The sequence below is a fragment of the Psychrobacter urativorans genome (genome assembly GCF_904846695.1).
GTDB classification, from domain to species: Bacteria; Pseudomonadota; Gammaproteobacteria; order Pseudomonadales; family Moraxellaceae; genus Psychrobacter; species Psychrobacter urativorans.
This window is the reverse complement of sequence record NZ_CAJHBR010000004.1, coordinates 1-115343: the sequence shown is the minus strand read 5'-3', so window position 1 is coordinate 115343 and position 115343 is coordinate 1. Positions and strand designations below refer to the sequence as shown.

General features: G+C 41.8%; 94 protein-coding genes, 4 tRNA genes and 2 pseudogenes (1 of these 100 running past the window's edge). 41 read left to right on the top strand and 59 right to left on the bottom strand.

Annotation, left to right across the window (positions count from 1 at the left end):
* A protein-coding gene (locus JMY09_RS04865) for a sensor histidine kinase (protein WP_201622467.1) crosses the window boundary here: on the bottom strand, positions 1-1488 show its 5' portion. 726 nt of this gene lie to the left of the window's left edge; only the first 1488 of its 2214 coding nucleotides appear in the window; it begins with the start codon at positions 1486-1488; the stop codon falls past the left edge of the window.
* A gap of 515 nt (positions 1489-2003) precedes the next feature.
* On the opposite strand from JMY09_RS04865, the gene JMY09_RS04860 reads away from it, so the two are divergent.
* The 3 genes from JMY09_RS04860 to JMY09_RS04850 all read left to right on the top strand — a co-directional run bounded on the left by JMY09_RS04860 (position 2004) and on the right by JMY09_RS04850 (position 5938).
* Complete coding sequence (locus JMY09_RS04860) at positions 2004-3395, top strand: cytochrome c (protein ID WP_201622466.1); 1392 nt, start codon at positions 2004-2006, stop codon at positions 3393-3395.
* Complete coding sequence (locus JMY09_RS04855) at positions 3395-4357, top strand: c-type cytochrome (protein ID WP_201622465.1); 963 nt, start codon at positions 3395-3397, stop codon at positions 4355-4357. Before JMY09_RS04860 ends, JMY09_RS04855 begins: the two co-directional genes overlap by 1 nt.
* 273 nt (positions 4358-4630) lie before the next feature.
* Positions 4631-5938, top strand: coding sequence for a lytic murein transglycosylase (locus JMY09_RS04850; RefSeq protein ID WP_201622464.1), 1308 nt, complete (start codon positions 4631-4633; stop codon positions 5936-5938).
* A 264-nt stretch (positions 5939-6202) separates the two neighbouring features.
* On the opposite strand, the gene JMY09_RS04845 is transcribed toward JMY09_RS04850, so the two are convergent.
* Positions 6203-7021, bottom strand: a complete 819-nt coding sequence (locus tag JMY09_RS04845) for a YidX family protein (protein WP_227677172.1) — start codon at positions 7019-7021, stop codon at positions 6203-6205.
* Between the two features lie 252 nt (positions 7022-7273).
* Here JMY09_RS04845 and JMY09_RS04840 point away from each other — a divergent pair, with 252 nt between their 5' ends.
* The 3 genes from JMY09_RS04840 (at position 7274) to mtnP (ending at position 9187) form a co-directional block, all read left to right on the top strand.
* On the top strand, positions 7274-7714 hold the full coding sequence (locus tag JMY09_RS04840; RefSeq protein WP_201622463.1) for a CopD family protein: 441 nt from the start codon (positions 7274-7276) through the stop codon (positions 7712-7714).
* A 237-nt stretch (positions 7715-7951) separates the two neighbouring features.
* Positions 7952-8221, top strand: a complete 270-nt coding sequence (locus JMY09_RS04835; RefSeq protein ID WP_201622462.1) for a DUF4031 domain-containing protein — start codon at positions 7952-7954, stop codon at positions 8219-8221.
* Positions 8222-8290: 69 nt separating this feature from the next.
* Positions 8291-9187, top strand: coding sequence for an S-methyl-5'-thioadenosine phosphorylase (gene mtnP / locus JMY09_RS04830; protein WP_201622461.1), 897 nt, complete (start codon positions 8291-8293; stop codon positions 9185-9187).
* Positions 9188-9333: 146 nt separating this feature from the next.
* Here the strand turns inward: mtnP and JMY09_RS04825 are convergent, their stop codons facing one another.
* From JMY09_RS04825 to JMY09_RS04790, 8 genes are all read right to left on the bottom strand, one after another.
* Positions 9334-10419: a methyltransferase domain-containing protein gene (locus tag JMY09_RS04825; protein ID WP_201622460.1), complete on the bottom strand. Its 1086-nt coding sequence runs from the start codon at positions 10417-10419 to the stop codon at positions 9334-9336.
* Positions 10420-10506: 87 nt separating this feature from the next.
* Entirely contained in the window at positions 10507-11214 is a 708-nt protein-coding gene (locus JMY09_RS04820; protein ID WP_201622459.1) for a TIGR04282 family arsenosugar biosynthesis glycosyltransferase, read from the bottom strand.
* Positions 11215-11339: 125 nt separating this feature from the next.
* Positions 11340-12158, bottom strand: a complete 819-nt coding sequence (locus tag JMY09_RS04815) for a TIGR04283 family arsenosugar biosynthesis glycosyltransferase (protein WP_265087999.1) — start codon at positions 12156-12158, stop codon at positions 11340-11342.
* Positions 12159-12299: 141 nt separating this feature from the next.
* The gene (locus tag JMY09_RS04810) at positions 12300-12884 is read right to left on the bottom strand and encodes an HAD family hydrolase (RefSeq protein WP_201622458.1); all 585 of its coding nucleotides are present in this window, start codon (positions 12882-12884) and stop codon (positions 12300-12302) included.
* A gap of 20 nt (positions 12885-12904) precedes the next feature.
* Positions 12905-13750, bottom strand: a complete 846-nt coding sequence (locus tag JMY09_RS04805) for a DUF547 domain-containing protein (protein WP_201622457.1) — start codon at positions 13748-13750, stop codon at positions 12905-12907.
* A gap of 4 nt (positions 13751-13754) precedes the next feature.
* Positions 13755-15944 (bottom strand): FAD-dependent oxidoreductase, encoded by a 2190-nt coding sequence (locus JMY09_RS04800; RefSeq protein ID WP_201622456.1) that lies wholly within the window; start codon positions 15942-15944, stop codon positions 13755-13757.
* 59 nt (positions 15945-16003) lie between these two features.
* Positions 16004-16984 carry an arsenosugar biosynthesis radical SAM (seleno)protein ArsS gene (gene arsS / locus JMY09_RS04795; RefSeq protein ID WP_201622455.1) on the bottom strand — a complete coding sequence of 327 codons (981 nt, stop codon included), beginning with the start codon at positions 16982-16984 and terminating at the stop codon, positions 16004-16006.
* Between the two features lie 261 nt (positions 16985-17245).
* Complete coding sequence (locus tag JMY09_RS04790; protein ID WP_201622454.1) at positions 17246-18427, bottom strand: FAD-dependent oxidoreductase; 1182 nt, start codon at positions 18425-18427, stop codon at positions 17246-17248.
* Positions 18428-18616: 189 nt separating this feature from the next.
* On the opposite strand from JMY09_RS04790, the gene JMY09_RS04785 reads away from it, so the two are divergent.
* The 7 genes from JMY09_RS04785 to JMY09_RS04755 all read left to right on the top strand — a co-directional run bounded on the left by JMY09_RS04785 (position 18617) and on the right by JMY09_RS04755 (position 26488).
* A complete protein-coding gene (locus JMY09_RS04785) occupies positions 18617-20404 on the top strand; it encodes an amidohydrolase (RefSeq protein ID WP_227677171.1) in 1788 nt (595 codons plus the stop codon).
* A gap of 197 nt (positions 20405-20601) precedes the next feature.
* Positions 20602-21552 (top strand): alpha/beta fold hydrolase, encoded by a 951-nt coding sequence (locus JMY09_RS04780; protein ID WP_201622453.1) that lies wholly within the window; start codon positions 20602-20604, stop codon positions 21550-21552.
* A 198-nt stretch (positions 21553-21750) separates the two neighbouring features.
* The gene (dapD, locus tag JMY09_RS04775) at positions 21751-22572 is read left to right on the top strand and encodes a 2,3,4,5-tetrahydropyridine-2,6-dicarboxylate N-succinyltransferase (RefSeq protein ID WP_201622452.1); all 822 of its coding nucleotides are present in this window, start codon (positions 21751-21753) and stop codon (positions 22570-22572) included.
* Between the two features lie 452 nt (positions 22573-23024).
* Complete coding sequence (queE, locus tag JMY09_RS04770; RefSeq protein WP_201622451.1) at positions 23025-23747, top strand: 7-carboxy-7-deazaguanine synthase QueE; 723 nt, start codon at positions 23025-23027, stop codon at positions 23745-23747.
* A 95-nt stretch (positions 23748-23842) separates the two neighbouring features.
* Positions 23843-24952 (top strand): multidrug resistance efflux transporter family protein, encoded by a 1110-nt coding sequence (locus tag JMY09_RS04765; RefSeq protein WP_201622450.1) that lies wholly within the window; start codon positions 23843-23845, stop codon positions 24950-24952.
* Between the two features lie 101 nt (positions 24953-25053).
* Positions 25054-25641 (top strand): trimeric intracellular cation channel family protein, encoded by a 588-nt coding sequence (locus JMY09_RS04760; RefSeq protein ID WP_201622522.1) that lies wholly within the window; start codon positions 25054-25056, stop codon positions 25639-25641.
* A gap of 43 nt (positions 25642-25684) precedes the next feature.
* Complete coding sequence (locus JMY09_RS04755) at positions 25685-26488, top strand: trimeric intracellular cation channel family protein (protein ID WP_227677169.1); 804 nt, start codon at positions 25685-25687, stop codon at positions 26486-26488.
* 152 nt (positions 26489-26640) lie between these two features.
* On the opposite strand, the gene recJ is transcribed toward JMY09_RS04755, so the two are convergent.
* Complete coding sequence (gene recJ / locus JMY09_RS04750) at positions 26641-28491, bottom strand: single-stranded-DNA-specific exonuclease RecJ (protein ID WP_201622449.1); 1851 nt, start codon at positions 28489-28491, stop codon at positions 26641-26643.
* A 409-nt stretch (positions 28492-28900) separates the two neighbouring features.
* Between recJ and JMY09_RS04745 the strand changes: the two genes are divergently transcribed.
* Positions 28901-29416, top strand: a complete 516-nt coding sequence (locus JMY09_RS04745; protein ID WP_201622448.1) for a hypothetical protein — start codon at positions 28901-28903, stop codon at positions 29414-29416.
* Positions 29417-29579: 163 nt separating this feature from the next.
* Here the strand turns inward: JMY09_RS04745 and JMY09_RS04740 are convergent, their stop codons facing one another.
* The gene (locus tag JMY09_RS04740; RefSeq protein WP_201622447.1) at positions 29580-30563 is read right to left on the bottom strand and encodes a hypothetical protein; all 984 of its coding nucleotides are present in this window, start codon (positions 30561-30563) and stop codon (positions 29580-29582) included.
* A gap of 314 nt (positions 30564-30877) precedes the next feature.
* Here JMY09_RS04740 and JMY09_RS04735 point away from each other — a divergent pair, with 314 nt between their 5' ends.
* Positions 30878-31264 (top strand): hypothetical protein, encoded by a 387-nt coding sequence (locus tag JMY09_RS04735; protein WP_201622446.1) that lies wholly within the window; start codon positions 30878-30880, stop codon positions 31262-31264.
* A 140-nt stretch (positions 31265-31404) separates the two neighbouring features.
* Here the strand turns inward: JMY09_RS04735 and JMY09_RS04730 are convergent, their stop codons facing one another.
* The 5 genes from JMY09_RS04730 to uvrB form a co-directional block, all read right to left on the bottom strand.
* Positions 31405-31785: a hypothetical protein gene (locus JMY09_RS04730; protein ID WP_256932764.1), complete on the bottom strand. Its 381-nt coding sequence runs from the start codon at positions 31783-31785 to the stop codon at positions 31405-31407.
* 235 nt (positions 31786-32020) lie between these two features.
* Complete coding sequence (locus JMY09_RS04725; protein ID WP_227677168.1) at positions 32021-33073, bottom strand: pyridoxal phosphate-dependent aminotransferase; 1053 nt, start codon at positions 33071-33073, stop codon at positions 32021-32023.
* Between the two features lie 263 nt (positions 33074-33336).
* Positions 33337-34389 carry a pyridoxal phosphate-dependent aminotransferase gene (locus JMY09_RS04720; protein WP_227677167.1) on the bottom strand — a complete coding sequence of 351 codons (1053 nt, stop codon included), beginning with the start codon at positions 34387-34389 and terminating at the stop codon, positions 33337-33339.
* Between the two features lie 153 nt (positions 34390-34542).
* Positions 34543-35028, bottom strand: coding sequence for a hypothetical protein (locus JMY09_RS04715; RefSeq protein WP_201622445.1), 486 nt, complete (start codon positions 35026-35028; stop codon positions 34543-34545).
* Between the two features lie 106 nt (positions 35029-35134).
* Positions 35135-37249: an excinuclease ABC subunit UvrB gene (gene uvrB, locus JMY09_RS04710; protein ID WP_201622444.1), complete on the bottom strand. Its 2115-nt coding sequence runs from the start codon at positions 37247-37249 to the stop codon at positions 35135-35137.
* A gap of 310 nt (positions 37250-37559) precedes the next feature.
* Between uvrB and JMY09_RS04705 the strand changes: the two genes are divergently transcribed.
* Positions 37560-37979, top strand: coding sequence for a GFA family protein (locus JMY09_RS04705; protein ID WP_201622443.1), 420 nt, complete (start codon positions 37560-37562; stop codon positions 37977-37979).
* A gap of 396 nt (positions 37980-38375) precedes the next feature.
* Positions 38376-38858, top strand: a complete 483-nt coding sequence (dps, locus tag JMY09_RS04700) for a DNA starvation/stationary phase protection protein Dps (protein ID WP_201622442.1) — start codon at positions 38376-38378, stop codon at positions 38856-38858.
* A 133-nt stretch (positions 38859-38991) separates the two neighbouring features.
* Here dps and JMY09_RS04695 read toward each other — a convergent pair whose 3' ends face one another.
* From JMY09_RS04695 to JMY09_RS04650, 10 genes are all read right to left on the bottom strand, one after another.
* Positions 38992-39564: a DUF2059 domain-containing protein gene (locus JMY09_RS04695; RefSeq protein ID WP_201622441.1), complete on the bottom strand. Its 573-nt coding sequence runs from the start codon at positions 39562-39564 to the stop codon at positions 38992-38994.
* A gap of 90 nt (positions 39565-39654) precedes the next feature.
* On the bottom strand, positions 39655-40407 hold the full coding sequence (locus JMY09_RS04690; protein WP_227677166.1) for a DUF2059 domain-containing protein: 753 nt from the start codon (positions 40405-40407) through the stop codon (positions 39655-39657).
* An 85-nt stretch (positions 40408-40492) separates the two neighbouring features.
* Positions 40493-41605, bottom strand: coding sequence for a cation diffusion facilitator family transporter (locus JMY09_RS04685; protein WP_201622440.1), 1113 nt, complete (start codon positions 41603-41605; stop codon positions 40493-40495).
* A gap of 329 nt (positions 41606-41934) precedes the next feature.
* Positions 41935-42486, bottom strand: a complete 552-nt coding sequence (locus JMY09_RS04680) for an acyl-CoA thioesterase (protein WP_201622439.1) — start codon at positions 42484-42486, stop codon at positions 41935-41937.
* Between the two features lie 381 nt (positions 42487-42867).
* The gene (locus JMY09_RS04675) at positions 42868-43278 is read right to left on the bottom strand and encodes a DUF2177 family protein (RefSeq protein ID WP_201622438.1); all 411 of its coding nucleotides are present in this window, start codon (positions 43276-43278) and stop codon (positions 42868-42870) included.
* Positions 43279-43309: 31 nt separating this feature from the next.
* Positions 43310-44728, bottom strand: coding sequence for an SAM-dependent methyltransferase (locus JMY09_RS04670; protein WP_201622437.1), 1419 nt, complete (start codon positions 44726-44728; stop codon positions 43310-43312).
* 236 nt (positions 44729-44964) lie between these two features.
* Positions 44965-45507 carry a GlcG/HbpS family heme-binding protein gene (locus tag JMY09_RS04665; RefSeq protein WP_201622436.1) on the bottom strand — a complete coding sequence of 181 codons (543 nt, stop codon included), beginning with the start codon at positions 45505-45507 and terminating at the stop codon, positions 44965-44967.
* A 167-nt stretch (positions 45508-45674) separates the two neighbouring features.
* Complete coding sequence (locus tag JMY09_RS04660) at positions 45675-46802, bottom strand: DUF1365 domain-containing protein (RefSeq protein ID WP_201622435.1); 1128 nt, start codon at positions 46800-46802, stop codon at positions 45675-45677.
* Between the two features lie 70 nt (positions 46803-46872).
* The gene (locus JMY09_RS04655) at positions 46873-48705 is read right to left on the bottom strand and encodes an NAD(P)/FAD-dependent oxidoreductase (protein WP_265087998.1); all 1833 of its coding nucleotides are present in this window, start codon (positions 48703-48705) and stop codon (positions 46873-46875) included.
* 222 nt (positions 48706-48927) lie between these two features.
* A complete protein-coding gene (locus JMY09_RS04650) occupies positions 48928-49665 on the bottom strand; it encodes an SDR family NAD(P)-dependent oxidoreductase (RefSeq protein ID WP_201622434.1) in 738 nt (245 codons plus the stop codon).
* A gap of 517 nt (positions 49666-50182) precedes the next feature.
* On the opposite strand from JMY09_RS04650, the gene JMY09_RS04645 reads away from it, so the two are divergent.
* The 5 genes from JMY09_RS04645 to JMY09_RS04625 all read left to right on the top strand — a co-directional run bounded on the left by JMY09_RS04645 (position 50183) and on the right by JMY09_RS04625 (position 53936).
* On the top strand, positions 50183-51400 hold the full coding sequence (locus JMY09_RS04645; protein WP_201622433.1) for a pyridoxal phosphate-dependent aminotransferase: 1218 nt from the start codon (positions 50183-50185) through the stop codon (positions 51398-51400).
* A gap of 247 nt (positions 51401-51647) precedes the next feature.
* Positions 51648-51723: transfer RNA gene (locus tag JMY09_RS04640), tRNA-Asn, on the top strand.
* A gap of 402 nt (positions 51724-52125) precedes the next feature.
* Positions 52126-52201, top strand: a tRNA-Asn gene (locus tag JMY09_RS04635).
* A 261-nt stretch (positions 52202-52462) separates the two neighbouring features.
* Positions 52463-52795 carry a CopG family transcriptional regulator gene (locus JMY09_RS04630; protein WP_201622432.1) on the top strand — a complete coding sequence of 111 codons (333 nt, stop codon included), beginning with the start codon at positions 52463-52465 and terminating at the stop codon, positions 52793-52795.
* Positions 52796-53201: 406 nt separating this feature from the next.
* Positions 53202-53936: a hypothetical protein gene (locus JMY09_RS04625; RefSeq protein WP_201622431.1), complete on the top strand. Its 735-nt coding sequence runs from the start codon at positions 53202-53204 to the stop codon at positions 53934-53936.
* 110 nt (positions 53937-54046) lie between these two features.
* Here JMY09_RS04625 and JMY09_RS04620 read toward each other — a convergent pair.
* The 3 genes from JMY09_RS04620 to JMY09_RS04610 form a co-directional block, all read right to left on the bottom strand.
* Positions 54047-54137: transfer RNA gene (locus JMY09_RS04620), tRNA-Ser, on the bottom strand.
* A 155-nt stretch (positions 54138-54292) separates the two neighbouring features.
* Entirely contained in the window at positions 54293-55483 is a 1191-nt protein-coding gene (locus tag JMY09_RS04615) for a type I glyceraldehyde-3-phosphate dehydrogenase (RefSeq protein WP_201622430.1), read from the bottom strand.
* Positions 55484-55668: 185 nt separating this feature from the next.
* The gene (locus tag JMY09_RS04610) at positions 55669-57618 is read right to left on the bottom strand and encodes an AAA family ATPase (RefSeq protein WP_201622429.1); all 1950 of its coding nucleotides are present in this window, start codon (positions 57616-57618) and stop codon (positions 55669-55671) included.
* A 342-nt stretch (positions 57619-57960) separates the two neighbouring features.
* On the opposite strand from JMY09_RS04610, the gene exaC reads away from it, so the two are divergent.
* The 6 genes from exaC (at position 57961) to JMY09_RS04580 (ending at position 64270) form a co-directional block, all read left to right on the top strand.
* Complete coding sequence (gene exaC, locus JMY09_RS04605) at positions 57961-59487, top strand: acetaldehyde dehydrogenase ExaC (RefSeq protein ID WP_201622428.1); 1527 nt, start codon at positions 57961-57963, stop codon at positions 59485-59487.
* Between the two features lie 52 nt (positions 59488-59539).
* The gene (locus tag JMY09_RS04600; protein ID WP_256932762.1) at positions 59540-59782 is read left to right on the top strand and encodes a hypothetical protein; all 243 of its coding nucleotides are present in this window, start codon (positions 59540-59542) and stop codon (positions 59780-59782) included.
* Between the two features lie 165 nt (positions 59783-59947).
* Positions 59948-60274: a DUF779 domain-containing protein gene (locus JMY09_RS04595; protein ID WP_201622427.1), complete on the top strand. Its 327-nt coding sequence runs from the start codon at positions 59948-59950 to the stop codon at positions 60272-60274.
* An 85-nt stretch (positions 60275-60359) separates the two neighbouring features.
* Positions 60360-62006, top strand: coding sequence for a GMC family oxidoreductase (locus tag JMY09_RS04590; RefSeq protein WP_201622426.1), 1647 nt, complete (start codon positions 60360-60362; stop codon positions 62004-62006).
* Positions 62007-62527: 521 nt separating this feature from the next.
* The gene (locus JMY09_RS04585) at positions 62528-63127 is read left to right on the top strand and encodes a YceI family protein (protein WP_201622425.1); all 600 of its coding nucleotides are present in this window, start codon (positions 62528-62530) and stop codon (positions 63125-63127) included.
* A gap of 144 nt (positions 63128-63271) precedes the next feature.
* Complete coding sequence (locus tag JMY09_RS04580; protein ID WP_201622424.1) at positions 63272-64270, top strand: DUF4424 family protein; 999 nt, start codon at positions 63272-63274, stop codon at positions 64268-64270.
* A gap of 426 nt (positions 64271-64696) precedes the next feature.
* Here JMY09_RS04580 and JMY09_RS04575 read toward each other — a convergent pair whose 3' ends face one another.
* From JMY09_RS04575 to serS, 4 genes and pseudogenes are all read right to left on the bottom strand, one after another.
* Positions 64697-65956 (bottom strand): hypothetical protein, encoded by a 1260-nt coding sequence (locus tag JMY09_RS04575; RefSeq protein ID WP_201622423.1) that lies wholly within the window; start codon positions 65954-65956, stop codon positions 64697-64699.
* 254 nt (positions 65957-66210) lie between these two features.
* Positions 66211-66348 (bottom strand): annotated as a pseudogene (locus JMY09_RS14795) (hypothetical protein); the annotation flags it as partial.
* Positions 66349-66539: 191 nt separating this feature from the next.
* Positions 66540-68537 carry a transketolase gene (tkt, locus tag JMY09_RS04570; RefSeq protein WP_201622422.1) on the bottom strand — a complete coding sequence of 666 codons (1998 nt, stop codon included), beginning with the start codon at positions 68535-68537 and terminating at the stop codon, positions 66540-66542.
* Positions 68538-68832: 295 nt separating this feature from the next.
* Positions 68833-70125 (bottom strand): serine--tRNA ligase, encoded by a 1293-nt coding sequence (gene serS, locus JMY09_RS04565; protein WP_201622421.1) that lies wholly within the window; start codon positions 70123-70125, stop codon positions 68833-68835.
* A 301-nt stretch (positions 70126-70426) separates the two neighbouring features.
* Between serS and JMY09_RS04560 the strand changes: the two genes are divergently transcribed.
* Together JMY09_RS04560 and JMY09_RS04555 are read left to right on the top strand one after the other, a co-directional pair.
* Positions 70427-71092, top strand: a complete 666-nt coding sequence (locus JMY09_RS04560) for a YcxB family protein (RefSeq protein WP_201622420.1) — start codon at positions 70427-70429, stop codon at positions 71090-71092.
* A gap of 228 nt (positions 71093-71320) precedes the next feature.
* The gene (locus JMY09_RS04555; protein WP_201622419.1) at positions 71321-71791 is read left to right on the top strand and encodes a Dps family protein; all 471 of its coding nucleotides are present in this window, start codon (positions 71321-71323) and stop codon (positions 71789-71791) included.
* Positions 71792-71915: 124 nt separating this feature from the next.
* Here JMY09_RS04555 and JMY09_RS04550 read toward each other — a convergent pair whose 3' ends face one another.
* From JMY09_RS04550 to JMY09_RS04540, 3 genes are all read right to left on the bottom strand, one after another.
* Positions 71916-72647, bottom strand: a complete 732-nt coding sequence (locus JMY09_RS04550) for a DUF2057 family protein (protein WP_201622418.1) — start codon at positions 72645-72647, stop codon at positions 71916-71918.
* 105 nt (positions 72648-72752) lie between these two features.
* Positions 72753-73556, bottom strand: a complete 804-nt coding sequence (gene hda, locus JMY09_RS04545) for a DnaA regulatory inactivator Hda (protein WP_201622417.1) — start codon at positions 73554-73556, stop codon at positions 72753-72755.
* Between the two features lie 357 nt (positions 73557-73913).
* Positions 73914-75020, bottom strand: a complete 1107-nt coding sequence (locus JMY09_RS04540) for an AI-2E family transporter (RefSeq protein WP_201622416.1) — start codon at positions 75018-75020, stop codon at positions 73914-73916.
* A 281-nt stretch (positions 75021-75301) separates the two neighbouring features.
* On the opposite strand from JMY09_RS04540, the gene purM reads away from it, so the two are divergent.
* Positions 75302-76351: a phosphoribosylformylglycinamidine cyclo-ligase gene (gene purM / locus JMY09_RS04535; RefSeq protein ID WP_201622415.1), complete on the top strand. Its 1050-nt coding sequence runs from the start codon at positions 75302-75304 to the stop codon at positions 76349-76351.
* Positions 76351-77034, top strand: coding sequence for a phosphoribosylglycinamide formyltransferase (gene purN, locus JMY09_RS04530; protein ID WP_201622414.1), 684 nt, complete (start codon positions 76351-76353; stop codon positions 77032-77034). Before purM ends, purN begins: the two co-directional genes overlap by 1 nt.
* Positions 77035-77361: 327 nt before the next feature.
* Here the strand turns inward: purN and JMY09_RS04525 are convergent, their stop codons facing one another.
* Complete coding sequence (locus tag JMY09_RS04525; protein WP_201622413.1) at positions 77362-78360, bottom strand: LysR family transcriptional regulator; 999 nt, start codon at positions 78358-78360, stop codon at positions 77362-77364.
* Between the two features lie 961 nt (positions 78361-79321).
* Here JMY09_RS04525 and JMY09_RS04520 point away from each other — a divergent pair.
* The gene (locus JMY09_RS04520) at positions 79322-80908 is read left to right on the top strand and encodes an isocitrate lyase (RefSeq protein WP_201622412.1); all 1587 of its coding nucleotides are present in this window, start codon (positions 79322-79324) and stop codon (positions 80906-80908) included.
* A 234-nt stretch (positions 80909-81142) separates the two neighbouring features.
* The gene (locus JMY09_RS04515) at positions 81143-82831 is read left to right on the top strand and encodes a CYTH and CHAD domain-containing protein (RefSeq protein ID WP_201622411.1); all 1689 of its coding nucleotides are present in this window, start codon (positions 81143-81145) and stop codon (positions 82829-82831) included.
* A gap of 377 nt (positions 82832-83208) precedes the next feature.
* On the opposite strand, the gene JMY09_RS04510 is transcribed toward JMY09_RS04515, so the two are convergent.
* Positions 83209-83829: a nitroreductase family protein gene (locus tag JMY09_RS04510; protein ID WP_201622410.1), complete on the bottom strand. Its 621-nt coding sequence runs from the start codon at positions 83827-83829 to the stop codon at positions 83209-83211.
* Positions 83830-84074: 245 nt separating this feature from the next.
* Positions 84075-84617: a L,D-transpeptidase gene (locus JMY09_RS04505; RefSeq protein WP_227677165.1), complete on the bottom strand. Its 543-nt coding sequence runs from the start codon at positions 84615-84617 to the stop codon at positions 84075-84077.
* Between the two features lie 173 nt (positions 84618-84790).
* Between JMY09_RS04505 and JMY09_RS04500 the strand changes: the two genes are divergently transcribed.
* Positions 84791-85858, top strand: a complete 1068-nt coding sequence (locus tag JMY09_RS04500) for a hypothetical protein (protein ID WP_201622409.1) — start codon at positions 84791-84793, stop codon at positions 85856-85858.
* A gap of 155 nt (positions 85859-86013) precedes the next feature.
* On the opposite strand, the gene JMY09_RS04495 is transcribed toward JMY09_RS04500, so the two are convergent.
* On the bottom strand, positions 86014-87252 hold the full coding sequence (locus tag JMY09_RS04495) for an argininosuccinate synthase (protein ID WP_201622408.1): 1239 nt from the start codon (positions 87250-87252) through the stop codon (positions 86014-86016).
* A gap of 495 nt (positions 87253-87747) precedes the next feature.
* On the opposite strand from JMY09_RS04495, the gene pyrC reads away from it, so the two are divergent.
* From pyrC to JMY09_RS04480, 3 genes are all read left to right on the top strand, one after another.
* On the top strand, positions 87748-88818 hold the full coding sequence (gene pyrC / locus JMY09_RS04490) for a dihydroorotase (RefSeq protein ID WP_201622407.1): 1071 nt from the start codon (positions 87748-87750) through the stop codon (positions 88816-88818).
* A gap of 244 nt (positions 88819-89062) precedes the next feature.
* The gene (rnt, locus tag JMY09_RS04485; protein ID WP_201622514.1) at positions 89063-89719 is read left to right on the top strand and encodes a ribonuclease T; all 657 of its coding nucleotides are present in this window, start codon (positions 89063-89065) and stop codon (positions 89717-89719) included.
* A 624-nt stretch (positions 89720-90343) separates the two neighbouring features.
* Positions 90344-90419: transfer RNA gene (locus tag JMY09_RS04480), tRNA-Glu, on the top strand.
* Positions 90420-90713: 294 nt separating this feature from the next.
* On the opposite strand, the gene JMY09_RS04475 is transcribed toward JMY09_RS04480, so the two are convergent.
* From JMY09_RS04475 to JMY09_RS04420, 12 genes are all read right to left on the bottom strand, one after another.
* Positions 90714-91334, bottom strand: a complete 621-nt coding sequence (locus JMY09_RS04475; RefSeq protein ID WP_227677164.1) for a BLUF domain-containing protein — start codon at positions 91332-91334, stop codon at positions 90714-90716.
* Positions 91335-91871: 537 nt separating this feature from the next.
* Positions 91872-92627, bottom strand: a complete 756-nt coding sequence (locus JMY09_RS04470; RefSeq protein ID WP_227677173.1) for an IspD/TarI family cytidylyltransferase — start codon at positions 92625-92627, stop codon at positions 91872-91874.
* Between the two features lie 210 nt (positions 92628-92837).
* Complete coding sequence (locus JMY09_RS04465; RefSeq protein ID WP_201622404.1) at positions 92838-93146, bottom strand: FtsB family cell division protein; 309 nt, start codon at positions 93144-93146, stop codon at positions 92838-92840.
* Between the two features lie 201 nt (positions 93147-93347).
* Positions 93348-94640 (bottom strand): phosphopyruvate hydratase, encoded by a 1293-nt coding sequence (eno, locus tag JMY09_RS04460; protein WP_201622513.1) that lies wholly within the window; start codon positions 94638-94640, stop codon positions 93348-93350.
* 456 nt (positions 94641-95096) lie between these two features.
* Positions 95097-97418, bottom strand: a complete 2322-nt coding sequence (locus JMY09_RS04455; RefSeq protein ID WP_201622403.1) for a heavy metal translocating P-type ATPase — start codon at positions 97416-97418, stop codon at positions 95097-95099.
* 375 nt (positions 97419-97793) lie between these two features.
* Complete coding sequence (locus tag JMY09_RS04450) at positions 97794-98018, bottom strand: heavy-metal-associated domain-containing protein (RefSeq protein ID WP_201622402.1); 225 nt, start codon at positions 98016-98018, stop codon at positions 97794-97796.
* Positions 98019-98168: 150 nt separating this feature from the next.
* Positions 98169-98426 carry a heavy-metal-associated domain-containing protein gene (locus JMY09_RS04445; protein WP_201622401.1) on the bottom strand — a complete coding sequence of 86 codons (258 nt, stop codon included), beginning with the start codon at positions 98424-98426 and terminating at the stop codon, positions 98169-98171.
* Positions 98427-98457: 31 nt separating this feature from the next.
* Entirely contained in the window at positions 98458-99357 is a 900-nt protein-coding gene (gene kdsA / locus JMY09_RS04440; RefSeq protein WP_201622400.1) for a 3-deoxy-8-phosphooctulonate synthase, read from the bottom strand.
* Positions 99358-99644: 287 nt separating this feature from the next.
* Complete coding sequence (locus JMY09_RS04435; protein WP_201622399.1) at positions 99645-101279, bottom strand: CTP synthase; 1635 nt, start codon at positions 101277-101279, stop codon at positions 99645-99647.
* 259 nt (positions 101280-101538) lie between these two features.
* Positions 101539-102714, bottom strand: a complete 1176-nt coding sequence (locus tag JMY09_RS04430; RefSeq protein WP_201622398.1) for a porin — start codon at positions 102712-102714, stop codon at positions 101539-101541.
* Between the two features lie 351 nt (positions 102715-103065).
* Positions 103066-104112: a porin gene (locus tag JMY09_RS04425; protein ID WP_201622397.1), complete on the bottom strand. Its 1047-nt coding sequence runs from the start codon at positions 104110-104112 to the stop codon at positions 103066-103068.
* Between the two features lie 564 nt (positions 104113-104676).
* On the bottom strand, positions 104677-106875 hold the full coding sequence (locus JMY09_RS04420; protein WP_201622396.1) for a malate synthase G: 2199 nt from the start codon (positions 106873-106875) through the stop codon (positions 104677-104679).
* 704 nt (positions 106876-107579) lie between these two features.
* Between JMY09_RS04420 and miaE the strand changes: the two genes are divergently transcribed.
* Positions 107580-108335, top strand: a complete 756-nt coding sequence (gene miaE, locus JMY09_RS04415) for a tRNA-(ms[2]io[6]A)-hydroxylase (protein ID WP_201622395.1) — start codon at positions 107580-107582, stop codon at positions 108333-108335.
* 188 nt (positions 108336-108523) lie between these two features.
* On the opposite strand, the gene JMY09_RS04410 is transcribed toward miaE, so the two are convergent.
* The 6 genes from JMY09_RS04410 to mtgA all read right to left on the bottom strand — a co-directional run bounded on the left by JMY09_RS04410 (position 108524) and on the right by mtgA (position 113778).
* Positions 108524-108733 carry a hypothetical protein gene (locus JMY09_RS04410; RefSeq protein ID WP_201622394.1) on the bottom strand — a complete coding sequence of 70 codons (210 nt, stop codon included), beginning with the start codon at positions 108731-108733 and terminating at the stop codon, positions 108524-108526.
* 68 nt (positions 108734-108801) lie between these two features.
* Positions 108802-109425: a hypothetical protein gene (locus tag JMY09_RS04405; protein ID WP_201622393.1), complete on the bottom strand. Its 624-nt coding sequence runs from the start codon at positions 109423-109425 to the stop codon at positions 108802-108804.
* Positions 109426-109569: 144 nt separating this feature from the next.
* The gene (locus JMY09_RS04400; RefSeq protein ID WP_201622392.1) at positions 109570-109890 is read right to left on the bottom strand and encodes a hypothetical protein; all 321 of its coding nucleotides are present in this window, start codon (positions 109888-109890) and stop codon (positions 109570-109572) included.
* A gap of 45 nt (positions 109891-109935) precedes the next feature.
* Positions 109936-110115, bottom strand: a complete 180-nt coding sequence (locus JMY09_RS04395; protein ID WP_201622391.1) for a hypothetical protein — start codon at positions 110113-110115, stop codon at positions 109936-109938.
* Between the two features lie 504 nt (positions 110116-110619).
* Positions 110620-112836: a polyphosphate kinase 1 gene (gene ppk1 / locus JMY09_RS04390; RefSeq protein WP_201622390.1), complete on the bottom strand. Its 2217-nt coding sequence runs from the start codon at positions 112834-112836 to the stop codon at positions 110620-110622.
* A 255-nt stretch (positions 112837-113091) separates the two neighbouring features.
* Positions 113092-113778: a monofunctional biosynthetic peptidoglycan transglycosylase gene (gene mtgA / locus JMY09_RS04385; RefSeq protein ID WP_201622389.1), complete on the bottom strand. Its 687-nt coding sequence runs from the start codon at positions 113776-113778 to the stop codon at positions 113092-113094.
* 253 nt (positions 113779-114031) lie between these two features.
* On the opposite strand from mtgA, the gene JMY09_RS04380 reads away from it, so the two are divergent.
* Together JMY09_RS04380 and JMY09_RS04375 are read left to right on the top strand one after the other, a co-directional pair.
* On the top strand, positions 114032-114349 hold the full coding sequence (locus tag JMY09_RS04380) for a glutaredoxin family protein (protein WP_201622388.1): 318 nt from the start codon (positions 114032-114034) through the stop codon (positions 114347-114349).
* Between the two features lie 556 nt (positions 114350-114905).
* Positions 114906-115217: pseudogene (locus tag JMY09_RS04375) on the top strand (L-lactate permease); the annotation flags it as partial.
* Positions 115218-115343 lie beyond the last annotated feature (126 nt).

Here is a 115343-nt window from a genome sequence, read left to right as displayed (position 1 = left end):
AGCTACCCGCTCTGCTAGTATTTGTTCTGCTGATATTTCTTGATAAGAGTTTGAGTTTTGACTACGGATTAGTAAGCCTTGTGCATAGTTTTGAATAGTGGCTAACGGCTGGTTAATTTCATGAGCGATAGCCCCGCTCATCTCTCCAATAACTGCAAAACGCTCTGAGCGCCGCAGCTGCTGATCATAATCACTAATTAGACGATTCTGCTTGATTAACTGTTGCCGACGACGCCATGCCAGCCAGCTCATCCAAGCGTAATTGATCATCGATATCAAAACGATAAAAACTATAACGCTCATCCACCAGCGATGCGATTGTATCCAATCCAGCACTTGTGCGCCTAGCGTCTGCTGTGAGGGGTGACGACCTAACTCATATAAGATACGCTCAGCCTCGATACTAGACTCTGGTGGTAACCAACGTAATGCACTGCTCTCAGTATTACTTTGGGTATTGCCACCGGCATTAGTATTGCCACCAGCATTAGTATTGTCATTAGCCTTACTGGACAGCTGTACAGCAAATAACTGCTGATTGATCTGTTCTACTAAGGACGCTGGGGCTTGCGCTGTCGCGGCTAAAGTCCAGTTGGGATAAATTTTGGTAGAAGACTGACAGTTAGAACTTGTTGCTACCGGATTAAGGAGTCGGTATTGGGCCAAATTGATTTTGCCCTGACGGTTCATCTGCTCCATCAAACATAAGGGTGCTATGGCCGCATCTACTGCGCCACTAGCAAGCCTATATAAAGTCAGCTCAATAGGATAACCAACGAACTGCACCTGATAATCATTTGCTGATAGTCCATTGTCTTGTAATAAATGGGCTATGAGTAAATAACCACCAAAAGCATCAGCGGTGACCGCCGCTATTTTACGCTGTTGAAGATCTTTTATTTGCTCAATATTACTGTCTCTAGCCACCCATAATGCGCTAGCAATTTGCTCAGTAGCACTAGTCTCATTAGCTAATGGTTGCCCTTCGACTCCTTCGCTTAGTGCCAACTCAGCTTGCAGCTGCTTATATAACTTATATTGTTCATAAGTCTGAAAATCAGACTGTTTGACATCAGCCATCCTAAATATTGTGGGCTTAGCGGTTGCACTATAGTTTTGTAAAGTAGCTAGCCAACGCCATCCTAAGGTATCCATTTTTATCAGCTGTACTTGTGGGCCTAATACCATGGCGAATTGCTGCGCTTCTATTTGCTGCTGCCAATTCTCAAGCGCTAATGGTACTAACACTAAGGTGTCATCTGCTAAGTTAGCATTAACACTGTCCAACCAAGGCTGCCAACGCTGTTGAGCGGCCGCTTCTCCTTGCGGTGCTAACACTCCTAAGTAATAAGTCTGGGCATTGGCCTTATGCGTAGGCATTAGCGCTAAAACAGCAAGCGTTGACATAATGGACATAGCAGTCACATAAAAAGCAATTACTGAAAAACCAATCGCCAACAACGACGCCATAGCGCTCACGGCATTCATATCAATAGCCGGGGCAGATGTTGCCCTAAAGATCTTCACTCTGCTTGATAAGTTGGGCCGTTGCCCGTAGTCCTCAATATGCATCATTACTCACTATTTCAAAACATCACTTGTTCAATGGACTGCAAATATTAGGGTTATAAACAAGCGCTAAGTCATTTTTATTCACCATTTTTTGCCGCTGTTTTTCACCCTTTTTCGCTATTCGTCATTCTTTAGCGCTGGTTTTTATAGACCATTTTGGGGCAAACCTAAAGAAAATTCCTTATAAAAATATAGCCCTACAAATAATGTGGTTTTCCACAATATCACTCTTCTGTTAGCTAATCTATACTAAATAGCAACAGTACAGTTTTATTTAGCAAAGCTTAATTATAAAAAGTATTGATTAGATGTTGACTAGAAAATATTTGCAGTAAACCGCTCTAACAACCCGTATCACACCCAGTATGGTAATCGTTAACTAGTAAGCGATTATCATGCTAGAAAAACATATTATTACAGAGGATTGGCTTATGAGACAGGGGCTGGCGAAGAAATGGCCATTCATTATCCTGATGATCGCAATTATCGGCTTAGCAGTAGCGTTTATTATTGGACAGCTTTTACCAAATATGCGTACGACAAGCAATACTATTGCTGTCGATGTAAAGGATCCGGCGTTGATTAAGCAGGGTGAATACGTGGCACGTACGGCTGACTGTGTCGCTTGTCATACTACGCTAGGTGGTAAAGACTACGCTGGTGGCTTACCGATGCTAACGCCACTTGGGGCAATTTATTCGACTAATATTACTCCAGATAAAGACACTGGTATCGGTAATTATAGCCTTGTTGACTTCACTAATGCCGTCAAACACGGTGTAGCCCCTGGTAATAAAGCTTTATATCCTGCTATGCCTTACCCTTCTTATCAAATTATGCCTGATGAAGATATGGCAGCGATGTACGCCTACTTTATGTCCGAAGTAAAAGCCGTAAATGAGCCAAATATCAAAAGTGAACTACCACCCGTTGCCAATTGGCGCTGGCCTTTGGCTTATTGGCAACTCTTATTTGACCCTAAGCGTGACTTCGTTGCTGAAACTGATGATGTGGTCTTAGCTCGTGGTCAATACTTAGTTGAAGGTCCTGGTCACTGCGGCTCTTGCCATACAGAACGCGGTATTGGCTTCCAAGAGATTGCCTTGACCAACGCTGACTCTGCAGAGTACTTAAGCGGTGCCGTTATCGATGGCTGGCGGGCAAAAAGTATTCGCGGTGAGCATCGCGGTCTAGGTACTTGGAATGTCGCTGATTTAAATCTATTTTTCAAAACCGGTCGTACCGATACTACAGCCGCCTTTGGTGCTATGGCTGAAGTGGTTGAGCACAGTACTCAATACATGACTGATAATGATTTGAATGCTATGTCATCGTATCTAAAAACCTTGTCTCCTGCTCCTAATAAGGAGGTAACGCTACCTATCAAAAAGGACGTTACTACCGAAAAGCTATTGGCGGGTAACTATGACTCACGTGGCGCTCTACTCTATGTTGAGTATTGCACTGTCTGTCACCGTGCTGACGGTAAAGGCGTACCACGCATCTTCCCAGCGCTCGATGGCAATAGTGCGGTATTCGCTAGAAATGCTGACTCTGTGCTGCAAATAACTCTAGGTGGTGGCCGCATGCCCGATACACCGCATGACCGTATGGCATTTACTATGCCAGAGTTCACTAATTTAGCCGATGCTGACATTGCAGAAGTGGTTAACTATGTGCGTAATAGTTGGAGCAACCAAGCACCAGACATCAGCGTTACTGATGTAGTAAAAATGCGAGCTTTCCTTGCCAAGAAGCCAAAAACAGGTACAGACATTGCCCCAGATCTAAGCCTTGATGCTGCTGCAAAAGGAGCAAAATAATGAAAAAGCACTCACGTAACTTGCCTAATATTGCTGCTACTGACTGTAGTAAAGCCACTCTTCATCATTTGAACGCTGGCCTATTAGCTGCTGCTCTTATAGCCCTGACTGCCAGCGGTTGCTCGCAGCCCGAACCTGCCGAGCGTAACCCAGTTGAGTACCAGCTAGTAACCGCTGACGATGCTAACCAAGATATTGGTACTTATGTGCTACCACAAGATACTTCTATTGCCGATGAGCCTAATGCTCAGCAGATTATCTATGGTAAACGCTTGTTAAACGAAACTAAGCGTCTGTTGCCTGATCACGTTGGCGCTGAAATGAACTGTAATAGCTGCCACATTGCGCAAGGTAAAATTCCTCTTGGCGACCCTTATATTAATAGTGCCAACTTCTACCCGCGCGTGATGCCTCGAGCTGGTAAAGAGATTGATTTAACCCAACGCATCAATGGTTGTTTCCAGCGTTCAATGAATGGGAAGCCTCTGCAACCTGAATCAGAGGAGATGCTCGCCATCTTGGCTTATATGGAATGGTTAGCGCAGAAAACGCCTAAGACGCAAAAGGTTGCTATTAATAATGCTGGTAAGGTAGATGAGTCATTGATTCCAGACCCTATACATGGTGAGCAGATCTATTATGCTCAGTGTGCTACTTGTCATGGTGACAACGGTGAAGGGATAAAAGACAGCCGTGGTGACATTGTCTTCCCGCCACTATGGGGCGACGAATCCTTTAATATAGGTGCTGGTATAGCGCGCACTTATAAGGCTGCTGCCTTCGTTAAGTACAACATGCCAATGGGTATCCAAACTAAAGGATTGTGGGGTCATGGTAATGTGTTAACTGATCAAGATGCAGTCGACGTAGCTGAGTTTTTTACTCATAAGCCACGTCCTGACTTCGCCAAAAAAGACGGCGACTGGCCTACTGCCAAAAAACCAAAAGATGCTCGTTACTGATAGCGAGATATCAGTTAGTGCTCTTATCTACTAAAACCTCACGCGCTTAAAAGCCTTGAGGTTTTTTGGGTTTAGAGGATTACTCTAGCAACTATGTCTACCACAACTTTACTTAGTTATCGACTTTAAGGATATTTATTGCTAAAGTAATTTCGATCTTAGTGAATATATACCTTTACTATAAGCTCTCTTTAGTTTTTATCTTGTATTAAATTTGACCTATTTGTATAGCGCTTGGCCTATAGCCTCCTATCAATACACGAGACTCCTGTTATGTTAAACAAGCATTATATTGCTATTCTTCCTATCCTTTTAGCAGCTGGTTGTACTGGCCAGCAAGCAATGCAGCAGCAAAGCAAACCTGTACGTCAGGGTACGGTTGAAGTGACTCAAACGCAGACCATCAAGCCTAGACCGGTCATTGTGAAGCCTGCCGTAGTAAAGCCAATACCAGCTCCGCAGCCTAGTTATCGTAACTTTGCAGATTGGAAGTCAGACTTTTCAATGCGGGCTATCGCTGCCGGTCAAAGCCCTTCAGATGTGCAACGCTTGCTCGACTCCACTTATCTGAATCAACAAGTTATTTCTCTGGATTCAAGCCAGCCAGAATTTTCTAAGATGCCTTGGGACTATGCGGACTCTGCGGTGTCTAGTGGTAGAGTCAGCAGTGGCAAGAGTAAGTTTTCACAGCAGCGCTCATACCTCTCAAACTTAGAGTCACAGTATGGGGTCAGTAGCGAAATAATAGCAGCGATTTGGGGTATGGAGTCTTCATTTGGGGCAGTAACTGGCAACAGTCATATCCCAAGTTCGCTGGCGAGCCTAGCTTATGATGGGCGTCGTCAAGAGTTCGCTGAGTCTCAACTACTAGCGTTGATGACTCTATTACAACGTGGTGATGTGTCTTGGTCGCAGCTCGATGGCTCTTGGGCCGGTGGCATGGGACAGACGCAATTTATCCCAGATACGTGGCTCAAGCACGGGGTAGATGGCGATAGAGACGGACATCGTAATCCATGGTCTACTGCTGACGCCCTAGCCTCTACTGCCAACTATCTAAGTAATTCTGGTTGGGTACGTGGCCTTGCTCCATTTTATGAGGCATCTTTGCCCGCCTCGTTTGACTATAATACTGTCGGTAGTAAGCAATCTGCCGCTAGATGGGCAGCGCTAGGTGTCGACACTATAGATAATATATCTTTAGATGCCAATACTCAGATGGAGCTATGGCTACCCGCTGGTAAAGACGGTCCTGTGCTACTACTAAGCCCTAACTTTGACGTGATCAAAGTCTATAATAACTCTTCAAATTATGCGCTCGGCGTCAGCTTACTGGGCAAAGCTATTGCTGGTCAAAGCGGTCTGCGCAAATCATGGCCGCGCTATGAGCGTCCACTATCAACCTCGCAAGTTATGCGCTTGCAGCAGCGTTTGACTAGTTCAGGTTTCGATACCAAAGGTTCAGATGGGGTTATCGGCACTAACACCCGCAAAGCTTTTCAACGCTGGCAAGCCGTTAATGGGCAAACGCCAGATGGATTCATCACTCAAAACAGCGCCTCATCTTTAACTTCATGGTGAAGCCAGTGGTTAGTATGGTTGTTTAAAAGTGATTATTGGTAGAACTTAGCTTTCAGGTTTAACTGCCCTTTAAGATGATAGATGTGGGGTAATAAAAGCTAATCAATTAAGGTTAAGTCATGCATGCTAAGTAGTAAAACTTCCGTACTAAAACCTAAGTAATAGCAATCAACTACTTAGCCTTAAACAACATGGTAAAAATTCCCGCTAAAAAAGCACTCAAGATTGAGTGCTTTTTTTATGCTAACTGCGCTAGAGATGGAGTTAATTGGCAACAGCACCTAAAATCTGGAACGGTAGAGTTATGACGTCAAAGGCCAATGCAAACGGTAGTAGGACTAACTTTTGCCCGGTATTAGCCCCGCTACTAGTAGCTTGAGTCTGCTGAGTTTGACCATAAAAAGTCACGGTATAAGGTTTGCTTAATGGCTGATACTTTGACTGAATCATACTCAAGTTACTAACTTGCGGATAGATAGCCCCTTGCACTGGAACCGTAAAACAAAAACGCTGAGCATTAATGCGCAAGTCACTAGCTGAAGTACACTCTTTGCCGCCATTCTGTAAGAAGAACTGATAATCGGAGCGGGCAAACTCATCCTTGAGCTTAGCATAGGACATTTTCATTTGACCTTGAAAATAACCATCATTCTTTGGCACATTAAAAGTCATGTCATTTTCGACTTGAATATTTTTCGCTGACAAATTAGTCAACAGATTGACCATTTCTGTACCGCCTTGGGTCAGCACATAACTGTTCTTAGCGCCGACGATCACCATACTCGCCATTGGCACATTAGGTAAGGCCGTTGCAGGACGGCCAAAAGCGATAATCTGATCTTGAGATATGATGCTGTTAACGGTTTTGCTACTGACTCTAGTACCACTTTCTAATAATTCGTTAGTGGCACAGCCTGAACTGGCTAGGAGCGCGCTAAGGGCTGCGCCGCCTACCATTAGCTTAATAGTAGAAAAAGCAGGTCGTTGTTGGCTAGTCTTGATATTTTTGCCATTATTAGCACTATTAGCATTATTAGTACGGTTAGCATTATTAGTATGGTTAGCAGAGCTGTAGTTAGTCATAATAGTCATCCTTGTTAGTATTATGTTTGCACTGTTATATAGAAATACAGTAGATCAGTATTTTTTATAGTGTCCTACAAAGTCGCTATTTAGTCTATCTATTTGTCAGATTGGCTTAGCAGTGCAATGAATACATCTTATCAGCCAAAATAATGCGGCGGTGACAAAGGCGGTAATTGCTTAGTAAATTTTATAGTACGCTTTATAACTTGCTGTTTTATTGACAACATCCAATTTTAGGAATTTGCAGCTATGCTCAACTATATATTAATTGCGCATTTATTAGGAGCTACGATTTGGACTGGTGGTCATCTGATTTTATCACTAGCCATTTTACCTAAAGTCCTAGCTAACCGTGATCTGGCAATGCTGCTACAATTCGAGCAGCAGTTCGAAAAAGTAGGTCTACCGGCTTTAGCGGTACAAATAGTTACTGGTCTGTGGATGGCACAGCGGATAATGCCTACTTTTAGCGCTTGGTTCACTTTAGATAATGACTTGAGCATTCTAATTAGTCTTAAATTATCATTGTTATTAGCGACTATTCTAGTAGCGCTACATGCCCGCTTTTGGGTGATTCCAACCCTATCTGCTAATACGCTAAAGGCTTTTTCTGTTAATATTATTTTGATTACTCTTCTATCAGTAAGCTTGCTGATTGTTGGTAGCTTATTTCGTACAGGATTGAGTTAGTTTGGTAGTAAGTTAAATAACATCTAATAAAAACCCGCTCAGACTGATCGTTTTCGCCACTAGATTAGCGCTTTGCTATGACGACAGTTCGGCCCTTTTATTGAATTGTTTTACTTAGTATTTGTTAAGAGTTATCAACAGTCAAATCTTAGGTAAACAGGCTGGCACTTTGATCACTTTGATCACTTTGATCACTTTGATCATTAGCAAGCTGGTAAGCATATAGGAAATAAGCAAATGGCCATCTATGTAGATTTTGTCAGTATAGAATTTAAAGGGCATAAGTGGTGCCATATGCTAGCGGACAGCCTGCAAGAATTGCATGATTTTGCTGAGCTTATCGAAGTAGATAAGCGCCTATTTCATCGTAACGCTAGCTATCCTCATTATGATATCACGCTACAAATGCGACTGACCGCTATCGAAAATGGTGCCCTTGCTGCCGATAGAAAAAAGATAATTGAATGCGCTAAAAAGCTAAAAGTGGAATTAAAGGCTCTGTGTTAAATAACATCTGTTTTTTGTCTGTTCTGTGCGAGAATGAGTAGTCACTTATTCATCCTTAGGAAAACCTTAATGACCATTCCATTAATCGACGACCCAGCGCCACATACTGCTACGATTGCCATCATTGGTGGTAGCGGCTTGTATCAAATGCAGGATCTAACCAATAAACGTAGCGTTAGTATAGCGACACCTTATGGTAAGCCGTCAGACGATATCGTCCTTGGTGAACTAAATGGGGTTACCGTGGCTTTTTTGACTCGCCACGGTCAAGGGCATAGATTCACTCCTTCTAAGGTTCCTTATCGTGCCAATATCTACGCCCTTAAAACCTTGGGGGTGCGCTATATAATCTCAGTGTCAGCGGTTGGCTCATTGAGAGAATCGCTAAAGCCTCTAGACATGGTAGTACCTGATCAGATGATCGACTTAACCAAACACCGTGCTAGCACTTTTTTCGGTACTGGTGCAGTGGCTCATGTGTCGATGGCTGATCCTCTGTGCCCTGCGGTAGCCGACATTTTGCAACGGGCTTATGCGCAAGCCAAAGTCAACGACGGTCAATGCCATGCAAAAGCCACTTATGTCTGTATCGAAGGCCCGCAGTTTTCTACCCGTGCTGAGTCGCACTGGTATCGACAGATGCAAGCAGATATTATCGGTATGACTAATATGCCCGAGGCCAAATTAGCACGCGAAGCTAGCATCGCTTATGCTACCTTAGCTTTAGTCACCGACTTCGACTGTTGGCATCCTACTGAGCAAGCAGTCAGTGCTGATTACGCTATTCAAAACCTTATAAAAAATGCTGACAATGCTCAGCATGTGATCAAACAAGCAGTAGCATTACTAGCTGCTGAACAGCCTGAATCCATTGCTCATAATGCTCTAGCACAAGCTTTAGTCACTCCTGTTCAAGATATGGATGAAGCCATTAGAGCTAAGCTCATTGCCCTATTACCTGAGTAATTTAACTTCTACTATGTAGCATAAAAGGCCATCAAATTAATCGATGGCCTTTTTTATTGTGCACTATGCAATTTTTAGCTAACCATCAATGCGCAAAAACAGCATAAGTAATAAGCTTGTCAAAATAGACAGTTACCCATAAACAATTAACAACAGCTGCTTGACGTATTCGACTTACTAGAGAGGCTAAGTGCTGGTGCTATGTTTGATTGCTCAATGGCTGCTTGCTGAACAAAAGGTAGGGCCTCACCGCAACCGGCAAAAATTCCATAATGCTGGCTAGTATCACCGATAAACTCAAAATGCGGCGCAAAACGTGACTCTTTGAGCATATTATAAGTATTGGCACAAACAGGAAACACCCGACCAGTTTCAATACGATGATGCTTGTCGAGATCAAAGCGCTGAGCTAACTGATCGATACTACCTTTATAGATAACCGCTTGTCCATAATCCTCACAGGCATCCTCTATCGCCGTACTCTTAAATAAACGATAAGTTGCTGAAAAGAACTGAATATTGCCTATTTTAGCCGCTAGGGCAGGATCAGTAATTTCTAAGGGGCGATCTTCAACCAGCCTAGGGTCTAAGAATTGCGCATTAGCGGCTAAACGTTCGAAGTCCTTCCAGTATAATGCACCACTGAGACATTCGCCATAAAGCACAGGATCGTCTATTAGTTGCTGCGGAATGCGTCGATCGGCATAGACATCAGAGAAATAGAACTCGCCGCCAGGCTTAAGTAAACGCTGGACACTAGCCATCACCGCAGCTTTATTAGGCGATAGGTTAATCACACAGTTAGAGACGATAATATCGAAGCTATTAGCTTCTAAACCTAGCTCATCTAACTTTTCAATATAACCTTCTAAGAAGGTCACATTATCATAGCCAAATTTGTCACTGTGATAGTCCTGATACTGCTTAGCGATTGCTAACTGCTCAGCGGTCATATCGACACCCACTACTTGCCCAGTCGCACCCACTAATTGGGCTAGAGCATAAACGTCACGTCCTGAGCCACAGCCTAAATCTAAGATTCGACAACCTTGTAGCAGCGCCGGGCATACTAAACCACAGCCATAATAGCGACTTAGTACTTCAGGGTGAATATTAGCTAGTAGCGGCTTGAGCCAACTGGGCATATTGCTGATATCACAGCAAGCCGAGGTTTTTAAATCATCAGTGCTCTGTAGCTGTTTGCCATAATAATCTTGCACAACATCATACATATTGCATTGCCTTTTAAGGGGTATTGATTTCAGTTAGTGAAATACTTTATTCATCCAGACGATAGGGTCAAATTACTTCCTTCATTATCAATGAACAGGGGCATTAACTTCACTATGGTTATTAACCTTAATCTCGCTATCGAGCCAGCCTAGTGGTAAATATTGTAGATCGGTAGGCTCATCGATATCAGCCAAAGGCTCTAATAGTGCTAATGTCCAATGCAGCGCCGCAATACGCTGCTGAGTTATCTTAGCGACGCTACTGGTACTCCAAATGATATCCGAGAATAAGCTAGCAGCGACTTGCTTAAAGCCAAGTAACACATAACCGCCATCGAACGCTGGAATCATTACCGTATCATGCTGCTGTAGTTGTTGCACTGATTTTTGCAATCGTTCGGCTGTCAAATCAGGACAATCGCTACCTATTAGCAACACCTTATCAAAGCTCTTTAAGGCATTCTCACTAGCAGTTAGCATACGTAATCCTAAGTCACCTGATGCTTGTGCTGACCAGCATAAGCTTGCCGGCAACTCAAGGTCTTGCCAGCAGCGATCTGTTGGCGCTGGACTGACACATAACTCTACGCTAAATCCGCTAGCTACTGCTTGCTCAATACTATGTAATAATAACTGCCGTGCCATCTTTGCTGCACCGTCAACACCTAATGCTGGTTGTAGACGGGTCTTAGCCTTATCTTTAGCTGGATATTTAGCAAAGATGATGATGCAAGTTCGGTTATTTATTTGCTGCACCTTAGTTTGCGCTATTGATGTTGCGACTGGTTTTGCCATAGCTATCCTGTTGCCTGTTTTTCTCTGCTCACCACTGTTCCTGCACTCGATATAAGTACTATGCTGTTTATAAGCTGAGCATTAAAATTTCTAATTTCTAATCATTAGTTTCTAGTTATTGTTTTCTAATTATTGGTTTTATAGTAGCGCTGTTTTATCGCTTCAGCTGACACGCCACGCCAGTAGTCGAAGCGCAGATGCCACATGAGCAGTATCGTTCGCCAAGTGCCGTGTTGCTGCCAACGCCTAGCTGAGGTAGTCACTCTAAGGGTTAAGCAAGCAGGCTTAGCTATGCCTTTTAAATTTTTGCATAGCTGTATGTCTTCCATTAAAGGCTGCTGAGGATAGCCACCGATTTGCTCAAATAGCGATTTTGTTATAAAAATAGCCTGATCGCCGGTAGCAATTGCAGTCAAGCGTGAACGAGCATTCATCATAGTACTGACTAGCCATAGCAACGGCTGGCGACTGTTTAGACGCACATCAAAACGCCCCCACTTATAATTACTATTAGCTTGATTCAGTACTTGCTTGATATGACTAATAGCGTCTTCTGGCAGCTGCGTATCGGCATGTAGGAACAATAATATATTGCCTGTAGCTTGTGCGGCCCCAGTATTCATTTGCATAGCCCGACCAGCAGCAGAATCGATAATTTGCCACTCAATAGTAGAGTCTTTATTAGCTAGTTGCTGGTTGTACTGCTTAATGAGACGCTCAGCAACGCTAAGCGATTGGTCTGTAGAGCCGCCATCGACTAGTAGCACTTGCTGCGCTAATGGCTTGAGGCTAGTGATATTATTAAACAATCGAGGCAGATTATCCGCTTCATTAAGGAGGGGGATAATAATGGACACGCCGCTTGCTTCTGCTGCCCTGCTATTAAAGGCGCTGCTGTTAATTTGACTACTGCTACCTTGGGCAGTTACCGAATTGTTATTCACCCTCGCTATCCATTTAGCCATTGAGGGCGGTAATACTGTAAAACAGCGCCAGCTTTTTTTTATCAGCATAATACCCATTCTATATTTAACACCAGCATAGCCTGCAATCCTCGATAAAAGTGCTGCTCTAAAAGTAATGCTCTAAAAATGACGATAAAAAGCATAATCCGCTAGTTCTAGCAACGCTCTATCCTCAGAAGTATCGCCATAAGCATAAACCTTTGCGTAAGCGTCTAGCTCATAAGCGCTTTCAACCCGGCGTCTTTTTTCCTCAGCACTGCAATCATTGCCGATAAAATTACCGGTCAGCTTGCCGTTGATTACTTCAACTTGATTGCAGGATAAGGCGATATTATGTTGCGCGCACCAAGGCGTTAGATACAAATCTAGCGAGGCGGAAACTACTCTAACCTCATCGCCCCTATCTTGATGCCAATAGATTCTATCCAATGCCTCTGGGCGTACTAAATTTGGCAAAATTTCTGCGGCAAAATTCTCAGCTTGCGCTGCTATATCCACAGCAAAGGTATCTTTAAAGCCATGGCTAAATATCTTGCGCCGAATACGTTTACCAGTCGTTAATCGAGCTTTATAAGCTATGATTTCTGGTAATAGCAACAGCTTACCGGTAGCTATGCGCTGTTTAGCAGCAGCAAAAAATACAAATTTTGTGAAAGCATCGCTATCAGTAATAGTGCCATCAAAGTCGAATAACGCTAAATCCATAGTAATTTTACTTTTGTAAATTATTTTTTATTTAAATTCCAGTTATAACTACTATAGCCAATTTTGATTTTGCCGTTTTTTAGCTGGGCTGCTTGGCCGCTATTAAGCCCTAAAGAAGGACTATAACGAGACAAAAATCCTGCTAAATCATTAGTACCACGCCAGCTAGTAGCAAAATCTTCTTTATACCATTTAAAAATTGGCGAGACCTGTAATGTATTGCCTTGGAGACGGTTACGGCTAGTATCTGCTAAGAAACTACTAGTCACTTGCTCTAACTGCTTGTCCAATTTACTGGCAGTAAAAGCATCGTTTAATAGCGCCGGACAGCCGATACTAGCACAGTTTACTGCAAAGTGAATGCGTGGTTCGTTATAGCGTTTAGAGCCGCGAATGAGATTGTGTTCTATATCATCGAGTGAACGCGTTTTCCCTAATAGGGAGATAAAGTTCTGCTTCCATGGGGAGCCAAACACCCCACCGATGTCTTTGATAGACTTAATATTGGGATATTTAGTCAACACTAGCTCTACGGTGCCCGCATTATAAACGTTGATCAAAAATGCCAACTGCTCATCTTTGCTCCAAGCATTGAATTGTGACTGGCTGACTTTGCTAGTGGCATCCATATAGCTATCAAGCTTGCTTTTATCAGCTTTCATGCCCGCGTAATTAACTACTGAGGCTTTGCTACTGTTGGTCATAGTAACGTTTTTATTTAACAAGCTATCCCAACTGCTATGATTAAAGTCAGCATAAGCGGCGGCACTCGCTAGCAGTATAGAAGTGGCCATAGCCGTTTTTGCTATTATGCTACTGACTACAAGTGGGGTTGAACGACTAACTAGATGAGTAACTGATAACATATCTTTAACTCCGTTTAAATCGATGATATTTCTCTACCCAGGCTAATAGCTTCTGCGGTGCATGATTGCGTTTCCACTCACCTGCTGCGTATTTGTTCGCTTCACTCATAGTAGGATAAGTATGGATAGTCCCTAAGATTTTGTTCAGTCCAAGACCATGTTTCATAGCCAGCACATACTCAGCGAGCAACTCACCAGCATGAGTACCAACGATGGTCACGCCTAAGATTTTGTCTTTATTGGGTACTGTCAACACTTTGACCCAACCAGTAGCTTGTGTGTCAGTGATAGCTCTATCTAGATCGCTAATATCGTAACGAGTCACTTCAAACTTTATATTCTTTTCATTAGCTTGGTATTCATTAAGACCCACCCGAGCAATTTCAGGATCGATAAAGGTCACCCAAGGAATAACTCGATAATCAACTTTAAACTTTTTAAAACTACCAAACAAAGCATTAACCGCCGCATACCAAGCTTGATGCGAGGCGACATGAGTGAACTGATAAGGGCCCGCCACATCACCTGCCGCTAAAATATTAGGGAACTTAGTCTCGAGATAGTCATTAGTGACGACGGTGTTTTTAGTATCAATGCCTAAGCTTTCAAGCCCATAACCACTCATACGGGCACTACGGCCAACAGCAATAATCATCGCATCGAATTCAAGTGCGATCTCAGTGTCGTTATCAGTGTCGTTATCAGCAATACTGTCAGCGGCGCTAGTATCTTTGACTATCAGATACTGCCTACCATCGACACGCTCGCAGCGCAGCGTATCATGCTGTAATAATACTTGTACGCCATCCGCTTCTAGACAACTCTTGGCATAATCCGCAACTTCACTGTCTTCTTTATTCAGTAGCTGCGTACCCCGTTGTACTTGGGACACTTTAGAGCCTAAACGGGCAAAAGCTTGCGCCAGCTCACAGCCAATCGGACCGCCACCAACGATGATTAAGCGCTTAGGAGGCGCTGATTGATGACTAAGCGCCTCCCATAGCGTATCGCTGGTCAGATAATCAACATTCTCAAGCCCTACAATCGGTGGTATAAAGGGTTGGCTACCAGCAGCGATAACAATACTACGAGCGCTCAGTCGCTGCTTAGTACCATCTTCCTTGGCAATCTCTACTGTCCAAGGATCAATAATAGTTGCATAGCCTTTGACCACATCGACACCAAGGTTGGTATAACGCTCGACACTATCATGCGGCTCAATAGTCGCAATAATGCGCTGTATCCGTGCCATCACTGACTTAAAGTCGTATTCAACGGCTACATTTTGTAGACCATAATCAGTAGCGTGACGCATGTCATGAGCCACTTTGGCACTCTTAATCAGCGACTTGCTAGGTACACAACCGTAATTTAGACAATCGCCGCCCATTTTATGCGCTTCGACTAAAGTAACTTTGGCTTTTACAGTAGCGGCAATATACGACGATACTAATCCGGCCGCACCGGCACCGATAACCACCATATTACGATCAAAAGATTTTGGCTTATGCCAGCCTTTATAAACCTGCCGAGCTTTGTACCAATCTAGACCTTTTTTGGCAAGTAATGGAAACACTGCTAATAAGGCAAAGGAGACCAGTAACATTGGCGATATGATGTCTTTAAGACTATCAATTTGTGCCAACTGCACTCCAGCATTGACGTAGACAAAAGTACCTGCGATCATGCCTAATTGACTGACCCAATAGTAAGTCCAAGTCTTAATATTGGTTAGACCCAGCAAAATATTAACTAAGAAAAATGGGAATAAAGGTAGCAGTCGTAAGGTAAATAAATAAAAGCCACCGTCTTTTTCTATACCTTGGTTGATACTATCTAGTTTGCTGGCGAACTTCGTTTGAAAGCTGTCACGTAACAGATAACGTGAGGCTAAAAATGCAAACAGCGCCCCAATACTAGAAGCGAATGAGGCTAACAATAAACCCCACCACAAGCCAAATAACGCCCCAGCCAGCAACGTCATCAGCGCAGCGCCCGGTAACGAAAAGGCGGCGATGAGTACATAAGCTAAGAAGAATAGACCACCAACAAGCAGTGGCGTGTCATCGCGCCATTGATAGAATTGGCTTAAACGCGCTTGGATACCCTCTAAGGTTAACAAATCATTGAAGCCAGATAAAAAGAATCCAGCGATAACCAAAATAACCACTAGGACAATCAATAGCTTTTTCATAGGTTGTCCTTTATATATAAAATATTAGTAGGCCTAGATTATTGCTATAGAGCATAAAACTAGGCTTGAGCTTTTTCTGCTTCCTCGTCTAGAGCGCCGCCACAGCTACTGCCTTGCCCAGCAGTACAGCCATAGCAATGATCAGCAATAGCGATATCATCACCGCTAGGGTTCTTAATCAGTAAATCAGCTAAATGTCGGCGCGATTTATTAGCCACTGGGATCTCTAATTGCTGATTAAAATCACAATCGAATAGCTCCCCCAGCCAGTTAACGCTAATAGTCTCACGGCACATCACATCTTTTAGATTGTCAGCCATATAATTGTCTTTGAGCAAGTTCATATAAGGATGAAACTCATTCTTAGCCAATAATACGGCGCCAAAACGCTGAATAGGCATATTGGTTAGCGCAAATAATTGATTAAACTCAATATCGAAATGCTGTTTTAGCTCATGCTTATAATCATCTTCTAACTGTTGCTGATTAGGTGGCAATGTAGCCCCTTGCGGGTTATAGACTAAGTTTAAGACAAGCTCAGAGTCCGCTTTTCCATAACCCAAAGCATTAAGCTTATGTAAGCCCAAAATACTGCCATCAAAGGCCCCTTTGCCACGCTGTTTATCGACGTTTTCTAGCGAATAACAAGGTAGCGAAGCCACTACTTCCACTTGATTATCAGCTAAAAAACCTGCCATATCCTCATAACCTTCTTCCATCAGAATAGTCAGGTTACAACGGTCAATTACTTTCACCCCCAAGGCTCGGGCAGCTTTGACGAGATATTTAAAGTCTTGGTGCATCTCAGGTGCACCGCCGGTTAAGTCTAACGTATCGATATTCTGCGCTTGTAGCACTTGGGGTATCAGCTCCACTAATGCCCGTGACATCATTTCAGTACGATAAGGACTAGCTGCGACATGACAATGCACGCAGGACATATTGCACAAATACCCCATATTAACTTGCAGAATCTTTAACTCTCGTCGTTTAATAGCAGGGAAATCAGTATGCTCTAGTAACTTTATGGTAGATTTCATAATGGTATAAAACCTTATTAATAATATATTTAATGATAACAGGATAGCCTTTTAGCCGCGGCTATTAGTAATTAGTTATAACCAGTAGCGTACAAACTTTATTAGCACAAAGCTAAAATGTATAAAAAAGCACACAAAAAAATATGAAAAAAAGGCACTAAGGATCTTAACTAATGTATAGTTTATCTAATCAATAATAGCTTATTGTTAATGACAATTTATGTCTAATAACGTTATTTTTTCTATCTAACTAGCCACCTTTTAGTTAAATCCTACCTTTACGAAGCGTTTATCAATACGTTTTTTTAGCTGCCAAACCCAACGGCCTTGTAAGCTATAATCGCCCCAACTGGCGATGGCATATTTATCCCCACAAGATAATAAGTACAAAGTACGGAGCCTTGGATCATAGCTATGTAAAGGCTGATCTGCTAAATAAGCGAGCAAGTTGTCCGCTTCTACTGCCCCGCCACGTACCGCATGCACCCCTGAGTGCGCCATCTTTTGGTCCACTCGAGTAGCCACATCGCCCACTGCAAATACATTCGGGTGCGAGATACTTTGCTGCACCTCATTGACGGCGATAAAGCCATGATCGACAGTACTAAGATCAGTATGTTTTGTCCAAGCAGAACCAGTGACTCCCGTAGCAGCTATCAGCGCATCAATAGCTAATGGTTGACGGCTAGTATGCAACTGACCTTCGCTATAGCCCAAAGCACGCTCGTAAACTATCTGTACTTTATATCTATGTAGCTGCTTGATAACTTGTTTTTTAAAGCGTTGATTAAAGCCCGATAATAGCTCCTCCCCACAGACCAAATAAGCTTGGTGATTAGGATTGATACGCCGCAAAGCATACTGTGCTGCCAGCACCAACTCTGTAGCAGCAGCCCCAGCACCGACTACAGCCAGCCGGTAGCATGCAGACTGTTTAGCCTCTTCGATAATCTGCTGCCAACGCTCGATAAACAACGATATCGGACGCACAGCAACCACTTGTGTAGGAAGTTGTGTAGGAGATTGTGTAGGAACTACGGCTGTTTCAGTATTAGCTGGCAGCTGATCTTGCGCTTTGTTGAGCCACCGCAAATCTGTATTGGCACCGGTGTTTAAAGACAAAACGTCATAATCCAATTGCTTATCGTCAGCAGTCGTTACTATGCCAGAGGCAGCATCTACTTTGGCTAGTGACTGTTGGATGAGAGTCACCCCTGCCTGCTCACAGAGTGCTTGGGCATCAATACTGATATCAGCAAGGTTATAGTGCCCCGCCATCCAACCCGGCAACATCCCTGAATAGATAGTCTGTGGCTGCTCAGTAACTAAAGTGATTTGCAAATGTTTCGGTGGCTCACTACTATTAATAATACTGCGCAGTAGATCAATGTGAGCATGACCGGCTCCAGCTAATAGCAGTTTTTTGGTCGATACACAGTTCATAAGCAGCCCTATTACTAATAGCTAAGATGAGCCAAATTAGAACATGAATTATAAAATTTTGAGTCATACTCTTGTAAGGATAAGGCAAATAACCACTAAGCATATTTATGATTGAAAATACGTTATGCTAATAAGGGCTAATAAACAATAATAGCGAAATATACTAACTAAACCCTTAAGGATAAGGTCATGACTAAATCGATAAATTGTGAGCAAACAATGCATAAGACAATCACCTTGAACCCTTTGATCAAACCGACGTTACTTAGTGTAGCGTTACTGAGCATTATGGGTTGTACCGCTATGCAGAATACTAGCGCCGATCTTGTCAGCACTGAGCTTAATGCCGCCACTGTATATTACAACGGCAATATCATCACTATGGAAGGCGATCAGCCACAAATGGTACAAGCCTTAGTGACACAAGCAGGTAAAATCGCTTACGTTGGTAACTTGTCTACGGCCCAATCAAAATACACTAATGCGGCACAAGTCGATCTAAAAAACCAAACTCTATTACCAGGATTCATCGATCCGCATAGCCATTTCGATATGGTGTCGAACACTATGGGGCAAGTTAATCTTAACCCGTCACCTGTCGGCAAAGTGGCTAACATCGATGACATACTGCAAGCACTCAAAGCTTATAAAAAAGACAATAATATTGCCGATGGTGAGTGGATCTACGGCTGGGGTTATGATGAAACTCAATTGAGTGAGGATCGCCATCCTACTAAAGATGAGATCGATACGGTACTGCCTAATAACCCAGTCTATCTACAACATACTAGTGGTCATATGGGCGTAGCAAATAGTAAAGCTCTAGCAGCACTGAAGATAACGGCTAATAGTAAAGCTCCTGAAGGTGGTAATATTGCACGAGTTAAAGGCTCAAACGAGCCTAATGGCCTAGTACAAGAAACCGCGATGTACCCCTTCGTGCGCAAGATGCTAGAAGTGTTGGAGCCCAATCAAGCTAAGTTCTTTGAGTCTACGCAAGATTATTATGCTGAAAATGGTCTGACTACCGCCCAAAACGGTTCGACGACTCGTGATACTATTGCTTTCTTCCAAAAGCAGGCAGATGCTGGCAAGCTCAAAATCGATTTAGTAGCACTAGCAGGCGTTAGTGACTTAGATGAAAACTTGGCCGATAAAAACTTTAGCTGGAAGACTTATAACCATGGCTTTAAAGTTCAAGGCACTAAGATCGTCGCTGATGGCTCGCCACAAGGCAAAACGGCTTATTTCAGTCAGCCTTACCTAACGCCAGTACCAGATTGCCAAAAGGACTGCCGTGGTTTGCCTAGTGTCAGCCAAGACCAGCTCAACGAGATGTTTGCCAAAGCTTATGCGCGTGACAATCAGCTATTTATTCATAATAATGGCGATGGTGCCACTGATATGGTGATCAAAGCGCATGAGTATGCGGTAAAAAAGACTGGGCAAGCGGCCGATAAAGATCGTCGTACTATTCCTATCCATGCGCAATTTGCTCGTCCTGATCAACTACAAGCCTTTAAAAAGTATAATATGCTGCCATCATTCTTTACTAATCACGCTTATTTTTGGGGTGATGTCCATGTCAAAAACTTAGGCGAAAAACGAGCTAATTTTTCTAGTCCGATAGCTACTGCTGATAAGATGGGTCTAAGATACACTAACCACTCTGATGATACGGTGACCCCAGTTAGTCCTTTATTTACGGTTTGGTCAGCAGTAAATCGCACTTCACGCTCCGGTCAGATCATCGGTAAGGATGAGCGTGCCAGCCCTTATCAAGCCCTAAAAGCCATTACTATTAACCCAGCTTATGAGTATTATGAAGAAGACAGCAAAGGGTCTCTAACCCCAGGTAAACTGGCTGACTTAGTGATCTTAGATAGCAACCCTTTGACTATTAATGCTAGTAAGATAAAGGACATTAAGGTGATGACTACTATTAAAGCAGGCAAAACTATTTATCAGCGCCGCTAGCTTTATTAGTAGATGAGTAATGCTTGCCTGATGCTAGATAACTTTTTAAAATTGCTGGCTAGTATTAACAGTCGGATCTTTTAGTTATTCGACTGTTTTTCTTTTTTCTGTCTTGATAATGACTAACTTTTTTACCTTTTTAATTTTGAACCCTTTAAACTGTCAATTGCTTAACCTATCCCTTTAAAGAGAGGCCTATGAGTACTTACGAGCAAATCACTTCCTCTGACAACAGCCATTATCTGCATCATACCTTTTTTGAACCCACTGTCTCTGATAGTGAGCCTGATAGCGTCAAAACCGTTAGAGCCACATTATTAATTGTTCATGGTATGGCGGAGCATAGTGGTCGTTATGCCAGCTTTGCGCAGTTCTTGGCGGATAACGGTGTTGCCGTAGTAACTTATGATCAGCTCGGTCATGGGCAGACTATTAAATCGTCTGACGAATTAGGGTTTTTTGGTAGCGAACATCCTATGCAGTCGTTATTAAAAGATGTCATTATTATGGCGGACAGCATAAAGTCTCGCTATCCTGATGTGCCCCACTTCATCATGGGTCATTCGATGGGATCTTTTATCGTGCGTACCGTGCTCAAGCATCACGCTCATAACTTTGCAGGGGCTATTCTAATGGGTACTGCCGATGCCAATCCATTGATAAAGGTTTTGCTCCCTATCAATAAGATCTTGGCAAAAGCGGCGGCTAAAAAGCCCAATAGCGTATTTTCTGATTTGATGAATAAGCTGCTTAATAGTAAGCTTGCTACTGATTCTTCTTCTGAATTTGCTTGGCTGAGCGAAAGTAAGGCTAATATCGCCGCCTACGAAGCCGATCCACTAGCCGGTTTTGTGTTTACCAATAATGGCTTTTATACCCTATTTGCGCTTATGCAGGCAGGACTGGATAAAGGCTGGGCTAGAACCATTACTAAAGATTTTCCTATGCTGTTTATCAGCGGTAAAGATGATCCTATCGGCAATATGGGTCGTGGTATTCGCGCTATCGACAATAGATTACAGAAGCAAGGTTTCGCTAATATAAGCACTAAACTCTATCCCAACATGCGTCACGAGCCTTTACATGAGCAAGACCGTAACTTGGTATATGATGATATTCTGCACTGGATAGATAATTTATCTATTTAGCTTAGCCAGGCATTTGCTAAAGGGCAATAAATTAGCGACAATAAAAGCCGTTGTCTTTAGCATCTGTATTTAAGCTAACTTAGTGTTCATTGATGCTAGTTAGTCAGGCTGGTTATAATTGAAAGGCTAGCTGGAGGCTAATGACTACTATGAGCAAAATCCTCTATTATTTTATCTTTACTCTTTTTAGGAATTTTTATGTCATTACAGCAAACGATTGAACAAGCTTTTGAAAACCGCAACGAATACAATCCAACCAATATGCCGCAGGATATCCGAGAGGCTATCGAACAAGTACTTGAGCAACTTGATAACGGTACTTTACGTGTCGCTGAAAAGAAAGATGGCGAATGGGTAGTTAATCAGTGGGCAAAAAAAGCCGTGCTTTTATCATTCCGCCTCAATGACAACTATGTGATGGCTGCTGGTGAGCACGTACAGTTTTATGACAAAGTACCGACTAAATTTGCTGATTGGACTGAAGCTCAATTCAAAGAAGCTGGCGTACGTGTAGTACCACCAGCTGTCGCTCGTAAAGGATCATATATCGCACCGGGTGCTATCTTGATGCCTTCTTACGTCAATATCGGCGCTTATGTCGATCAAGGTGCAATGGTCGATACTTGGGCTACTGTTGGTTCATGTGCTCAAATCGGTAAAAACGTTCATCTCTCTGGCGGCGTAGGTATCGGTGGTGTGTTAGAGCCATTGCAAGCTAACCCTACTATCATTGAAGACAACTGCTTTATCGGTGCCCGCTCTGAGATCGTTGAAGGGGTTATCGTTGAAGAAGGTGCAGTAATCTCTATGGGCGTCTACATTGGTCAATCAACGCGTATCTATGATCGTGAAACTGGCGAGATCCATCGTGGTCGTGTACCAGCCGGTTCAGTAGTAGTGCCTGGCTCTTTACCTTCTGAAGATGGCACTCATAGCTTATATGCCGCTATTATCGTAAAAAAAGTTGATGCACAAACTCGCGCTAAGACTGCCGTTAATGAATTATTGCGCTTAGATTAATCACCAGCAAAGCTTAATCGCTGACCGCTTACTCAAAGGTGCTTAGAATGTCTAAGCACCTTTTTTTGTAGCTAAATCAAACGCTCAAAGGCATAAAAGATAGCTGTTAGAATAAACCCTATGCTGTGCGCTATTGAAACATAGCAACCAGATACGCCCATCAAAATACAGCAACCAAAATACTGAGCCAAAACCACTAGCCTATACCGGCTTCTATTAAGTCGCAGCTGTCATAAATATCCTACTATTGCTAGTTAGAGCGCTAATGCAATTGCGCCGAGATTTTTACAGCTTAATATGCTGGCTTACGCTATAATTTAGCGCAATGAAAGAAACTTATCCAATACCGCCCTTATCGCGGTATTTTTATTGTTTTCTGTTATAAAAAAACCTTAATTTTTAATCTTTTTGTCGAGATAGATGATCGACACCTTACCTTATTTGAAATTGTTATGACTGAGCTATCACTACGCACATCCGCTATTGCTGTCACTGACCCTGAAGCTGGGTTACGAATTACTGAGATTTTTTATTCTTTACAAGGAGAAGCGCTAACCTCAGGCTTGCCGACGATATTCGTGCGCTTGACTGGTTGTCCCCTACGCTGCGTCTATTGCGATACTGAATACGCCTTTAGTGGTGGCGAGCGTCAGTCGCTAGAGACTATCGTAGCGACTATCAAAAGCTTCCCTTGTAAGCGTATTTGTATTACTGGTGGCGAACCTTTAGCCCAGCCTAATGCCATTGAGCTAATTAAACGTTTGCTTGCCGATGACTGTGAGATATCGCTTGAGACTGCAGGGGCGTTATCGGTACAAAAGGTACCGCCAGCAGTAAGCAAAGTTATGGATTTGAAAACCCCAAGCTCAGGGGAAGTCGATAAAAACTTATGGTCAAATTTGGCTTATCTAACCCAACATGATCAGTTAAAGTTCGTAATCATGAATCGCACTGATTACGACTGGGCAAAAGCCAAACTAGTTGAGCACCAGCTAGACAAACTCGTCTGTACAGTATGGTTCTCGCCAATGTTCAATGTCGAAGAAAATGACAGTAGTCCTGAGGTGCCAGTATTGGCTCGCCAATTGGCTGAATGGATATTGGCTGATGCGCTGCCGGTTCGCTTCCAATTGCAATTGCACAAGATCATCTGGGCTGATGCCAAAGGTAAATAAAACATACCGTCAATGCTAATAGAAACCTATAAATAGCTGATTATTTATAAGTTGCTATCATGATTGTCAAAGCTAAAAAGTGCAAGGATGCAGGGATGGTTAAGTTAATATTATTCGGCTTATTAGCAGGAGCGCTATTTAGCTCAACCTTTATCTTAAACGAATTTATGAGCAGCGCTGGCGGTCATTGGTTTTGGTCAGCTAGCCTACGTTACTTGTTTATGTGGTTATTGCTCACGGTTATTATCACCATGCAGCATGGCTTTGGCCGCATCAAAGAGCTGACGGCTATTTTTTCTGCCCATTGGCGCTTTTGGTGCATTACTGGCAGTATCGGCTTTGGCCTATTCTATACGGGTATTTGCTACGCTGGGGATCACGTTGCCGGCTGGGTAGTAGCGGCGACTTTTATGTTTACGGTGGTCACAAGCTTACTAGTACTGATAGCTTTTGGTCAGCGCTTCGATAAGAAGTTTATTTTTTATGCCCTGCTAGTCTTTATAGGGGTATTGTTAGTTAACGTTAGCGAAGGCTTAACTGCCTCTGAGGTTGCCTCTACGCCGATGCTAGAAATGCTCCTTTATGGCGCATTGCCTGCATTAGTAGCCGCTTTTTGTTATCCCATCGGCAATCAGTTAGTTTGGCAAGTGTCTTATAATACTCGCATGCAAAATGCTGAGCGACGTAAGTGGCAAGAAAGTAATAGCGATCATAACGATAATGCCCGCTCAGTCACCCAAAGCTATGCGTCTAGCAATAGCGCTAATAGCGATCCATTACTTGTGGCTGAAACCGCAGCACAATCTACGCTACAAAAGCTAATTAGCCGCATTCCAGCCATCGAAACTGAGCTGCTACAAAATGCTTTTAATAAAGTGTGGCTCATGACCCTTGGTAGTTTGCCATTTTGGTTAATTTTAGGCATCATAGTCCATCCTGAAGCACCCAGCTCATCACAGGTTTTTAACACCTTGCTAGTAGCTTTACTCGCAGGCGTCGGGGCTACCAGTATCTTCTTATATGCTCGTGAGCGTGCTGAGACTTCCAGCGAAGTTGCTGGCGTTGACTCCACTCAAGCCAGTGAAGTAATCTTTGCCTTAATCGGCGGTATATTATTGTTAAATAATGCCTTACCGTCAGCAATGGGTCTAATTGGTATCGGATTAATTATGTTAGGATTGGTACTGTTTGCTAAGGATGGCTAATAGCGCTGTTTATAAAAACTATTATTTATAAGACAGCTACAGGAAGAAGCATTGTGATCAATAATTTAATTTTTCCTGATGTTCTGCTGTATTTATTAGATATGATTGGTATAGTCGCTTGTGCTATCGCTGGGACTTTACTAGCGCAGCACAAAGGCTTTGATATTGCTGGCTGCATTTTAGTAGCTATGGTTAATGCTATTGGTGGTGGCACCTTACGTGACATGGCATTAGATCGACACCCGTTATTTTGGATGACCGATCTTAATTACGTCCTAGTAATCACTGCTACTTCACTCATATTGCAAATATTCTTTCATCTTTATCCCAAAATTGATAATGCCCTCAAACTGTTCGATGCAATTGGGCTGGCCGCTTTTAGCGTCATTGGTTTTAAGGTTGCTTTGGATCAAGACTTATCACCAATGATTGCGGTAATGATGGGCGTTTGGACAGCTATTATTGGTGGCTTACTACGCGATATTATCTGCAATGAAATACCCCTGCTTCTTCAGCGTGAAATCTATATCTCTGCTAGTATCGCCGGTTCAGTGACTTACTTGCTACTGGAATACTGGGGCTTTAATTCAAGCTTCAATGAATTTATTATGCTTGGCGTCATCTTTGCGGTGCGAATGTTAGCACTGCGCTTCGATTGGCATCTTCCCTCCATTCGCTTGGTCAACTGACCTTCATTCTGTTGGCTTGCGTGAATTCTTTATGTGAATCCTTATGATCAGTATTATTAGTGTCAACCTTTATGCTGTGCTCAACACTTACTGTATGGCAATATTTGGCAAATCTTTCGATATGCTATTGGCCCCTGCTCTTGCTGTAACCGCACCTACAGCCCTTTTAACCGATAATCGTGCTGCTCTTACTCCAGAATTTGTAACTAGATTCGAGCCAACCTCGTTTATGTTCTGGTTAGAGATGTTTGGTATTTTTGCTTGTAGTGTCTCAGGAACTATCCTAGCTAAATATAAAAAATTCGATGTTTTTGGCTGTATCTTGGTGGCGATGATTGCTGCTATTAGCGGTCCTACTGCACGTGATATTATCTTAGATCGCTATCCACTGTTTTGGATGGTCAACATGAACTATCTATTAATTATCACTATTACCTCTATTGGCTTTCAGATGTTCTGTAATCCAAAAGCTCGCCATGTCGACGGTTTACTAAAACTATTTGATGGTATGGCTCTGGCGATTTTCACTTTGATTGGTATTCAAGTAGCGCAAGAAATGGGCGCCAATATCCCCATCTGTATCTTGCTTGGGGTATTGAATATTTTGTTTGGTACCGTCATCCGCGATATGCTGTGTAATGAGATTCCGTTAGTATTACAGCGCGAGATTTACGTTACCGCAGCGATCATAGGTGGTATTTTGTATTTTGCGATGGATGGCATGGGCGTGACTCCTTGGATTACCGAATCTTGTACTATGATTACTATCTTTGTGATTCGTATGCTGGCTGTGCATTATGATTGGCACTTTCCAGATATTGGACTGATAAAAAAGCCTAATATGTAATTCTATATTGGTATAGAATAAATTTTGATAAAAAATAAGGGCGCTTGGATAATCAAGTGCCCTTATTTTATGCCTAACTATAACTGCTGCTCTACAAACGCTTGATCTATCAGCAGTGTTTATTGATGCATGTTGCACCCATCATAATAAAGCTAAGCGCTAATAACGGCTAAATCCTTGACCATTAACTGTAAGCTCTGTTTACCATTCCACTCGTTGATACCTAGCTCAAATAAGATATGCACTTGCTCAGCTCGGTAGTCCCAAGCGGCACTATCATAATTAAAATAAATAGCATCGATAGGATACTGTACATCAGGATAACGTAGCGACAACTTTAAGTGCTTATCCTTGAGTATCTTAAAGCTCAATACTTCAAATACCCCATCAAATATTGGCGGTGCAAAACCATGACCCCAAATGCTAGCATCAGCTAAGTTATCAGCGAAATATAAGCTAAAGTCACAGGCTTGTAGAGCGCCATCAGTGAATTTTTGCTCAGCGAACACTTCAGCATCTAATTGCGCCATTACTTCATTAAAGGCCGTAACGAAACTCTCAAAATTGCTACGTTTCAAGGTCAAGCCTGCTGCCATAGCATGGCCACCGAAATGGCTGATCAACGCAGGATTTTGCTCAGCAACTTGCTCAATAGCATCGCGAATATGCACGCCAGCGATCGAACGTGCCGAGCCTTTGATAGCGTCATCATCACTAGTGTTTTGAGTGTCAGCAGGGGCAAATACTATACTGGGCCGATAATGGCTTTCTTTTAAGCGTCCAGCGACAATACCGATAACTCCTTGATGCCAGTTATCCTGATAAAGCACAATACTGCGCTGACTATTAAGCTGATCATTAGCAGCCACTGGCTGACTGGTAGTTTTATCCACTAAGATTGAGTCATTACTGTCATCGACTTTATTACTGCCATCAACAGCATTATTGTCAGACTCATTGCTGCCAGCTAGCTGCTCGACAATGCTATCGGCTTGATTACGCATCTCGCCTTCAACTTGCCGGCGATTACGATTAAGCTGCTCTAACTCATGGGCTAAACGTTGGGCGCTGCCCCAATCATCAGTCAATAAGCACTCAATACCGATACGCATATTATCCATACGCCCAGCGGCGTTAATACGTGGGCCTAGTACAAAACCAAAGTCTTGCGCATGCAACTGCTTAGGATCACGACCAGCCTGCTCGAGTAATGCTAAGATACCTATACAGCACCGCCCCTGACGGATAGCATTCAGTCCATGATGCACTAAGATGCGGTTGTTTTTATCCAAAACCCCCACATCGGCAATAGTTCCTAAGGCCACTAAGTCTAAATATTGACTCACTTGTACGGTTGACTTACCTGCCTCACGGCGCAGTTTTGCCAGACGACCAAGCACATAAAAAGCTACCCCGACTCCGACTAATGCTTTACTACTAAAGTCACAGTCTATCTGATTAGGATTAACTACCGCTTCTGCTGGTGGCACTTGCTTAGTAGTCAAATGATGGTCAGTGATAATAACAATAATACCCTCAGCTTGGGCCCGTGCTACCCCCTCATGGCTAGAGATGCCATTATCGACAGTGACGATCACTTGTGGCTGATAAGTCTCAATACCTAATTCGACGATTTCAGGGGTCAGGCCATAACCGTACTTAAAGCGATCGGGCACTAAGAAATTAACGTCTGCGCCCATTTTAGTCAGCGCTCGCATCATCAGCGCGGTACTAGTCGCCCCATCACAGTCAAAGTCGCCAACGATCAAAATACGTTGCCCTTTATCAATTGCCACATCTAGCAGGCGTACCGCTTCAGTGACGCCATGGAGCATTTCGGCTGGCAACAAACCTGCTAACCCCGTTTCGAGCTCATCAGGCTGCACGATACCACGACCGGCATAGAGGCGAGCTAGAGTGAAGGATTGGGCGGCTAGTGGTTGTAGCGCAGTGGGCAGCTCGTCGATGCGAGTGCCAGTATATCGGGGAGTTAAATTTAGCATAGGGCCATTCTACTGGCTTTGACGTCAGGTCACAATGTGAATTTATAGGCAATTCGTTTAGCGATGATTGCTAGACTGTTGACGATAGTAATTGTGATTGGAGTTTATTATTTTTGACAATGACAGCCCTATACAGCTTAGTGGCTCTAGCCAGTATTATTTACAAAAACCGTATAAAGATAAGCGGTTTCTTATTATTTTGATACAAAGCTATGATTGTATAGCGCGCATAAATCCCTAAAATGATAACTAACTTTGATAGTGTTGATATCAGCCTTAATCTTCTTTTAGCGTTTGTTTCAACCCTACTCATTAAGCTAAAAAGTATTAAGCTAAAAGCCATTAAGCTAAATTTACTAAACTAAAAGCTACTAAACCAAAATTATTGAACGATCTTAAGGAAAACTATATGAAAACCACCCCAGCTGTTGAAAAGCTACCCAACACTATTGATCCCAATTTAGATCTTGAACAAGTTAGAAAGCAATGTATCGCCTTAGTGAAAAAACGTGCTAGATATTCTGCTGGTGTAGCGGTTGTTCCTGTACCTTTCTTTGATGTCGCCGTCGATGCTGGGATGTTAACCCAACTGCTACCTGATATTAGTGAACGTTTTGGCTTGCTCGAAAACCGTCAGGGCGCTGTCGACTTAGAGTCACGTGAAATACATTGGAATGAGCTTAAAAATCGTACGGTTGATTTTGCAGGCTTAATGGCTACTCGTGGCATTGTCAAAAAGACAGTGCAAGGCTTTGGTGGTCGTATCGCCGCTAAGCAAGTCACTAAATTTATCCCACTTGGTGGTCAATTGGTCGCCGCTACTATGGGCTATATGATTTTCAAAAAAATCGCTGTTGATCATATCAATCAGTGCTATGAATTGGCAAAAGACATTCAAACTAAGCAACATAGTAAAAACGTTTAACTTTTAGCAGCTTATTTAAAAGCTCTTGACAGTTTACAAGCATAAAGCCAGCTAAGACTATTTATCTTAGCTGGCTTTTTACTTGCTTTAACAGTTACAAGTAGGACAAAAGCAGTAATGGCTAGAGCAACTCATTTTAGCCCTAGCTTTTTAAATCGTTACGCTACTTAATTTGTTCAATAATAATACGTATATTTGCTATCTTATCCTTTCTATCAACGAACACATAACCTTGCCAGCCTTTGTATAAAGGCACTTTTTCAGCGAATTTAAGTTCTGATCTTTGCTCTAGCTTTTGTAGGGTTATTAGCGGCTTACTATTATGCGCTACAGGTACTAATATTTTTAAAACTTCTGATAATACTGGCAATGAGTGTCCCTGTTGCGCAGTGATGACGTATGTCACGCTAGATAAATCACAGCCAGATAAAGTGGCTTCAATATCCAAGCCTTTTACTTGAACCGTTTCCGTAACCACTTGGGTATACTCATGCATATCGATATCAACATGACTGGCGCCACCTAAGCTGAGGTCTAATAAGCCCTTATCTTTACTATTAGCTAGTCGGCAATGATCTCGATAATAACTACTTATAGGGTTATCGCCCTGCCAATTGACAGTGAACTTAAGAGCCGGATCTATCAGCTCACCATCCTCATAAGCTTCAGGATGCGAGCGAAAATTGGGCACAGCGCTATAATTAATCTGCTTGCCTAGCACTTTGTAAGTTACGATGTGCTCACTAAAGGGCGCATAAAGCAATATCTCGTGGCTGCCAACGATTTGTTTTTTACTATCCAAAAGTAGATATTCTACCGTACTGTTACTAAATACACTGCCGCCTAGTGGTCCCATAGACTCAACCTCAATGGCTAAGTCTTCTATACTATCTTGATTAAAATCCATAGCTAGTAAAGGATGTAAGCGTAAACTATAATTCATGCTCTGCTGCTCGCCATCATCATCTTCATACTTCTCTGAGCAGTCGTATTCTAATGCGGCTGTCTTGCGAGGATTAGGATCAGGGTTATCACAGCGACTCTCAATCAAATCAATGATAATAGATTTTGGGATTTTTACCTCAGCAGTAGCACTCAAGCTAGTCGCCATTAATACAGCTAATAACAGAAGATTATGTCGTTGCATACTTGCCTCCAATACTAATAGCGGATTATGATTAGTATAGTATGGCTTTAGTTTTCGCTAAAAGCGATGTAAATAAAATAACCGGCTTTAGCCTAAAGAACTCTAGCGAAGCTTATCACTGTCGAAACAGGCGCTTTGCTGTGACTATATCGATTGATTGCTTATTAACGGTTTGTGATTAGGCTGATATAAGTGAACCCCTATAAGCTATAAAAAGGTATTATAATCGCACATTATTGTCAGTGAATTAGATGGGACAATATGCAAAATCTTTAAAAGCTCCTACTTACTTAACCCCCTTAAAGGACAAACCAATGAAAAAATTCTTAGCCTCAACTGTAGTGCTAGCTACTCTTGCTTTAGCTGGGTGCGCGACTACTGGAGCCAACAATAATGCAGGCACAGCTATCGGTACTGCAAACGAAATCGGCATGAATGTCTTCAAAGCAGCTATCGATAATCAATGCCGTAGCCAAATTCAACAGCAGCCAGCTTGGCGCATCGCTAGTGTGGCTATGACCGAAAGTCAACAAGAAGCAGTACAGAGCAAAGTTTGTGGCTGTGTAAGCGAACAAGCACCGCAGCAAGTAACTCTCATTGAATTAGGTAATGCTGCTATAGATGCCAATTACCGAGGTCAATTAGTGACTAAAGTTGTCGCCAAATCCCTACAAAGTTGTTATGCCAATTTCACTAAGTAAACTACTGGTTGCTAACTGCTAATTGCCAGTTGTTGAAAAACAGTCAATAAAAAAGGCTGCGTTAATGACCACGCAGCCTTTTTTATGCAGAACATCATAGCTTTACTAACTATAAAACAAAGCCATCTTAAACCGACAATCTAATACTTGTCTGCTTCTGTGATAATGGCTTGGCTACCTAAAGCAGCGGCCATTGGCAATATCTTACTCATACGAAAATACTTAGAATGACTTTTGAGAATATCATTAACACCATCGACCAAATCTTCGATAACATCATCATAAATACCATGATGCAATTCAGTATCAAAATTAGTAAAAGGATGCTTACGAGCGGCTGCTCTTACATCGGTAATGCCATCTTTAGTGTAAAAGATATTAACACTACCATCACTATTGAGCACACAGCTTAGATCACCTTTATCAATAACCATATCTATGCGTTCAGGCTTAAAAATATAGTCATCGACATCAAGTAATTGTTTCTCTATACCTTTTTTAAATAACGAGGCAACGTCCATTATAGTTATATCCTTATAGTTCAAAATTTAACAGGTTAAGTAAGGTTCTGACACTCTAAATCAGTTTTAATTGGCACTCATTTATAGTATGAGAGAGTCTATTATATAGTATTTGAAAGTCTATTATTTTTTAACAGCTAATATGTAAAACTGCGTTTATGCTTAGTAAAATATAGCCTGTAGGCAAAAGCTGATATAAGTTATTTGTCCTTTGCTAATAGCAGAAAGCATCCAATCAAACCCAGCCTTTTTTACGAAATGACTTTAGCACTTCGATAAATACTTCCATCTCCTCAGGTATGCCAAGCGTCAAGCGATTAAAACCTTTAACAGGAGGAAACTCGCGACCAACCTTGATACCATTTTCTCGCATTCTATCGATATAGGTTTTCAAATCGCCTTTTATTTCATGAAAAATAAAATTGGCCTGTGAGGGTAAGTAGCGAAGACCAAGCTCGTCCAATGCGCTTTCAATCATCTGACGCGATTGATTGGTAGTGCGCAAACTTAGCGCTAAAAACTCTGCATCATTTAACGTTGCAATAGCGGCAATTGCACCTGACAAGTTGGTGTTATCCATCGACATAAAGGCTTCAACATCTTCAATAGCTTGCGGGTTAGAAATGGCATAGCCGACTCGCATACCCGCTAACGCATATAGCTTTGAGAAAGTATGAATGACAATAAGATTATCAGATAACTGCTGTTTTACCCACTCAATCCCACTTTCAAAGCTTGGGTCTGTGACGTATTCTAAGTAAGCTTGGTCCAATAAAAAGTAGTGATTATCGGGTGCATTACCTACCCAATCTTTTAGCTTTGCCGTTGATGTAATCGTCCCTGTCGGATTATTAGGGTTGCAAAGATAAAGTAAGCTAATCCCGTCAAAATCATTGGCAGCTTCTTGCAATCTTTGCAGGTCTAAATCATAATTTTCGGCTGTTAATGGTATTTTTACTACAAGTGCGCCAATAGAGTCTGCATACATTTCGGCGCAATCAAACGTTGGCACAGGAATCACCATTTGAAACTTTCTGCCCTCCTCTAATGCTCTGTGTTGCAGCATCTGTAAGATAGCTCGAATATTTTCAGTTGAGCCATTACCTAGTGAGATCTGATTCTCTGCCACGCCATGAAGAGTGGCAATTTTGCTAATCAGAGCAGCGCTTGGATTATCCGGATATCGAAAACCCGAACCTAAAGAATCTGTAACCGCTCGTTTAGCAGAATCTGCCATGCCTAGTGAGTTTTCATTAGCATTTAGCTCTATGGGATTATTCGTATGCACAATATATGATCCGCCTAATTTGTTATTGGTTTATGAGCTTAACAATATTATTTAATATCATATTAAGGAGCATTTGGTATGAATACAAGTGTTGTATTACCTAAAAATTAGTTATTAATCCTGATAAGCAAAAATCAATATTTTTCAACCACTTAGCAGAGCACAAAAAAGGTGAGCTACAAATATGCAACTCACCTTTTTAAGTTCTCTTACCCTGTTTTAACCTATCAGTCTTTTAAGAGTGCTACTTTATAGAGTAACCATTAGACCCAGCCCTTTTGCCGAAAAGATTGTAATACTTTGACGAATACTTGCATCTCATCAGCAGTGCCAAGTGTCAGGCGGCTATAGCCAGTAATAGGCAAAAACTCTCGCCCCACTAAGATGCCGTTTTCTCTCATTCTATCGATATAGATTTTTACATCGCCTTTGATTTCATGGAAGATAAAATTGGCTTGTGAAGGCAAATAACGCAGACCTAGCTTCTGTAGCTCAGTCTCAATCATTTGACGCGATTGATTGGTAACCTGCAAACTGAGCTGTAAGAAAGCTTGGTCCTCTAACGTTGCTAACACTGCAACCGCACCGGCTAAATTAGTATTGTCCAACGACACAAATGAGCTGATAGCAGCCGTAGTTGGTGCATTGGCAATAGCGTAACCTATACGCATACCCGCTAGCGCACATAGTTTTGAGAAAGTACGGACTACGATAATATTGTCAGATAGCCCTTGCTTGACCCACTCAATAGCGCTCTCAAAACTTGGGTCAGTAATATATTCTGAGTAAGCTTCATCTAATAAAAAATAGTGATTATCAGGGGCATTCTCCACCCAAGCTTTTAACTCTGCTGTTGCAGTGATAGTGGCGGTTGGATTATTAGGATTGCAAAGATAAAATAGACTAATACCTTCAAATTCTTCAGCAGCTTGTTGCAGGTTGTGAAAATCTAGTTGGTAATCATCAGCAGTCAGCGGCACTTTTACTACGGCTACTCCTATAGATTCTGCATTGCGCTGTGCACAGTCAAAAGTTGGATCAGGCACTACAACTTGTAACTGCTGAGCTGTATTTAAGGCTTTATCTTGCAGCATATGTACTACGGTGCCGACGTTTTCGATTGAGCCATTACCTAAAGACACTTGGTCTTCTGCTACGCCATTTATCTCAGCGATTTTGCTAATTAATTTAGCACGCTGATCGTCTGGATAACGAAAGCCGATATCTAAAGAGTCGATGATAGCTTGTCTGGCAGAAGCTGACATGCCTAGTGAGTTCTCATTAGAGTTTAACTCTAGTAAATGATTAGTATGCACGATGAATAATCCGTCTTAGTTTTTGGTAGGTTATGGGATTTAATTTGATTAGGAGCATTGCTGATATAAGGCTAACTTTATCGTAGGCTGACGCTTTAGGCTAGTCGTAGGGTGTACCGCGCGCACCGAAACAAGCTGTTATAACTTACCACATCAATTCATATATTCTAAAGCAATAGTCTCAAATTCCAAAAAATGTTTGAAAGGAAACTCATGTTTCCTATTGAGTGCAAAATATTTATCTTTCATAAGCTCAGATATTTTTTTGAACTCATAGTAAAACATTCGGACTAATTGAATTTTAGCGATTTGAAACTCCATAACAGCTTCTTTGTTTTGTGTAATTAGCTCTTTAGTATGAAACAGATAATCCTCGTTGAACTCTACTACCTTTAGCCAAACGTAATTTTGCTGTGTCGATATTTCATCTATTATTATTCTTACCCCTCCAGGCTCGCCATGCCAATTAAAACTACTTGTTTTATCACCTCTCATCAGCTCAATTAAAGCATCAATACATTCTATAATAGGATCGTTAAAAGAGTGAGTTATCACAATCTTATACCAATCACGATTGGCATATAGCCAACAATAACTCCAACCCTGTTCTTCTAAGAAATAACTGATATTTATATTCACTGTTTTTACTCTTTTAAAATAACGAAATACAGCTGCCAAATAAATAAAGATAGCACAAAAAAGCGGGTCACTTTCGCAACCCGCCCTACTTTTCTAAACTCTAATGCTACTGTATTAAATGCGCTTTAAGCTCAAGCACTTTATCACGAGTCTTCGCTGCATCCTCAAACTTAAGATCACGTGAGAATTGCTTCATTAGCTTCTCTAAACGATTGATCTCTTTTGCGAGCAAATCAGGACTGCGTAAGATACTAATATCGACGTCAGGCAGATTACTCTTAACCGGTATCGCTTGGTTATCATTAGCATCGAGGTCTTCACCAGTATCAATCTTATCAGTGACATTACGACGTGCGCCCCTCGGCGTAATATTATGCTCAAGGTTAAACTCGATCTGCTTTTCACGGCGACGATCAGTCTCCTCAATGGCCCGTTCCATACTCGGGGTAATACGATCGGCATAGAGAATGGCTTTACCATTTAGATGACGCGCCGCACGACCAATAGTCTGAATCAAGGCGCGCTCAGAGCGCAAAAAGCCCTCTTTATCCGCATCAAAGATCGCTACTAGCGACACTTCAGGCATATCAAGACCTTCACGCAGCAAGTTAATGCCAACTAACACATCGTGAACACCAGTACGCAGCTCATGGATAATCTGCGTACGCTCGACGGTATCGATATCAGAATGTAGATAAGCGACTTTGATATCGTATTCTTTTAGGTAGCTCGTCAAATCCTCTGACATACGCTTAGTCAAAGTAGTAATCAATACCCGCTCATCTTTGGCGCTGCGCTTAGTGATTTCTGATAACACATCATCGACTTGGGTCAGTACTGGACGAATCTCAATCTCAGGATCAATCAGACCCGTCGGGCGCACTAACTGCTCCACCACTTGCTCGCTATGCTCAAGCTCATAAGCGGCAGGTGTGGCACTGACAAAGATAGTCGTCGGCTTGATACGCTCCCATTCTTCAAACTTCATCGGCCGATTGTCCATCGCACTTGGCAGACGGAAGCCATAATTGACCAAGTTTTCTTTACGTGATCTATCGCCTTTATACATCGCCCCTACTTGCGATACAGTCACATGCGACTCATCGAGGAACAATAAAGCATCGTCTGGAATATAATCGAACAACGTCGGCGGTGCCTCTCCGGGTGGACGACCCGATAGATGCTGTGAGTAGTTTTCGATACCGTTACAGTAGCCAAGCTGCTGAATCATCTCTAAATCGTATTGGGTACGCTCTTTGAGACGTTGCGCTTCGATTAGCTTATTGTTCTGACGGAAATACTCCAAACGTGGCTCAAGCTCAGCACGAATAGTATGACTGGCAGCCTCCAGCTTATTGCGTGGCGTCACATAATGCGATTTAGGATAGATGGTAATGCGGGGCACGCTACGCACCGTCTTACCAGTGAGCGGATCGAACCAAGATATTTTTTCCACTTCATTATCGAATAAATGCACTCGCACGGCCAATTGTTCAGACTCTGCTGGATAGATATCTAAGATCTCGCCGCGCAAACGATAAGTACCGCGGCCAAAGTCCAGCTCGTTACGAGTGTACTGCATCTCAACCAGACGCTTAATCATCGCTGTACGATCAATCATATCGCCAACTACGATATGCAGTAGCATTTTTAGATAACTTTCTGGATCACCAAGACCATAAATACAAGATACCGAAGCTACAATGATCGCATCACGGCGCTCTAGCAAGGCGCGCGTCGCCGATAGACGCATCTGATCGATATGATCGTTGATGGCACTGTCTTTTTCGATAAAAGTATCACTAGCCGCCACATAAGCTTCCGGCTGATAGTAGTCATAATAGCTGACGAAATACTCGACAGCATTATTAGGAAAGAACGCCTTAAATTCACCATATAGCTGCGCCGCTAACGTCTTGTTATGCGCCATAATGATAGTGGGACGCTGGCATTCAGAGATGACCTTTGCCATCGTAAAAGTTTTACCAGAGCCGGTTACTCCTAATAATAGCTGCTCTTTCATGCCACTATTAATACCTTTTACCAGCTTTTCAATCGCTTGTGGCTGATCTCCTGCTGGCTCAAAGTCGGTAACCATCTCAAAGGCACGACTCGATATCTGCGTTCCTGACGCATTAACACCAACAATTTCAGCTTCGCCTTGCAACTGAGTGGCTAATTGATTTAACTGACGCGATGAACGCGGTTCGGGCATACGCATAAGGTCTTTCTTCGTCAATAGGTTTATAACAATGTGGGGGCTAAGGCATTATTTTTAAAGGTAGTTTATAGCGTTTATCAGGATTATAAGTATATAAATAGCGTACTGTTTAAAGCTTGTTAATAGTGACTAGTAAGGGCGGTTAATACTAACTTTTAAACGCTATTAATATTAAAACTAGCGTCACTAATAGTAAACAATAACTAGAGCGTACTAGCGTTGTATAGGTGCTATATTACAAAAGGAGCGCTTAAAAGGTAAGTTATATTTTAGAGGCCATTATTATTTAATAACCAGCAAGGAATACATTATGAAAGGCCATTGTTTGTGCGGTAGCATCACTGTAGAGTTAGAAGACATCAATACTTTTGAAGCTTGTCATTGTAGTATGTGCCGACGTTGGGGTAGCGGTCCTCTAATGGCCGTACATAGTAATTCAGAAGTCACTTTTACCGGTCAAGAGTCGATGACCGTTTATCAATCCTCAGCTTGGGCAGAGCGCGCCTTTTGTAATAAATGTGGTACTAACTTGTATTACCATCAGCTCGGTGCTGAAGGCTATGTACTATCTTTAGGCTTATTCCAAGATCATCCGAACTTCGATTTTGCCAGTCAAATATTTGTCGATCAAAAACCAGCCTACTACGAGTTCGCTAACGACACCGAAAACCTGACTCAACAGCAACTATTTGATAAGTTCGCTGATAAAGGCATTAGACCACAGGATTAAGAGACTGATTGACAGCTAAAATTATTCATAAGTTTAGTGATTATATATTAAGCCTTATGTATTTTAATTAACCAGCTGTTCTTAGCTGATTTTATTACCTTGATCGGCTTACTTTGATTACATAGTATCTATAAGTTGGTCGTCAAATTTACAAAGCTTTTCACGGTTAACAAAGTCATTACACGACCACTAACTAACTCCTAACGCTTAGGGGTTTAATCATCGATACAAGCTGCTATTATCAGTACTGAATTAATCAATGACAACAAAGCATTCTATTACTAGCTGCTTACTGCAATTATCAAAAGTGAGCATTATCTTAGCGTCTTTGTTGAGTTAAAATGACAACCTATAATAATTTAAATTCTAATAATCTAATAAATAGTGGAGCTTAAAATGAGAGAACGTTACGCAAGTGGAATAGACGACGCAACTGCAGAAAAAATGATTAACTTATTGAATGCTAACTTAGCCAACTTAATTGACTTAAGTATGGATAGCAAACAATGTCACTGGAATCTACAAGGTAATGGTTTTATTGGTGTGCATCAGTTACTAGATGATACTTATAGCCGTTTGACTGAAGCCTTTGATACTGTTGCTGAGCGTATTGTTATTCTAGGCGGTAAGGCCAATGGTATCTCTAAACGTGTGGTTGAAGATTCTATTTTAGAGACTTACCCTACTGATATTACTGACGTTGATCAGCATGTACGTGAACTGACTAATCGTTATAAGCAAGTTGCTAAAACTTTACGTGAAGGTATTGATGCAGCGGGTGATGCTGGTGATGAAGATACTGCTGACTTATTGACTGAAGTTAGTCGTATAGTAGATAAAGATGCTTGGTTCATCGGTGCTAATGCTCCAAAAAAATAACTTTATTTTAATGGGCGCTTATTTCATCAATAACTGACCTAGAATGAAGCGTAGACAATAAAAAAGGTTATCTTAATTGATAACCTTTTTTTGTATTTTATATAATGACTGGCCATAAAACCTACTGGCTTTACTATTTAGCAGTTAGTGCTTTAATATCTGCAGCCATACGCGGCATGATATCCTGAGTTTTTTGTATACTAGTCTTCATAATAGTAGGCATAACTTGGCTAGTTACTTTTGCTAAGTAGTCTTCCATAATAGCTGGCTGTTTGTTAATGATGCTCTGACCTATAGCGCTACTATAAAAAGTAATTTGAGCATCGACTTCTTGTTGATTAAAATGCTGCTTAGCAGAGTCAATATAAAAACCCATAATTTGTTGATTAAAGCTCTGCATGTCAAAGCTACTAGCTATCTCTTTGCTATACTTATTCACAATATTATCGAACTGCTGGCGCTGATTTTCATTCAAATCATCCTTGGGCATCGCTGCTAACAATCCCTGCATAACTTGCTCAGTCACTCTGCTTTCGCTAGTCATATCATCCATCATTTCGACCACTTTAGTGACTTTTATTAGCTTTAATAAAGAGGCTTCGGTTGGGACAGCAGCTTGTGCAGACAGCGTTGGTACTGCCATCACCGTCATCGCACTTACTGTCAATGACAGAGCGACTGCGCTATTTCTTAGTAAGGACTTCATAGTATTTCCTTGCTTTTATATCTGACTATTATTGGCTGTTAATTCTTAGCTTGTGCTGTTTTTAGTTAAGCACAAACTAGTTAGCACTTGCTACAGTATATCTTTAATTATCTGCTTCATTTGCGGTATTAATTGACTAAGCTGCTCTTTAGTAGCACTCATATATCTCTCATTGGGCAGTGACTGTTGCAAAAAGGCAGCCGTTACTTGTGGCCGCTTGGCCAAAATACTTTGACCGACTGGGGTATCATAAAACTTAATCTGCGCATCAACTTCGGCTTGGCTATAGTAAGCTTTTGCAGCAGTGATATAAGCTTGGGTCATAGTTTCAGCATCAGTGGCCTGATCAATACCCTCGCCCATAATCTTAGTATACTGACCTAAAATCCCCTGAATCTTAGCCTGTAGTTCACGCTGACGCTTATTTAATTTATCACCCGCTGTTGGTTGCTTGGCATTAGTGGCTTGGCTGTTGATAATATCAATAGCTGCTTGCTGACCATTGATGATGGCGGTTATTTGCTCATCAATATGCATCACTTGCATCAGCTTAATAATAGAAGTGTCTGAGGGCGGTTGATTATTGCTAACTTGGGGAGTATAAACTTGAGAGCCCATGTTTTGCTCTACGCTATTGATCTTTTGACTGGGCTGATCATGAACAATCAATTCAGCATAGGCTGGGGTCATAACTGCTGTACTGGCAAAAGCTACCCCTATTGACACTAGCAATGCTGATCTGAATGCTGATTTTGCTGATGGCAATGAAGTAGTCACAGGACTAGCAACTACTGGCGAATAATCAAGGCTAAGGTCTTGTGCCTGCTCAGCTCTAGGGCTCATATCACTCTCTCGTTTGGATGGTTTAACTGAAATTATTTGCCTGCTTTGCAGCTAATAAACTGACTATTAGTATAAATAATTGGTTTTATCGGTGATGCAGCAGCTCAACCTCTTTTGTACATAAAGGCTTAGCGTTGGGTACCGATAAGGTCAAGATCGCCTCTTGAAATAAAGGATTGGCTCGGAATTGGTTTTCTATAGTTTCAAACTTATGAGCGATGCTATCTTCATGTTGATCACCAACGAAGTTTACCGCGGCGACCATAAATATCTTCTTCGGCCCGACCCACTCTAAATGCAAATAAGAGACACTTTCAACGTCATCTGACACTAATAATTTGTCTAATACATACTGATGAATACTGTCTGATACTCTATAACCGACCAAAAAATCCCGATTACGGCTGATCAAAAATATCGCCACTGCCCCTAATAATATACCCACGATAATAGAACCTAAAGCATCCCAAATCGGACTACCAGTATAAGCGTGCATCCCCATCGCTGCTGCAGCAATCAGCAGACCGATGACTGCCGCTGAATCTTCGAAGAATACCCCACGTAAAGTAGGATTAGAAGTATCGATAACATAATCAATAGCGCTAACGTTTATCGCTGCCCCATGCTCTTTGCTTTGTCGATAAGCTTGCAGCAATGAAAACCCTTCGAGTACAAAGGCGACTGCCAAAATCACGAAGGCGACAGTATAATTGGTCTCGGTCTCGGCCGCATTCCATTCGCTAATACCCGTATAAATAGAGACAATAGAGCCGGCCATAAATACGCCAAAGGCCGCTATCATTGACCAGACATACGACTCTTTTCCATAGCCTAGCGGATGGCTAGTATCGGCAGGTTTTACCGCCTTTTTTTCTGCAATAAGTAAGAATACCCCGTTACCGGTATCCGCCCATGAGTGCGCCGCTTCGGCAATCATAGAAGCGGAGCCCGTTATAAAAGCGGCAAATGATTTGGCAATAGCGATCAATAAGTTGGCACCAATAGCGATCAATACGGTGATTACTGAGCCTGAATGCCGTTGCTTGTTATTGGGAGCATCGTTAGAGGTATTATCAGTAATGCTGGCGTTATCCGACTCTTTATTAGAGTAGATGCCGCCTACGCCGCGAGCGTTATGGGTTACAGCGGTATTATTAGTATGCAAATGCGGTTTGGCGACTGATGGTTTTAGACTCATGCTAGACTCAATAAAGTATGGTGATAAGACAAACTAAGCTTTATAGTTGCTTTAGCCTAAAATAAGTGGCAAATTTTATCAGTAACTTTTTAGTGACTCGTAGTTGATGCTGGTGATTTGAGAGGGCGAACTAGCCCTGTCTATCAGCAAGCATTTATTGCTAAATGCTTATTAGTATAAGTAGCTAACGGTGAATGCTTAGCTAAATAAGCCAAGCTTACACCGCTTGGCTGTTAGTAGGCTATTACTAGTAGTAGGCTACTAATCCTCTTAGGATATCAGTCACTATCGATTTTAGTCTTGGACTCATTACTGAGCTCAGTATGGGACTAATTACCATTTTCATGATTGACCGCTAGTTCACCAACCATGCTAGAGATATCACAGCTAGGGCGACTTGAATTTTGCATGTGCAGCTGTTTACGATCTAAGGCGGCATCAAAACGACATTGCTGCATCGGATTCTTAATATCTAGCGGCGGTATAGGGGTAGGTTTACCGTTGTCATCGATAGCAACCATAGTGAAATAACAGCTATTAGTATGGCGAATAGTACGTGCTCGTACATCCTCCGACTCTACCCGAATCCCTACCTCCATCGATGTTCTACCGACATAATTGACACTAGCGGCAAAAGTCACTAACTCACCTACATAGATAGGCTCACGGAACATAACTTGATCGACTGATAAGGTGACCACATAACTACCGCTATAGCGGCTGGCACAAGCATAAGCCACCTGATCAAGCATCTTTAGCAAGTCGCCCCCGTGGACATTACCAATGAAGTTAGCCATATCGGGGGTCATTAATACTGACATGTAAAGTTCGTGATTGAGGGGCGCTTTTTTGGCAGTAGATGAGGTGTTGTATTGTGGCATAGCAGTCCTTAGGGAGGTTTAGGTAGGCTCAGATGGGCGCAGTTTAGCTTGGCTTTATTACTAGCTTGTAGCTGATTGAAAACTTAGCAATGTGAATAGATATTGATTTGACAGCTCTGCAACTTTGGCAATATTGAATAAGGCTAACCATAAACTACTTGCCAGCAGTGCTGCTATTATCACTAAGCTTTAATTTTACTATTCGCTATAAAACCAGACTAACGTTAGCGCACACTGCATAGAAAAAGCGTAACTCAGTTCCTTGAGCTACGCTTATTTTATTTAAGAGTGTAGTAAAGAATTTCCCATCATACAACTATTTAACCGCTGCTACCACTGCTTAGCCTGCGCTAAGCACTATATAATTATTAAAAACACTATTTAGTTTAACCAATTGAAGTGATAGGCCAACCATGCCACAACCGCACTGACCGTGCCCGTTAGGATACCACCCCAAGCAAAGTCGACTAATGCTGTATCGAGAGTGAAGCCTTTATATAGAGCTAAGTTAGTAAAGTCGTATGTACCATAAGCCATCAGTCCAATCAAGCCGCCTAATAAGAAAATATGGCCAATAGAAGCTTGAGCCTTAATCTGCGGATATAAGATGAGGATGCACAGCGCTAGGACATAGAACAGATAGAACACACCAGCAGCCATCATATTAGGCTCATCAGCTAACAAATGACCAATACGCTGTTCATAGAACGCGCTTTTCATCGTCGTTAGCCAAACGAAATCAATGCCCAAAAAGATGGCGACCGCAGCAAGATAAATAAATAAGTAACCCATAATAATATCCTTATATGATGACAGCCTAGTGTCAATTATCAGTAGCGGTTAGAGCAGACAGATGCATAGTGTCAATATTATTAGGTTTAACCGCCGTCACTTGTACTACCCCAATCGTGCGCTCCAAGAAGCCTCCTTCGCAGTAACAGAAATAAAACTCCCATAAGCGGATAAAGGCTTCATCATAGCCAAGCGCTTTGATCTCTTGACGCTGATCCATAAAGGCTGCTCGCCAATCGCGCAAAGTGTAAGCATAGTCAAAGCCATAGTCATGTAATTGCTTGATGACCATATCAGTCTGTTCAGTAAACTGAGTATTCAGCTCTTGATTCGATAATAAGCAACCGCCAGGGAAGATATGAGTCTGAATAAAATCTACTGAACCTAAGTAGTCTTGGTAGTTTTGATCATTAAAGGTAATGGCTTGCAGCACCATCAAGCCAGTAGGCTTAAGCAACTCATTACATTTGGCAAAAAACGTAGGTAAATACTCATGCCCTACTGCCTCTATCATCTCAATACTCACTAGCTTGTCATAGTGCCCAGTCAGCTCACGATAGTCTTGCTTGAGCAGAGTGACTTTGTCCTCTAGTCCTGCTTGCTGCACCCGTCGTTGCGCTTCTTGATATTGCGCATCAGAAATAGTCGTCGTCGTTACTTTACAGCCGTAGTGCTGCGCAGCATAAATCGCAAAACCGCCCCAGCCCGTACCGATCTCAATCACATGATCGTCCGCACTGAGTTGCAGCCGTTGGCATATCAACGCCAGCTTATGCTGCTGTGCTCGAGCTAACGAGGTCTCAGGCGTTGGATATACAGCGGATGAGTACATCATCGTATCATCTAAGAAACGCTCGTACATAGCATTGCCCAAATCATAATGGGCTAAAATATTTGACTTTGAACCTGACTCATCATTATTACGCAGTTGATGCTTCGCCCTCTCAAAAGTCCTGCTAACCCCAGCAAAGCGGCTTTCAAGCTTATTGAGTACTGCCAAGTTACGAGCCGCTAATCTTATAAGGCCAGTCAGATCTTCAGTATCCCATTCGCCATTGATATAGCTGTCAGCTAAAGCAATAGAGCCACCGAATAACAGTTGACGATAGACACTGCTATCATGGATCGTTAAGGTCACCTGCAATGGATGACGGCCAACCGTCGAGCTGTTCAAGGTAGCGACAGTATCAGTCACCGCTTGCGCCTCAGCACTACCGAAAGTTTGGCTATTAGGCACCCCTTGCTCAAAATCTTCGATGAGAGTCAAACTACCAAACTGCAGGTGTTTTAATGCCTGAAATATCGCCTTTCTAGCCAAGTAATTAACACTAAGACTTACCGGCTTCAGCATAGGCTTAAGGACAGCGCTATCATTAACGGTCTGGCTTAAACGGGCATTGAGCTTACCTAGTCTTGAAGTGGGCGTACGATTTGTAGGGCTTGCTGGCATATGACTAGTATCCTGTCTAAGTTTGGCTAGGCATTAATACAGCTTAGTACAAAGCTATAGTATGCTAAAGGAAGTATAAAAAAATGCTTATAAAACAAAGGTAATCAATAATTATAAAGGGAGTAAAAATAAGTGGTAACTACCCTAAGAGTAATTACCACTCGTCTACCCTAATCTTTTATAGTGATTCAATTGTGTCTCACCATTGAGCCTATGGGTAATCAGTGCTCGCTTTACTATTTTTGGTTTGGCAAAACTTTTTCGATACCTTGTAAGGCACAGCTTTCATCTTGTACAGCACCACCTGCGCCCCCACCAGCGATAGCGCCGATTACTTCACCAGCAAATTTGATCGGTACACCGCCGCCAATAAGTAGCAAGTCATGGACCGTATTTAAGTTACTTGAATCTGGATTAGCTCGAGCATTGTTAGCCAGAGTACGTGAAGCGGTTTTAGTTGATAGAGCAGTATAGGCTTTACGAATAGCTGCATCAGTATTGTGCGGACCAACATTATCATCACGTTGCAAGGCAATTAGATTACCAGCACGGTCAACGACTGCTACTACCGCAGACTTACCTTCTGCATGACAAGCTTCCATAGTCGCTTCAACCAGCTGATTGGCTAAGGCTAATGAAATATTTGACTGTTGTAATACTAATTTAGATTTGGCACTTGTAGTTGTAGTTGCTGCTACCACATTCGTTGCACTAGCTAATACAGCTGCAGCGAATAAAGCTTTAGATAAATGCTTAGGTAGTTTTGATAAAAGGGTCATAAAAATCCTAGGATTATTGCTTATTGATATAAAAGCACAAGTAAATGAGAACGCAATAAAAGGATACCTTATAACTGTTTAGTTTTAATTATCAAAAACGTAACTAAAGTAAGTGCTGCTAACAAATAGCCTGTGCTGGTTACACATAATAGTCGTAGATTTATGGTTTAGCGCTGTTTACTATCAGCCAACTTTTCATCATAGCCGACATAAGGTACTTTTTTGATAGCATAGAGTTTAAGGGCGTGCCAATATATTCGAGTTAGCGAGGTGATATTCATTAGAGGGTTTTTAGCCAAACTGGCCCGAACAGCAGGCGCACTCATCGGTACTCCGCTCATCTTAATACCCGTCTTCAATACTTCACCACGCACATCGCTGATATTAATAGCGATACGAACTTGCAAACCGCCTAATAGCGACTCATTGGCTTGAGAGTCAGCGTTAGTACGGGGCGCTGTATTTTTCAGGGTACTGTTTTTGATATCATTGATAGTGTTTTTTATGGAAACTTGCCAGCAATACTGTTGATCGATAGGATTAAAAGGTGACACATGAAAGTTTTTGTCATGACAGAACTCGCTATCTGCACCTTGTAATAAAAATCCATAATAGTGACGCTTATCCCATGGAGTATTAGATACTTCAGCCAATAAATGACTCGGTATTTGCAGCTCATCAAAACCTAAATAAAAATTCACTGGGCTAAAGTACAAACCCGCATTACGACACACCACTAAGCCCAGCATATCACCGGTAGGGGCACTACCCGTCTGCTCAATAAATGCCGCATTTAAGCGGGCTAATAGCTGCTCATTGGCAGCTTGCAGTGACACTTTGTTATCACGGTTAATATGACGCCGAGCTTTACGCTTATTTTTATCTTGCTCGACTTGCGCTTCTTCGTTGTCCGGCTGATGTAAATAATCGCTAGGACAAAACTGCTGGATAGCGCTGTGCTTTGCTGAAAATAAGGCTAATACGTTTAGTCTGCTATTAGCAAACAGCCGACGGCTTAGTAATCTATACTTTACAGAGTCAAGCTTTGCGGTGGGCTCAGTTGCTGATGTTGGGTCAGTGTATAACCCTACCTCCGGCAATGGCTGTCCTGCTGCCAGAGCACTGATATTGACCCCCCAATAGCGGTACGGATAAGCAAATTTGTGCACACTAGGGAGTAGCCGACTGTGCCATGTAGTGCCATGAAACAGTAAATGAGGCAAACTAGGAGCCGAGTCTAAGCAGCTGTTATTGTCTAGTACAGTATCAGAGGCATAGAAGGTATCAGCACACATAAAACTCTCTCTTATAGCGATATTATTAGCTTATATTGTAAGTGGGCTGACCTGTATTTGGCCAAATCTTTTATTTAGCTAGAGCTTTTTTATTAATAAGGCGGGCCAGCAAACCTTGTTTTTTCTGTTCAATCATCTTATCGGCAGTAGGTTTTAGAGCCGCTATATAGTCATTTAGCTCTTGGTTAGTAGTCGCAGTAACCACTTGACGCTTGCTGAGCTTACGAGCTGACTTGTCTGCCTTGATAGGTAAGTCTTGATAACGAAAGGGCGTGTGAGCGCTTTCAGCATCGGGTAAGTGACTAGCATCTACCTCATCTTCGATAGTAATAGTACTGCCTAGTGACTGGCAGACTCGTAGGCCACTGCGTACCCCATCTTCATGAAAGCCATTAAACCAGTACGCACCGCAAAAGTGGCTATGTGAACCGTTGCCAGAGATTTGTGCCCATCGTTCTTGCGCCGCGATCATAGGATTGTCAAAGACCGGATGGCTATAATCAATAGTCTTAATCACTTGCGCCTCATCAATACCTTTATTGAAGGAAGTATCTAAGGTCGCAGGATTAAGCGTCACCAAATAATTGTGCTGCTTAGTCAAACGCTGCAAGATATTCATGTGGTAAGTCAGAACCGGTTTAGTAGCTGGCTGACGGTTTTCATCGGCTGGCTTCTCAAGCAGGTAGTTCCAGCTCGCCCAAGCTAACGGTCTTTTTGGTAATATACTGCTATCGGTATGCAGTACTGCCGTATTGCTAGTAAAACGGAAGTGACGCAATACTTCGGACTCGATATTACTAGCATCAGCTAACAAGCGTAGCGCTGTATCAGCGTGACAGGCAAAGATCACCTCATCGAATATAAGGGCTTGTGCTTCACTAGTATTAGCAGTAGGACGGTTTATGTCCTTGTTAGCTTTTGTATTAGTGCTGGCGGTATCACTTTCGCTATTAGAGACCGTGTTTATAACGATAGCAACTTTACCGTCTTGACGAGTTACTGACTGTACTGGGGTGTTGATCCGCACTGTGCCGCCAGCTTTTATAAAGCGTGGAATAAGCTTATTGACATAATGTTTAGAACCCCCTTTTATGGTGAACCACTGTGGGCGATTGACCACATCTAACAAGCCATGATTATCGAAGAATTGCGCAAAGAACACTAAAGGAAAGTCAGCTACTTCCTCTAAGCTAGTTGACCAAATCGCTGACACCATAGGCAGCAGGTAGTTATCAGTAAATAGCTTGCCGTAACGTTTACTGGCTAGATAATCACCAAGAGTTTGCTCAGTGTATTGATTAATATCTTGCCCTGCCATGCGGGCGCTCTCAAAGTCTTTACGTAGCTGCTGCACATGCTTATTAAAGTGCAATATATCTTTTATAAAGCGCCAAAACTTAGGATTCAATACGTTCTTTCGTTGTGACAATAAAGTATTAACAGTATGGCCATTATATTCAAAATTTAGAGCGGTGTTTTTTACCGAAAAGCTCATATCAGTAGCTTGAAAAGGTACCTTTAACTCATGCAGTAAACGAAAAAAGTTCGGATACGTGCGCTCATTAAAGACAATAAAACCCGTATCAATTGCACTTTTTTCTACTTGCTTCGACTTCTTGCCTGCTTGCAACTCGACATCGATAGTATTGACATGACCACCGATATAATCGCTAGCTTCAAATATAGTTACTTCATGCAGCTTAGCCAAATAGTGAGCACAAGTCAGCCCTGAAACCCCAGAGCCAATGATGGCTACACGCTTTTTTGAGCTAGTGTTACTGACTGTATTATTGCTACTAGCCATGGCGCTTGACGACTTACCCTGTTTATCTGGCGCTGCTATGGGAGCCGCTTTATTAAGCTTGTTTTTTTTAGAGTTGCTTTTACCACCGATAAACGACATACGGACTTTTCCTTGATTGTCTTTAATTTACCACTCTAGCTGAGCTGGCTAGTTTTGACTTGCTAAGACTATGGCTATAATAAAAGCTATATTTCAATCTTTTAAAGACTAAAGTTAAATAGGTTTAAAGGAGCAAATATAGCTGTAAAATTTATCGCGGCATTTATTAGCAGTTAGAGCACTATAGTAATAAGGTGAGCTAACAAACTTGTCATCCGCGAGTTATTTTTTATTAAGCTTTTGACTGACTTGTTGCCAAACCATATCGGGCAGTGTGCCTAAAGTTTTTAGGGGGATGGTTAGTTTTTTAGGGAATTCAATAACCTCATCGCCCTTATTAATACCGGCTCGAATAGCTTGACTGGCCTGTTCTGGGGTTTGCAAAAACGGCATTGGAAAATCGTTTTGCTTAGTCATAGGCGTTTCTACAAAACCTGGCACTACTAGGCTCACAGCAACATCGTACGGTGCTAGACTAATTTGCAAGGTTTTCATTAGATAGTGAATAGCAGCCTTTGAGCTACCATAAGCTTCTGCTCGGGCAAAAGGCACATAAGCGGAGGCTGAGCCGATACCGACTAAGCGCCCTTTTGAGGCAATAAGCTTCGGTATAACCCCTTCGATAGCATGCGATAAGGTGCCCATGTTCACCGACATGACCTTCATAAATACTTCACTATCGAAGTTTGGCATATCCAGATACTCACAAGTACCCGCCCCACAAATTGCTAAATCGATTTGCTCAATTTCTGCAAAAGCGGTAATTACCTTTTGCCGATCCATCAAATCGAGAGCAATAGCTACTGCCCCTAAGTCTTTAAGCTCGGCCAAGGACTCCTCATCACGCCCAACAGCATAGACCCTATGAGCTGAGCTAAGATAATCTTTTGCTAACTGCTTACCTATGCCAGAAGTGGCACCAGTAATAACGATGTTAAGCTTATTGCGAGAGTCAGTCATTATAATTTTCCTGTTAGTGGGCGGTTAAGATAATCACCCTACCTTCCGTTAAGGGTGAAGCCAGCGGGGCTCAATAGCTAATTAGTGTCAACCTTTATTGCTAATGTGAGTATGGTTTATCATAGCCAATTAATCTTGAGTGAAGGTGTCGTTATTGTAGTCACTTTGCAGGTAATGATGAGCGGCCAGTTATTTCACTTACAGTTGGGATTTATACTATGACTCTCAACTTTATATTGCCTATAAAGCTATGAGCGTTTGCTGATATATTGCCCAAATTAACTACATTGTTTTCTGTCAGTAGCAACTTAAGACAGGGTAATATCTACATGCTACAATACGGCGACCTAAAAACTAAAGAGCTCTTTACAAGGGTTTCGCCTTGGTTATAAGACTCCTATTATAGTTTGCTAAGTCTGCAGCGCTTTTATTGCCTTCTGCCAATAGCTAAGTCCATATAAGCCGTATCTACAGCATCCAAATCCATCCACTTTACTGATTTTTACAAGGATTTCTCATGAGCGAATTGCAACTGTCTGACCGTGTTAACAGTATCAAACCTTCCCCTACTCTTGCCATTACCAATAAAGCCTCAGAGCTCAAAGCAGCTGGCAAAGATATCATCGGTCTAGGGGCCGGCGAGCCTGATTTTGATACGCCAGAACACGTTAAACAAGCAGCGATTGAAGCCATTAATAGCGGTTTTACTAAATATACGGCAGTTGATGGTACCCCAGGGCTTAAAAAAGCGATCATCGAGAAGTTCAAACGCGATAACGATATCAGCTATGAGCCCAATGAAATCTTAGTATCCGTAGGCGGAAAACAGTCGTTTTTTAACTTAGCCCAAGCCTTTATTAATGCTGGCGACGAAGTTATTATTCCAGCACCTTATTGGGTCAGCTATCCGGATATGGTTATCATCGCTGAAGGCGTGCCAGTCATCGTTAAATGTGACGAGGCGCAAGATTTCAAAATCACTCCTGAGCAGTTAGAAGAAGCTATCACTGACAAAACTAAAATGTTAGTGCTTAACAGTCCTTCTAACCCAACAGGTATGATTTACAGTTTAGAAGAGCTAAAAGCGCTTGCTGAAGTCCTTAAAAAGTATCCGCATGTCTATGTAGTGTCTGATGATATGTACGAGCATATCCGCTGGACTAAGGACAAGTTCTATAACATCCTAAACGCAGCACCTGAGCTTAAAGAGCGCGCTATTATCTTAAATGGTGTCTCTAAAGCTTATGCAATGACTGGTTGGCGTATCGGCTACGCCGGTGGCCCTGCTAAATTGATTGGTGCTATGAAAAAAGTACAATCACAGTCCACTTCATGCCCAACTTCAATCAGCCAAGTGGCAGCAGAAGCCGCTATTAATGGCGATCAAAGCGTATTACAGCCTATGATCGAAGCTTTTGAAAAACGCTGTGACTTAGTAGTGAATGGCTTAAATGCTATCAAAGGCATCACTTGCTTACGTCCAGACGGTGCTTTTTATGTTTATCCTAACATCAAGCCGTTAATTAAAGCTGCTGGCCTATCTTCTTGTACTGAATTCTCAGAATGGTTACTAGAAAAAGTAGGCGTTGCGGTAGTTCCTGGCGATGCTTTTGGTCTAGGTGGCTTTATGCGTATCTCTTATGCTACTGATGAGGCAACTTTAAAAGACGCATTAGCTCGTATAGAAAAAGCAGTTGCCGATCTAGATGTTCCTAGCTTTAAAGTTGCTGAATAACTAATAGTAGGGTTTATTAGCGGTTACTATAATAGTTGCATCAGGACGTCCTAAATAGGGCGTCTTTTTTTAATGAATATTTAGTCATTAAAATCAATGAATTAACTGGCTATCGTGCTTAATAACGCTTGAAAATATTTAAAATTTAAAAAAAAGGCTTGACCTATTTTTTATCTTTGCTAGAATACGCCCCACTTAGCAACAACTCATAACAGTAGTTACTAAGCTTAAGGTAATAACCTTTTATTCCTCAATAGCTCAGTTGGTAGAGCGTCGGACTGTTAATCCGTGTGTCCCTGGTTCGAGCCCAGGTTGAGGAGCCAAATTTTAGCAGTTATTTATAGCTGCATTGAATCATATTTGATTCGATTATGGCATATGCCAAGACCCTCATCACTTTGATGGGGGTTTTTTTATGGCTGTTTTTTGCAGTGTTGCTTATGCCTGTTGTATAGGGTTGCTTATGCATGTTGTATATAGTTACCTTTCATTAGGCCTCACGCTACCTATCTGGGCTGTCCATTAGCTTTAACTACTCTACTGCTACCTCATTATTTAAGATTTTCACCTTATAAAAGTGACTTATTATTCGCTAAGGCTAGTTTTTTATAATTAATGCATTAATAAGGTTGACAGTCTGTGCCTACTTGGCTAAAATGTGCGTCACGTAACGAGGACTAGATCATATTTTTGCATCTATTAAGTTCTTAGTTATGACCAGTTATTCCTCAATAGCTCAGTTGGTAGAGCGTCGGACTGTTAATCCGTGTGTCCCTGGTTCGAGCCCAGGTTGAGGAGCCATATTATAAGAAGCCTTCATCAAACTATGATGAAGGTTTTTTTATGTCTGCTATTTTAGCGACTGTGGTGTTTTTTTGCCTGATTTTGTTGTATGGTAACTAAGAGCTGTTGATTAGCGCCTTTATTCATACTGTAAATTGCATGGCGCAGTCTCCATATATTTGGGACTACTAGTCTAATAGCTGCCGAAATTATAATGTTAGCTAGCCACCATTTTCGCTGAAGATATTTATTCCTACTCATCAATAGTAATGGTTTATTATGATACCTGTACGTATAAAAAATAAGTTCTCTGATCATCCGCAAAAAGTCATGCGTCCTATTAGTATTCGTCTCTCCGAGGAGATGATTGAGCTATTGACTGCTACTTCATCGGAGCTTGGCTTTAAACGTATCCAAGGTTTGATTCGCTTGTATATTCGTCAAGGTCTCGATCGTGACCATCAGGACTATACCTTAGCGCATGATGAGGTGTTTATTGAGACTCTACGTAAGCGCGGAGTTAGCCAACGCATCATCGATGAAGCTATCGTCGTAACCCACAATAACAATATTACTCACCCGCTATCTAAGCTACAAGATTCAGAAAAATAGTAGTAGCTGACTGTTATCTATTGCTATTGAGTTTAAGTATAGGCGTAGGCATAAATACAGTTACCATCAGTGCCTCAAAAAGATAAACAGTAAGGCTAAGTTTGCTTAATAGCGCTTAGCCTTTTTTTTGTCCGTCTTTTGGCAACTTTAGCCATTGAAAGCTAGTAACAGACTAAGGCATCTGCCTATGAAGTCTAACAAAATATATAGTTACAGCTAAATACTAAAAACACGGTATATTAAATAGCAGCAACAAAATATCTAGGGGCTATTTATAATTACTTATTTCCACAAGTAATTGAGTCAACTGAATATTGAATTGGCTAAGCATCATCTTGAACCGCTTAATAACCCTAACCAATAAAGCATTGGCAAAAGCTAATAATAATTTACAAGGAGAGTAATAATGACGGTCCTAAAACAAGGTTTGGCTATGGCATTAGTACTCGCTTGCGCTCTGGCATTAATACCAGCCATCAGTGGCTGCTCGACGTCAGAATCCGATCCCAGCAAACAAACTATCCCTACTGACTCTAATCAGTGGCAAAAAAAGCTCGGCGATACTTTTGAGAAGCTCTCTGAGGCCGATAGAGGTCTGCTTAGCCGCTATATGATACGTATGAAGCTAAGTGATGCTTACGAGTCAGGAGCCATGCCAAGTACGACGATAAAGCAGGCCTTAGTGCAGCAGCGCGAGTATGAGCGCCTGCACCCTGACAATCCAACTGGTAAAAAGAGTCCTGTAGGCGCTAGCCAGACAGTAGCTAAAGTTGATAATCAGATTTATCCCATCGCCCTACTGCCGGTTAAAACCAGTGATAACGATAGCCTAACTCAGGTGAAGCTACAGTTTATGCTATCTAATCATGGCACTGTGCCTATCAAGAGTTTTAAAGGTAAGCTATTAATGAAAGACGCTAAGCTTACTAAGGGCAAGCGCTTTAATATTCCCCTTACGCAGTTTGCAACTCCTATTACCCCTGAGCAGTCGGGTAAGATCATTATTGAAAGCAGTATCGAAGATATCAATGTGATGCGTGCTATTAAAAACGCTCAAGACGTAACCATTGAAATAACTGAAGGCACGCTAACTTTGACTGATGGCCAAAAGATAGAGTTCGCTGAAAAACTGATACCTTAATGCTAAAAATCTTATTAAATACGTTTATTAGCCAGTAGAAGGACAAATAAAAAAAGCCCCAATCAAATAATGATTGGGGCTTTTTAATTATACTAAGTACTACTTAAATTTGGCGGAGACGGAGAGATTCGAACTCTCGAAGGGCTATTAACCCTTGTCGGTTTTCAAGACCGGTGCATTCAACCGCTCTGCCACGTCTCCATTTGTGCATCATTATAGCGATCTGAAATGATAATGCAAGAGGTTAAATTAAAAAAGTGAAATTATTTTGCAAATAGGCATTATTTATTAGCTTATTGCCGACTTTAGGCCTGTCTACTAAAGGTTTAGGGGCCGAATACTTGCGTAACCCTCTTCTATTTAGTATTAGCTTGTTTGCTGCAGGAAAGATGCAAGCACATATCGAGTAGACGATTGGCATAGCCCCATTCATTATCATACCAAGCAAATACTTTATACTGAGAACCAACTTGCATCAGCTGCTGACCATCGATAATCAGCGATTCGGTTTGATGGATAAAATCACTGGATACTAAAGGCTCATCGGTATAAGCCATAATATTGATTAAATGAGCTTGGCTAGCTGATTTAAGGACTTCACGCATATCTTCTACAGTCACCTCTGCTTTGCCAAATACAAACGTCACGTCGATAGCCGCCACATCAATGGTTGGTACTCGAATAGAATGACCATTTATTTTGCCTATCATCGCTGGTAGTACTCGCTCAGTCGCTGCAATGCTACTAGAAGTAGTCGGGATAATATTATAGCCTGAAGCCCGTGCGCGTCTTAAATCACGATGAGCTTGATCCAGTACCGTCTGATCAGCAGTAACTGCATGAATCTCGGTCATCATCGCTGATTCTACCCCAAAGGCTTTATCTAGAGTGTCAATCAGCGGCACTAGAGCTTGGGTCGTACAAGAGACACTAGAGATAATCGGCAGATCCAAAGTCAGCTCATCGCTGTTAACACCCATAATAATACAAGCATCGACATCATCGAAGGGCGCAGCCCCTATGATGACTTGTTTTGCGCCTGATGCGATATGCAAACTCGCTTGTTCGTAAGAGCGAAAATTCCCAGTACACTCCAGTACTACATCGATATCGAGATCATCCCAAGGGAGCATCTTTGGATCACTTCTCGATAGCAGGCGAATACAATAAGTTAAATCATTTTTGCTTAAACACAGCTCAATTTCATTCTTTGCGCTAGGAGATAGTTTTTGCTGCTTATCAGTAATGCCATTTTGGACAATTTTGGCATCAATACCCAATCGACTCAAACGCCCATGAGTACTGTCGAATTTCAATAAATGCAGTAAGGTTTCAGCAGGTGCCAAATCGTTAATTGCCACTACATGAATCGATCGACCTAGCACTTCAAAGCGCTCAAGTAGTGCACGTAATACATTGCGGCCTATACGTCCAAAGCCGTTAATAGCGATACGTAGAGGCTTACTATTTCCACCTGTGGCACGCAGAGATGAGTTATCGGAGTCGCTATTGACACGACGATAGGTGGCGTTGGCAAAATCAGACATAACAAAGTATCACTATAGAGAAAGGGCGAAAGAACCGAGATTGTCGAAGAATAGAGCTTGAGGCTGAGCAACCGCTTGGTTGGCAGCGTACAAGCTCGTATACAGGCAGAAAAATATAAAATAGCTATCTATCAAGATACTGATAGACAAGCGCCTAGCAATAACAGTATCTAAATATAAAAGCCTTAAGGAGTGATAAAAATCAGTGCTAAACGAATGGTGTTGTAATCGACGTTCTGTTTAAGGTAATCATAAATAGGTCGCAGCTTGGCAGTACCATCATCATTGAAATCATTAGGATTATTAGCAACTTTGATGGCCACATAAGCATTGCCAACAGCAGTCATTATCTCATCACTAGGCCGTAGATGATCACAGGCAAGGCTAGGGTCTTGGTGTTTCAGCTCACTAATATGGCGCATAATAGTCGATTGTGCAAGCTCTCTCGACTCTGCAATCTCCGCAATAGTTAGGCTCTCTTCTAATAATTGCCGTGTCACTAGCAAGGTAGTGTCGGATTTATCAGCGACTTGATTGCCCTGCTTTTGCTTTTTATCTTGCAGTTGTTGCTGCTGCTCACGGCGTTTCTTTTGCAAAGTAGCATAAGCATCAATGATAGTTTGATTGGTAGTGCCGCCTGATTTTATGATAAATTTTTCATGGTTTTGCTGCATGCTTTTTTCATCGAGCATAGCATAGTTAGCATCCGCTTCCGCTGAGAGCGCCAAGAAGCGTTTATCAGCCCCACGTGCCAATGGATCTAGCTGCAAGCTCATACTATTCATACCTAGTAACTGTAAGCCTGCTAGTGACTTAAGGCGTGATAATGCGACATAACCTTGTCCCAGCTCAAAGGTACGTGATAGATCGATCTCAGCGGCATCCAATGTCATACCTTGCGACTTATGGATAGTAATCGCCCAAGCTAGACATAGTGGCACTTGCTGATAGCTTGCCAGCACCTCGCCAGTTTCATCTTCAATAATCCACTCTTCAGGTTCAGCTATCACTTCACGCCCTGAGTTCAACCTTACTACTGGCATTTTTTGGCTGGTCGGCTGTTTGCTGAGGGCTTTTTCTGCTTTTTTTGCTGGCGGCTCAACGATACTATCGTCCGGATCATCATCACTAGCTATGAGCGTTTCTTTACTCTCTAACGCATGGCTTCTAGCATCTTTTTCAGCTTTTGCTTTAGCCTGACTGTCATCAACTTTTACAGTGGCATAGCCAATCAGCTCGCCCATAGTGCCGTTTGAAACGTTGAGCTCGGTGTTGTTTTTGATGAACATAACTTTTGCGCCCACTTTGAGTACTAACTCATCTTGGGTGCGCACAGTTTTTTTCAAAGTATCGACTAGCTTGTCTTCACCGATAGAAATAGCCTCGTAACGCTTCATCTCACCAGAGAGTTCAGCTAGCTCTTTATCGTTTATTTTATTGACGTTGAGGTTATGGGTATATAGCCGAGTGCGTTTGATATCGACATCTTGATCATAAGTAGCTTCTAGGGCCGCAATAGCCTCAAAGCTCACTTCTTGACGACGGATTTGGTTGAGAATGTCATCCAAGTCAAGACCACCATTGGCCGCTTCACTGACTTGTCGATGCTGCTCGCTCAAATAGCAGATATGAAACTGGGCATCGAGCCAAGCCTCTGACATAAAGGCAAACTTCTCACGGTTACTCTCCCCCCTACTACCGATAGGCGGCAACTGAAAAAAGTCTCCGGCGACTACTACTTGTATACCACCAAAGGGCTGATCGCTTTTGCGCACATGCTTGAGTACTTGATTGACTAGATTAAGCTGCTTGGCATGCAACATCGATATCTCATCAATGATTAGCACAGCGGTCTCTTTAAGTCTGTCTGCCAAGAACTGCTTACGAGCTAGAGTGGTTAAATCCCGCTCTGATAGCTCATCTTTGATCCCTATGCCCGACCAGCTATGAATAGTAGTACCACTCATGTGAGTGGCGGCAATACCAGTGCTGGCGGTAACCGCTACAGGCACACGCCGCGCACGCAAATAATTAATATATTGGTTGAGGGTATAAGTCTTACCGGAACCTGCTGAGCCTGTCAAAAAAACATTTTGACCTGTTTGTAAAATATCAAGAGCGGATGATTGACGCATATATCTAAACCAATTAATAAGCTGATGGGAAGAAAGCGGCTATCAGCAAATCAATAACTGTAATAGCCTAAAATATTTGCTAACAATTATAACAGCTACCTGACCTTTGCAAACTACTTTAAGCGGATAGCCATACATAACTTAAATTTATGTATCACTAGACCAAATATCATTAAAAGTAACTATCGCTCTATATCAAAGCTGAGTACGATAGAGCTATTGCTTGATCAGGAAGATCTAGTAATTAGTGCATAAGTATTTATTTTTATAAGGTCTTAAATAGCCTCTTGATAACTACTCATGCTCTTGTTTTGCCTTATATAACGCAACAAGGAGAAGTTAATGTTATACCCTTATCCTAATACCGCAGACAGTACCGTCCATTTTCGTGAAAAATACGATAACTTTATTAATGGCGAATGGGTCGCTCCTATCGATGGTGAGTATTTCGATAATCCTAGTCCCATTAATGGCAAGACTATCTGTCAGGTAGCCCGCTCCAAAGCCGCTGATATTGAAAAAGCCCTAGATGCCGCTCATGCGGCAAAAGAGGCTTGGGGAAAAACCAGCGTTACTGAACGTGCCAATCTGCTGCTAAAAATCGCTGATAGTATGGAGGCTAATTTAGAGTCTATCGCTATTGCCGAGTGCTATGAGAATGGCAAGCCTGTTCGCGAAACCCTTATTGCCGACATTCCCTTAGCCATCGACCATTTCCGCTATTTTGCCAGTGCCATTCGTGCTCAAGAAGGGGGCATTAGTCAAATAGATGAAGACACAGTTGCCTATCATTTCCACGAACCCCTGGGTGTCGTCGGTCAAATTATTCCGTGGAACTTCCCTATCTTAATGGCAGTATGGAAACTAGCTCCTGCGCTTGCTGCTGGGAACTGTGTGGTATTAAAACCTGCTGAACAAACACCAGCCTCTATTCTTTATATGCTCGATATCATAGGTGTGGCAGATATCTTACCTAAAGGCGTTCTCAACGTGGTCAATGGCTTCGGGGTTGAAGCCGGTAAGCCGCTAGCCTCTAACCCACGTATCAATAAAGTTGCCTTTACTGGTGAGACCACTACTGGTCGCCTGATTATGCAGTACGCCAGTGAAAACATTATCCCCGTAACTTTAGAGCTTGGCGGTAAGAGCCCAAACATCTTCTTCGCCGATATTATGGATGAAGATGATGACTTCTTAGACAAAGCGGTTGAAGGCTTAGTCATGTTCGCACTTAACCAAGGGGAAGTCTGTACTTGTCCTTCACGCGCTTTAGTACACGAAAGCATCTACGATGAGTTTATCAAGCGTTGTATCGCTCGTGTTAAAGCTATCAAAATGGGTAACCCACTAGACACCGAAACCATGATTGGCGCTCAAGCTAGCTCTGATCAATTAGAGAAGATATTATCTTACCTCGATATCGGCAAAAAAGAAGGCGCAAAAATTCTAGTTGGCGGTGAACAAGCAAAGCATGAAGGCGAGAACTCGGAGGGCTATTATGTACAGCCGACGATCTTTGAGGGCACCAACGACATGCGAGTGTTCCAAGAAGAGATCTTTGGTCCAGTGCTGGCGGTTACTACCTTTAAAGATGACGAAGAAGCTATGAGCATTGCCAATGACACCTTGTACGGTCTAGGCGCTGGGGTTTGGACTCGTAGCGTACATAAGGCCTATCGCTTTGGCCGTGGTATACAAGCCGGCCGCGTATGGACCAACTGTTATCATATCTACCCTGCTCACTCTGCCTTTGGTGGTTACAAGCAGTCAGGTATTGGCCGCGAAAACCATCTAATGATGCTCGATCATTATCAACAAACCAAAAACATGCTGGTCTCTTATAGTCCTAAAGCGATGGGATTTTTCTAAGCCGTTTGCTTAGACTGTATTATTTAGCCAGTCATGGAATTATGAATGGGTAGTGATTTCAGGTATTGACGGACTGGGTCACATGGCGGTGCAGTATGCTATTGCTATGGGCTTAAACGTCGCTGCTGTAGCTGTTGGTACACGTCTGGACTTACAAGAATCGTTAAACATGGCGGCAGCAGGCAAAGTAAAAGCTACTGTAACCGCTGAACCGTTAGAGAATATCAATGATATTTTTGAACGTATGCGCCAGGGAAAAATCGAAGGTCGGATTGTTATCGACTACACTATGTAAGTATTTAAACCGTTGGTATCTGTATAGATACATTGCGTCATAAATAATGAGTCGTATTATTTCCAGTGACATGCTATTAATGGTGTAACTGGATTTGATGCGACTTTTTTTATTAGCTCTTCATATTAATAATTAATAAGCACTTTTAATGACAAGGAAACTGTTATGAAACTCACCGCTACCCAATCTTGCGAAGCACTGATTGAGCTACTAAAATCTAAGCATGGCGAGCTGATGTTTCATCAATCAGGCGGCTGCTGTGATGGCAGCTCTCCTATGTGTTATCCATTAGGCGAGTTCAAAGTAGGCGCTCAAGACGTCCTACTCGGTGAGCTGGCTGGCTGCCCTTTTTATATGGGTAAAGCACAATATAAACTCTGGCAGCATACTGATTTAACCATCGATGTAGTCAAGGGCCGTGGAGCAAGCTTTTCGTTAGAAATACCAGAGGGCAAACGCTTTATAGTACGCTCAGAGGTCTGTGCACTATGAGGTTTGGTGCGCAAATAAGTATTCCAATGCAATAAATACAGTATACGACCAGCTTAATTAGCAGGGACGCTACGAGGAATAAAAAATGGATTTTGATTATGTCATTGTAGGGGGCGGTTCAGCAGGTTGTGTACTCGCCAGCCGTCTTACAGAAAACCCAGATATCAGTGTCTGTCTACTAGAGTATGGTGGCGATGGCAAAGATTTAGCAGTGCGGGTGCCTGCTGGTCTCATCCTGTTAGTACCTGGCAAGCCGCTTAAATTGAACAACTGGTGCTTCCATACTACCCCACAAACTCATCTAAACGATCGGCGTGGCTTTCAACCTCGTGGTCAGTGTTTAGGAGGCTCATCGGCTATTAATGCGATGGTTTATACTCGTGGTAGTCCGCTAGATTATGAGCGTTGGGTCGAGCAAGGCTGCGTAGGTTGGGGCTTCGACGACTTACTACCCTATTTTATAAAAGCTGAAAACAATGTGCGTGGTGGCGATGACTTGCATGGTGATAGTGGGCCATTAAATGTCAGTGATCTGTTGAGCCCTCGCGATATCTCTAAAGCTTTTGTGCAGGCTGGCATCGCTAACGGACTCGAGCACAACCAAGACTTCAATGGCCCTAAACAAGAAGGCGTAGGTCTATATCAAGTGACCCACTTTCATGGGGAAAAACAAGGCCAACGCTGTTCAGCAGCAGCAGCTTACCTTCATCCAGTACAAGAGCGCCCGAACTTGACCGTTGTCACTCATGCGCAAGTCAATCGAGTAATCATCGAGGATCATAAAGCCACGGGCGTTATCTACGAAAAACACGGTGCTGAGCAAATGGTCAATGCCCGTCACGAAGTTATCCTGTCTGGCGGTAGCTTTGGCTCGCCTAAAGTGTTGATGTTATCTGGTATTGGGCCAAAAGCTCAGCTTGAAGCTTTAGATATAAAAGTAGTCGTAGATGCCCCTGAAGTAGGTGAAAATCTACAAGACCATTTGGATGTAGTGTTTGATTATGAAGTCAATACCACTGACGTATTCGGCGTTGGCACTATCGCTGGGATGAACTTCTTTAAGGCCATGCGGCAATGGCGTAAAGATGGCACTGGTCTGCTATCAACGAACTACGCTGAAGGCGGTGCGTTCTTTAGCGTTGGTGATGCACCGCAAGAGTGGCCGAATACTCAGCTGCATTTCGCCATAGCTCGAGTGATGAATCATGGCCGTGATCTCAAACGTGGCTATGCCGTCTCTTGTCACGCTTGTTACTTACGTCCAGAGAGTCGCGGCACGGTAAAGCTCGCCTCCAATGACCCCGCTGCTGCACCGCTCATTGATCCAAACTATCTGTCACATCCCAAAGATGTGGAATATATGATCGCAGGCGCTGAGCGTACTCGCGCTATTATGGCGGAGGCGCCTATGGCTAAGTATATTACCGAAGATTACCCTGCTCCTTATTTAGAGAAAGACGGTATGCTTGGTTTCATTCGCAATAGATCAGATACTATTTATCATCCTGTCGGTACTTGCCGTATGGGTGCAGACGAGCAGTCAGTAGTCGATCTAGAGTTAAAAGTCAGAGGGGTAAGCGGATTACGAGTCATTGATGCGTCCATCATGCCCACGCTCATCAGTGCTAATACTAATGCGCCGACTATCATGATCGCTGAGAAGTTAGCGGATAGTATCAAGGCTGAGTTTGTAGCTGCTATCGAATCTAGAGAACAGTCACTCCCAGCCTAGTTTCGTTAGACGCTTCAAGGTATAAAAAGTATAAGGGTTGGTCATAATATGGCGAACCCTTATTGTTCAATGGTAGTCTGATACTATTTAGCCAATGTCAAATGGCATTATCTAACATTAGTCGAATGGTTGCCTTTATGAGAGCCTCGCCCAAGACACCTCTAAAATTAACTCTCATGAAATTTGGTTTTATCAGCATAAGTTTTATAATATCAAAAATGCTGAGCAAGCAAGATCTTAGCTCTGTGCTATCCGCTGTATTTAGTGAGTCATTTAAGCCTTACACCTTAGCCTCCAAAGGTTAAGCACCAGTCAGTCATAGCTATAGCCCATTAGCGGTTTGCTACTACTGCACAGTTGTCATAAGATATAACTATAATAATACAGGGTAACCAAATAGGTGTAGTACCCTAGCGCCTTATTATTGGCCTTAAAAATACTATTAAGTTTTTATAGCCTTGTAGAGATTACTTCATCTAGGCCTACCTGCTAACTTCAATATCGCTTCTTGGAACATTCGTATGAATACCCTTACTACCTCTTTGCTCAAGACCACGTTAACTGCCAGTTTATTACTCTCATTACCAATGATGGGGTTAGCGGCAACGCCACAAAAGTGGAAGCTAGATGTCCCGAAAACTAACGTAGATTTTCAGGTGGCTTATTTGGGCAAAGGTTCTGTTGAAGGTCAGTTTCATAAGATGGATGGTGCTATCAATTATGATGTAAAAAATCCTACTAACACCACCATTAATTTCACCGTAAATACTAACAGTATCGATGCTGGTGGCAATATGCGCAATGCTTTTTTGCGTCGCAAAGAGCTGCTTAACACGGCACAATATCCTACTATGACTTTTGTCTCAAAAAAGGTCAGCATGATTAATGCTAAAGAAGCTAATGTCACTGGTGATTTTACGGTACTGGGTCAGACTAAACCTCTAACCGTAAAAGTTACTCTAACAGATGTGGTAAATGATCCTACGACTAAAAAACCTATCTTGAAATTCAAAGCGACAGGATTAATCAATCGATATACTTACGGGGTCACGGCTTTTCCAAAAATCATCGGCAATATGATTCCGCTTGAGATATCAGGCAACCTTATCGCTGCTAATTAAAATATAAACTAAAAGAACAGTGACTAGGATTATGTTCTAGTCGCTCTTTTTTTGTCTTAAATCAGCCACTATTAAACCGTACAGCGCACAGTATTGGGTATAAACTATTTAGTCTTATACCTAAAAATAGCAAGGATGCCTACTATGCTAAATAATAATAAGTTGATTAAGTCATGCCTTAGCGCCAGCCTTAAGCTTGCCTGCACAGCTGTACTAGCCATAACGACAGCCCAAGCCAACGACTCTACAGGTTATGTAGGCACAGGCGGCGTTGCTTACCTTAAAAACAAAAATATCAGTATGCACAGCGAAGACTTATACATTTCTAAAGATAATATTCGGGTCAATTATGAGTTTAAAAACTTAAGCAATAAAGATATCACCGAGACGGTATTGTTCCCTATGCCTGCTGCGCCCTCACGATTAGAGAGTGACTTTGCAGATACTACTAAGCTGGTTGATAGCTTTAAGATTGTGAGCAATGGCAAGCCTATTACTGCAAAAACTAATGTGCGTACCTTTATGCACCCTCTTGTCATTGAAGCTGGTCAGAGAATCTACGCTGACAACTCTATTACTATTGATACCACTGAAATATTTAAAGCCTGTGGGGTTAAAGACAGTGAAATGATGATTCCATGGACCAATCAAGGCAATACTGCCAGTGTGGATCAAAAGCTACAAAACTGTACTGACAAAAGACTGAATAAATTCATTAATACTAATGAAGAAGACAGCTATCTCTACTGGCAATCACAAATTTTTTATAGCTGGCAACAAACCTTTAAAGCTAATGCCACTACTAAAATCAATCATTCTTACCAGCCTTTAGTAGGTGGCTCTGTGCATTTAGGCGAGGAGGAATTTGCCACTTTTTGCTTGGATGGAGCTACGGAGCAAGCATTGAGTAAGACCGGCGCTCGCCCTTATCATGCCTTAAGCTATATCTTGACTACAGGCGCTAACTGGGCAAAGCCAATAGCCAACTTTAAACTCACCGTAGAGCGCGATCCTAATGAGCTAGTATCGTTTTGCTGGAAAGGTAAGGGAAAAGTTAAGAAGGTAGGCCCGACGACGTTTGAGATTAAAGAAACTAACTTTGTACCTAAGCATGACTTTGAGGTGGCTTTTCTTTTGAGGTAGTGGTTAGTTTGCAAGCAAGAGGATAAAAAGATGAGCCTGTAGATAGGTGTTCTTTAATAGTCGTGAAATATGCGGGGCATGGGTCATCGGCTTTTAATGATTTCTGCCTACCTAACTCAAGCACAGCTTTCGTCTTGCACTCAGGCAGAGTAGTACTCTGCTTAATCTTCGCTCACCCTCGGCAGATACTTGCATCTTGCGCAGAGTACTACTCTACTTAATCTTCTCTCACCCTCGGCGAAAAACAGCAGGACATTGATTGTGCGCATCGATATGATAATTAAGTTTGAATTCTGGTGTGTGGGGCGCGCCCTCGCACTCTAAAAAAAGTAAGCTTTTAAAAACGTAAACAAGAGTGATTATGATATTGCTCTAATCGCTCTTGTTTCGGTTTAAATATAAGGTTTTTTAAATTGTAAGGTATGCCTATCCTAACTCTAATATTTTTTTGCATTCTTCAAAGCCATTAATTAAATTTTCATCTAGATTCAATTGTATATTAGATACATTCTTTCTTCTAAACTCTGTATTATTGAATATTTCCTCGATAGCCTTGTGACAGTTATTTTTATAAAGATATTCATGTGTATTATTTTTAGGAATAGACACTACACGACGTTTATTATCATCTCCATTTAAAAATAAATACTTGATAGGATGTGCTTTGATTGTTTCTCTAAGATTTTCATCATAAGAAAAGAAGAACGGTATAAAAACTTCTTCATGTGAAGACATACCTCTAATAAAATCCTCCATTATCCTAGGTGCCATTATGTCCCAAGAAACATTATTAACTCGTTTTAAAAATTTATCAAACTTCATTCCATGATGTATTTTTTTAAAAGTACCAAGGTTTTTATTCTTGAAATATTCTAATGCTAGAATAGATTCTCTGTCAGAAAAACAGCATTTTTCGTTCATAAAATTTATAAGTTCTAAATACTTATTTTGAGTGGACTTATTACTAGAGAATTGAATTTCTACAATCTTTAAAACTATCATTTTTGTCATTTTAAACTTAGTTATGATATTTTTTAGTAAATCGTTAGCTTGGAAATAAACTTTGAAGCATAGTTCTATCGCTTCTTCTTTTGCTTCTATGTCAGAAATGCTTGTCTCAAAACTATTAGCACCTTCTGGTTTAATATGCTTAAACTTAATAAGATTAATGAGGTTCTTCTGAAAATCAGCGTTTAAAAGATCCCATAACTCAAAATCTTTATTTATTAGACATAAATCAATATTAATGCTTTCAAAATTTTCATATAAATAAAATGTAAAATCATACATTATTCGATTATGTAAAATATCTAATAATAGTGGTATTATCTCCTTACTGCCATTAAACGCTTTTCTTTCCATAACAGCATTAATATATGTGCAAATGTTTGAATCAAACATTAATGAGTAATCGGCTGGTACTTTCGAAAGCTTTTCAGTTTTTGAATTTCTAATAACCTTATTGTGAACAAAACGAATTTTATTAGATTGGAAATAACTACATACCAGTTCTCTTGATAGAATATTATAGATATTTTTAGAAAAATTAATGTTACTACTTTCACCGATTGCAAGCATGAAGCAATCATCTCTTAAATTTGCTTCTTCCCATATCCTGTATACTTCTTCATCTGATGAACAATATTCAATTTTTTTGAACAGCTCTTCAATTTCAACTAGTTCCATAAGTCCTATCCTTGATTTAGCAGCTTGTTGCAGATAAAAAATGTGTCCAGCGAATTAATAATCCAATCTATCATACAATAGTCGTCTAGTTGGAAGTTTCATCTACTACACTTAAGTTTGAACAACATTGCAATATATATATATATACAAGCGAATGGTATGATTAGCTCCAAATCAATTTGAAAACAAAACCTGAACGTAAAAAAAGAGCTACTAGATTATTCCAGCAGCTCTTCTATAGGTATAAGTTTTATTTAAACCAAACCATACAAAGCCTTAACCACATCATCAGCCTTAATGCCAAATTCTTTATACAAGTCCTCCGCTGGTGATAATTCACCATAAGTGGTCATACCTATGACTTTACCGTCTAGACCAATAAACTTATACCAACGCGTAGGTTGGGTTGACGAAGGAAACCCAACAATCTGTATTTCATAAAATTGTCATGTTGGGTATCGGGTCTCGACACCAACCTACCTCTGTCTTTAATATTAAAGAATAGCTAAAACGATAAAATATAATTTATGAATGGTGCGCTAGGCGCACCCTAACTTTTATAATTTATAACTAAACTTGAAACCTACACCAAACTCTGCACAGCCTCAACTACCGCATCCGCCGTAATACCAAACTCTTTATACAAATCCTCAGCTGGTGCTGACTCGCCGTACGTGGTCATGCCGATGACTTTACCGTCAAGGCCTACGAACTTATACCAGTAGTCCACATGCGCGGCTTCTACAGCGACACGGGCACGGATATTAGCAGGTAATACTGACTCGCGGTAATCGCCGTCTTGCTCTACGAAGATCTCAGCACAAGGCATAGAAACTACCCGCACACCAACACCATCAGCGCTTAAAGTCTCGTATGCTTGCATAGCAAGACCAACTTCTGAACCAGTAGCGATAATGATTGCTTGCAGCTCGCCTTTCTCTTTTGCGAGGACATAGCCACCTTTAATAATATTAGCCACTTGGCTCTCATCACGTGCTTGATGCGGCAAGCTTTGACGACTAAAGATCAGCGCTGATGGATTATGTACAGACTTAATCGCTTCTACCCAAGCACTAGCAGATTCCGTTGCATCACAAGGACGCCATGTACGTAGGTTCGGCGTAGTGCGTAAGCTAGTCAATTGCTCTACTGGCTGATGGGTCGGGCCATCTTCACCAAGACCGATAGAGTCATGAGTATAGACGTGGATGATACGCTGCTTCATCAAAGCGCCCATACGCACCGCGTTACGCGCATATTCCATGAACATGAGGAAGGTTGCCACGTAAGGGATAAAGCCACCATGCAAGGCGATACCGTTAGCGATAGCGGTCATACCGAACTCACGTACACCATAATAGATATAGTTACCAGCAGCATCGTCTTGAATGCCTTTAGCGCCTTTGAACAAAGTTAAGTTCGAGCCAGCAAGATCTGCTGAACCGCCCATCAACTCTGGTAATAAGGGCTGCAAAATATTGATCGCATTTTGACTGGCTTTACGACTGGCGACATCACCGCCTTGCTGTTGGGTTTGCTGAATATAATCTTGCGCTTGGGCTTCAAAGTCAGCAGGCAGATCGCCATTCAAGCGACGTAATAGCTCGCTGGCCAATTCAGGATAAGCTTTGGTGTAATTTAGGAAGTCCGCTTCCCAGTTCTTTTGTAGCACATCACCTTTTGGTTTTGCATCCCACGCTTGATAGATCTCATCATCTAACTCAAACGGCGCATGTTTCCATGACAAAGCATCACGAGTTAAAGCGATTTCATCATCACCTAGTGGTGCACCATGGCTAGAAGCTGAGCCTTGTTTATTCGGGCTACCAGCGCCAATAGTAGTTTTACAGATGATCAGACTAGGCTTAACAGTCTCTTTGATTGCCGCTTCTGTAGCTTGGGTAATAGCATCAGTATCATGACCATCGACCTTGATAACTTGCCAGCCATAAGCTTCAAAACGGGCTTGGGTGTCATCAGTGAACCAGCCATCGACTTCACCATCGATAGAGATGCCGTTGTCATCATAGAAGAATACTAATTTACCTAGCTCTAAAGTGCCAGCCAATGAACAGACTTCATGGCTAATGCCTTCCATCAAACAGCCGTCGCCTAAGAACGCATAAGTGCGATGATCAACGATATTATGACCATCACGGTTGAACTGCGCCGCTAAGGTTTTTTCTGCGATAGCAAAACCAACCGCATTAGCGATACCTTGGCCTAATGGACCAGTAGTGGTTTCGATACCTGGAGTGTAGCCAAGTTCAGGATGGCCAGGAGTCTTTGAATGCAGCTGGCGGAAGCCTTTTAGATCTTCGACACTGACATCATAGCCTGATAAATGCAGCAATGAGTAGATGAGCATTGAGCCATGACCATTCGACAATACAAAGCGGTCACGGTTATGCCAGCTAGGGTCTGCTGGATTATGCTGTAAAAACTTGCGCCACAATACTTCAGCAATATCGGCCATACCCATCGGTGCGCCCGGATGGCCTGAGTTGGCTTTTTGAACCGCATCGAACGACAGTACACGGATGGCATTGGCTAATTTACGTTCGCTAATTGGAGCTGGCATAGAGTGTCCTAATATTGGGATAAGAGGTATGGAAGATAAAAGGCAATTTTGTTCGAAGGCAATCAAGTAAAGGTGCAATAAGCACCCTCACAGAATAAGATAGAAGTTCAAAGCGTAATATTAACATAGTTGCTAACGGCCAAACCAAAAAATGGCATGATAAGACCGTTGGTATTTATTAATAATTCCTATCAGTTTTGTCAAATTACTCGTAATGCCCAACTATTAATAGCTATTAACAGTTATTAACAATGCTTAGAAACTACGAGCCATTCATGTAGGTCGTAAAAACCAACTACTTATTTATGGCGATGCTTTCAGCACCACCCATAAACGCACGTAACACTTCAGGGATAGTAATACTTCCATCAGCGTTTTGATGGTTCTCCATCACTGCTAATAATGTACGACCGACCGCTAGACCTGAGCCATTTAAAGTGTGCGCTAAGCTAGTTTGCTTGCCATCTTTAACTCGCGTACCCATACGTCGTGCTTGAAAGTCGCCACAATTTGAGCAGCTAGAGATTTCACGATAAGTCTCTTGGCTCGGTAACCATACTTCGATGTCATAAGTTCTTTGCGCGGCAAAGCCCATATCACCTGTGCATAATTGCACGGTACGATAAGGTAGGTTAAGCTGCTGTAAGATAAATTCAGCTTGTCCCGTCATCGCCTCTAGCAACGCATCAGACTGTTCAGCAGTGGCGATATTGACCATCTCGACCTTTTCGAATTGATGCTGACGAATCAGGCCACGAGTATCACGGCCATGCGAGCCCGCTTCACTACGAAAGCAGGGGGTATGAGCGGTGAACTTCAATGGTAGCTCTTTGATATCTAAACGCTCGCCACGGACTAAATTGGTCATCGGTACTTCAGCAGTTGGAATTAGATAGAAGTCTGTGCCTTCATTGTTAGTATGGTTAGTCAATTTAAACAGATCATCTTCGAATTTTGGCAGTTGGCCTGTGCCTTTTAGGCTCTCTGAATTGACAATGTAAGGGACATAAGTTTCAGTATAGCCATACTTCATAGTATGAGTGTTGAGCATGAACTGAATAAGGGCACGGTGCATCTGTGCCAACTGACCTTTTAGCACATTAAAACGGCTACCTGTTAGCTTCGCAGCAGCTTCAAAGTCTAGCATGCCTAGCGACTCACCAAGATAGCTATGGTCTTGAATATCAAAATCAAATTCGCGGGGAGTACCCCATCTACGCACTTCTACATTATCATCTTCTGAAGTGCCAACGGGTACATCTGCTGCTGGTAGATTCGGTATTTGCAACGCCGCTTGGGTAATACGCTCTTGTAAGCTACGTAGAGTGTCTTCTGCGTTTTTAATCTCGCCACTGACACTTTGCATCTCAGCTAGCAGTTCGCTGGCATCTTCACCGGTCTTTTTTAGCATGCCGACTTGTTTAGCGCCAGCATTACGACGTGATTGCAGCTCTTCGGTTTGCACTTGTAGAGACTTGCGCTCGCTCTCTACAGCTTGCCAGAATGCCATATCTAGGGTATAGCCACGAGTGGCCAGTTGCTGCTGTAAATCAAGTAAATCACCGCGTAAGAGTTTTGGATCGATCATAATAATGGCCTGTAGCGCTAGAAGTTAAGGGTCAAACTAAGACAGAGCTATTGAAAGCAGCTGCTATGATACCAAGACCAGATAGCTTTGACTATGTTTAGCGTAGCTTTAGCCTAGGTTTTATCGCATTAGGGCGACTATCTATAAGCTACTAAAAGCTGTCTATTGCTATGCTAAGATGCATATATGTTTCTTTTACAGGCGCTTTTCGGTAAGATAAGCACACATCTATTATCACTTATGGGCAGCATGCTATTTCGCTGTCGCCATCGCATTTAATCAAAGTATTTGAGAACCCTTTATGGCCCTGTATCCTTATACCCTACAACCTGTCGCTTTGAACTTAACTGAAGCTGAATTTCAGCAAGCACAATATGAACTGTTTGCTAATGCTAGCCCCTCGTTTGGTCTATCTAGTATTAAGACTAAAGAATGGATTATCATGGCGGTAGTAGTCATATTAGCGATCGCAGGACTGGTCTTTGTATCTGGCTATTCGACGATTATCTTTTGGGTGATGCTAGTTGCAGTAGTAATTTATCTGCTAGTGCGTACGCTTGGCTTTAAGTGGTATGTCAAAAAGCAATTTGAAAAGCAAGTTTCTGAGCAAGAGATGCCTGATGAAATGCGTCAAATGAAACTTGGGGTACAAAAACATGGCTTGGTTATGGCGATGCCAGTCAATCAGCCTGGTGCGGTGAACAATCAAATGCGTGGTATGCAAATGCGTGCAGCGAGCACTCAGCAAGCGGTAATCCCATGGAGCGCTGTTAAAAGCTGGGATGAGACTGATGATTATATCTTTATGATGTTTGAGGTAAAAGGCCAGCAAGGCAGTCAAATCGTACCTAAGCGTTTGCAAGCGCAAAAGTTCCCTATCGATACAGTACGTCAACATCTACAAGAAGTGATTCCTACTCGTGGTTTGAACACTGAGAATTTACAGCCGCCTACTGACAAGATATAATTTATTGGTTATTTGATGGTAAGGTCCCTATTGATTTTACAAAACATAACTCGTCTTTTGGTTTAATTAATTTAACTTATAGAGCTGCAGTTGTTATGATAATGACCATAAACAGATTAGTTACTAATCGTCAAAACCAGTCGCCGATCAGCTGGTAGTTAGTGACTATTGTACTTCTAAAATAACAGCAGCATTCTAATTCTAAAATAACACTAAAAGGATACTATTATGAGTACTAATCAAATCGGTTTAGAAAAAGCAGATATGAGCGCCATCATTGCTAAACTTAATGGCTTATTGTCTAGCTATCATATGTTCTATATCAATGTTAGAGGCTATCATTGGAACGTAAAAGGCGAGCATTTCTTTACCTTACATCCTCAGTTTGAAGAGCTGTATACTGCCCTGCAGATACAAATCGATGAGATCGCCGAGCGTATTTTAACTTTAGGTGGCACTCCTTATCACGCCTATAGCGATTTTACCCAACATGCTAGTATTCAAGAAGATAAAAACGTTAAAGATGGTAATACTTGTGTTAAAGGGGTAGTTACTGGCCTACAAGCTTTGATAGAAGAGCAGCGTCAAGTGTCAGCAGCAGCGGCAGAAGCAGACGATCAAGGTTCAGCGGATCTAGTAGATGCCTATGTGCAAGAACAAGAAAAACTCGTTTGGATGTACAACGCTTTTTTAGGCTAGAACCGTCTAAGCTATAAAACTATCAGTTAGCCAATTTACTTCCAATAAAAAAGCACCCTACTGGGTGCTTTTTTGTGCTCAGCTATAAAGGTTATGGATAACCCAGCTACTGTTTAGAGCCTGCTTACTGCTTGATCCATTGGCTCATCTTTTCACGTTCAGCCGGCGTAGCATTTAGCCATAACTGCATAAAATTATCCAGAGTGCCGCTGGTTTGAGCGCTATTAGCGGCTGGTGCACTAGGAATCGCTGCATAAGTACCAGAAGATATTATCGCGGTTGTATTAGTATTATTTTGTGCGTTTACTCCTGGCTGGCTCAAAGCAGCAATAGCTTGCTGGTTTTGCATCTCAGCATTACTACCGCCACCGAATACTCCACCTAAAGCTTTACCTAATCCTGAGAATATACCGCCATCATTACCCACTATGCTTTTTTGACTGGCTATAATGGTATTATTCTGCTGTATGGCTAAGGTTGGCTGTTGAGCATACTGTTTGGCTGCACGATACTCTTCTGGCTGATTAGGCATAGTCAAACGATAGGTTTGATTATCTAATAGATTTGCTGCAACACTGATATTCCCTGAGCGTAGATAGTCATGTTCATCACGTGGGAGTTGATAAAAGCGATCATACTTAGCAGTAATGACGTGTTGTCCGGGCTGTAGACTCAGCTGTTTGGTCAAGGGCTCAAGAATGCCTTGTTTGAGTTCTTGACCATTGATAGCCGTAACCTTGATATTATCATCAACCATTAGAGTTACTGCTGCATGCGTAAGCATAGATACTGACCCTGCACTTATCAATACAGCACCGAGGGTAAGTTTTCTTAACTGAGAAGTGAAGACGGTCATAAGGTATCCTATCAATAGTAAGTTTTTGATAAACAGGCTAAGTTTTTTTAGGGATAAAAACAGCTATAAAAAGCTATCGGATTGAGTAGCTAAGTATTCGAGTTATTAAAAGTCTAGCGGCATGGTATGTTGATCTAGAGTAGCAGCGTCATGATCTACTTGGGTCTCTTGGCTAATATCAGCCAGTTCAGCGGCAAGGGTCTGCTCATCAATAGTGCGCAGTGCATCGCTAATAACCGCTTTAGAGATATTACTTCGGCCTAAGTTTGAGAACATAGGCTGAATGTAATTTAATACCTCCATCATAGCCCCAATACGATGTGGGCCTTCAGTCAGTAAATGATTGAGAATGCGCTCATCGAACTGCCAGCCACGGCGGCGCAAAATAGACTGCATTAAGGCTTGCCGATCGGCCAAATCATGGCCATTAGGGACCTTAAAAGTAGGCGCTTGGGCGAGACGGCTCAATAGATCGGTTAGCTTAAAGGGTAGCTCGCTGGCCGGCTTATTGGCGGCAAACAGTATTTGACGTTGACCTTCACGGCTGCGGTTTATTAAATGAAACAAAGCCTCTTGCCACTCGCTACTATGCTCAAGTACCTCTAGGTCATCTATAGCAATGACGTCAAAATTCTCCAACGAGGACAATACGTTAACATCAGTATGTATTAGCTCATTCAATGATAAGCAAATAGCCGACCTATCCATTTCAATAAAAGACTCACAAATAGCCGATAGCAGATGTGATTTACCAGTAGCAGGACTACCAAACAGATACAGCTGACCGATTAAACCGACATGTAACTGCCTTATAGCATCAATGATAGACAGCCAGCCGGGACCAGAAAAGTCACTGAGGCTCGCATCGTGTTTAATGTCCAGATTGAGACTTAGCTGTGCTTTTGCCATGAATCATCAACTTAGTTTGCGTAGGACGATAGACTAAAAATAAACAGAATGCCAAATATGACATCATACTACTTAAAAATACTAGCAGGGATACTATTACTACAGACAACTGCTAGTTATGCCTACTACCCTGCATAACTGCCCAATTATAAAAATAAGACAACTTAACATGTAGAGTATGCAAGATAGTAGACAATGCCCCTATATATACCATAATTACAAAATGACTGACAAGTCTTTTAGCGCACAACTTACCTAAAGCAGGTTTAGTATTCGATCCTCAGCGCTATAAGCTCAGGACTATGACCTTAACACTACGAATAGCAACTGCCAGTACTCTATATGGAATTAGCTAAGCTATTTTCTTTCGAAAAGCTCTAACTGCTTACGACCTTTATAAAAATCAGTGGAACGGTAATAGGCATATAGATGACGAAACAATACATTGAGCACGGCCGACACTGGTAATGCGATTAGCATACCCACGAAGCCTAATAGACTAGCCCCTGCCAGTACGGCAAAGATAACCCATAATGGCGAGAGGCCAATTTTGTCCCCTAGCAATAGCGGCTGTAAAACATACCCTTCAGCGGCTTGTCCAACTAAAAAAGCCCCAGCAATTAACGACAAATGGAACCAGTCTAAGCCGAACTGGAACAAACCGGCGATAATTGAAGCTATAAACCCTAGACCAAACCCTAAATAAGGTACGAAGCTGGCAATACCTGCTCCCATGCCAATAATAAGTCCCAGCTCTAAGCCGATGAGCTGAAGCTGAACGGCATAAATAACTCCTAGCAATACCATAACCAGTAACTGCCCTTTGACAAACTCCATCAATGCCCGATCACATTCGCGTGCCACAGTAATGACTTTTTTGCTGTAAGCAGCGGGTATAGCCATTTTCCAATTGTGCAGACGTTTATCCCAGTTAAATAAGAAATAAAAGGTCAAAATAGGTACTAGTACAATCAGGCCGGCACTATTAATGAAGTTCATACTCGAAGCCAACAGCTGGCTAACCCAAGTTCCGGCATCAGAAAACTCGTAATGGCTTTGCATGTAACCCACTAAAGTCTCCGAAAAGCCTTTGCTCTCTAATACCGGCATACGGATACGAGTATTATCAACGAACCACTGGCGGGCCACCTCGTTATACCAGTTCAATACTTTGGGTAAATAATCCCAAGCGGCTTGCAGTTGATACCATAAGGTAGGTATCAGCCACCATAACAGTAAAACCATACTCAAAGTAATAGTCGCATAGACCAAGAGAATGGCGATCCAACGTTGCACATACTTTGATAGTTTTCTTACTAAGGGGTTAAAAAGATAGGCCAATACAAAAGCAAATACAAACGGTATGATGACCGGCGCCATAAGATACAAAAGCACAAAGGCTATGACAATAGCAACGACGATAAATAAACGCCTGAAAAAAGGGTCTATAGTCTGATTTATCATTAGTAGTAATCCTAAATTTAAGCTTATATCTATATAATAGGTAGCAGAAACTGTGCACAAAACAAATAAGTTTGGCAAAATTTAAATGCCTTATTATCGCAGAGTAGCTAAAAAAAGCAGTGATTTTTTGTGTTTTATAGGTTTATTTTGCTGTTATTAGCAATGTTAGCGGATTATTGCTAAGTTGCTTTGCGAGTAGCCGCTATTTTTGGGTATAATGCGCCAACCATTATTGATTTACTCCGCCCAACCCAATTCATTATTCTAACTGTGAGATGACCATGAGTGACAAGCCTTCTTTAAGCTACAAAGACGCAGGCGTCGATATTGACGCAGGCGACGCGCTGGTTCAGCGTATCAAGTCAGTGGCCAAAGCCACTACTAGACCTGAAGTAGTAGGTGGTCTTGGTGGCTTCGGTGCTTTATGCCGTATTCCAACCGGCTATACCTCTCCACTTTTGGTCTCTGGTACAGATGGTGTAGGCACTAAGCTCAGACTAGCTCTACAACTAAACCGTCACGACACTATCGGCATTGATCTGGTCGCTATGTGTGTTAATGACCTACTAGTTTGTGGTGCAGAGCCATTATTCTTCTTGGATTATTATGCTACTGGCAAGCTAGATATAGATACTGCTGCTACTGTAGTTACTGGTATTGGCGAGGGCTGTAAGCTTGCTAACTGTGCGCTCATCGGTGGTGAGACTGCCGAAATGCCAGGCATGTATCAAGAAGACGATTATGACTTAGCCGGATTTTGTGTTGGGGTAGTCGAAGAAGCTGAAGTGATTACTGGCGAAAACGTAGCTGAAGGTGATGTACTGATAGCGTTAGGATCAAGTGGCGCACATTCAAACGGCTATTCACTAGTACGCAAAGTGATAGAAGTTAGCGGTATAGATGTGACTACTAGTACTGAACAATTAGACGGTCAATCTATTCAAGACGCCCTAATGGCCCCTACTCGTATCTATGTCAAAGCTATTAAAGCCTTACAAGATACGGTTGGTAATGCAGCGCTACATGCGATGTCACATATCACTGGTGGTGGTCTTACCGACAACTTACCACGGGTATTACCAGATCATTTAGCGGCTAGTATTGATACTAATAGCTGGCAGTTCTCTGAGCTATTCACTTGGCTACAAACCCAAGGTAATATAGCACAGAGCGAGATGTACCGCACCTTTAACTGTGGGGTGGGATTTGTGATTGTAGTGCCACAAGATAAAGCTGCTGCTGCTCTTAAAACCTTGACCGATGCAGGCGAAAAAGCTTGGCACATTGGCGAAATGATCAAGCGTGAAGCTGATGCAGTGGTGTACCGTTAATGTCGGTAGCTCCTCTAAGGCAAGCGCCTAGTCCTATGCGTGTAGCCGTTTTAGTATCTGGTAACGGTAGTAACTTACAAGTACTGATAGACGCTATGCAGTCGGGCGCTTTACCAATCGATATCGTGGGCATCATCAGCAATCGTGAAGATGCTTATGCTATCACTCGTGCCCAACAAGCTGGCATCCCAGTAGCGGTACTGTCGCATACTGCTAGTGGCAAACGCATGGCTATCAAGACCTTTGAGCGTCATGCCAGCGAACAATTACAACAGTGGCAGCCCGACTTAATAGTATTGGCTGGATTTATGCGAGTAGTTAGTGCTGAGTTTATTGATAAGCGCATTGCTCCTATGGTCAATCTACACCCTGCCTTGCTTCCGGCTTATAAAGGGTTAGACACTCATCAGCGTGTCATACAAGCGGGCGATAGTCATCATGGCTGTAGCGTGCATGTTGTGACCGCTGAGCTGGATGCTGGGCAAGTACTGACCCAAGGCGTGCTAAGTGTTGGTGCCAAAGATACTGCTACCAGCCTACAAGCTCGCGTGCAAAAAATTGAGCATAAGCTACTGCCATGGACGCTGCTATTATTGGCTAAAGGGGTACTAACTATCAATGAACGGTATTTGCAAGATACTGAGTCCTACTTACCTACCTTACCTTTAAAACTACTGTTATAACGGTAGAGTATTACTGACAGCGTGTTACCTCTATTTAAGTTTTTAAGCCCAATAAAAAGCCCAGTATTTCTAGTAAAAGAGATGCTGGGCTTTTTTATCGATTATTATTAGTTAATTAAAAATCCATACTATTTAATCAAAGCTCTATACTAATCAATCAAAGCTCTATACTAATCAATCAAAGCTCTATACTCATTAAAAATCCATATCAGTTAATCAAAGCTCTATTTATAGGCGTCAAGCTTACGAGTAGCGTCAATGTTAATAGACTCTTGTATACCAGAACCAGCACTGTAATCCGTGCCAATTATTGGCAATAGTTAACGGTTATTGCGGTCCAAACAGCTGGTTAATCAATGGGATATCGTGCTCTTTTTCTTCTTCATCAGCCACTACTTGACGAGCCACATGCATAATCAGCTGTCGCAACCAGCGGTGGGCTGGATGATGCTGGAGTAATGGCGACCATGCCATGGTCAGCTCAAACTCTGGTATAAAAAACGGCGGCTCTCTCATGACAATACTATCATTCGTCGCTTGCATACGGGCCACTCGAGTAGGCAAAGTGGCAATCAAATCTTTATTAGCCGCTAGCATCGCTGGCATTTGATAATGACGGGTAAAAACACTGATATGACGTTTCTGACCTAAGCGTTGCAGAGCTTGATCAATAGAGCCTAGCCCACCTGACTTTTCAGGATTGACCCCAAAGCCAACACCCATTCCAGTTTTTGACACCCAGACATGCTGACTTTTTAAATAGTTTTTTAGATTAAAACGACTAGCATAAGGGCTATCGGCAGATAGTAAGCAACTAAAGGTATCACGCCAAACCAGTACTTGATGAAAGCTTTGTGGTATCTCATTAAACCGATTAATCGCCAGATCAACTCGCCCTTGTTCCATGTCACGATAAGAGACATCTGAAGGTGTCAAAAAATCTAAAATAACGTTGGGGGCTTCTGAGCGTAGTGCTTTAACTAATTTGGGCACCAAAGTGGCTTCAGCATAGTCTGAAGTCATAATACGAAAAACACGTGAGGTGCTATAAGGGCGGAACTCAGTGCGTGGCTCTAATACTTGCGTCAGATCGGCCAATATTTCGCGGATACGTGGTTGTAATTCAAGCGCACGCTCCGTAGGAGTCATGCCTTCTGATGAACGCACCAGTAAAGGGTCATTAAATAGCTTACGCAAGCGACGCAAAATATTACTCATAGCCGGCTGAGTAATACCCAACTGCTCAGCTGCGCGCGTTACGTTTTTTTCTCGGAGCAATACATCCAAATGTACCAATAAATTCAAATCGACCCGCTGCAAATTCATACGTATTTCTCTTAGCTCAAAAATAAATGCTTTTTATAAACTGAATATATTGGCAATTTTCTACTGCATTATGGTCTAATAAGCCATCAAATCAATACATCATCCTAGATTTCAACCTGTAATTCGTTCTATACTACCGATCAATATCTAACATATATTGCTTCAAGCTATTGTTTTTACTATATTATACATAAAGTAAATACTAGAGATAACAATCATAAATTAGATAAATCTTACTAAGGTAGTTATAGTGAGTAATATAGTTAGGTCAAAACGTAAACAACACGGATTGATGTTAATGACCCATTTGCTAATATACTATAGATCATTGTAGCACCTCTTATTAGTAGTTAGCGATATCAGCGACTGCTAACTGCTAAAATACGTTAAAATATACCTCAGCACTACTACTCTAAAAGCGTTAACGCAAATACATTATACATTGTGCTGAATAACGGCAGTTATATTGATTGGCTTACGGCAACTTAGCTCATTATAGACTAGGATAACTAACAACAGTTTGTGCCTTTACTGGATTTATTCTGCCCATAGTTTAATCAGTATTCACTAACTGCTATGCCTACACTAGGGCTGCCAGCTATTAGATCATCTACTAAATGGTAATGTACTGCCAACTATTTTTTATTAATTTGTCTGGTTATAGCCCTTGTATTCTTCATCAAGTTTGTTTAGGGTAATAGGCCAAAGATTTATGCTGAATAAATAATTATTCATAGTTACCTCAAACTGCAACACCCTTAGGGTCATAATCAGTCCTAAGTTTCGATATTATTATTACCATCGTGTTGGCTACAACTCAGTGCAATTATTGCTACGTTCGATAGCAGCTCAGCTATATGGATAATAGTGTGAGTATCGCTAAAATCATTTTTATAACCAAGCTTATCTAAAATTAAACTTTGTTCGTTAGTCTTTTAACACCCACCAAGGAGAAGTCTAGATGTCAAATTATACATCTGCAATTGAACGTGTACGTGAACTGAAACAAAAATACGGCAATTGGGACCATATCAGCGAGAATGATGCTGCACGTATGATGGTTCAAAACCGCTTTAAAACTGGTTTAGACATTGCAAAATATACTGCAAAAATCATGCGCCAAGACATGGCAGAGTACGATCAAGATACTTCTAAATACACTCAGTCTTTAGGTGCATGGCATGGTTTTATCGCTCAACAAACTATGTATGCTAACAAAAAACATTTCGGTACTACTTCAAAAAAATACATCTATCTATCAGGTTGGATGGTAGCTGCACTACGTTCAGAGTTTGGTCCATTACCTGACCAATCTATGCACGAAAAAACAGCTGTATCTGATCTTATCGAAGAGATCTACACTTTCTTACGTCAAGCTGATGCTAAAGTATTGAACGATTACTTCCGTGAGCTAAACGCTGCTGAAGAAGCTGGTCAAGACACTAAAGCTATCGAAGAGAAAATCGAAAACTTCGAGTCACATGTTGTGCCAATTATTGCTGATATCGATGCCGGTTTTGGTAACGAAGAAGCGACTTACTTGTTTGCTAAAAAGCTTATCGAAGCGGGTGCTTGTGCCCTACAAATCGAAAACCAAGTATCTGATGCTAAGCAATGTGGTCACCAAGCGGGTAAAGTTACTGTACCGCATGAAGACTATATCTCAAAGCTTAACGCTATCCGTTATGCATTCTTAGAGCTTGGTGTTGAAGACGGCGTTATCGTTGCCCGTACTGACTCTGAAGGCGCATCACTAACGCAAAAAATCCCAGTATCGAATGAGCCTGGTGATTTAGCTTCTAAATATATCGATTTCATCGAAATGGAAGAAGTAACGCTTGAAACTGCTAACGAAAACGACAGCTTACTTAAGCATAACGGTAAACTAGTACGTCCTAAGCGTTTAGCTAACGGCCTATATAGCTTCCGTGAAGAAACTAATATTGACCGCGTTGTTCTTGACTGTGTGACTGCTCTTGAAAACGGTGCTGATCTACTATGGATCGAAACTCCTACACCAAACGTTGAACACATCAAAATGATGGTTGATCGTATTAAAGAGCAACAGCCACAAGCGAAATTGGTCTATAACAATAGCCCATCGTTTAACTGGACTCTTAACTTCCGTAAGCAAGTTATCGCTGCATGGGAAAAAGAAGGTAAAGATATCTCTGCTTATAACAAAGATAACTTAATGAGCGGCGATTACGACGATACAGAATTGAACGTTGCTGCTGATGAGCTTGCGAAGAGCTTCCAAAGAGACGCAGCACGTGAAGCTGGTGTATTCCATCATCTAATCACTCTACCTACTTACCATACTGCAGCTCTAGAGATGAACGAATTGTCTAAAGGCTACTTCGGTGAAGATGGTATGCTTGCTTATGTTGCTGGCGTACAGCGTAAAGAGATCCGTGCAGGTGTTGAAGCAGTTAAGCACCAAGCAATGGCTGGTTCTGACATCGGTGATGATCATAAAGAGATCTTCTCAGGTGAAAACGCTCTTAAAGCTGGTGGTGGCAAAAACACTATGGATCAGTTCAAATAGGCCTTATCCTCCTATAAACATGCACTAACTAGTAAATGTTTAAACCAAAAAGCCGCCCTACTTTATGTAGGGCGGCTTTTTTATAGCCTGCAAAATATAGCCTGATCCTGATTATTAATAAAAACTATATCTCTGATAACTAACCTTGGTATTTAACGCATCAAATTTAGCTTGTTATTAGTAGCGGCCTCTCATAGGATAGTGACATTATCACTCTACAAGTAGAAGGTTCGCATGCAAGAGATAGAGTTAAAATTTTTGGTGCCAGCAGCACGCCTAAAAGGCTTAATGCGCCAAGCAAAAGTCAAATCATCTGAGACCAGTCAACTGGCTGCTCACTATTATGATACCGCCGATTATACACTGGCAAACGCTGGTATTGGCCTGCGTATCCGTAAGGAAGGTAGTAACTGGGTACAGACTATTAAAGCCGGTGGTGATGGCCTAGCGGCGCGTTTAGAGCACAATACCTTGTTGGATGCTAACCAAGTGCAAGCTATGCTTGATGATAATAATTTACTGCCTGATTTAAGCCTTTATCAAGACACTCCTATTGCCCCAGCGTTGGCTGAATTTAAATTAAAAAAGCTGACAAAAAATCTAACACGGCAATACGTTACTGATGTGCAGCGTACTACCCGCTTGTTAAACGATACTAGCAATATGAATAGTGATAAGAGTCTTAGCAACGATAGCAATGCACTGCCTAACCGTGTAGAAATGGCCTATGATTATGGGCAAATTATTCACGGTAATGATGCTAGCTCATGCCAACCTATTCAAGAGATAGAATTTGAGTTAGTAAGCGGCGAGCTTGAATTTTTATTTGCTACTGCCAAAATTTGGTGTAAGCGTTATAAATTATGCTTATCTACTGTGACTAAAGCTGAGCGTGGCGGCTTGCTGATCAAAGGCGAGGATCATAGTCCAGCGGTCAGTGCTGATCTTAGCCAATTAAAAGTTGATGAGCGCAGGAGTCTGCCACAATTTATTCGGGCAGTAGTACATAACTGTCTGCTACAAATACTACCCAATAGTAGTGCTATCGTAGCAGGTAGTGAGGATGACAGTCATCTATTACAACTGCGTCTGGGTATCCGACGTCTGCGCGTGGCCTTAAAAGCTTTTAAAAAGTTCTCAGAGCATATTAATCCTGAATGGTCGCTAATTCTTAAACAAACAGAGCACTTACTCTCTCACTACCGTGGGCTTGCTTATATAGCGGCTCATGTTGAGCCCCAGTTAGTGCAGCAAGGTGCCCCTAACGTACAATGGACAGCAGATATTGCTAAACTAAAAATTACTCCTATTAATGCTATTGCTGCTAATGACTTCCAGATTACCTTACTGGAGCTGATTGAGTTCGCCATGAGTGCTGATAGTGATGAAGACTCAGCAGCTCCCTTAGCTGTCGCTAAGCTAGCAAAAATACTAGCTAAAAAGCAGCTAAAACTACTAAAGGCTGATCATCAACTCGTTGACTTAAGCGATGGCTTAACTGATGACATCAGTAATGATTTAAGCGCTGATTTAAGTGAAAAGCTATCAGAACCTGCTTTACAGGATACTGAGGTAGATAGTGAGGCAGTAGTAGCTAGCCATATGACTGGCGTTGAAAAGCAGCAAGCTGCACAACATGAAGTACAGCGTCAATTAAGCGACTTACGTTATATTACTGAATTTGCCGCCCCGCTATATGCTAGTAAAAAAACCAAACGCTTCCTAAAGCAGTTAACTAAAGCTCAGCAAGCCTTAAGTCAGCATCAAGATCATCAGCAATACCAACGTTATTATCAGCAAAAATCTACCACTGACGTTAATGCACTCTATGGTGCTGGTTGGTTTGCCGCTTTAACCCTAAGCGATTGGCAGCGCTGCCAAAAACGCTTGGCTAAAGTTCGCCGTACGGCTACCTTCTGGTAATTAATAAGGTTTTATAGAAAGCAGTAGCCAAATACTGATAGTAAAAAAAGTAATAGTAAAACACTGTTAAAGCACTTTTAAATAGCAGCAATAAAAAAAGACAGCCTCACTAATAGAGACTGTCTTTTTTTATGGCTACTACTTAGTATAATCGATCAACTATAAGGAACTGGCTTAACAAATGAAGTGCTACTAGGATGAATTTTGTGTAGTCTCTGGGAACACAGCACCCAAGGGAAATTTATACCATCAGCACACCATAATGGCTGTACTCTTGTTAATTAGGATTAACGATTAACCATAGTAACTAAGCTTAGCTAGCTGTTATTTATTAAATAGCTGTCAAAGCAGTTGTTGACTAATAGGGTTTTGAATCCTTACTGCTCTAACCCTAGCACTTTCATACGCTGATTGAGTGGCTGATAGCTTTTGTCGCCCGCAGCTTGCAATATATTACCAAACGGCATTTGTGCCACTAATTCCCAGTTATCAGGGATAGCGAACGCTGCGGCAACCTCTTCGTCAATTAGCGGATTATAATGCTGCAAACTAGCGCCAACCTCTAATGTACTCAGCTCTGTCCATAGCGCATACTGATGCATCGCTGAAGTCTGTTGCGCCCAAACAGAGAACCTATCGGCATACAACTGAAATTGTTCCTGCATCGACTTTACCACATCGGTATCTTCATAGAACAGCACAGTACCAGCAGCAGCACGGAAGCTATCCATCTTTTGCTTACTACTAGAAAAATCACCATCAGCCACTTCTTCGCGCAGCTTAAGTTCGGTAATATCCCACAACTGCTGATGCTGCTCGCCAAATAAAACCACTAAGCGTGAAGATTGCGAGTTAAAAGCCGAAGGGGTATGCAGTAAGATACGTTCAGCCATATTGACTATAGCTTGTGGAGCGACGGCTAACTCATTACCTAAAGCATAAATAGAGCGACGTTCATTAAAGGTTTGTTGCAGAGTTTCCAAAGTAGCTTTAGACATTATAATTATCCTTATAATTGCAATTAATATTAAAGATCAGAGACAAGTAACCAGCTAGCAATAAACATAGCCATTAGCCAACTATTAATGAATTAGTCTTGGCGCCGTACTAACCCAGTATTGACAACAGACAGGCTCAAGATTATAGCAGTGAGCTTAACAGTTAACAGTTTGGCTTAAGTTTTTTTATCAATAACCTTGTAATTTTTCTTGCAATTTGATCATGCTTTGACTATGTAATGCCATTAGCTGTCGATAATGATAACTGGAGTACCTTCTTCTACTTGTTCATACAACTCAAAAATGTGCTGATTACGCATGCGGATACAGCCATGAGAAAGGGGTACACCCATCGGCTCCGTATCGGGCGTGCCATGAATATAAATATAACGCTGATAGGTATCGCAGCCCCCTTGAGCGTTGCTACCTTTATTAAAGCCTGGCTCTATACCTTCGAGCCATAATATTCGACTCAATATCCAATCGCGGCTCGGCTGCTCCTGCCCTAAGCTGGCACTATAAACCTCACCAGTAGGCACTCGGCCAATAAACACGGCATTCATAGGCTCAGTACCGCCTATTTTTTCGGCGATAATATGCTTACCCAGTGGCGTACAGCCGCTGTCTTGTTGACTGCCTATACCATTTTTAGCAGTCGAGATACTATACTGGCAGACTAAGGTATCTTGTCGATATAAGCTCAGTTTTTGCTCAACAATATTAATAACGATATAAGTAGCATAGTTATTATTTTGCGGGATAACTGGTGGTGTCATAAGTTGTGTCATAAGTAATAATCCACTAGCAGTCTATTAGTAAGCATCTATTGATTTCTTGAGACCTAAGTTATAAATAATTTGTAGCCATTTGAATAAACTAACACCTATTTTTAATGTTAAAAGATTGTATCAAACTCGTAGGCACCGTACTATATACTTAAACCTTTTAAAGCTAGCAAATTATGACCAATATTTCACCGACACGGGTGTCGATGTATGATTTTCTATTTCAAGATATGCAGCCTATAGTTTCGTTGTTGGCTGATGCTGCTAACCTATCGTTACCACAAACACGATTAGGACTAGCTGCTAGTCTACAAGCTATCGTAACGGCTCTACTCGCTTATGAACAGCAATATCACGCCTCAGCGGTGCATAAAAAACTATTTACTCGTAGCGCGGTCAAAGAGCTGCGTCAGTACAATGCCATGAACTTTGCAACCATCAATGCCAGTCTGTATCATCGCAACGATGTCGCTGATGCAGTATTTGGTGATGTGGCAACTGTGATGAAAGCTAGTGCTCATATAGCGGCGCAAATTGACGCTAGTACTGCACAAGTAAAAACACTACTAACTTCATTATGCCTTATTGTACTGCGTGAGTTGGCTATCTTAGCAGACTATAGCCAACTTGATCATGAAGAGCTGGGTCATTGGTTTGATTTACAGCCGCAGTTTTTGCAGGCAGCCGCTATCGATAAATACTGGTATGAGCTGACTGGATTTCAGCCATTACAAGCCAGCGCCAGTCAAGATATGCAGCAGGCAACTCCTAACTACTTAAAAGTTATTGGTCGTGCGCCTGAGAACGTTCAGCAAGGACGTCATAATGATCTGTTGGTGTTTGCTCCGATGCCTTTGATCGAGCTACCACATCAACGCTGGTTGCTGCAGTTGGCCAAAATTGCTGATATCTATCTGAGTCGTGATCGATTGCGCATTACTTCTGAACCAACTACTGCACCTGTTGCGCCTTTAGTCAGTTTAGGACTACTCGAGGCCAATAAAGACCCTAGCCCTGTTACTACTAGCGAGGCACCTATCGACTACGATACCTCTGTACCACTATGGAAAAACCCAGTCATTCTTATTATTATCTTAGTCATCGGTAGCCTTAGCGCTTTGGCTGCTTTGAAATATCAGCAGCAAAAATCTAACGGTATCTTGCCAGCTGCCGCCGCAGTATATAAGCATGACCGTGCTGAAGAGCGTCAACAGCAAGATGCTATCGGCAAAATAGAACAGTAGCAACGGCTAGCATTGGTATTGATATTAGTATGAAAACCATTACCGTCTAACAAACAATACTAGATCTCGGCTAATGCCAGCAACTTATGACGCATAAAAAAACAGAGACTCAAGGTCTCTGTTTGTTATTAATTAGATTCATTGACTGGACTTGACTACTTAGACAAGTCACGACCACGGCTAGCTTCGATAGCCAGACGCAGACCATTTAAACGGATGAAGCCTTCTGCATCTTTTTGATCATACGCACCAGCATCATCTTCAAAAGTTGCAATCTTCTCATCGAACAATGAATCAGCTGATTTACGACCAACTACGCTGACGCTACCTTTATACAGCTTCACACGTACAGTACCGTTGACATATTCTTGTGACTTATCGATTAACTCTTGCAGCATTAGACGCTCAGGACTGAACCAGTAGCCATTATAGATAATTTTAGCGTAGCGTGGCATCAACTCGTCTTTTAGGTGCGCCGCTTCACGATCAAGGGTCAAAGACTCAATACCACGATGGGCTTTAAGCATAATAGTCCCTGCTGGGGTCTCATAACAGCCGCGTGACTTCATACCTACGTAACGGTTTTCTACGATATCTAGGCGGCCAATACCATGCTTACCACCAATCTCATTGAGCTTGATCATAATTTCATAGGGCTTAAGCGGCTCACCATCAATAGCGACGATATCACCTTTTTTATACTCAAGTTCCATATACTGCGCTTGATCTGGTGCTTGCTCTGGGCTTACTGACCAGCGCCACATATCATCTTCAGCTTCAGCATAAGGATCTTCTAAGATACCGCCTTCATAAGAGATATGCAGTAGATTGGCATCCATCGAATAAGGAGATTTAGTTTTAGTGCCTGCATAATCGATGGCAATATTATGCTCTTTGGCATAGTCCATCAAGCTTTCACGACTAGATAAATCCCACTCACGCCAAGGGGCGATAGTAACCACATCAGGAGACAAAGCAACAGCACCAAGCTCAAAACGCACTTGGTCATTACCTTTACCAGTAGCACCATGACTAATAGCGTCTGCACCATGCTCAGCGGCAATCTCAACTAAGCGCTTGGCGATTAGTGGACGGGCAATAGAAGTACCGAGTAAGTACTCGCCTTCATAGATAGCATTGGCACGGAACATAGGGAACACATAATCACGAGCAAACTCTTCACGTAGATCTTCAATGTGAATGTTTTTGATACCCATCGCTTCAGCTTTAAGACGTGCTGGCTCTACTTCTTCACCTTGACCGATGTCAGCGGTGAAAGTGATAACTTCTGCATCATAAGTCTCTTGTAGCCATTTGGCGATGATTGAAGTATCAAGACCTCCAGAATAGGCCAGAACAATTTTATTAATATTTTTTTTATCTAGTTTTGCCATGAATGACTCCTAGTAAGTGGCGGGAAGGTTAAAATATCATAGTGCTAGTTGGCTACAATATAAAGTAAAAAATGCAGAGAATATTTAGCAGTTGTTTATAGACGCTTTACAAACTATGCAAAACAAGCATAAAAAGCGCTCAAAACTGACTTTTCCTGCTTAGTGTACCTTATATTGACCTTATATCATATTTAGTCTACGCCCTGTTTGTTAGTAATAATCAGCTGACTATTATCCAAGGCAATATTTGCTAATCAACCGCTTATCTTTAGCGGCATATTTAGTCAGAGAGTCAAATCTGTTATTATGGGCACTGGTAAAATTCTCTAATAAAAACTAGCCAGTAAATAACGGGTAAAACTATCCATATAATCCGACTAATAAAATAATTTATCAGCTGTCGTTTATTGACAAATGTATTAACTTATCAGCCTCAACTATCTCTTAGTTCCTATTTTTCATCTTAATTTCATCCTACAGAGCGTTATAATCCTTATGACTGATTTTATTGCAGAGCTAACTATTATTCAGCCAGACGACTGGCATATCCATTTACGAGACGGTCAAGCACTGGCGACTACTGTTGCCCATGCAGCGACTAGCTTTAATCGTATTATCTGTATGCCCAATCTGGTACCACCAGTCAAAAACGCAGCTGATGCCCAAGCTTATCGTGAGCGCATAATGCAGTATTTGCAGGCAAGTGACATTAGTGCTGATCGCAAAGTCACTTTTGATCCACGCATGACTTTATACATGACTGATCAGACTAGCGTGCAAGATATAGAAATGGCGGTCAAATTTGGCATAGTACAAGCCGTTAAGCTTTACCCTGCTGGTGCTACGACTAACTCTGCCGATGGCGTCACTAACATTAATGCCCTAGCAGATGTGTTTGAAGCTATGCAGAAATATCAGTTACCTTTGCTATTACATGGTGAAGTGACTCATGATCATGTCGATATTTTTGACCGTGAAAAGCGCTTTTTGGATGAAGTATTAACGCAAATTATCGCCAAATTCCCAGCATTAAAAATTGTAGTTGAGCACATCACTACTAGCGATGCTGCTGACTTTGTGTTAGCGCAAGGTAACCATGTTGCCGCTACTATTACCCCGCAGCACTTAATGTTCAATCGTAACCATCTATTGTTAGGTGGTATCAAGCCACATCTATATTGCTTACCTATTCTCAAGCGGGCCTCGCATCAAAAAGTATTATTAGATGTGGCGACTAGTGGCAGTCCAAAATTCTTTTTGGGTACTGACTCAGCGCCGCACTCAACCGATAAAAAAGAAGCCGCTTGCGGCTGTGCGGGCTGTTATAGCTCAGCGACAGCTCTTCCGCTCTATGCTACTGCATTTGATAGTGTTGGCAAAATTAACAACCTTGAGGGCTTTGCTAGTCGTTTTGGTGCTCAGTTCTATGGCTTGCCAATCAGCACCAACACGGTCACTTTAATCAAAAAGCCAATGCAAGTCCCTAGTGCTTATCCTTACTTTGACGGCTCAACGCTGACCCCACTAATGGCTGGTGAAACGCTACCTTGGTCTATCAAGGCCTAAACTACATTCTGCCTAAGTCTGATGATATGACCGCCAAGCTAGTAGCATTCATATCATCAGCTACTCGTATAATTTCAACTTATTATGACTACCGATAAAAGTGATTTGACTGTCTATGACCACCCAAAATAACACTCCTGTATCCGATGAGGTCTTGAGTGGCCCTGCTGAGCGTATTAGCACTAATGAAGCGAGCTCTATTAAAGCATCAGCACCCTCTGAGACTACAGAAACTCAGACGCCAATGACTCTAAAAGAGCGTTTTCGTAAATTTTTACCGGTAGTAGTCGATGTGGAGACTGCTGGTTTTAACTCGCAAACCGACGCCCTCTTAGAGATTGCTTGTATCCCTATTCTGCTCAATGAGCAAGGGGTTTTTTATCCAGGCGAGGCGCTAAATGCCCATATCGAACCTTTTGAAGGGGCAAACTTAGAGCCAAGCGCCCTAGCGTTCACCGGCATTGATCCCAATAACCCGATGCGAAAAGCTATTGCAGAAGATGAAAAAGTGGCGCTAAGACGCATTTTTAAAGGCCTAAAAGAAGTGCGAAAAGCTGAGGAATGTCGCCAATGTGTCCTTATTGGCCATAATGCTCATTTTGACTTAAGCTTTTTGAATGCGGCAGTTCTACGTACTAATAGCAAAAGCCACAACCCATTTCATCAGTTTTCGGTATTTGATACGGTGACTTTAGCCGCCTTAGCCTTCGGTCAGACAGTACTGGCTCGTGCTTGCAAAGCAGCAGGGCTAGATTTCGATGGTAATGATGCACACTCAGCGTTATACGATACCCAAAAGACTGCTGAGCTGTTCTGTCATATCCTTAACCACTACCCAATGCTTCCTAATGCCCTGCGTGTCCAAGAACCTAACGAGACTTTGACAGATAGCAACAACTAACAAACAGCAATTAGCCAAATTTTATCTATAATGAACCAATAGTAATGGAACACTCACTAATTGCTATTGGTTAACTGGCGATAATAGCTAACCTATGAGCATAGTTTTACTGCAATGAATAATAACGCTGTTGTATTATTAATCCGACTTGATCATCTTAGTTTTTAGTTGATAAGGATATGATTGATACAATGAAACTATTTTGACTGTTGCTTAAGTTATTTGCTGTTTGCAGAAGCGGCATTTAGCTTGATGGTCATTGTTATGATTCAGTACTAATCGATATATCCTGTAGATGATTTAAGCTGCTTACGCTGCCTTTATGGCCTGCAACAGGCTGTGATAGGCTCAACAGGAGAGCTACCCTAATGGAACTAGAACCGCAGCACATGTTATGGGGAACTATTATTGGTTATATGTTATTAGCTTTAACTATTAGCACCTGCACTTCTCTATGGATACGCCACCATTTAAAGAATAATAACCTACATCCACGTCGCGCATTGAAAAAAAGATACTTACTATTAAAAAAACGTAGAAAAAGGCTTGACAGTAGACACAGACGCTATTAGAATGTGCACCACTTCAGCATAAATGGTGAAAGCAGTTGAAGCGTAGTACCTAGTCCCCATCGTCTAGAGGCCTAGGACACCGCCCTTTCACGGCGGTAACGGGGGTTCGAATCCCCCTGGGGACGCCACATATAAAAGTGGTATCTACTCCGGTAGTAATGCTTTAGAACCTTCCAAAACTTTATAGGTTTTGGAAGGTTTTTTTATGGGCTAATGATTAGTTATCGTAGAAGGTAGATTGGCGGCTTACAGTATAGTGACTATCAGTATAATTAAATCGTTTATCCCTAATTGTTAATGTCCTTGATACCCTTAATATCATGAAAATCATAACTATTAAGAAAATATTATAGGCATAAAAAATCCCAGCCGTTCGCTGGGGTTTAAAATAAGATCTAGTGCTCAATCTTTTAGGTAATGATCTAAAATTTATCTGATAGCATAAACCACAATAGGGTCAAAATAATAAGTAATCCTAATATAGTTTGAATCAAAAAGAACGCTTGGTGCTCCCCGACTACTTTACTTAAAGTCAAGCCCAAGACATTATACTTTATAGGTTGCGTATCAATATCACCAGTGTTTTTCTGCTCTTCATAATAGCCTTGTAAAGTATCTACGAATGGTCGCCACTCATTAGCGTCCCAGTTGTAAGGCTTAAACGGCATCAACGCTTTAACTCTAGAGTCACTAAGCATCCAGCGCTCAAGAGTTATAGAGCGCAGCGACCAACCAGTAAAGCGACGCTTAGCAATGGCAGAGAACTCTAAGATATGCATATCTTTATGCCGATCATCCATCAAAATACGATTTTTGAGGTCAGTCAACGCTTGCTCTGAGCCTTCCACATACTGAAAAAAATAGCCATTACCGTAACAAACAATCCCTGTCACATTATCAGCTTTATTATTTTTTATAGAAATCTCAGCGATGTCATTGAGGGTACTGGCACCAGATAGACCTGTCGAAGTAATACGACTGACATATACTAACTGATAGAGATCTGCTGTATTTGAAAGAGTGGGACTAGTTGATGATAGCATTGTGCCTCTCCTCATAATTATAATACATAATCTAGACTACATGGCCTAAGGAATAATATACAAGTAAGAGAATATGAACCTGTAATAAGTTTTTTATATTATATATACGTATTTTTTATATATAATTGTATTAACTTAGTTACATAGTAGTGCAGTTTGGTCAGTAAAGCAAATAATAAGTTATAAATAATCGGCTACATTGTAACTTGGTAATAATCTGTCAGCCTTTATAGCATTGGGCTTAAGGGAATAAGCACTGGCTCTACATTGCTAATTTTTAATTTACTTTTTAGCAAATGCTAATACTTGACATATATCAAAGTAACCGTTAGGAAAATAATATTTGAAATAACCCTATTATTAGCAAGGTTTTATAAGCAAATGAGGGTTTTATAACAAAAAGAGTGCTTTACAAGAAAAGGAGGGTTTTGTAAGAAAAGCAAGGTTCAATACTGTTTTTAGGTTATAAACCGGTCTATTAAGAGATCAGATTATTGTAAAAGGCTTTTTGCTAGGATGCTGCTATCATCAACCTTATTAGTTGCAGGCTTGGCCTTGTGCGCTTAGTAAAGCACTCAGTAGTAGCGCATCATCTGGATAAGTCAGTTTAATATTCTGACGACTGCCCGCTACTAACCTAATAGGCAAGTTTAGTTGCTCAAAAGCGCTAGCTTCATCAGTGATTTGTAGTTGTTGATCCGCAACATAAGACAATACTTGACGCAGCTTGCCCAAGCGGAAAACTTGTGGGGTTTGTGCTTGCCAAATAGTGGCACGATCTATAGTGCACTGAGAATAGTAACGCTGATTATTACTCATAGCTTCTGCATCAAGGGCAGGCTTCTGCATCGGTAGCAGATTATGATTAGAAGGTTGCTGTTGTGCTTGTTTTAGAGTATCAGCAACTGGAGTAGCAAGGATAGCCCCATGAGGCTCAGTCATAGCAGCGCTAATCACACGCTCGATATCAGCAGTAGTAACTGCGGGTCTCGCCGCATCATGAATCACTACTAAATCATCATCTGCCGCACCACTGTGAGTAATAGCTTGCATGCCTAAGCTTACCGACTGCCAACGCTCAGCACCACCCTGCGTATAAGATACTGGTAAGGCGAAGTTTAGAGTTTGCGCCGTTGTATCATCTGCGGCAATAACTAGCAAACAGTGATTAATATAAGCACTACTAGCTAACCTAGCGACGCTAAGCTGTAGCAAGGTCTGCTCATTGATGAGTAAATACTGTTTAGCTACAGCAGCACCGAAACGACTGCCGCGTCCAGCAGCGACTATCATAGCGTGTACTTTAGGGGGGGTGTTAAGCGGAGACTGACTTTTGAGCTGCTGCTTATCAGCCTTAGCACTAAATTCAGTATGGCATTGAGTATTCAACTTACTAGTAAATTTAGGATTAAGCTTGTTATTCAGCTTATTGTTGAGGATGCTCATAGGGATAGTGTGCCAGCTTGGTAGTGATTGTTATAGTTTTTATTAAGCTACTAACCATCATTGGCTACTACGAGTAGTGGGCGAAGTAGATATCTGCACAAAGGTCTCATTGTGCTTAATCAGCCCTAGATCTAAGCGTGCATGCTCCTCTACAGCTTCGAGGCCATTCTTTAAGTCATAAACATCAGTACGTAGCAAGTTATTTGCCGCTACTTGATTATCATTAAAGCGCTGTTGCTCTTCGATTTGACTCAATAATTCATTGCGTTCGACATGTCCATTACCGCCGAACCAGTATTGATACTGCAGCCCTAGCAGCACCGCAACGGCCAAAGCAAGTAACATAAATTGGCTAAAGTATTTCATATGCTCACAACATCAAACCAGAGAATAAAGGAATATATACAAAAGTGAAAATCACTATATTTATATCGTTAATAGAGCTTAATAGCTTAGCATCATCATTAAAATAAATACAAGCTACTAAGCCAAACTTTGTTAGCGAATTCAAAACCTTAGTTCCAAATTCGCTATCCTATAATGAGCAAATATTTAACTGACTAAGCTTTAGCCGCGTAAGCCGATAAACTCTTCACGGCCACGATAACTTGCGCGTACTTGCTGCTCTATGCGTAACAGTTGATTGTATTTTGCTACGCGGTCTGAGCGGCATAATGAGCCAGTTTTGATTTGACCGGCCGCCGTACCTACTGCTAGATCAGCAATAGTGCTATCTTCAGTTTCGCCCGAGCGATGAGAGATAATAGTTGCATAGCCGTTTTTCTTAGCTAGATAGATAGCATCTAGAGTCTCTGACAAAGTACCGATTTGGTTAAACTTAATCAAAATAGCATTAGCGATATGCTTATCAATACCTTCTTGCAAGATTGCGGGGTTGGTTACGAATAAGTCGTCACCGACTAACTGTACTTTGTCACCGATTTGCTCAGTTAAATACTTCCAACCATCCCAATCTGACTCATCAAGGCCATCTTCGATAGAGATAATCGGATATTGACGCGCCAGCCCTACTAAGTAGTCAGAAAAACCTTGGCTATCAAAGCTTTTATTGCCCTCACCGGCCAGAATATATTTACCGTCTTTATAGAACTCACTAGCCGCACAATCAAGCGCTAAGTGGATATCTTCACCAGCCTTGTAACCGACTTGCTCGATTGCCTGCATGATGACCGTGATGGCCTCTTCATTACTACGTAAGTTAGGGGCAAAACCACCTTCATCACCAACAGAAACACTCAAACCTTGCGATTTTAGTACTGACTTTAGGCTATGAAAAATCTCTGTACCAGCTTGTAGCGCTTCTGAAAAGCTGGTAAAGCCGACAGGCTCAATCATGAACTCTTGGATATCGACAGTGTTATCTGCATGCTCACCACCGTTTAAGATATTCATCATCGGTACAGGCATAGTCAGTGAAGTCTGATTACGCAAATTAGCGATGTACTGATGTAGCGGTAGATGCTGTGATTTAGCAGCAGCTTTAGCGGTAGCTAATGATACAGCTAGTATAGCGTTAGCCCCTAAACTGCCTTTATTTTCAGTGCCATCAAGCTTAATCATCGCATCATCAATCTGCTGCTGCTCAGTGACATCTTTGTCCATCAAAGCGCTGCGGATTTGACTATTGACATTGGCTACGGCTTTTTTGACCCCTTTGCCCATGTAACGGCTTTTATCGCCGTCACGTAACTCTATTGCTTCACGTGAGCCAGTAGATGCCCCGCTTGGCACTGCTGCACGGCCTACTGTACCATCAGCTAAAATAACATCAGCTTCAATCGTTGGGTTACCCCGTGAATCTAGTATTTCACGAGCACGAATGTCTTTAATTGCGGTCACTTTGGTGGTTTCTTCAGCGTACATAATGTCTTAAATTCCTTTGGTCATGCCAAGTTTGTGGGATAAAAAAGGGATAATAAAATATTGGGCGTGCTTACTTATGAGTATTCAACACGTCCTAGAGAGACGAACAAATATAACTGGGATAAATGAGTCTGTAACTAACACCGTAAATACGGTCAACTATGCTTATATTAACCATAAGTAAGTCTTATGTTTATGACTATAAAAACACGGCTATGGTGCTTGGCATCATAGCATAAATTCAATGAAATATTACCACTGTTAGCGCTAACCTTTATGGAGTGCGCTAAGCCTTAAAGCTCAGCTATTCGACGTTGGCCATCAAGCCTTATCTATTAAAACCTGTCTGCAAAACCGGACCCTAATAAAAATCAGCTGCTACCTAAGTGTCAGCTACTACCTAAGTGCCAGCTATTAACTAAGTGTCAGCGACTAGACCTTGTTTGCAACATTAGGCGCAGATACGGTATTAGGTGATTCTACAGCCGTTTTAAAACGGGTTAAGCGTAGGGCATTCATCAGTACTGAGATTGAGCTAAGGGCCATAGCGGCGGCAGCTATCATTGGGTTTAAAAAACCAAAGGCAGCTAATGGAATCCCTAGACAATTATAAATAAAAGCAAAGAATAAATTTTGTTTAATATTGCGTACTGTCGCTTGAGCTATTTTTTGTGCTGCATCAATGTGCATCAGTGACTCACCCATCAAGCGCGCAGAAGCGCTATGCTGTGCTACATCAGTGCCATCTACCATTGCAAAGCTAGCATCAGCAGTGGCCATGGCTGGTGCATCATTGACCCCATCTCCTGCCATCGCCACTTTATGTCCAGCCGTTTGTAACTTAGCGATTTGGCTAGCTTTATCACGTGGACTCATTTGGCCATAAGCAGCATCGATACCTAGCTGCCCGGCTACGTGGTCGACAACTGACTGCTTATCGCCACTCATTAAGATGACCTTAATACCAGCAGCTTGTAGTGCACTAATCGCCTGTGGAGTATCGGACTTTAGATCGTCCGCTAATGCGAACGCTCCTAAAGGCTCATCATTAATGCTCACCGCCACAGTACTAGCTATTTTCCATACTTTGGGCATCAGCTTAGGCAATAGCAAATTTGCAAAATCAGCAGTGCCGACTTTAACGGTGCCAAGACCTTCGATATTGGCTTGAATACCAGCGCCTTTGATAACGCTAATATTGGTCACTGGTAGTAAGGATAATTGGCGCTCAGCTGCCGCATTGATTAAGGCGGTTGCTAGCGGATGGCTGGCATGCACTTCGACACTAGCAGCAAGTTGCAGCACCTCATTGACCGCTAAAGACTTATCCACCATTACTTGATCAACGATAGTCGGTTTACCAATAGTCAGAGTACCTGTTTTATCTAGGACTACAGTATCAATATCCCCTGCCGCCTCTAAACTCTGTGCGTCTTTGAACCAAACGCCATGCCGAGCAGCAACGCCCATACCAGCCATGATCGCCGCTGGAGTAGCTAAACCTAAGGCGCAAGGACAAGCAATGACTAATACAGATACTGCATGCATCAGGGCGGTATCTAACATCCCCATCAGCCACCAAGTTAGCCCGAAAGTCACTGAGGCGATGGCTACTACTACTGGCACAAAGATAGCAGTGACTTTATCTGCTAAGCGCGCCAGCTTGGCTTTAGATCCCTGCGCATCGCTGAGCGCTTGCACCATATCACCAAGCTTAGTATCGCTACCTTTAGCAGCGACCCGATATAACAAGCTACCGTTTTCGACTAACGCCCCGGCCAGCAGTCCGTCGCCGATTTGTTTTTTCAGCGGTACAGATTCGCCAGTTAAATGACTCTCTACACACCAGCCTTCACCATCGACAACGACTCCATCAGTAGCCACACGACTGCCTTGCTTGGCACGTAAGATGTCATCGATTTGCACTTGTTGCAAAGCCACATTATAAAAATCACCATTAGGCTGCTGCTGTTCAACTTCATCAGGGGTTAGTGTCAATAATAAATCAATGCTATTTAGGCTGTGTTTTTTGGTACGCTCTTCTAAATACTTACCAGTACGCACAAAGACGATGACCATCACCCCTGCTTCAAAATATACCTCAGGGCCATGGTTCATAGCGCCATGCAGCATGGTGCTATCGCCATGAGTTAACCAAGTATAAGTGGAATACGCCCAAATGGTTACAGTGCCGATCACCACCAGCACATCCATATTGGCCAGCCCACCTTTTATTGATGCCCAAGCACTACTATAAAAAGGCAGCGCAAATCCAAACTGGACGATGGTTGCCAATACAAACTGCATCCAAGTCGCTGGCATCCACGCCATGCCTTGACCTACTAGCATGCCTGTCATACCGACTAAGAATGGTATTAAACATAGCCACAGTCCAATTAAGCGCCACGGTAGACGCGTTGCAGGGTCTTTATTAGGTTTGGCAAATAAGTCCTCGCCTGCTTGTAGGTTAGCTACAAAGCCAGTTTTATTGACCCATTCGGTAATCTGCTCGGGTGTCGTCTCTATTGGATTATAATCTACGTTAGCCGTCTCGCCAGCGAAGTTGACACTAATCTCATAGATAGAAGGTTTTTTAGTCAGTACTTTTTCGATTCGCGACGCACAAGCCTGACATGACATACCCTCAATCGCTAGCTGCAAATGTGCGCGCTGCGGTTGCAACTGAGTATTTTTCTGAATATCAGTCTCTACTGCATAGCTTTCATCAGAGGATGTGCGGGTGGAATCATTCATAAATAAAAGCTCGTCATACTGAGTACAGAGATATAACCGCCATAAGCGCTATTAACGTATAACAGTAGGTCAGTGGGTGGATGGATGCTGCACAAGATAGGGTAATTAGAGCAATAAATCAATGCATAACATCCATCAACAGCGTTATCTTCATTATCTCAGGCAGCAAAGACATAATAAATATCAGAACATAATAAATATCAGAACATAATAAATATTAGAAATAGTAACAGTCGCTATTAACCTTAGGCAAAATACTGGCTTTTCAAGCCTAATCGGCAAGTTAGCTAACTGTAAACCAACAAGCTAAGTCCTAGATTTGTAGCAAAAAAAACCAGCCTTAGCAGCTGGTTCTATGATAAAGATATAAACCTCTTACGAATTAGCAACAGTGGCATCAAATCCAGCATCATCAATTGCAGCGGCAATCTTCTCAGCGCTAGTTTTAGTATCATCAAAGCTGACTGTTGCTAAATTATCAGCAAGCTCAATTGAGATAGTATTTAACCCATCGATGTCAGCAGTAGCAGTATGTACACTAGCCACACACCCACCACAAGTCATGCCATCAATATTAATAGTACGCGTTTGCTCTGCCATGTTAGGCTCCTTATTGTTATCTATTAGAGTAATTAGCTACTCACTATTATCCTCTGACTATTAGCCACTACGTTAGAGCAATGCTAATTAAGTATCAAGGGCGTTTAGTAGCTGATTCATTACCTGCTTAGTTGCCGTTCAGTTCAGTATTCACTTCTCGTGATAATGCGGATTCTGTGGAGAGTCAATTGGGAACGGTTGGGTAACATAGTCGACCATGCTGATAGCGGCGGTCAGTGCGTGAATACTGGTATCCGTATCCTCGTAACTGACTATAGCGCTATTGCTGGCGGTATCAAGCTCAATGGCAGTTACGCCAGTAATGTTCTTTAGCGCTATCATAAGACTGTCAAGGCCCTCAGCATCGCTGATGTTATCGATACTTACTCTCGCTGTTTGCATAGCCATAAGCTTGCCCTCTCATTTTAGAAGATAGTGTTTATTGAGTATCTAAAACCTCAAAGCCTTTTACTAAGTCGTCAAGCTGCTTTAATTGCTGTAGAAATGGTTCAAGCTGGCTCATGCGTAGGGCACAAGGACCATCGCACTTAGCGGTTTCAGGACTAGGATGTGCTTCTAAAAACAGCCCTGCCAAGCCTGTCGCCATCCCTGCACGTGCTAGAGTAGTAATCTGCTCACGGCGACCACCAGCGCTATCACTACGCCCGCCTGGCTGCTGCAGACTGTGGGTCACATCGAAGAATACCGGCACATCCATCTGTTTCATGGTATCAAAGCCCAGCATATCAACCACTAAATTATTATAGCCAAAAGCACTGCCACGCTCGCACAAGATGAGCTTGTCATTACCAGCCTCAAGACATTTATCAATAATGTGACGCATCTCATGCGGCGCTAAGAATTGTGCTTTTTTGATATTAATAATAGCCCCAGTCTTAGCCATCGACTCTACTAAGTCAGTTTGCCTAGACAAGAAGGCTGGCAGCTGAATAACGTCAGCAACTTCAGCTACGGGCTGCGCTTGGTGTGGTTCGTGAACATCAGTAATGATCGGCACTTGATAGCGCTCTTTGATTTGGCCTAGCCAATCAATACCCTTCTCAAGACCAGGTCCGCGAAACGAATGCAAGCTTGAGCGGTTGGCTTTATCAAAGCTGGCTTTGAACACATAGCCAATACCTAAGCGCTGACAGATATCAATGTACTGTTCAGCGATTTCAAAAGCCAACTCTTTGGACTCTAAAATATTCATACCACCAAATAACACAAACGGCTGATCATTACCGATAGTGATAATTTGCTGACTGTTGGTGTTGGTGTCTGTTTTTTTGGGCGTCGTAAGCTGGATATGCGACTGCGCAGTTAGTAAAGTGTCCATAAAATAGCTGTCCTAGTTATTATTACTGATTAGCGCTGTTGATTATTCTTATCTGGTACTCAATAGCTATTGTAACTGATAGTCCTATAAAAAAAAGCCGCTAAGTTGCATTAGCCACAAACGATATAAAAACAAAACCATTCACTTACATAAGATAATTAGCAAAAAAAGACCACTCCGTAGAGTAGTCTTTTTTATATTTCAAACCATTAAAACTACAGCTATTCAAGCTTAACCGCGTTTGCAATGATAACTATTGAAACTAAAACGCGTTTAAACTCAAAAGACTATTTAATGTCGCTATAGTTTTTAGCCGCTTTTACAAAGCTATTGAACAACGGATGGCCACCACGTGGCGAGCTAGTGAATTCAGGATGGAACTGTACCCCGATAAACCATGGATGCTCAGCAATCTCTACTGATTCAACTAAATGCTGCTTAGTTGAGTAACCCGATATAGTCATGCCAGCTTGCTCTAGTGGCTCAATATAACGGTTGTTCATCTCATAGCGATGGCGATGACGCTCTGTGATTATATTAGAGCCGTATATTTGGCTAAGCTTACTACCAGCGACTAGCTCCGCTTGTTGAGCTCCAAGGCGCATAGTACCACCAAGATCAGAATCATCACTGCGTATTTGCAATTCGCCGCGCTCATCTAACCACTCAGTAATCAGACCAATAATCGGCTCGGCAGTCTTACGATCAAATTCAGAAGAGTTGGCATTGATATTGAGCACATTACGAGCGTACTCGATTACTGCCAATTGCATACCCAAGCAGATACCTAAATAAGGTACTTTATTCTCGCGAGCATAAGTAATAGCTTTTATTTTACCTAGCGTACCGCGCTCACCGAAGCCTCCAGGCACTAAGATGGCATCAGCTTGTTTCAAGCGCTCAAGCAAGCTATGGTCAGTCTCTAAATGCTCAGCATCGATATAATCGATATTTACTGCTGCTTTATGGGTGATGCCAGCATGCAATAAGGCTTCATTTATTGACTTATAAGCATCAGGTAATTCAACGTATTTACCTACCATAGCTACGGTGACCGTAGTCTCAGGATTGAGCTGCGCCTCAACTACTTTGTCCCAATCGCTCAAGTCTGCTTCTGGCAAATCAAGACCAAAACGCTCACAAATTAGATCATCTAGATCCTGTTCATGCAGGGTGCGTGGAATTTGATAAATACTCTTAGCATCTTCGCACATGATGACCGCACGCTCTTCAACGTTAGTAAATAGCGAAATCTTACGACGATTATCAAGAGAAATCTTGTGCTCAGAGCGACAGATTAAGATATCAGGCTGCAAGCCAATGGAGCGCAGCTCTTTTACTGAATGCTGCGTCGGCTTAGTCTTAGTCTCTCCAGCGCTAGCAATGTAAGGCACTAAGGTTAAATGCATTAGCATGGCTTTATTACGACCAAGCTCAACTTGCATTTGACGCACTGCTTCCATAAATGGTAATGATTCGATATCACCAACAGTACCACCAATCTCAATAATAGCCACATCGTAGCCTTCACCACTAGCTAAAATCTTACTCTTAATCTCATCAGTGATATGCGGAATAACTTGTACAGTACCGCCTAAGTACTCGCCGCGACGCTCTTTGTTTAGAACGTTTTGATAGATACGGCCGCTGGTGAAGTTATTACTCTTACTCATTTTTGAATGGCGTAAAAAACGCTCATAATAACCCAAGTCCAAATCGGTCTCTGCCCCATCAGCAGTGACGAAAACTTCGCCATGTTGAAAAGGACTCATAGTACCCGGATCAACGTTGATATACGGATCCATCTTGGTCATAGTGACATTGACACCACGTGCCTCTAATATCGCGGCAAGAGACGCTGCGGTGATACCCTTTCCTAGCGAGGACACTACCCCACCGGTCACAAATATAAACTTGGTCATAGCACTCTATCAGTAATTGGTAAAAGAGGATTTTACTAAAAATACGCCATGAAATATAGGGCAAAACCAAAACTCTGTTAAATAGTTAGCTTTTAAGCCCTACTAATACCTATGTTGACACTTTAACCCGCTAAATTGTCTGTAAAAAACTCATAGGACCAAAAAAAACTCACCCCGAAGGATGAGTTTTTAAATCTAAAACCAGTTTGACTAAGTTTGATTAAGTTTGATAAAGATCATTTCTACAGCAAGCCTAGCTTTAGAACTTATATTCTAAACCTGCACCAAAGGCAAATACATTGATATCAGACTCAATGACATCATAGCGATCAAATTTTTCTTTACCATTTTTATTAACTTTATTTACTTTACCTACAGCAACGTAATCTGCTGAGTTTTGACCAATATAAGCATGTCCGGTGATATCCTTTTTAAACTGATAAGTACCGCCCAGCACAACTTGGTCTGAATTTGAGTTACTAAAACCATTTAGATTATCAGTTTTATTATATTGCACATAAACGGTGGTAGGTTTTGCCAAGCTGTTTAAGCCCATCTTAGCGCTGACTACTAAACCTTTTTCTTTGTCGGAGCCAGCAAAGTCATAATCAGCTTGCTGATACATAACCCCTAGGGTTACTGGATGATTAATATAATGAGTCAAATCGGCAGTGGCAGTAGCACGTATAACCTCTCCCCCATAATCAACTTTGTTCTTCTCTTTAGTATCCGTTGGGTCTAACAGGTTGATATCATCGTCCATATCCATGTCTTTACTATAGGCAATACCTGCGGTAAAACCAGTACCTTTATCAAACATCAATGAGGCACCGTAACCGTTTTTGCTATTATCTAAGCTTTCATCAGCGGCATACTGAAGGGCTAAAGCTACTGGCAGCTCTTTATATTGAGGGGCAAACCAGACGATTGAATTATTCTGACGAGAGTCATCAAGCATATTTAATGCTCTTAGCTCGTTTTCTTTATTGAGCTTACTATCGCCTAGATTGTCCCAGTAACCTTCGGTAAGGGTGACGTTATTCACTTTCCCTAGTACTGAGGAGTTGCGACCTAAGCGCAGTTCGCCGAAGCGTTTATTGGCTAGACCCAGATAAGTATCACGATTTTTAAAACCATCTTTATCCCCATCAATGCTAAAGCCATACTCTAGCTGATACACCACTTCAGTCTCATCAGATATCGACTCAGAGCCTTTTATACCAAGACGCGAGCTATGGGAGTTTATTTCTAGTGCATTTTTATCATAGTCTGTCGGGGCATCTGTGGTTTCATTAGGACCAAGACGAGTCATAACATCAGACTCAAAATTAATATAGTCAGTAGTCACAAAAACTTTGCCGTAAACCTTGGGAGCGGCATGCGCAGTAGAGAATGCTACAGCCGATAATGCTGAAGCTAAAAGTATTTTTTTCATAACGAAACTCGATTTTACGGTGATATTTAGATCATTTTGCACAGTAGTAGAACGCAGACATACAACCAAGCATAAGCTTAGAAATAAGGAGCTTGCTATAACTGGCTTTAAATAGGGGGCTGGGCAACATTTGTTGCTGGTGTAATACTTGGCTTGCAAGGATAGCAACTTTGACATTATTTGCAACATTTATCGCTAAGGTAGTGGCCGACTTTTTTAATAGTAAGCACGACTACTCTGTAAGTTTAGTTGTTGTTTATCTAGTAATGATAAACATATAGCTAGTTATTAAAGACATAAAAAAACTCACCCCGAAGGATGAGTTTTTATAATACTATTCTAATAGTTAGATTAGAATTTGTATTCTAGACCAGTACCAATTACTACTACTTCAGCATCGCCTCTTGGCGAAACTGCAAGTTCGGTTGGATTATATCCTACATTGTCAGCCTTGTTCATACCAGCATAGGCATGAGCAATGATGTTGTCTTTGTAGAAGTACTTACCACCAACAACGATCTGATTTGAATCAGAATCGTCAACACCATTTAGGTTTGAGGTGTTGTTGTACTGGGCATATAAAGACGCTGGACGAGCAAAGTTAGCTAAAGGCATTTCACCACTGATAACAAAGCCTTTTTCTTTTGACTCGCCGCCATCATAATCAGCTACTTGATATAACGCGCCTAATCTTACCGGAGCTGCGATATATTTACCTAGATCAACCGTAGCCGTACCACGGATGATATCACCTCTAATATTCTGGTCTTTGTCATAAGCTAGGCCAGCGGTGAAGCCAGTACCTTGGTCAAATAGCGCTGCAACACCAAAACCTGTGTTATCGTTACCATTAGCATCATCAGAGCTGTACATTGCAGAGATTTCTAATGGTAAGTTGTTATATTTAGGCGCCGTCCAAATGATTGAACTTGGGATACGGTTACTATCCGCCATGTTTAATGCTGAAACAACTTCTTTTTCGTTTTGAGTCTGACCTAGGTTATCCCAGTAGCCTTGGTTCACAACAACGTTGTCAATACGAGCTAGGCTTGATTGGTTTTTACCAACACGGAACTCACCGAATTGCTTATTTTTAACACCAAGGAAAGTATCACGGTTTTTGAAGCCATTACTATCGCCATCAATACTTGTGCCATACTCTAACTGATAAATGACATCAGTGTTAGCTGTCATAGCTTCAGAACCCTTAAGACCAATACGTGAAGCATGAGAGTTAATCTCTATGGTGTCTTCATCATACATACTGCCGTTAGGGCCATCAAATTCAGCATTAACATAATCAGCAGCTAAAAAAGCTTTACCATAAATAGTTGGTGCTGCATTGGCTGCAGATACGGATAGGGCTGCAATAGCTGTAGCTAGAAGTAACTTTTTCATGGGGATATCTCCACTTCACAATTTTAGTAATAAGCTAGCTATTATTAGCTGGTGCTCATAATGGTATCGTCACAAATCCACAAAGATATAATGTGTAACTGGCTACCTAGATTAGTCAGAAACAAGTTTGACATAGTTTTATTACCACAAGATGAAAAACCAGCACTTACATAAGTCACACCATTAACCTGAGGTTAATGTAACTATAATGTAATGTTCGGTGGTTAACTTTCTAGTGCGTAACATCCGTTACCAAACTCATACTTCGGATATAAGCATAACAACTTTGACATAATTTGCAACATATTTTTTTAATCTTCATCATGGTTTTTTGTAGCTATTCTCTGTGAGGCTTTAGCAACATTAGCATCAGTAGCAAAAAAATTGCAATAAAAAGCACTGCTACTTTTTCACAAAGATAGCAGTGCGGTTCTATATATCCATAAAAACAACCAGCTTAGATAGTCATCCCATAGCTTAGACCAGTTATACAGCTACTGATCTACAGTATAGCGGCCTAAAGCATAAGCGAGCTCTATTACGGCACCTAATCGATTAGGCTGTCTACAGACTGCCCTTTAGCTCACGACGGGCACGATGTAATAAAGGCTCAGTATAACCACTTGGTTGCTCTCGACCTTTGAATACTAAGTCACAAGCCGCCTTGAAGGCTATAGAGCTATCAAAGTCAGGGCCCATAGGCTGATAGCTAGGATCATTAGCGTTTTGATTATCGACCACTGTTGCCATACGCTTCATCACTTCCATAACTTGTTCAGTGCTGACAATATTATGGTGTAGCCAGTTAGCGATATGCTGACTCGAGATACGCAACGTGGCTCGATCTTCCATCAGACCGACGTTATTAACATCCGGTACTTTTGAGCAGCCAACGCCTTGGTTTACCCAGCGCACTACATAACCTAAGATACCTTGGGCATTATTCTCCAGTTCTGTCTGTGCTTCCTCAGCCGTCCAATCAGTATCTTTAGCCAGTGGAATACTCAAGATATCATCTATATTGGCACGCTTACGTGATTTTAGACGGCTTTGCACTTCAGCCACATCTACCATGTGGTAATGCATACTGTGTAAAGTGGCGCCAGTCGGTGACGGTACCCAAGCCGTATTAGCCCCTTGCTGCGGATGAGTAATCTTAGTAGCCATCATCTCCTTCATGTCATCAGGACGCGCCCACATGCCTTTACCGATCTGAGCATGACCTTGTAAACCCGTTTCAAGGCCAATATCGACGTTCCATTGCTCATAAGCTGGCTGCCATGCTTGTGCTTTCATCTTGATTTTACGCACAAAAGGTCCAGCATTCATACTAGTATGCATCTCATCACCAGTACGATCTAAGAATCCCGTATTAATGAAGATAACCCGCTCTTTAGCTTGACGAATAGCTTCTTTAAGATTCACCGTCATCCGGCGCTCTTCATCCATAATACCCATTTTGATGGTATAACGTGGTAGACCTAATACATCTTCAGACGCCGCAAATAACTCATTAGCGAACTTCACTTCATCGGGACTGTGCATTTTTGGCTTAACAATATACATAGAACCTGTGCGCGAGTTCAAGTGCTTAGACTTGCCTTTTAGATCGTTTAAAGACATAAGCGGAGTCAACAATGAATCCATAATGCCTTCAAAAACTTCCTCAGGTCCGTCACCTAAATCTACTAATACAGAAGGGTTCTGCATCAAATGACCAACGTTACGGATAAGCAGTAGAGCACGACCAGGTAGTACTAGCTTGCCACCATCTGGGGTAGTATATTCGCGATCAGGGTTTTGCTTGCGAGTACGTAACTTACCCCCTTTTTCAAAGCTCTCCTCTAGATTACCATTCATCAAGCCAAGCCAATTGCGATAGACAGCTACTTTTCCTTCTGCATCGACGGCAGCAACAGAATCTTCGCAATCTTGAATAACACTAATAGCTGACTCAAGTAGCACATCTTTAATACCGGCTGGATCCTCTTTACCAATAGAGTTATTAGCATCGATCTGAATCTCGACGTGTAGGTTATGGTTCTTCAGCAAGATAGCCGTGGGCTTATCCGCAGCGCCAACATAGCCGACGAACTTAGTTGGATCAGCAAGCTCGATACGCTTATCACCTTGGGCAATCTCAAGCTTGCCATCGACTACTCTAAAACCAGTAACATCATTATAAGAGCCAGAAGCTAAGGCAATATTATCGTCTAGAAATTTCTTAGCGTAAGCTACCACTGCTGCACCACGTTTAGGGTTGTAGCTGCCTACCGGCTCTTGACCATTCTCTGAACTAATAACATCAGTACCATATAACGCATCATATAAACTGCCCCAACGAGCGTTAGTAGCATTCAGTGCATAACGAGCATTCTTGACCGGCACTACCAGCTGTGGCCCAGCTATATCGGTAATCTCTTTATCGACATTCTCAGTGCTAACTTGGAAATCACCACCTTCAGGCAGCAGATAACCGATGTCGGTCAGAAATTGCTTATAAAGAGGATAATCAATGACCCCCTCTTTAGCAGGATGGTCTAGATGCCATTGGTCAATTTGGTCTTGTAGTTTGGCTCGGGTAGCCAGCAAGGCTTTATTACGTGGCGTGAACTCTTTGACAACCTTCTCAAAACCTGCCCAAAAATTATCCGAATCGACACCGACGCTAGGTAGCACTTCATTTTCGATAAAGTCATACATTTGCTGTTCGATGGCAAGAGTGCCTTTTTGGATACGATTAGCGTGAGAAGCCTGGCTCATAGTAGTGTCCTTATCTATACGTTAAAGGTGTTAATGTTGAGTTGTGCTATTGATTGCGCAAACTAATCAGGATTTAGCGTGCTATATTTTGTCCAAACTAAACTCATTTTAGATTCAGATATCTGTTATAAAAAGTAGTAGTAGTTAACTAAACTTCAATAACTTAAACCTTGATTTTCTCTCAAATAAAAAGCCGCTAACTAAATTTTGACGGCTTTTAATCATACTTTATGAGCAGCAAACTTAATGCCAACCAAGATCATTGTAAGTGCAGATTGCAACCATTAAAATAGTACGGTAAAACCATTCTATAGCGGCTTGATATGCCTACTAGCGCAAACTAATAATAAATGCTAATTATCCAGTAATAAACACTAGTAACTAATAGTAAGACAAATTACCTAGAAAGCAAAATGCATCCTACTATCAAATTAAGAAATAAACAATAATTAGCCATTCATAAGATAAATAGCGAAGTTTTATATTAATGATACCTTAGGCTGTGTATACCTTTAGCGAGGTACTACAACTTAGTTAAAAACATGACTTGAGCGTCTACATAAACTGTAAGTAATCATTACCAATGATCTTTAGCGCTCCTTACTAGCGCTGAGATTCAATCAAATAAAGAGGATGACTGCTATAATAGCGCTGATAAAACCTCCTTAATAAATACTAACTTGCCAATAAAGCTTGAATATTCTATGACTGCTAATAAAAACCATGTGCTAGATACAAAACTAGCCATTGAGCCAGCTCCTAAAGACAGTGCTATTAGCGCTGTTAACAGTAATGACAATAGAGATGACAGTAGTGAAGACAGTGTCGATGTGGCACGACTACGCACGCCTATCAAAGTTGACCTGACGCCTATCTATGACTTTTTAGGTAGCCGGACAGACTCAACATGGGTAGACCATGCCCTTAACCACTTACCTTTACTCATACAAGATCATGCCAACTGTGAAAAGAAGGCAGCAGGTACAGCGATGAATCTTATTTTTCGCTATGAGTTTGCCTATGATTTGCAGCGTAAGCTTGCGCAGCTAATACGCGAGGAGATGCTGCATTATGAGCAAGTGCTCGGTATCATGCATGAGCGTGGGCAGGATTGGCAGTATCTGAGTGCTGGACGCTATGCTAAAGGTATGCTCAAACATAAGCGTACTTTTGAGCCTGCAGCAATGGTAGATATATTGATTATTGGCGCTTTTATTGAAGCACGCTCCTGTGAGCGTTTTGCAGCGTTGGCTGAGGTGATAGAAGACGTGCGTTTAGCGAAGTACTATCGCTACTTACTCAAGTCTGAAAGTCGCCACTTCGAGGATTACTTAGCTTTGGCGCAATCACTATCTGAAGACAATATCGATGATCGAGTCGCCCTTTTTAAAGCGGTAGAATCTGAGCTGATATCGAGTCCAGATACTGAGTTGCGTTTCCATAGTGGCGTACCTGTTTAATATTAGTCTCGCTATTTGCTTGTTTTTTAACAAACACTTAGATAAATGTGTAAAGAGATACTAGTACAGTAAGCAAAAAAATCGCGCAAAAAAAGCCCTTGCTACTAGTCAATATTATTGATTAGCAACAAGGGCTTTTTATAAAACCGCTTTACTATTGTTATAAATCTGATCGGTAACTTTAGCGACTAGCGCTTTGTGACACTAGTATCATATTGTTTATTGGCTTTTGCCACGTTATGCGGATCATGGTCTTCAGTAATACGCTCAGCGGCAGCGGGATTAACTTTTTGTAGCGCATCATCAGGAACTATGCCTTGATTATCAGCAGCATCCCTCAACTTATAATCTTCATCAGAAGTTTTTCGATCATCATCACGATTAACTGGTGTAGTCATAACTTGCCCTTACTTTGATAGCTGATTAAAAAAACAGTGACTTGTATGCAATAAATGATTGGTTACTATTAGTCTTTTTGATCAGGGGTTAAAATGCGGCTTTGCGCATTATCAACATTAGCATAACGATTCATCTCAGTAATGCCTTCGCTCTTAGGAGCATCGCTACCCACAGTATATTCATTAATTCCTTCATCAAAAGCACTGCCCTCTTGTTGATCTCGACGATCAGGCTGACGAGCAGCATTATCACCCTCGTTAACATGTACATTATCGACTATATTTTTATCAAAAGTATCAGTGCCATTAGTAACAGACGTATTAGCTTCTAGCTCATCATGATTAGCGATATCATCTTGACTGATAATATCCCCTTCTACCCACTCATCATTAGCTCCGGTAGTAGCCAAAGCGTCTGGATGATTCACTCTTGCATTTGCTACACGCTCACTAGTGTGGCTATTAGCTACACGTGAGTCTATAGCATCATTATCCAAGCTCTCTATATCCTCAATGAGCCCTGCTCCTATTACCGTCTCTTGCAGAGTTCGGGTGCCTTTAATTTCATCATGATCAGCAATACTAGCCTGATTATTCATAGGAGTATTAGCCGTATGCTCAGTGACCATTTCATTTAAAGTTTCATGACTGCTAATTGGAGTTTTAGTTAATGCAGGATCTTTGGTTTCCATTTTATTATCCTTAGACTAGTTAATAGCTGTTTATCTGATAACTGCTTATTTAGTAACTGTTAATTCAATAGCCGTTTACTTAATAGCTAAGTCAATCACTTAGGTAACAATCGTAGCTTAGAACTTATCAACTAACTTAAATAATTAAATCTTATTACCATCTTGACTTAAATCATAGGCATTTAGATCACCAACATTTTTGCCGCCATCTGGTAAGTTTTCCTCTTTACGAGGATCAGAATATATTTCATCTGTTTCTTGAGATTTTTGCTGAGGACCATCTATTTCTGCATCATACTTACGTCCTTCATAGCTGCCTTTTGGATTATCTGGCGCCACAGCAGCAGGATCCTCTACAATGACCTTCTCTTCATTATTGGGCTGTTCATTATCAATGATCAGCTGCTCAGCAGGAGTAATGTTATTATCTAAAGTAGTTTTAGTATTATTTATAGCAGGTTTCATAGCGTATCCTTGGCATAAGTGTCATGATTATTATTAGTAGTGAGCTTACTTATCAGTACGAGATGTTTCATCAATAAAAGGGGTAGATTCTTCTGCCGTTAACTTCTGCGGTTTATCACTCTGTCCAGGCTGGTTCAAATTACTATCGATCTGCTCGGCATCAGATTTTTCTACGGCTGCGGTTACTGCGGACTTTGGTTCTAAATCATCATCTAAGCTATTCATAACCTCTCCTATCAGCGATTAAGGTGCAATATTCACAATGGCTACTGTCTCTAAAAACTATGTACTCTAAAATTACTCTAAAAACTGTGTACCTTCAAAACATGTGCTCTAAAAATTAGGTTTAACCCCGTATAAGCCTTTTATCTAAAATCTGAGCTCAATAACTTTAGCGCTTAATAGCAAGTCAGTAATGGGCAAGTAGTAGTTTGCCAGCAGTAATATTGAATACTATAAACCACTTAAGTATAAGTAATTATCTGATTCCCACTCTAGTGTACTGCGGTATCAATATGTGAATATATGTGAGGTTAAAACACGGTTTGTAACTCACTCTGTTCTGCAAAAAAAACCAAATATAGCTTAGTAGCCGTATTTGGTTTTTGATAGATATTATTACTGTCAGACTGAGGAGTTATTAACTCCCGCTAGCTATCTGTTACTCTTATCAGCATTACTTAGTGATACCCCGCCAATGCTATTAGCAAAGCTTGGACTGCTAAGCATCTAGGCGTCACCAACACCACTAATAGTCTTTAGTAGATAATCTTGTGCAATGTGAGCGGTCTCGCTAGCACTTGGCTGTAGCTGTTGCCACTTTCCTGTGCCCTCCAAACTCCATGCTTGCACATTATCTTGTAGATAATTGAGCAGACCATCTTGGTAGATCTGTTTAAACATCTTTTTATCTTGAATCGGAAAGGCGACTTCTACTCGATGGAATAGATTGCGATCCATCCAATCGGCACTGGCACAGTACAAGCGCTCATCGCCATTATTATGGAAATAATAAACCCGAGTATGCTCTAAAAAGCGGCCAATGATCGAACGTACAGTGATATTCTCAGACAAGCCTTGTACTTGTGGACGCAGGCAACACATCGAGCGCAAAATAAGCTCAATTTTAACCCCTGCTTGTGAGGCATCATAAAGCTTATCGATCAGACGACGCTCAGTTAAAGCATTAGTCTTGATGATAATACGAGCGGGCTTGCCAGCTTTGGCATGAGCAATCTCGTCATCAATAAAGCGCATAAGCTGCTCATGCAAAGTAAAAGGCGCATGAAGTAGTTTTTTTAGATTAGCAGGCTTGCCCATACCTGTAAGCTCTTGGAAGATTTTATGTACATCTTCTGAGATATCAGGGTCAGCGGTAAACAAGCCATAATCAGTATAAACTTTGGCGTTGGCCGCATGATAGTTGCCGGTTCCCAAATGCACGTAGCGAATGATTTTGTCATCTTCACGGCGCACGATCAGCATTAGCTTGGCATGAGTTTTATAACCTACTATACCGTAGACCACTACTGCGCCTGCCTCTTGTAAATAATTAGCAACGGCGATGTTGGATGCTTCATCAAAACGAGCGCGTAATTCGATAACAGCGGTAACTTCTATACCATTGCGCGCAGCAGCAGCCAGTGCTTGGACGATCTCAGAGTTAGTACCGGAGCGATATAAAGTTTGTTTAATCGCTAATACTTTAGGATCGTTAGCGGCTTGCCATAACAAGTTGATAACGGGTGAGAAAGAGTGAAAAGGATGATGTACTAATACGTCCCCTTTACGCATCGCACCAAACATACTAGTGCTGCGATCGAGCTTATCAAATTCGCGGCGAAATGCTTTGGGTAGGACATGAGTAAAAGGCTGATAGCGTAGATTAGGGATATTAAAATCAAATAACAAACGAGTTAGGTTCACTGGACCATTAACTCGGTACAGCTGCTTTTCATTTAACTCAAACTGGTTAAGCAGATAGTTACTAATAGGCGTTGGACAGTCAGTAGTTACTTCAAGCCGCACTTTATCACCGAAGCGACGATTCTCAAGCTCACCTTCTAAGGCTTTGGCAATGTCATCGACATCATCAGCCAAGTCCAAATCCGCATTACGAGTCAGTCTAAACTGATGGCAACCGGTGACATTCATTCCTGGAAATAAGTCACCGATATGCTCATGAATCACTGCCGAGAGCATTACATGGTGCTCTTTACCACCCGTTAACTCATCAGGTAGGCGAATGACTCGTGGCAGACTACGGGGTGCTGGTACTATGGCTAAATTAATATCGCGACCAAAAGCGTCCTTACCTTCTAAACTGGCAATAAAGTTCAAGCTTTTATTAACTAAACGCGGGAAAGGATGGGCCGGATCAATACTGATCGGTGTCAATACTGGTGATACTTGCTCAATAAAGTAACGCTTCATCCAAGCCGACTGCTCGCTATTAAGCTCATCACGCTTTAGATAACGAATATCTTGCTCCGCTAGCGATGGCAAAATATCCTCATTCAAAATACGATACTGCTCTTCGATAGCTTTATGAGTAATCGCTGATATCTCACTCAAAGTTTCGCTTGGGCGCATACCATGAGGGCTATGCGCCGCATCACCGACACTGAGCTTTTGCATAAGACCAGCTACTCGAATCTCAAAGAACTCATCTATATTCGATGAAAAGATAATTAAGAAGAATAAGCGCTCAAGCAAAGGATGCAGGGGACTTGCCGCTTGTGCTAGTACTCGTAGATGAAACTGCAATAAAGATAAGTCACGGTTGATATAGCTGTTCGAAGAATAACTACCATCCTCAAAACGCTGCCAATCAATTTGGCTAAGAGGAGGATGCTTAAGCAGAGCGCTGCTCTCACTACTAACGGTGTTGCTATCATTATTAATATTATTATTACCGTTATTATTGTTACTTTTCACTATTGCCATGCTCCTACTCCAGGTTGTCATTAGGCACTATTATCTACGCTGATTGCTACTATAATTCTTCAGTGCTGTAGCTACTATAGAGGATAATAATGTCACTGTTACTTTTCTACTACTAGTATTACTTAGGCTATTTTGATGATACAAATTTTAGTTATTAGACTTATTAGACTTGATGTTGTAAAGGCGTATTAGAATAAAAGCTTAACATCATAAAATATTAGTACTGCAAATTAATGACTGCTTTTATTTTTATAGTTAAGCCTCTTGCGGTAAAGCGGCGTTGTTTAAGCGTTTTTTTATAATACGCTGCTTATTACGTAAACGTCTATCGTTGCGATTATTTTCATAATATTTAGGGTTGGTCAAAGTGGCAATGAGCAGTGCTGACTGATCACGGTTTAGATCGGCAGCTGATTTATCGAAATAGTGTTGTGCAGCGGCCTCAATACCATAAATACCATCGCCAAATTCTGCGACGTTAAGATAAGCACTTAGAATACGTGGCTTGTCCCAAAAGGCTTCGATCATTACCGTAACCACTGCTTCTTCGCCTTTACGAATGTAAGAGCGATGTGAGGTCAAGAATAAGTTTTTGGCTAACTGCTGAGTGATAGTAGAACCGCCAGCAGAGGATTTGCCAGTCGCTTCGTTCTTTTTCATAGCTAATTCAATGCCTTTAAAGTCAAAGCCATTGTGTTGACTAAAGGTTGAGTCTTCGCTGACTATAGCTGCTTGTTTGGCGGACTTAGCAATCTGATCATAATCTACCCAAGTCTGAGTAACACTGCCACCAGTGAGTCGATGCGTAAGCATAAACATACTGTTATTAATAGGCTGGGTCTTCCACAATAACAACAGTCCTGCTACCAACACATGAAAAGCTATCATTAACAGTACTACTGCCAGTAATAGCCGTTTGATAAATCCGCCAAAACTTGTCATGCGCTAAGTGTCCAATTGATTAAAAGAATAATAAGTGACCAAGATCGAAGCTGATTAGTAGGCTATCTTACCCAATCTCACTATCTGTGTCACTGCTGCTGTTATTATTAGGCTGATTTCTTTATCATACCTGACGCTTCTCACCCTTATAACTAGCCACAATATTTCCAACAAACCACTGCGTTAGCCAGCACTCTAAGTAGCTATTTTACTCTCGAGCGCTTTGCTATAAGTTTTTTATATGAGTAACTGTATGAACTATTCTGATCCTATGCTAGCACTACGAGCGGCTATTATTAAGGCAACACCTAAGCTTAGTAAAGCTGAACATCAGCAGCAATGGTGGCTACTAGGTACCTCAGGCTGTCATTTATGCGATGAGGCCGAAAATATACTCATGCGCTTACAAGCGGTACAGCCGCTTAACTACCAAAATGTCGATATCGCTGACTTTGATGAGACTTTGATGCTGAGCTTTGCCACTAGCATTCCAGTATTACTAACTGTAAATAAGCGTTTAGATTGGCCCTTCTCTGTACTAGATTTGCAGCAGCTATTGTCTGATTATTAACCGTTAATTTACCTCACTTATCTTGCTATTATGTTAGCCATAGTTAGCTTTTAAGCAATGAGATAGCACGCGCTCGAATATTAATATAACAATAGCCGCGTTACTCCTACCCGATAACAGGCACTTTGTCGCTAACCGCCTACTGCTAAGCGCTTCATCCCTATTAAAATAATCTACATAAATTCAAATATTCGGGTAAAAGTAGGGGTTAGCTGTATACTGTTTGGCGTGTTGCACCGTAACCGCCAAGCTTTATCCTGCTATCTACTAGATAGCTGTACTGATTTCTGTAATTAGAGATTATTTACTAGTAAAATTTTTTGACTTTTGCTATGTTGTTTAATGAGTCAACTCCTGACGTTGGCTAGGCAAATTTCTACCTATTAACTGTATCAATTTCATTCTATGTTCAGTCCCTTATAAAAAACAAAAGCCAGATAGAGTCAAACACTAATAAACCAAGCAATATGCGAAAATATTTGATATGACTTTAGCTTCATTGAGGCAAGCTTAGTGAAATAATGGACTAGTACACATTGAAACAAGGATTGTTCAAATGTATACATTTTTGGCCTTAGCGCCCATTTTAGTAGTTCTCGTGCTGTTAGTAGTTATGCGGCTACCCGCCAAAATATCGATGGGCGTTGCCTATTTAGTGACTGCACTGTTAGCTTTATTCGTCTGGCAAGCTAGTGGTGCGCAAGTAGCTGCCGCTACAGCAAACGGTGTCATCGTTGCCCTCACCCTATTGTTTATTGTATTTGCTGCCATTTTATTATTGAATACCCTAAAAGAAGGCGGTGCTATCATCGCTATTCGTAAAGGGTTTATGGATATCTCACCCGATAGACGTATTCAAGCCATCATTAGACCTCTTGCAAAAGTCATAGGTTAAGCTCAAAATTAACAACACCGGCGAATAGCTTCATTCTAAGATCATAGCGCTGACGACGGTTACGATATCTATGAGCCACGATTTTGAACAATTTAATTA

What these genes read in the sequence shown, in the direction of transcription:
- JMY09_RS04860 (WP_201622466.1), top strand. Translation starts at nt 2,004, where the DNA reads ATGAGACAGGGGCTGGCGAAGAAATGGCCATTCATTATCCTGATGATC.
- JMY09_RS04855 (WP_201622465.1), top strand. Translation starts at nt 3,395, where the DNA reads ATGAAAAAGCACTCACGTAACTTGCCTAATATTGCTGCTACTGACTGT.
- JMY09_RS04850 (WP_201622464.1), top strand. Translation starts at nt 4,631, where the DNA reads ATGTTAAACAAGCATTATATTGCTATTCTTCCTATCCTTTTAGCAGCT.
- JMY09_RS04845 (WP_227677172.1), bottom strand. Translation starts at nt 7,021, where the DNA reads ATGACTAACTACAGCTCTGCTAACCATACTAATAATGCTAACCGTACT.
- JMY09_RS04840 (WP_201622463.1), top strand. Translation starts at nt 7,274, where the DNA reads ATGCTCAACTATATATTAATTGCGCATTTATTAGGAGCTACGATTTGG.
- JMY09_RS04835 (WP_201622462.1), top strand. Translation starts at nt 7,952, where the DNA reads ATGGCCATCTATGTAGATTTTGTCAGTATAGAATTTAAAGGGCATAAG.
- mtnP (WP_201622461.1), top strand. Translation starts at nt 8,291, where the DNA reads ATGACCATTCCATTAATCGACGACCCAGCGCCACATACTGCTACGATT.
- JMY09_RS04825 (WP_201622460.1), bottom strand. Translation starts at nt 10,419, where the DNA reads ATGTATGATGTTGTGCAAGATTATTATGGCAAACAGCTACAGAGCACT.
- JMY09_RS04820 (WP_201622459.1), bottom strand. Translation starts at nt 11,214, where the DNA reads ATGGCAAAACCAGTCGCAACATCAATAGCGCAAACTAAGGTGCAGCAA.
- JMY09_RS04810 (WP_201622458.1), bottom strand. Translation starts at nt 12,884, where the DNA reads ATGGATTTAGCGTTATTCGACTTTGATGGCACTATTACTGATAGCGAT.
- JMY09_RS04805 (WP_201622457.1), bottom strand. Translation starts at nt 13,750, where the DNA reads ATGTTATCAGTTACTCATCTAGTTAGTCGTTCAACCCCACTTGTAGTC.
- JMY09_RS04800 (WP_201622456.1), bottom strand. Translation starts at nt 15,944, where the DNA reads ATGAAAAAGCTATTGATTGTCCTAGTGGTTATTTTGGTTATCGCTGGA.
- arsS (WP_201622455.1), bottom strand. Translation starts at nt 16,984, where the DNA reads ATGAAATCTACCATAAAGTTACTAGAGCATACTGATTTCCCTGCTATT.
- JMY09_RS04790 (WP_201622454.1), bottom strand. Translation starts at nt 18,427, where the DNA reads ATGAACTGTGTATCGACCAAAAAACTGCTATTAGCTGGAGCCGGTCAT.
- JMY09_RS04785 (WP_227677171.1), top strand. Translation starts at nt 18,617, where the DNA reads ATGACTAAATCGATAAATTGTGAGCAAACAATGCATAAGACAATCACC.
- JMY09_RS04780 (WP_201622453.1), top strand. Translation starts at nt 20,602, where the DNA reads ATGAGTACTTACGAGCAAATCACTTCCTCTGACAACAGCCATTATCTG.
- dapD (WP_201622452.1), top strand. Translation starts at nt 21,751, where the DNA reads ATGTCATTACAGCAAACGATTGAACAAGCTTTTGAAAACCGCAACGAA.
- queE (WP_201622451.1), top strand. Translation starts at nt 23,025, where the DNA reads ATGACTGAGCTATCACTACGCACATCCGCTATTGCTGTCACTGACCCT.
- JMY09_RS04765 (WP_201622450.1), top strand. Translation starts at nt 23,843, where the DNA reads ATGGTTAAGTTAATATTATTCGGCTTATTAGCAGGAGCGCTATTTAGC.
- JMY09_RS04760 (WP_201622522.1), top strand. Translation starts at nt 25,054, where the DNA reads ATGATTGGTATAGTCGCTTGTGCTATCGCTGGGACTTTACTAGCGCAG.
- JMY09_RS04755 (WP_227677169.1), top strand. Translation starts at nt 25,685, where the DNA reads ATGATCAGTATTATTAGTGTCAACCTTTATGCTGTGCTCAACACTTAC.
- recJ (WP_201622449.1), bottom strand. Translation starts at nt 28,491, where the DNA reads ATGCTAAATTTAACTCCCCGATATACTGGCACTCGCATCGACGAGCTG.
- JMY09_RS04745 (WP_201622448.1), top strand. Translation starts at nt 28,901, where the DNA reads ATGAAAACCACCCCAGCTGTTGAAAAGCTACCCAACACTATTGATCCC.
- JMY09_RS04740 (WP_201622447.1), bottom strand. Translation starts at nt 30,563, where the DNA reads ATGCAACGACATAATCTTCTGTTATTAGCTGTATTAATGGCGACTAGC.
- JMY09_RS04735 (WP_201622446.1), top strand. Translation starts at nt 30,878, where the DNA reads ATGAAAAAATTCTTAGCCTCAACTGTAGTGCTAGCTACTCTTGCTTTA.
- JMY09_RS04730 (WP_256932764.1), bottom strand. Translation starts at nt 31,785, where the DNA reads ATGGACGTTGCCTCGTTATTTAAAAAAGGTATAGAGAAACAATTACTT.
- uvrB (WP_201622444.1), bottom strand. Translation starts at nt 37,249, where the DNA reads ATGCGTATGCCCGAACCGCGTTCATCGCGTCAGTTAAATCAATTAGCC.
- JMY09_RS04705 (WP_201622443.1), top strand. Translation starts at nt 37,560, where the DNA reads ATGAAAGGCCATTGTTTGTGCGGTAGCATCACTGTAGAGTTAGAAGAC.
- dps (WP_201622442.1), top strand. Translation starts at nt 38,376, where the DNA reads ATGAGAGAACGTTACGCAAGTGGAATAGACGACGCAACTGCAGAAAAA.
- JMY09_RS04695 (WP_201622441.1), bottom strand. Translation starts at nt 39,564, where the DNA reads ATGAAGTCCTTACTAAGAAATAGCGCAGTCGCTCTGTCATTGACAGTA.
- JMY09_RS04690 (WP_227677166.1), bottom strand. Translation starts at nt 40,407, where the DNA reads ATGAGCCCTAGAGCTGAGCAGGCACAAGACCTTAGCCTTGATTATTCG.
- JMY09_RS04685 (WP_201622440.1), bottom strand. Translation starts at nt 41,605, where the DNA reads ATGAGTCTAAAACCATCAGTCGCCAAACCGCATTTGCATACTAATAAT.
- JMY09_RS04680 (WP_201622439.1), bottom strand. Translation starts at nt 42,486, where the DNA reads ATGCCACAATACAACACCTCATCTACTGCCAAAAAAGCGCCCCTCAAT.
- JMY09_RS04675 (WP_201622438.1), bottom strand. Translation starts at nt 43,278, where the DNA reads ATGGGTTACTTATTTATTTATCTTGCTGCGGTCGCCATCTTTTTGGGC.
- JMY09_RS04670 (WP_201622437.1), bottom strand. Translation starts at nt 44,728, where the DNA reads ATGCCAGCAAGCCCTACAAATCGTACGCCCACTTCAAGACTAGGTAAG.
- JMY09_RS04665 (WP_201622436.1), bottom strand. Translation starts at nt 45,507, where the DNA reads ATGACCCTTTTATCAAAACTACCTAAGCATTTATCTAAAGCTTTATTC.
- JMY09_RS04660 (WP_201622435.1), bottom strand. Translation starts at nt 46,802, where the DNA reads ATGTGTGCTGATACCTTCTATGCCTCTGATACTGTACTAGACAATAAC.
- JMY09_RS04655 (WP_265087998.1), bottom strand. Translation starts at nt 48,705, where the DNA reads ATGTCGTTTATCGGTGGTAAAAGCAACTCTAAAAAAAACAAGCTTAAT.
- JMY09_RS04650 (WP_201622434.1), bottom strand. Translation starts at nt 49,665, where the DNA reads ATGACTGACTCTCGCAATAAGCTTAACATCGTTATTACTGGTGCCACT.
- JMY09_RS04645 (WP_201622433.1), top strand. Translation starts at nt 50,183, where the DNA reads ATGAGCGAATTGCAACTGTCTGACCGTGTTAACAGTATCAAACCTTCC.
- JMY09_RS04630 (WP_201622432.1), top strand. Translation starts at nt 52,463, where the DNA reads ATGATACCTGTACGTATAAAAAATAAGTTCTCTGATCATCCGCAAAAA.
- JMY09_RS04625 (WP_201622431.1), top strand. Translation starts at nt 53,202, where the DNA reads ATGACGGTCCTAAAACAAGGTTTGGCTATGGCATTAGTACTCGCTTGC.
- JMY09_RS04615 (WP_201622430.1), bottom strand. Translation starts at nt 55,483, where the DNA reads ATGTCTGATTTTGCCAACGCCACCTATCGTCGTGTCAATAGCGACTCC.
- JMY09_RS04610 (WP_201622429.1), bottom strand. Translation starts at nt 57,618, where the DNA reads ATGCGTCAATCATCCGCTCTTGATATTTTACAAACAGGTCAAAATGTT.
- exaC (WP_201622428.1), top strand. Translation starts at nt 57,961, where the DNA reads ATGTTATACCCTTATCCTAATACCGCAGACAGTACCGTCCATTTTCGT.
- JMY09_RS04595 (WP_201622427.1), top strand. Translation starts at nt 59,948, where the DNA reads ATGAAACTCACCGCTACCCAATCTTGCGAAGCACTGATTGAGCTACTA.
- JMY09_RS04590 (WP_201622426.1), top strand. Translation starts at nt 60,360, where the DNA reads ATGGATTTTGATTATGTCATTGTAGGGGGCGGTTCAGCAGGTTGTGTA.
- JMY09_RS04585 (WP_201622425.1), top strand. Translation starts at nt 62,528, where the DNA reads ATGAATACCCTTACTACCTCTTTGCTCAAGACCACGTTAACTGCCAGT.
- JMY09_RS04580 (WP_201622424.1), top strand. Translation starts at nt 63,272, where the DNA reads ATGCTAAATAATAATAAGTTGATTAAGTCATGCCTTAGCGCCAGCCTT.
- JMY09_RS04575 (WP_201622423.1), bottom strand. Translation starts at nt 65,956, where the DNA reads ATGGAACTAGTTGAAATTGAAGAGCTGTTCAAAAAAATTGAATATTGT.
- tkt (WP_201622422.1), bottom strand. Translation starts at nt 68,537, where the DNA reads ATGCCAGCTCCAATTAGCGAACGTAAATTAGCCAATGCCATCCGTGTA.
- serS (WP_201622421.1), bottom strand. Translation starts at nt 70,125, where the DNA reads ATGATCGATCCAAAACTCTTACGCGGTGATTTACTTGATTTACAGCAG.
- JMY09_RS04560 (WP_201622420.1), top strand. Translation starts at nt 70,427, where the DNA reads ATGGCCCTGTATCCTTATACCCTACAACCTGTCGCTTTGAACTTAACT.
- JMY09_RS04555 (WP_201622419.1), top strand. Translation starts at nt 71,321, where the DNA reads ATGAGTACTAATCAAATCGGTTTAGAAAAAGCAGATATGAGCGCCATC.
- JMY09_RS04550 (WP_201622418.1), bottom strand. Translation starts at nt 72,647, where the DNA reads ATGACCGTCTTCACTTCTCAGTTAAGAAAACTTACCCTCGGTGCTGTA.
- hda (WP_201622417.1), bottom strand. Translation starts at nt 73,556, where the DNA reads ATGGCAAAAGCACAGCTAAGTCTCAATCTGGACATTAAACACGATGCG.
- JMY09_RS04540 (WP_201622416.1), bottom strand. Translation starts at nt 75,020, where the DNA reads ATGATAAATCAGACTATAGACCCTTTTTTCAGGCGTTTATTTATCGTC.
- purM (WP_201622415.1), top strand. Translation starts at nt 75,302, where the DNA reads ATGAGTGACAAGCCTTCTTTAAGCTACAAAGACGCAGGCGTCGATATT.
- purN (WP_201622414.1), top strand. Translation starts at nt 76,351, where the DNA reads ATGTCGGTAGCTCCTCTAAGGCAAGCGCCTAGTCCTATGCGTGTAGCC.
- JMY09_RS04525 (WP_201622413.1), bottom strand. Translation starts at nt 78,360, where the DNA reads ATGAATTTGCAGCGGGTCGATTTGAATTTATTGGTACATTTGGATGTA.
- JMY09_RS04520 (WP_201622412.1), top strand. Translation starts at nt 79,322, where the DNA reads ATGTCAAATTATACATCTGCAATTGAACGTGTACGTGAACTGAAACAA.
- JMY09_RS04515 (WP_201622411.1), top strand. Translation starts at nt 81,143, where the DNA reads ATGCAAGAGATAGAGTTAAAATTTTTGGTGCCAGCAGCACGCCTAAAA.
- JMY09_RS04510 (WP_201622410.1), bottom strand. Translation starts at nt 83,829, where the DNA reads ATGTCTAAAGCTACTTTGGAAACTCTGCAACAAACCTTTAATGAACGT.
- JMY09_RS04505 (WP_227677165.1), bottom strand. Translation starts at nt 84,617, where the DNA reads ATGACACAACTTATGACACCACCAGTTATCCCGCAAAATAATAACTAT.
- JMY09_RS04500 (WP_201622409.1), top strand. Translation starts at nt 84,791, where the DNA reads ATGACCAATATTTCACCGACACGGGTGTCGATGTATGATTTTCTATTT.
- JMY09_RS04495 (WP_201622408.1), bottom strand. Translation starts at nt 87,252, where the DNA reads ATGGCAAAACTAGATAAAAAAAATATTAATAAAATTGTTCTGGCCTAT.
- pyrC (WP_201622407.1), top strand. Translation starts at nt 87,748, where the DNA reads ATGACTGATTTTATTGCAGAGCTAACTATTATTCAGCCAGACGACTGG.
- rnt (WP_201622514.1), top strand. Translation starts at nt 89,063, where the DNA reads ATGACTCTAAAAGAGCGTTTTCGTAAATTTTTACCGGTAGTAGTCGAT.
- JMY09_RS04475 (WP_227677164.1), bottom strand. Translation starts at nt 91,334, where the DNA reads ATGCTATCATCAACTAGTCCCACTCTTTCAAATACAGCAGATCTCTAT.
- JMY09_RS04470 (WP_227677173.1), bottom strand. Translation starts at nt 92,627, where the DNA reads ATGATAGTCGCTGCTGGACGCGGCAGTCGTTTCGGTGCTGCTGTAGCT.
- JMY09_RS04465 (WP_201622404.1), bottom strand. Translation starts at nt 93,146, where the DNA reads ATGAAATACTTTAGCCAATTTATGTTACTTGCTTTGGCCGTTGCGGTG.
- JMY09_RS04455 (WP_201622403.1), bottom strand. Translation starts at nt 97,418, where the DNA reads ATGAATGATTCCACCCGCACATCCTCTGATGAAAGCTATGCAGTAGAG.
- JMY09_RS04450 (WP_201622402.1), bottom strand. Translation starts at nt 98,018, where the DNA reads ATGGCAGAGCAAACGCGTACTATTAATATTGATGGCATGACTTGTGGT.
- JMY09_RS04445 (WP_201622401.1), bottom strand. Translation starts at nt 98,426, where the DNA reads ATGGCTATGCAAACAGCGAGAGTAAGTATCGATAACATCAGCGATGCT.
- kdsA (WP_201622400.1), bottom strand. Translation starts at nt 99,357, where the DNA reads ATGGACACTTTACTAACTGCGCAGTCGCATATCCAGCTTACGACGCCC.
- JMY09_RS04435 (WP_201622399.1), bottom strand. Translation starts at nt 101,279, where the DNA reads ATGACCAAGTTTATATTTGTGACCGGTGGGGTAGTGTCCTCGCTAGGA.
- JMY09_RS04430 (WP_201622398.1), bottom strand. Translation starts at nt 102,714, where the DNA reads ATGAAAAAAATACTTTTAGCTTCAGCATTATCGGCTGTAGCATTCTCT.
- JMY09_RS04425 (WP_201622397.1), bottom strand. Translation starts at nt 104,112, where the DNA reads ATGAAAAAGTTACTTCTAGCTACAGCTATTGCAGCCCTATCCGTATCT.
- JMY09_RS04420 (WP_201622396.1), bottom strand. Translation starts at nt 106,875, where the DNA reads ATGAGCCAGGCTTCTCACGCTAATCGTATCCAAAAAGGCACTCTTGCC.
- miaE (WP_201622395.1), top strand. Translation starts at nt 107,580, where the DNA reads ATGACTGCTAATAAAAACCATGTGCTAGATACAAAACTAGCCATTGAG.
- JMY09_RS04410 (WP_201622394.1), bottom strand. Translation starts at nt 108,733, where the DNA reads ATGACTACACCAGTTAATCGTGATGATGATCGAAAAACTTCTGATGAA.
- JMY09_RS04405 (WP_201622393.1), bottom strand. Translation starts at nt 109,425, where the DNA reads ATGGAAACCAAAGATCCTGCATTAACTAAAACTCCAATTAGCAGTCAT.
- JMY09_RS04400 (WP_201622392.1), bottom strand. Translation starts at nt 109,890, where the DNA reads ATGAAACCTGCTATAAATAATACTAAAACTACTTTAGATAATAACATT.
- JMY09_RS04395 (WP_201622391.1), bottom strand. Translation starts at nt 110,115, where the DNA reads ATGAATAGCTTAGATGATGATTTAGAACCAAAGTCCGCAGTAACCGCA.
- ppk1 (WP_201622390.1), bottom strand. Translation starts at nt 112,836, where the DNA reads ATGGCAATAGTGAAAAGTAACAATAATAACGGTAATAATAATATTAAT.
- mtgA (WP_201622389.1), bottom strand. Translation starts at nt 113,778, where the DNA reads ATGACAAGTTTTGGCGGATTTATCAAACGGCTATTACTGGCAGTAGTA.
- JMY09_RS04380 (WP_201622388.1), top strand. Translation starts at nt 114,032, where the DNA reads ATGAACTATTCTGATCCTATGCTAGCACTACGAGCGGCTATTATTAAG.